The organism is Vulcanisaeta sp. JCM 14467, from assembly GCF_001316245.1.
Classification (GTDB): domain Archaea; phylum Thermoproteota; class Thermoprotei; order Thermoproteales; family Thermocladiaceae; genus Vulcanisaeta.
Genome location: NZ_BBDM01000005.1, coordinates 1 through 111,740 on the forward strand (window position 1 = coordinate 1; position 111,740 = coordinate 111,740).

The window sequence follows — 111,740 nt, forward strand, 5'->3', positions numbered from 1 at the left end:
CCCTGACCTGGGCATTATCAGGGCTTAGGGACGCCATGCTTAGTGGTTACGGAATTCAACAACTCATTAATTACCTATGGCCATTGACTGTACTGGCTGCTGCCTACATAGTGATTGGTGTTGCCCTGTCCAACTATGCCTTCAATAAGGTGCTTAGGGAGGGCTCGGTCCACATGTACTAAGTACCTACTCGCCATCCTCCCCATGAGCTCTACGGTCGTAGTGCCTAAAGAATACGTAGTAGAGTATTGGGTCGAGCAATGCAATGACGCCTCCTAGGATCATTGATAGTGAGAACTCCGCATAATCCATTAGCAGGCCAGCGACTGTGCTGCCTAAGCCGTATGGGACCCTGCGGGCTAGGCCCGTGATTGATAAGCCACGTGCCCTCTCGCTCTCATCGATAATCTCCATGGATAGTGATTGGCGTAGGGGTATAGTTATCATGTAGAGCGCAACCCTGATTACGTAAAGTGCGGCATCTATTACGAATACTGGTATGAGTGCCATTATGATGAATAGGGATACCGAGATAGACCTGAGGAGTGCTATGGCCCTTACACGGCCCATCAAACCCTCAACCCTCCTGGCAAGTAGGGTGAGTATTATTGATACGATGTAGGATGCCGTATACACCTCATTAATCTCAACCTCACTTGCATGAAGGAATAAACTAAACCATAGTGGTAGTAATGGAGTTACCATACCAAGACCAAGGCTTCCCAGCGACCCAGCAATGGCTATCCTCGTTATTGGCCTTGAAGACCTTCTAGGAAGGACCTCATTAATGCTCAGGGACTTAATCCTGGGCCTATCCCTCCTGACCAGGGCAAGTAAGGCGATTGATACAATACTCAGTGCGAGGGATAACCTGAAGAGGGTTAGGTCGCCAAGGCTTAGGCTTAGTATTACGTAGGATATTAGGGAGCCCATTAAGGATGAAAGTAGGGCTATTGACGTGGTGAGACTGAACACCCTCGTCCTCTCCGTAGGCTCCGTATTATCCGCAAGGAGCGACGTTTGTAGTGGAGCCACAGGCCCACCACCAGCACCACCCCCACCGGCGCTTCCTGTGGCTGTCCCAAGTAGTGACGTTATGAAGAGTAGGACCTTATTGCTCGTTATGCTGAATATGGCCATGGACGCCACGAATAGGGAGGACATGATTATCAGGGCATCTCTCCTGCCTATTAAGTCACCGAGAAAGCCGGAGACGAGTACTAGGGTTGCCGAGGATATTGCGGCTACGAAGAAGTAGAGACCGACAAGCGTCGCTGAAAACCCAATGGACTTTAGGTAGAGTGGTATTACGAATGTTAAGTAGCCAAAGGCCAGACTCCTAACAGCCCTGGAAGTGATTAGTAACGTAACATCCCTACGCATTCGGTGTAATTCCTTAAGGCTCATATTAAAGGAGTGCTTAATCACACGCCATGCATTCGCCACCGTCAATTACGATCGAGTGCCCCGTGATGAATGGCGCATCATCACTAAGCAGGAAAACCACCGCCCTGGCAACCTCCTCAGGCTTACCGAACCTGCCCATGGGTATGTAACTAATTAGTCTCCTAGCTTCATCACTACCCAGCCAATTAACCCAGCCAGTCTCAATACTACCAAGGACCACGGCATTAACCCTAATCCTGGGCGCCAAGGCCAGGGCCATGGCCTTTGTGAGCGCTATTATTCCCGACTTGGCGACGAGGTATGGAATACCCATGGTATCGCCTGACCTTGCCGATATTGAGGCCACGTTGACTATCGACCCACCATCACTCATCAACTCAATACCAAACCTGCTACATAGGAATGTACCCTTAAGGTCAACATTGATGACCTCCTCGAAATCACCCCAGGTCAATTCATGGAACTTCTTATTCCAAATAATTGCTGAGCCGTGGCCCGCGTTATTGACTATCCCATGCAATACTCCATAATCCCTCTTAATCAGTTCAAACATTGCCCTAACCTCATCCTCCCTAGACACATCAGCCCTAACCATGGATGCATCAAAGCCCCTTCTCCTTAATTCCGCGATTAATTCCTCGGCCTCCTTAGCCGAAGACCTGTAATTCACTATTACCCTGGCACCCTCCCCAGCGACGGCCCTCGCTATGGCCTTACCAATGCCCCTGGAAGCCCCTGTAACCAGTATCACCTTATCCCTAAGCCTACCCATCACAACTAAATTACGCGCTGTGGTAAAATGCCTTCCGTTAATTTCCTCCTCACTTAGCTCTGAGCCTATCCTCTATCGCCTTCCTTATCTCATTCAATTTATCAAGACACCCTCACGACTAGCCCTATCAATTAGATAATTCCAATTCACATTATACCACTGAGCGGCTAAGACCGCTGCAGCTCTTTCGCAATCGGCGTCCGAGGACGAATATGCACAGGCGTTTAGGCTAGTAACCACGTTATCCTCGGGCGACTCAACATATGCGCGGTCATCACTAACCCTCAACACCTTAACCCTACCCACGTAAGTCACGCCAGCCACATCCAGGGCAAGCACACCAAAGCCATCGCTAACCCACACCCTACCTTCCCTCCTGGCGCCCACGGCCGTCAACTCCTCATTAAGTATGTCCATGGCCCTCCCAGGATTCCTGGAGTCAATTATTACATCAACGTCCCCAGTCCTATAGGCACCACCGCTATAAAGCTCCGCAGCGAAGCCACCAACAATGACGACCCTACCCACACCCTCAGACTCAAGCCTACCATTAACCCTGGCTAAGAAACCCAGCAATGATCCCTCACGCCCACCATCAACCTGAACACTCACTAATGAACACTCATCACTAATGCAATTAATTAGGTAACGTGTGAATAGCGACCAGTCATTAATGATTAGGTAGTCATTGGAGACCCTCACATAACCTCTCTCACTAATAGCCAAGGATAGGTCGATCAATGTCTCAAGCCTTTCCCTAACCCTATCGGGCGGTAATCTGCGTGGACCTCTCCTGCCGAATATCGGCTTAATACTATGCACCACCGTGACTTTAGATAAGTTGGGTAGTAATAAAAGCCGTGTTTCAGCTAGTCATGGAATTACTTATAAGGGAGGGATTATTGCCTAGGCACTATGATGGATGCGGTATTACTAAGGAGGAATAAGAAGGGCCCGAGGGAGGTTAGGGCTTGGTTTAGGGAGAGGTTGTCGAAACCCGGTATCATCATTGCGCCAGGGGCCTTCGACGCATTCGTGGCATTGATGATCCAGCAACTGGGCTTCGAGGCCCTCTACGTCTCAGGGGCAGCCTTCAGTAGCTCCCTTGGTCTGCCCGATCTAGGTGTCTTCACCCTGGATGAGCTTGTCAGGTTTACTAAGTACATTACCGATGCTGTGGATATACCCGTGATTGTGGATACGGATACGGGCTTCGGCGAGACACTAAACGTGGTTAGGACCGTTAGGGAGTTTGAGTCAATAGGGGCCTCGGCAATACAAATCGAGGATCAGGAACTACCCAAGAAGTGTGGTCACTTGAGTGGTAAGCACGTGGTGCCCGCCGACGAGATGGTTAAGAAGATTAAGGCGGCTGTCGAGGCTAGGAGGGATGAGAATTTCCTAATAATCGCGAGGACGGATGCACGCGGTGTCTATGGGCTTGACGAGGCAATTTGGAGGGCCCAGGCATACGTTGAGGCTGGAGCCGACATAATATTCCCCGAGGCCCTGGAGAGTAAGGAGGAGTTTGCCAGGTTTGCCAGGGAGGTTAAGGCCCCGTTGCTCGCGAACATGACTGAGTTTGGGAAGACGCCGTACATAACGGCTAAGGAGTTTGAGGAGATGGGTTATAAAATTGTGATATTCCCAGTAACCACGTTCAGGGTTGCAATGAAGGCCGTTAGGGATGCCTTAATCGAGCTTAAGGAGAAGGGTACGCAGAAGGACCTACTCAGTAGGATGATCACTAGGCAGGAGCAGTACGAGGTCATTCACTACTGGGACTATGAGAACTGGGATAAGGACCTCAACGAGAGGGTTAGTAAGGAGTTCGCGAGTAAGTTGAGGATTAGGGAGGAGAAGTGAGTTCGTACCATTGCGGTAATGCTAAAATAAACCCTGGCTAAAAACTAAGTCATATGTCGAACCTGGGCATTAGGAGGGTTGCTGTCCTAGGAGCAGGTACGATGGGCCATGGGATAGCCGAGGTCTTTGCAATGTCGGGCTTCGAGGTTAACCTCATGGATGTATCCGACGAAATACTGAGGAACGCCCTAAACAGGATTCGGGACAGCCTGGAGAGACTGAGCAGGAGGGGTGAGTTGAGGGAGGGTGTTGACGCTATAATGTCGAGGATACACACGACAACCAAGGTTGCCGAGGCCGTTAGGGATATCGACTTCCTCGTCGAGGCCGTGCCCGAGAATGCCGATCTTAAAAAGAGCATATTTAGGGAGGCCGATCAATACGCACCACCCCACGCAATATTCGCATCAAACACAAGCACTATACCAATAACGGAACTCTCCGAGGCCACGTCACGTAGGGAGAAGTTCGTCGGTATGCACTTCATGAACCCGCCGCCCCTCATGAAGCTTGTGGAGATAACGAGGGGTAAGTACACGAGTGATGATACCGTCAACATAACCGTCCAATTAACTAGGATACTCAATAAGGAGCCCGTTGTCGTTAATAAGGACGTACCTGGCTTCATAGTTAATAGGGTCCTGTTTAGGGTCATGCTCGAGGCTTGTCGTGAGGCTACGCAGGAAGGCATTAAGATCGTTGACTTGGACGCCATGGCCAGGAATGTACTTGGCCTACCAATGGGGACATTCGAACTGCTTGACTATATTGGTCTCGATACGAGCCTATTCATAGTTAAGGCCATGACTGAGAGGGGGTTCAAGGCTCATTCTTGCCCGTTACTTGAGGATCTAGTGAGTAAGGGTAAGCTCGGTGTTAAGTCTGGTGAGGGCTTCTACAAGTACCCAGGTCCTGGCCAGTACGTGAAGCCTAGGGTATTGCCTGAGCAAGGTCTTGAACTTGACCCGATCAGGTTGATGGCCCCTGCAATCAATGAGTTGGCCTGGCTTGTTAGGGAGGGTGTGGCTACCGTGGATGATATTGATAAGAGCGTTAAGCTCGGCCTTAACTACCCATGGGGTCTGTCCGAGTTCGCTGATGAGGCTGGTATTGACAACATCGTTGATGCATTGACACAGCTCAAGAATGCCAGCGGCTGGGAGGAGTATGAGCCTGACCCATTACTTACTAATTATGTAAAGGAGGGCAGGTTGGGTAGGAAGAGTGGTAGGGGCTTCAGGGAGTATCCCGGGGTTGAGTTTAGGAGGTACGAGGAGATTATGCTCAGGATCGACCCGCCCAGTGCCTGGATTATCCTCAACAAGCCCGATAAATTGAACGTACTAACGCCCAAGATGGCTGATGAAATCGTTAATGCACTAAGGAGCGTCGAGGATGACCCGAGGGTTAGGGTTGTGGTCATCACAGGAAGCGGCAGGGCCTTCTGCGCGGGTGCCGACATTAATCAATTCCAGAACGCTACGCCAATGCAGATGTTCAAGGCAATGAGACACTACCACTCAATGACACTCGAGATTGAGTATTACACGAAGCCCGTTATAGCGGCCATAAATGCTATGCCGTTGGTGGTGGTTTGGAGATTGCTATGGCCTGCGACATCAGGATAGCAAGCGAGGATGCAATGCTCGGCCAGCCTGAGGTCAACCTCGGCATAATACCAGGTGCAGGAGGTACGCAGAGACTGACGAGACTGACTAACCTGGGCATTAGTAAGGAGTTAATACTGACTGGGAAGCAAATCAGTGCAAGGGCTGCGCTTGGGTACGGCATTGTGAATAGGGTGGTGCCTAAGCATGCCCTTGAGTACGAGGTGACTAGGTGGGTTAAGGAATTGGCCTCAAAACCGCCACTGACGCTGATGCTAGCTAAGTACGCGATTAATTATGGTTTCGAAGCTCCAATATGGAGCGCGTTGAACAATGAAGCATCACTATTCGGCGTAGCAATATCGACCAAGGATGCTCAGGAGGGCGTTAAGGCATTTCTTGAAAAGCGTAAACCCAAGTTCACCGGTGAATAATTACCAAAGCTTAAATTCCATCCTCCCTCCGCCGCTGATTAGTTCGATAAGTACTATGATTATTATGGATATTATTAGCGATGCAGATGCATAGCCTAGGGCTAGGGGTAACCCGTAAACCTCGTATGAGTACCAAATGAGTGTTGGGAGTGGGTACACGTAGTTGAAGAATGGTGGATTAATGATGTAGTAGGTCAGTATGACTATTGAACCGAACTCACTAATTGACCTGCCCCATGCGAGTAGGAATGATGATACTAATTCTTTGCGGGTCATGGGTATGACAACCCTGGTGAAGACACCCCATTGACTAAGCCCCAGTGTTAATCCCACGTACTCATATACTGGGTCCACCTCATCGAAAACCTGCCTAATGGCGCCAATGGCTATTGGTGCAGAGACTATGAAGTAAGCCGCCACCAAACCCCATATAGTATCAACTAATGGTAGCTTTCGGATTATGGGTATTGGGGATATTGGTGACACGAGTATTAGTAGGGATAATCCAACGATTGTGTGGGGTATTGTTAATGGGCTCGTTAGGAGCCCGCCAATAACACTATCTAGGGGTTTCGGTATTAAGCCGCGGGATATGGCGTAGGCCGTCGGCAATCCAAGGGCAAGCGTTAGTGCAGCGCTATTGAGGCGCCTAAGATCGTGACCACCGCACCCTCTATGAATAAGGGGCTCATGAAAGCGTTCAATAAGTGGTTGTAACCCTCGTAGAGGAGTACGGCCATTGGTAATAATAGCATTAACGATATGAGCAATATGAATGGCACAAACGCATATTTTGAGCCGTCCAAGCCCATCACCATTAACCACCGTACTCAAGTAATGATGAGTTGACAAGTATCCTGATTAGCAGTGGCGCGGCGCTCGCATTGCCGTAGAATAGGGCTGGCGTTAGCGGTTCGATGCCGAGTTCCCTCATTAGCCTGTGACCGCCTGGCGTTAGTAAATATATGATCAATTCCTCGGCAAGCATCTTATTAGGTGCTTGATTAGGTATTGTCAGGGCTAATTGAATGGGCGCGCCCTTGACTACGAGGCTCTGCCCATTGACGACTATGGTTACGCTGGCCTGGCTATAGTAATTAGCATATGCTGGGTCGCCAAGGTTTACCTGGGGTGGTAGTGGGAAGTACGGTAGCCCCGTGCTCTCGGCTGATGACCTGTAAATTGCTATGTCAAACCAGACCTTACCCGTCTCCACAGGCCCAAATAACTCACTGCCTGCCAGGACCTCATACACATTGCCCGTATTATTGGCGTAGTTGAATAGGTCAACGTAGTAGTTCCTACCCAAGCCCCAGTAAATACCCGTTAGCTGAAGAACCATCAAGGCCCTGTAGCCCTCAGGGTCCGTGTTTGGGTTGGATATTCCTATTGCGTAGGCGCCGTACTCGTGAGCCATCTCAAACGTGCTGTTGGAGAATATTAGGTTTAGGAATTCCCTGGTTATGATCATGGCCTCTGTGTAATTGCCCTCACTGAGCGCCTCCTCCTCCGCCCTGGTCAGGTTATTGACAATGTTCAGTAGCGGCTTGGGCATGTCGGGTGAGTAGGCAATGACCATTTGGTCACTGGCTATTGCTATGTACCAACTGGTTATGTTGCTTGGGTATAGTAGGGACGTTAGTATGTACGGGTCTATACTAGCATAGATCGAGTAACCACTCGGGTTCAGGATAACCTGCCTGGCCGCCTGCACCGAGCCCATGCCAGTCACGGCAACGTTGATCCCCAACTCCTTACCAGCGTCCCTGAATAACTGGGCGTAGAGTGATGCCGTTATCACGCTAAGGGTCTGCGGTGTGGTGGACTTAGCCTTAGGTGCATGGTACAGTTGGGGTATTGAGTACCCTATTGATAGGCCCACTAGTAGTGAGATTATTATTGCGATTACGATACCAGCTCATCGGGCTTTATGATAAGAAATGCGCCTATTTTTAGATGGCGCATGCTCAAGAACGTGAACGCATGTATAAAACATTTTAAATTAAAACTCATTATTTAGGTAAGACCACGCTAATGGTGAGGACTAACTTTGATGCGCGTAAGGCCGTATTCGTTAAGAGACTGATTGAGGAGGGCAGTCAGCATAGAGTTGACTTTGACATTTACGACTTCCTACTAGCCTTCAACAAGTCATTGAATGATTACTACACAACGAGTAGTTGCAGTGGCCGTATAGCCCTGGCCAAGCACCGAGACTAAGTTACTCAAAGGGCTCTGGTCTCTTTAAGTTCATTGTTAAGTGGCATAGGCCCGTCACTTATAGCGAGGTTATTAACGTCATCAGCGGTATTAGTGAGGGTGATGCGTGGCTCCTCGTTAGGGCACCAATCATGCACTTCGTGGCGAGGGATTTAAACGGTGCGTTAAAAATACTAAGGATTGCGAGGGATGCTGGCTTTAAACACAGCGGTATTTACTCAGTCACTCATGATGGGGTTGTTGTTGAGGTTCAGGGTGAGGACCGCTTTGAGGTGCCCATAATGATCAATGGTAGTTTAATAGTGCCCAAGGATGAACTAAGGCGCATTGTGATATAGCCAATGAGACACTGATGTTTGGTAAGTTTAGGCTTGCCCACTTAATACGGTTAATAGAGGTTGGGCTCCTCGGTAAGACTGACCTAGGTAATATGCCAAGGACGTACTTCCAGGAATCATATAGGGAATTCAATATTAAGAATGTGAGCCTTATGGACATTAAGGATTCAATATAACCCACGTATTATGTTATTGAGACTATTTTCCCTTCGGAGTAAGATTTTTAAGTAATTTTTTCCATCGCCGTCATGGTGGGACAATTGCAACGATAAAGGAACCAATCCTCGAGGTTATTGATGTTGGTTATAGTTATAAGACTGAAAAAGGTCCCATACCTGTTCTCAAGAATATTAACTTTAAGGTTCATTCTCACGAATTCGTATCCATAGTGGCCCCAACGGGTACCGGTAAAACGACACTGCTCAGGATAATAGCTGGCCTGAGGAAGCCCGACACGGGTAAGGTGCTTCTCATGGGTGAGGAGGTCAGGGGACCAACGCCTAAGCTCGCCATGATATTCCAGGACTTCGCATTATTCCCCTGGCTCACGGCGCTTGAGAATGTGGAGTTAGCATTGATGCATAGGAAGGATCTTAGTAAGGAGGTTAGGAGGGAAATCGCGAGGAAGTACCTGGAACTTGTGGGCCTTGGCGGTTTCGAGGATTATTACCCAAGGGAATTGAGTGGCGGTATGAAGCAGAGGGTTGCCATTGCAAGGGCATTGGCTGCCCAGCCAGTGGTTTTGCTCATGGATGAGCCCTTCGCAAACCTAGACGCAATAACGGCCGAGGGTCTTAGGGCCGAGATCTACAACATGGTTTTTAATGAGGAGTCTACAGTGAAGGCGATTATCATGGTTAGCCATAACCTTGAGGAGGTTGTGGAGTTGAGTGATAAGGTAATAATACTTGGTGGTAGGCCTGCGAATATCATTGCTGAGGTGGAGATTAAATTACCGAGACCTAGGAATACGAGGGATATAGAGTTCCAGGACTATCTCGATAGGCTATACTCATTGTTGTCGATAAGCCTTAAGACTTAGGTGGTGGCTGTGGATATCTGGTCCATAGCCTTGACGGCATTTTTAGCCACACTCGCCACATTCGGTAGGGTGGCGCTAACAATAGTGTTAGGTATAGTGCTTGGTTGGTTCCTTGGGTATGCCGCGGCTAAGAGCGGGCTTTTTGAGAGGGTATTCTTATCGATCACGCAGACTCTTGAGGCTGTTCCAGTCATCACGTTCTTCCCAATAGTCCTCATCTTCTTCGTTAAGTCAATAGGCGGTTACATAGGTACTGAGTTGGCTGTGGATTTCCTGGTGTTCACGGCTGTTGTCTGGAATATATGGGTTGGTGAGTATGAGGCCATTAAGACGGCACCACAATCACTCGAGGATGCAGCTGAGATGCTAAACCTTGGCTTCTGGGGTAGGTTTAGGTACCTCTACATACCGGTTACAATGCCTAGGGTCGCCGGTAATGTTCTCGTTAGTTTTGCTGACGCATTATTCTACATAGTGGTTAGTGAAGTGATCACACTAGGCACAACGCAGTACTCGGTCTTCGGAATAGGCGCATTAATAGCTGCATGGACGAGCCGTGGTGATTGGACCGCGGCATTCATTGGGCTTAGCACATTAGTGGTTATGGTGACTGCGATCCTATTTGGTGTATTGAGGCCATTCGTTAATTGGGCTGTTAAGTACAGCTATGACCCACTCATGGAGGTTGCAAGGACTAGGGTTAGGAGACCCATAATCACGAGTCGTGTAAGGACGCTGGCAGCCAGGAATATGAGGTATCTAAGGAGGGTTATCGCTATTGAGGATGCAATAATGCCCGTATTCGTCAGAGCCTCGAGTTACGCCGTTAGGCATAGGTTACTTGTGAGACCCAGGCCTAGGAATATTTTGACCAAGACCGAGAGGTACATGGGCATGGGCATATTAATACTCATCCTAGTCCTCATCGCATACTCAATTTACAACTCTTGGCAAACAACCTGGGATCCAATAATGATTGATTTATACAAGCACGGCCTGCTCTACCTTTATTACCTGGGGCTTGACTGGTTAAGAGTTGCCCTGGTCACCATTACGTCAATATTAACGGCAATTCCCATTAATTACTTAATGGTGACTCATAGGAGAGTTGAGGCAATATTATTACCAATACTTGAAGATTTAGCGTCAATACCCGTCTCAGCGTACTTACCATTAATTGCGATACCATTCACGACGTACTTAGCCATCATCCTCGGAATACATGCATCCCTCGAGTTACTAGTGTTCCTGGTGGCGTACTTAAGTACTGCATGGTACGTGATTTACAACATGTACGTAGGCATGAAGACAATACCTAGGAGCTTATGGGACGTTGCTGAGAACCTTAAACTGGGTACGTGGCAGAAGCTCAGGAGGTTGGCGATACCGGGCGCCATGCCTGCGACAATAACCGGGTTGGCGAGCACGGTTGGTTCAACATGGGGAGGACTTGAGGTTGCCGAGTATATCCAGGGGCTTAATGGGCAGGTCTACATGGTTCATGGGTTCACGGCATTAATGGATTACTACACAGCAATAGGTAATATGGTTGGTCTCGAGGCCATGAGCCTTATACTCGGCATAAACGTTATATTGCTGAGTATCTTCCTATGGAGGAGACTTTTTAGGTTGGCCAGGGAGAGGTACAGGCTTGAGGGTGCCATTACGCTTTAGTGAGACTCGGTGTTTTTGGTATAACGATGATGAATAGGGCAGTGGGTTTAGTTTAAGTATGCCGAAACCGATGAAGGCGTGAAGAAAGGCAGACCAGTTATTAATACGACGCGGGCTTGGTAAGTCATTACTTGGTCGTTATTGTGTTCGGGCTAGGTTCACATGAGTATAAATAGCATCAATATTAATGAGGGTGACGTGACAATAACATGGCGTTTAAAGGCTAATAGTCATAAATCGCTCAAGGGCGTTATTCTCAACGTGCTGAGGGCTAAGTACAGCGATGAGTTTGTTAAGTACATAAATATCAACAAAAGCTGTAAATATAAGGTCGTCGTAATACTTGCATATGCGCTTGAGAAGTACGAAGACATTAAGGAGCAAGTCATTGAGACGCTTTGTAGGAGACTCAAGAGGACGAAAGACGAGAAGAGGAGACAAATCATAATTAAGCACTTAACAAGTCTCTCACCCACAGAGGGGGCGGCCGCGGCGGGTCTTGAGGGTGCAATAACCCTTTGATTTTATTCCACGCTGATCGTCTCAATCGCGTGCAATAAGACTTATAAGTATTCTAATGTATTCATGTAAATAGAGGCGCCATGGCTAAGGAGAACCAGGGACAGGGGTCGGAGGAGACATACTCGAGAACCACGATCATGGTTCCCAAAAACATAGCCTCAGAGTTATCACGGGTTGCTAAGACTAGGGGTAGGACTTTATTCCACGTGGCTGGTGAGGGTTTGAGGTTAACAACCGAACTCATTAGGGATGGATTTGAACCTTCAGACCTAATTTACTTCTGGAGATTATATAAAATACTCAGCTCGATGGATGTAATACCAATGCCCATGAAATTACTCGAGGAGGTATGCACTCACATAATATCCGTATTAATGAATATCTCCAATAATGAGAAGTTACCGGCGGAGTTTAGAGAGGAGGCTGGTAAGGCGGTGAATGAGTTATGGAGTATTTACGAGAAGTATGGTCATCAGGTGGGTGCGTTAATAAGGATGGAGTTTGACAATCTTGAGGAACTTCTTGAGGCAATCTCGAGAATTAGTCGATTATTGGCCGTTAGGCATGTCGAAATTAAGAAGTTGGGGCCTAATACGATTGAGTTAATGGCGATAGGCCCCAGTGGGGCTACGGATATTGGTAATAAGGCGCTCCTGGCATTCATTAGGGGCTTCGTGACTCAGTATGATTATGAAGTTGTCTCTGAGGAGGCAAAGGCTAATGTTCTTAGGGTTGTACTGCAGAGGAAGACTTAATAGTTACTGCGGATAATCCCTCAATTTTAAGCATCGAAGATTATTAGATTATTATTGTTGCTAGGTTTGAAATGCCAGGCCACCTGAGGGCTGCCTCCATGGCCACTGGACCGTGTATTTCACTGCCCTTGGGCGCGCCGTTTTCGTCGGTTATTACCACGCATTATCCTCGAAGGCGATCCAGGTACCATCGGGCCTCCTGTACGGTCTCCTCTGCCTAATGACGATTGCCCTAAGTATCTGCTTCCTGACCTCGGGCTTACCCTCAACGACGCTTACAACAACCATGTCGCCCACCGAGGCTCCAGGTATCTCCCTATGAACGGGCTTTGCCGTATGCCCTATAATGCCTATGACCCTGACCAACTTAGCACCACTATTATCAGCCACAGGCACTAGGCTATTCATGAATATGCCCGGCGTCTTATGGAATCTCCAACTAACACCTACTTGACGCGCACCACCCCTCTTCGCCATCGATAATGAAAGTCACTGACTGCCTTATTAAACTTATCCATTTCATTCCCTCACGATTAATTGAAGGCCCAGCGACTTAGCGATTTCCGTAATCGATGACCTCCTCGATATTGCATCATTAATAATCCTAATAACCTCACTTATACCAACCTAACCTGGGCCTTGGTATCCCTATCCCTAATCGTTACTGTATTATCGACGGGCGTCTTATCATCTATCGTTATTGCGAAGGGCACACCTATGGAATCATACTTAGCGTACCTACTGCCTATCGTCCCATCATCATCATAGACAGCCCTTATACCTGCTAGCGATAACTCCCTAAATATCCTCCTGCCTATGTTCACGTACTCCTGTTTCCTAATTATTGGTAGTACCACGGCCTTTATCGGCGCGATATCAGACGGAAGCTAAGCAGTGGCTTCCCACTAACCTCGGTGTATGCATGCTCTAGGGTTACGTAGACTATCCTATCAACACCGAAGGATGGCTCAACATCGTGCGGAATAAACCTCTCGACATGCACCTTCCTCCTCTCCTCCTTAATAATTACCATGTCCTTCGTTACGGTATACCCATTAATGACAGCACTACCCTTATCAGTTAATTCATTAACTAGCCACTTCACGTCAGCCCTTCCAATGGCTTGCATGACCTTAGGAGCATCACCACCAAAGACCTCCCTAATCCTCTGCGGGTTCGGGTAAACCCTAACCTCAACAACCTCCTTGGGCGTGGTTAACCTCCTCTCAACCGTTAAGTCGTAACCGCTATACTTAGCGTGCCTACCGAGGTCGTAATCCGTCCTATAGGCATGACCACTAACCTCAACCCAACCAAACCTCTCGCTATAAACCATCTGGTCGAAGCTCGCGGCTGAATAGTGGGCCCTCTCCTCAGGTAGTTTAGCCAGGAAGTACTGATGATCAAGTGGTACACCGAGCTCGTTCATGTATATCGTGGCTAGCCCCATGAAGAACGCCATCCACTCATTAGGCACCACACCACTTTCCACAGCCTCCCTCGGCCTAAACTCCCTGGGCTCCTTAACGCCAGCAGCAACGTCCCTCTCAGGTATTATCCTTAACTTAATATCCAACTCATCCAGATACGGGCACTTGGCATTTTCGGGGTCGAAGAAGAACTCAATCTCCATCTGTGTAAACTCCCTAAGCCTAATCAAGCCCTGCCTAGGCGATATCTCATTCCTACCAACTACCAATCTGGGCAATCCCCAGTGGTAACTTCCTACCATTAGGTTGAACACCTTTGGGAAGGATGCGAACATACCCTGGGCAGTCTCGGGCCTTAAGTAACCAATGTTATCACTGTAGGTCCTATCGTGGTCTGGAACAACAGGTTAAAGGGCCTAACACTACCCAACTCACCACCACAGACTGGGCACCTAATGCTATACTTCCTAATTAAATTATCGAGCTCCTCAAGGCTCAAGCCCTCGGTCTTTATTGAAATACCCCTCTTACCAAGCTCCTCCTCTATTAAGTGATCGGCCCTATACTTACGGCCACACTTAGTACACTCAACGATCGCGTCCGTGAAGTGCTCAAGATGGCCGCTAGCCTCGAAGACTATTTTCGGCATTATTATTGGCGTCTCCACCTCAACTATGAAGTCCTGGTACGGGTAAATGAATACCCTACGCCACTTCTCAATAATATTCCTCTTCAGTTCAACACCGAGTGGTCCATAGTCATAGAAGCCGCCAACCTCGGCCTTACCCCTATAAATCTCGAAGCTTGGGTAGAAGAATCCATTCTCACTCATTAACTCCAGGAATTTCTCGAGATCCATTTGTCGCTGTAACCGCTAAGTGTATTTAAATAATTTTCAGGTAATTAAGCACGTCAAGTATTAACTTAATAATCATTGGTAATGACGCTAACCCAGGATCGTTAGGCGGCGAGTACTCAACAATATCCACCGCCCTAACCCTTGAACCTCCATAATCAAGGACCGCCTTAACAACCCTAAGGAGCTCGCCGTAATTTAATCCGAAGCCCTCTGGATTACCAACGCCAGGCATTATTGATGGGTCAAGAACATCAACGTCAATGCTTAGGTGGATGGGCCCAGAATAACTATCAATGAGGCCCCTAATGAGAAGTCTAAGTTCATGCTCGCTCATTAGCTTTATATCCCTCGTCGGTAATAATAGGGAATTCTCAAGGCCCCTAACGAAATTAACCTCATCCTTATCATAGGACCTAAATCCGACGAAGGCGATTGCTTGGGGCCCAACCTCATTAACTATGTGTCTCACAAAGGTTGCATGCGAGAGTTTTTGACCCACTGGCCATTCCTCCCTCGAATCTAGGTGGGCGTCGATATGCACGTAAATACCGTATGAACCCTGGGATTCCCTCACTGCCTTAGCAACGCCTAGGCTTAGTGTGTGCTCGCCACCAATGCTTACTACCCTACCCCACTTACTAATGGCTTCACTAACCACTGAGTTAATTCTTTCCAGATTCTTCTCAACCATGCCCTGAAGTAGTGATATATCGCCCAAGTCACATGCCTTACTGAGTGGGTCTATGCCCAGGTCCTCGGTGGGTGTAAACTCGAAGTATTGACTCCAAGTCCTAATCACGCCAGGCGCGAATCGAGTCCCTGGCCTGAAGCTTACCGTGTCCTCCATGGGTATACCAAGTATTGATGTGCCGCTGCCGCACCTTGGTATTCCGAATAACGTGTATTGCGACGTGACGTAGAAATCAATATTACTTGCCACGGTGAAGCACCTCATCAATTCTCTCCTTAATGGCTAGAAAGCTTGAGTAAATAACTTCCCAAGCGTTAGTCCTGCCGTATCCATCAACGCTGATGCTTAGTCTATCTCCGGGCCTAGTCACGTAAATATTAACGCCAGATCTCTTAAGTATTAAGTATGAGGGATAACACAGCGATCCATGAGGCGCGAGCACCGTGGTCGCCCCAAGCTCAACACACCTCTTAGCAACGGTAGGTCTCTTATTAGCACTGCTCAATGCTGGGTTAACCTCTTTATGAATTATGGCGCCATTCCTAATTAGGACCAGGTAATGAGCCTTGGAGAATAGGTCAAACGTCATGTCCTCATTAACGGTAGTACATATGGCGCCGTCCTCAACCATCAAGGTCCATTAATGCTTACGTCACCCTTTTAAATCTTCATGGCTTAAGTAAATAATATGCATGGATTACTTTACAAAAATCTATTTATAAGAAGATGATTAATTAGGATTTAGAGCCCATACCTGCCTGCACTCATGCCATTGGGCCCGGCCCGGCAATGCCGGGCTTGGTCCAGTGGCGTGGGTGCATGCAGGGGGCAAATTCTTGATTAAGTATCTATTTAGTTATTGGTTGTCATGCTCTATTTATGGGAATATAGAATAAAGGGTTTATAAAAGGGCTCTATAACGGATCACTGATCAAGGATGAGCGCGTCAACTATCGAAATAACCTTCTTCGGGAGGGGTGGGCAGGGTGCCGTGACTGCTGCCCAAATTATTGCTCAGGCCGCCATTAGGCGTGGCTTATTTGCGAGTTCATTCCCTGAGTATGGCGCTGAGCGTAGGGGTGCGCCTGTCAGGGCGTATGTTAGGTTGTCTAGGGAACCCGTCCTTGCTAGGGAGCCCATTGAGAGACCGGATATTTCCGTGGTTTTTGATACGAGATTGCTGAGTGTTTTTAATATACCGCAGATAACGAAGAGTTACATAGTAATTAATGCGTTGAGTGTTGATGATGTGAGGAAGTCCGTAGGTAAGTTCAGTGGTAGGGTCATCTATGTGAATGCATATGAGATATCCACGAAGCACTTGGGTAAACCCATTGTTAATACCACGATGCTTGGTGCATTATTGAAGGTTCTTGATTTGGTGGATATAGAGACTGTTAAGGAGTTGGTCCTGGAAACCTTTGGTAAGAAGCTCGGTAAATCAAATGTGGATGCTCTGGAAGAGGCTTATAAAGTGGCTGAGGTGGTCGTGCTATGATGAAGCAATTAACATGGAAAGACTTACCAATTGGGGGCATAATCATTGAGCCCGGCAATGCGCGTAGGAACATTACCGGCACATGGAGGACTGAGAGGCCCGTCATTGATCAGGACGCATGCATTAGGTGTAGGATATGCTGGATGTATTGCCCAGAGCCCGCAATACTAGAGCTAGATAAGCCCTACGTGACTAAATCAGGTAAGAAGTATGACGTGACCTACGAGGTTGACTACGACCACTGCAAGGGCTGCGGAATATGCGCACACGAATGCCCGGTAAAGGCAATAAAGATGGTATCCGAGGTGACGGGGTGATGGCGGTAACCAAGGCATTGAGTGTTAGGGAAGAGGTCGTTAAGGAGCGCCTAGGCTTGACGTCGAATTACGCCGCTGCATACGCCGTTAAGTCCGTCGATGTCGATGTAATCGCGGCATACCCAATAACACCGCAGACGACGATAATCGAGAAGCTTGCCGAATTCGTTGCTAACGGCGAGATAGACGCTGAGTACATACCCGTGGAGTCAGAGCACAGCGCATTATCCGCCGTCATCGGCGCAGCTGCCGCGGGTGCCAGGGTATTCACAGCGACGTCTGCCCAAGGCCTTGAGTTCATGCATGAGGTCCTCTACATAACCTCAGGCCTAAGGCTTCCAGTGGTTATGGCTGTTCCAGGCAGGGCGTTGTCAGCGCCAATAAGCATTCATGGTGATTACCAGGATATAATGAGTGCCAGGGATGCTGGTTGGGTTGTCATGATTGCGTCTAGTGCTCAGGAGGTTTATGATTCGATAATCATGGCTTACAGGATTGCGGAGGACAATAGGGTGCTGCTACCCGTAATGGTCTCCTACGACGGATTCCTAATGAGCCACACAACAGAACCCGTTGAGATATACCACGAGGAATACGTTAGGAAATTCACACCAAGAAACCTGAATAGGCCTAGGCTCGATCCGAGAAAGCCAATAACCGTTGGTGTTATTGCAAGCCCCGACTGGTACTACGAAATTAAGTACCAAGTGGTCAATGCCCTTAAGGAGTCTAAGGGAGTCATTAAGGAGGTTCATGACGAGTTCAATAAGACCTTCGGTACCAATTACGACATCGTGGAGAGGTTCATGCTTGATGATGCGGATTACGTATTAATAACCTATGGAGGAGCATCAACCGGCAATGCCAAGGAGGCTGCGATTAGGGCTAGGGAGAGGGGTTTGAGGGCTGGTGTTCTGAGGATAAGGTTGTTTAGGCCATTCCCAACCGATGAGGTTGTCAATGCCATTAAGGATGCCAGGGCTGTGGCAGTAATTGATAGGGCATTATCACCAGGCAACACGTATGAAGGACCCGTATTTAATGACGTGGTCTCAGCCTCTATAGTAGGGGAGTTAATAAGCCGGTCATTTCTGTTGTTCACGGCATATCCCAGAGGACGATGCTCGTCGACGACTTCTACAATCTTTATAAAATGCTTGATGAGTACTCGAGAACCGGTGAGTATCCGAGGAAGACGATATTCATGGGGTTGAGGGGTGATGGGGATGAAGGTGTACTTTAGAACGATAAAGGATTTACCCGTGGATGAATACTACGGGCCCGGGCAGCTTACCTGCGCCGGCTGTGGGCCATCAATAGCCGTTAGGTGGTTACTTAAGGCCGCGGGCCCTGATGTGATTGTGGTTAATGCCACGGGATGTATCGAGGTAACTACGACATCATACCCGTACACGGCATGGAGTGTGCCTTACTTACATGTTGCCTTTGAGAACTCAGCTGCAGCAGCCTCTGGTGTTGAGTCGGCACTCAGGGTGCTTAGGAGGAAGGGTATACTTGATACTAAGGCTAAGGTGATGGTCATTGCAGGTGATGGTGGTACTTATGATATTGGTTTGCAGTCCCTCAGCGGCATGCTTGAGCGTGGTCACGGAGTGCTCTACGTACTCTACGACAATGAGGCATACATGAACACAGGAATACAAAGAAGCGGTGGAACACCGCACTTTGCCTGGACAACGACATCGCCAGTGGGCAGTAAGTTGAAGGGCAAGGTTCAGAGGAAGAAGGACATAATGAGCATAGTCATTGGGCACCACATACCATACGCAGCCACAGCCAACATAGCTTACCCAATAGATTTGGCAAACAAGGTTAAGACGGCCCTTGACTACCTTGTTGAGGGTCCCGCCTTCATACATGTGCTGGCCCCATGCCCACCAGGCTGGCGCTACCCGGAGGAGATGACCGTGGAGATAGCCAGACTAGCCACAGAGACGGGCTACTTCCCACTATACGAGTGGGACCACGGTAGGATAAGGTTCAATCCGCCAAGCAATGCACACTTTGATAAGTCGAGGAGGAAGCCAATAATTGAGTACCTAAAGAGGCAGGGCAGGTTTGCTCACTTGACTGAGGAGGATATTAAGGAGATTGAGAAGGAGATTGATGAGTACTGGGACTACCTGGCAAGGTTAGCTAAGGCTTTTGGTTGAAATGACTTGCTTCCTAATGGCGTTAAATCCAAGATTTGCGGATGAAATCCTAACCGGGCTGAAGAAGTGTGAGGTAAGGACATTCTTAGGATCGATAGGAGTAGGCGATACAATCCTTGTCTATTACTCAAGCCCCGTCAAGGCAGTTAAGGGATACTTCACGGCAGGTAATTCCATAGTGGTGAGACCTAGCGAGTTAATGAACGTATTAAATAATAAGTGCAGTGATATGCCCAGGGACAACCTGGAATACATATTAACGAAGTACTTAAGGGCTAAGAGGAGAGTGCTAATACTTAACATAATAAACCCAGTGATGTTACCGAGGATAATACCGTTAACTGAGTTAGTTAAATTGAACATAAAAATACCAAGAAGCTACACCAAAATAGATAATGAGACCTGCCAGAAGATATTAACAAAAGCTTTTAATTCAAGGCCCTCAATAAATTAATCGCCGGGGTGGCCGAGCTAGGTCCAAGGCGCGGGACTCGAGATCAGTACAAGACATCCCGTCCCCGCAAGGGGCCCGGGTTCAAATCCCGGCCCCGGCACCAAGAATTTCTCACGCCATTAATATGCATGCGTCATCCATTACTAAACTAAATGTACCTAATTATGCCAGGTTAGTGATAAGCGTGGATCTATGCCCTTGAGTTCTTAAGCGTATTGAGTAGTATAGGTTTTAAATCGGGATTGAAAGTAATACATAATGGGTAATAGAAAGAGAGCTTAAAGTGAGCATGGATGGTTAGCGAGGATATCCTGAATAACCCGCTGTGGTTCATAATTGGGGTGATCGTCGCAATGGCATAGCCATAGCAATAATCATTGGCCTGCCCATATATCCATCCTCTATGATGCTCACCCCACCACCTACTCAGCCTGCTGATCAACGCCGTGGAGACTGACGGCATGGTGATCATAAACGCCAAGTCCATTGGCCTGGGCAGCATTCAAATACGTGGGGTAACCCTCTACTTAGACCATGACTTAGTCCTATGCGATTCAGTAACGTACTGCCTAAACGGGCAATACATAACACACATACTGACATTGCACTACGGCCAGGCCAATCATTAACAATCATCGAGACCGACTGCACACCACCCGTTGACCAGGTGACGTCTGTGATAGTAACGGTATACATAGGTAACTTCACGGCTCAAGTATCGTGAATCCTCCTTCAATAATTTATTTAAAAGGCGATGCCTAAGATTACGTGGGACTTAATGAATCACATTAAGAGGGTCGTTATCGAGGAGATTAGGGGAAGGAGGTTCAAGGTCGATGGTCCATCGAGTAAGGAGAATAACAAGGTGGAGCTAAGGAGGATTAACGTACTAACCGGCTGCAACGGCTCATTCAAGACGTCAATACTCGAGGCATTAACGGCATCCCTACTAACGCTAAATAGTCCAAGTTATGCTCAATCCCTGGCTACAGTAGCCATGACTCTCAGGATGGATGAATGGCATTGGTGCTTAGCTCACTGATTACCTGGCTGATTCCTTGCCCGTGGGTAGCGCAAGGATTACGTAGTCGGAGTTGCCGCACTGGCCTATGGAGTCCACGGACTTAACGCCAGCGCCTCTCACCATTGCGTACACGGCCTTGTTCACGTCATAGCCGTAGATAATGTTGCCCTTACTAACCAGGTTTATTGCCATGCCCCTACCCATCCTACCCAAGCCTATTACGCAGACCCTCATTAACCAGCCAATGCCTAAGCGCCCTAAATATGCATAGCGTCAATTCCCTGACCTGCCCATGATGGAATCCGCGATCCTCCTGACCTTATCAATGACATCACTGGGTGCGGTAACATCCATTGGGTACTCCCTACCGCCGTATTCCTCGGGTAGCTTCCTGGTTGCGTCTATACCAACCTTACTGCCCAGGTTTGGTATTGGTGTTGATGGGTCCAACTCCTCCACTGGGTAGTTATCAATTATTAGTATGTCCCTGGATGGATTAACGTGGGCTGCAATGGCGTACATTACCTGCCCCCAATCCCTAACATTGACGTCCTGGTCAACCACAATAATCACCTTACCGAGGACTGGTACCAAGCCCCACAACGCCGCCATGGCCCTCCTTGCATGGCCCGGGTACTTCTTCCTAATGGAGACTATGATTACGTAGCCAAGCCCCTCGGGCGGTATTTCGATGTCCACTAGCTCAGGGAGTACCTGCCTCAGGAGTGGTTTCACGACTTTTGTACCAAACCTTATTATGTTGCCGTCCTCAAGCACGGGCTTCCCAGTCACAGTCACCGGGATTATTGGGTCTCTCCTCGAGTAGATAGCCTTAACCCTGACCACCGGGTATTCCCTGGCTATTGAGTATACGCCAACATGATCGCCGAAAGGCCCCTCCCTGACAAACTCGCCAGTTAACTCACCCTCAATGACTAACTCGGCGTTGGCTGGGTACTCAACATCCACCGTTGAGCCCTTAACGAGCTCAACACCCTCACCACGTAGCACGCCGGTGACCAATAACTTATCCAGTGGGTGCGGTATTGAGACTCCAGCCATTAGCATGGTCACTGGGTCAGGACCAAACACAATGGCTACCTCGGGCCTTTCACTGAGTTCTCCATACATGGCGCTCCTGCGCCAGGGCTGCCAATGCATAATGAGCCTATCCTTACCAATGATCTGCAGCCTGTAGTAGCCGAAGTTCCTGTAATTACCGTACCTAACGAAGGTTATGCCAAAGGTAATGAACCTACCTGGTTCATGAGACCACTGCCTAATGGCAGGTATCCTAGTCAAGTCAACCGCATCCCACTCCACTTCCCTAACAGGCTGTTGCCAACGGTCCTCGGAAAGTATTGCGAGAACCTCCTCAGCTCGCCCAGGGTCTTTATGGCGTCAAGGAATCCCTGCGGAATCCTCAGGTTTAGTAGGTCCACGAGATTGGATGCCATGGCCTCAGGATCATTACCTTCCATGGCGAGCATGACCCTATCCCACTTACCGAAGAGATTCCCAACTATCGGCAGTGTACCCTCCCTAGTCCTCTCAATAATGACCGCAGGACCACCCCTATACATCAACTCCCTCAGCAGGGCTGCAACCTCAAGGTCGATGCTAAGCGGCTCATTAACCCTAGTGAGTTCATTCCTCTCCTCCAGAACCTTAATGAAGGCTCTCAAGTCCTTGGTTACCACGTAGGTGCATTACGTACTTAGTAATTAATGGTTTCCTCCACGGAAATCCTTAAAATAGGCTAAACGATGATGACACGATATGGGTATTAAGATCTGGTTAACCTCATTTAGCCCAACCACGCTGACCAGTGCCTTCTCATCCGTAACCCTAGGAACAGCACTTGCCTGGTACCTGAATAATAAATTCAACCCGATAATATACGCAATAACACTAATAGCACTCCTACTCGCCCAGGCAGGGGTTAACCTAGTGCATGATTATTACGATTACCTAAGCGGCGTTGACATACTATACAGGGCAAGCGGCTTCTCCCACAGGCCGCACCCAATAATAGACCTTAAACTAAACCCTAAGGACGTGCTCACGGTTGGTTACGTATTCTTGGCGGTAGCATTCATGGCTGGCATTTACCTATTCCTCCTCGTTGGTTGGCCGGTGCTTGTGCTTGCCATTGCAGGTTTAATAATTGGTATTGGCTATAGCATACCACCACTGAAGTTTCACTACAGGGGTTATGGCGAGGTGCTTGCGGCGTTGGCCATGGGGCTGGTCACCTGGGTTCGTACATCGTGCAGACCAGCATCTACACGAACCCAGCGCCATTAATTGTCGGGTTACCCAATGGCTTATTCACACTCCTAATCCTAATAGGCTCTGGCGCCTTGGAACTTGATGCCTGTAGGGCCGTTGGTAAGATAACCCTAGTACTCCTCGTGGGCATTAGAAACACGAAGTACGTGGTCTACGCATCAATAGCCATTATGTACCTGGCAATTGTTTTCTCGGCAATACTGCACTACCTGCCATACATCTCGTTAATCTCGCTACTGCTAATTCCACGTACACTGAGGTTGGCAGGGCCACTGCTCAGTGGTGATGAGTATGTGGTTAGGAGTAGGTGGAGGGAGCTTAGGAATTTGTGGGCTGGCCCATTCAGTGTTAGGCTTGTCATGCTGATAATATTCATAGTCTCAATTATCATCGCCAGGGTATACCCACCACTCTCGGTATAACCTAACGGAACAACTTAAATAGTCAGTACGTGCCATGGTCAATGCGTGAATTCGCAGAGGAGTATTGAGGCGGTTAGGCTTAGGGCTATCATCAGCGCCTACCTTGGCTGGGTCATGGACGGTTATGATGCACTCCTCGTCACCCCAATAATGCCATTACTAGGTGAATTATTCTTCCCGGGACCATACTCACTACTTGGTGGATTATCAACACTGGTGGCCACGCTCATTGGTAGGCCCCTGGGCTCGGTGGTGATGGGTTACGTAGGCGATAGGTTTGGTAGAAGGGTTGGCCTATTAACTACGGTCCTCGGTTATAGCCTATCAGCTAGTAATAGCCCTATTACCGACTTACGCGGTAATTGGCGTATTAGCGCCATTAACCCTACTAGCGCTGAGGTTTCTACAGGGAGTCTTCCTGGGTGGTGAGTGGGGTCCTGGGACTGCGATGATCATGGAGTGGAGCAAATGGAGGGGTGAATTAACGTCAGCATTTGTACAGAGTGGCTACCCAATAGGCGTTATTATAGCCACGATCGTTAATGTACTATTCCTAACCTACATGGGCCCGACAAGCTTCAATGCCTATGGATGGAGGATCTACATGAGTACAGGCGCCATAGTCGCAGTACTAGCCTTCGTAATTAGGAGCAGGCTAATAGAATCACCACTCTGGTCGAGACCTAAGGCAAACCCATTAACGCTATTGTTCAAGCGCGGTGGTACCCAGCTTGGCTTTGGCGTATTATTCACGGGCGGTCTCCTAACGATTTACTACTCCACATACCTAATATACTCAGACTTCCTCAAGGCCATAGGTGAGGCTGCCATAATACCCGTCGTCATGCTAATCTCGACCATAGCAGCAGTTACGGCCGTACTCCTCGCGGGTCCACTGTCTCTGGCGATTAATTATAGGTGGTTCATAATAGGCACATTAATAGTGTCGCTGGCCTATGCACCAATTGCCTTAATGCTGAGTCCTAACCTTACAAACCTAGTGGTGCTGGCGTTTATTGAGAATTTCGCAATGGGCCTTGTGCCATACGTATTAATTGACGAGTTCGATGTTCAATACAGGGCTAGTGGGCTTGGAGTTTCGTATAATTGGGGCTTACTCATTGGTGGCTGGGCACCTATGATAGTTGGCTTGATAAGTCCCATGGGCCTGGGCATGGTAGTGATGATGACGATTGGCGTAGCCCTAACGATTATTGGGTTATTAATGCTTTCGAGAATGAGAAAGTAATCTCCACTACTTCACTAACTCCCTTAATATCGTGAGCATTTTTCTGGCGTTCTCAAGCATCCAGTGATCATTGTTGAAGAACACGTAAATAGCCCTGGGGCCCAATGAGACTGCCCTATTGGCTAATTCCTTAAGTTCATCCTCACTATAATCATACATGTACCAGTCAGTCCTACCGTGAAGCCTCAGGTAAACAATGCCATTAGTACTACCGACCCAGGTAATCCCAGGCTCATCAACAGAGACAACCGTGACGCCCAAACCCCTCAACTCACCAATGGCGTCCTCACCCCTGAACCAGGTCTCATGGCGAAACTCAATGGCAAACCTAACGCCGAGCCCTGTCTCTCTGGCGAATACCCTAACCCTCTCCATGTTCTCATCCGTATAGGCGAAGTTCGGTGGCATTTGAAATAGGTAGAAATCAATGTGCGGGTCGAGTGGCTGAAATAATTCCCTAAACCTACGCCAGGTCTCCAGGGCATCCTCCTTGAGCCTCTTCACGTGGGTTATGTACTATGAACCTTAACAGCCCACCTAAGCCCAGAGCCCTTCCCGACCCAGGAAGCGACCTGGTTCCTAAATGGGAACCTGTAAAAGGAAGCGTTCAACTCAACGGCATTAAGCCCGGAATTCCTCATGTACCAGTCAAAGGTCGAGTCGAGATTCCAATCATAGAGCCAGCCAGACGTGCCAACAAACACCTCAACCACGACTTAATCATTGCTAACGCCTTATAAAGCTGGCAGTACCGCTAGTTATTGTGTGATGATGGCTGTCGGGACACCAGAGCGGTGATGAGCACCTGGAGGCTGAGTTTAGGGTTTATTAAGCTTGGCGATAATCAACTCATTGGTCATGGCGGGTAGCGCAATAGACGTAATGTTCGCGAGCGCGTTGGAAATACTTAATTACGCCAAGGAGGAGTTCGAAAAGGCACTGAAACTAAGGGGCATGCTGCTATACAGGAACGCCGCAGACAGGGCATTCTTAGCACTGGTCATAGCCATAAACGCATTCATCTACGGAAAGACAGGCGTAATACCCAGGAACCACGGTGAACGCAGGAAAATCCTCAGGGAGATTGGTCGTGAGGACTTAAGGACACTCTACAGCGATTTAATGAGGACTCTCCATGATGAGGCGTTTTACGAAGGTGTTTATGAGCCTGACGAGGTGAGTTACGCCATCAATAGAATTGAGGGCTTAATTAAGGAGTTAATGAGTGGTTGATGGGCTTAGGGTTAAGTACAGGTGTATTTCTCTAGCTATTGATGATTGGGTTGTGCCGCCACTGACCTGGTGATGATGGGGTCACGAATGAAAATGATTGTTAAACTTACAACCTACACTAGAAACTAGATAATTGGATATACTTATAAAATAAATTAAGGTAGTTTCTTTGAAATAAAGTAAAGAAAAAGAAAAAAACTAACCAATTAAAGCAAATTAGTATGTATGGGGTAAACAAACGATGGGTGATAAGTATCGGCTTATTTACAATATTCGTGCTCCTAGCTATCACGGCCTACTCCCTAAACCTACTAACACCAGGCATTGTGGTCACCACGTACATAGACGGAAAACCCGTAAACGCATACATCCAAGTCTTCGCCGTACTACCACCAGGGCGCAATGAATCCCTTGTCCAGGTCTGGAATGGGACCGCATTCAATGGCGTGGCCAGGGTACCCATCACCGCATTACTGGGCATAGCCAGGGAGTGGGTCAATGCAGGACTAGGCGGTGAGGGTGTTGGTGTTGAGGTGGTTGCAACTTACGTCAATGGATCTACTATTTACTACGATATGAAATTCACAACCTATAAACCGAGCGACTTAATAAGCACGTTAAATAACCCATTGATGGGCATGGTTAAGCTGAACTACGAGAACCTTCAAATGAACCTAACCCTAACCGCGAAACACTCCATTAACATAAAATCTCCACAAATACCATCACCACCAGCTCCGATAGGATGTTGGTGGAACCTACTCTGGTCCTGGCAAACGCCGCAGATAAATATACCCATTACATGGGTTACGGATAATGTACCAAATTACCTAGGTGGTGCACTTAGTGCATATTACAATCAACAGACAACCGCAACCGTGTACTTCTACGCGGCAGTGGGCATTACCCAAGGCTCATCTACAAGCGTAACCTACAGATTCATAGGATACTCAAGCAATGCTCCTGCGCAAAACTGGCAGCCTCTTGGCTTCGGTCTTGTACAGCCTAGTGGTGGGTATATTTATCAGGTGGGTACCCTCGGAGTTGCTGAATTACAGTTGGTCTGTATCACTGGACCAACTAATCAGTATGCGTATGAGGCCTTCGTATCCTCAATAGGGCAAAACGGGCAATTATATATCTCCACAGACATGTCGTACATAAATAGTTTCATGAGCATATACAAGGCGCTTACCGGCGTCAATTCGCGTTATGTGCCCTTTGATGAGATTTACGTAGGTAATGGCTATGCTTATTCATACTGGTTCAGTAATGTTCAGGCATACAATAGTCCGTTTGGTTTTACTGGTACGATACCCATAGGGTTGTTAATAGCGTTAGTGGCTTCAAGGCTTGGTGTTCAGCTTAGTATACCAGGGCTTATACTTGCGAACCTAGTTACAGGACTGCAAGTATCCACGACGCAAATAAGCATAATACAAATACTCGTCAATCAAGCCTCCTCTAAGCCAGCTTACGGTGATTTACTCGTAGCGGCAATACCGGTGACTTACAACAATCCTTCAAAAAGTTACTTCTACTATCCTTACATCCTCGGCTTTAATGTCACGGGCTTAAGCAATTATTCGAGTGGTACCTCAATCTACGTGGAAGGGCCTGGGGTTATCTTTAATCCATGCATTCCCATGAATTCGTACAATTGGACCGTCTACGTGCAGATAGGTAACTCACCACTGTTGGTTCCTGGAGGCACGGTCACGGCCATTATCTACAACTCGCAGGGTACCGCGATTTGGAGTGGCACATTCAGTATACCCACGAGCTTCGATGGTTCACCACCGCATGAGCCAGCCGTGGTTAGTGTTCCATGGACGGTCTTCAATTACGGCGTACCCTATAATACCTACTACATGGAGATAATATATAATGGGTATACCACGAAGTATGGTTCAATAACATATGGAACCTCAACAACCACAATAACTATTTACGCAGAATTTCAAACGTGTGGTTAACACCTAGAAATGTAAATACTAATGATAATGAATTAGAATTTAATAATTTATTTAATTTTTGATATAATGATTTGTTATATTAATAAATCATTATATTCTATTATATAGAGATAAAATACAACAAGAGGTATGCATCAAGGTTAGATATGAGTAAAGTGTCATTAATTCCTCATGCCGTAAAAGACTACGACGTTTGTTATTGATGTCTAAAAACTTCATTAGATAGTAATGTATTATTGCCGCACCTAATCGAGATAATTCGCTATATCCTTGTCCGATAACATAAATTTATCATATGTGGTGATCTTTACATTATTCTCCCTATCAGGATTTAGATTGATATTAATTCAATTTGTGTTGAGGTTTATAAAATATTAATTCTAGTTGAATTCGTATTAAAAAGTGATTAAATTAATACGGCACTATGAATATCCCTACTTCTCTTTACGTATAGGTAGCCGAGTATTATGCCCACTATGAAGCCAAGCAAATGCCCCAGGTAAGCTATGCCGAAGGCGAAGGCAAGTGGTGATAGTAGGAATATTATCGCGAGTATGTTTATTGGGTTGGACAGTATGACTCCCCTGTATGGTGTAGCTATTATGAAGCCCACGAGCCCGAATAATGCCCCTGAGGAGCCGCCGACGAGGACAGGCGTACCCATTGCGTAGTAGAGTATTGGTGAGAGTGATGAGACTACGCCGCTGAGCATGAAGGTCAGCCAGAAGTTTCTCCTGCCGAACACGGTTTCGAAGTATGGTCCGATCATCCATAGGGTTAGCATGTCGAAGAGGTAGTCCTCGAAGGTTGGGTGGGCAAATATGGCGGTCACGAAGCCCCAGGGAGTTATCGGTGGCCACGTGCTACCCAGTAATGCGACTACTAGGTCGTAGGCCGACTGCCCCATGCCCATGGCTATGAATATGGGTACTGTGAATGCCGTGGACACCAGGAAGGCTATTAGGGTGTTCCTAAACCTATACATCGCCTAGCTCAAGCATTTATTCACTAAAATGCCTAACGCACACGCATTTATAAAGGGGGTTAAATCACGAAGCCCTGGTAATGAGGAGTCTAAACATAGTCTTTGGTGAATTCGCCAGGGGATGTAGCAGTGCCAGCTTGGTGTTAAGAGCGTATTATTCATAACGGGGCTATGCCCACTCAACTGCTTCTACTGCCCTGTAGATAGGGAGAGGTTTGGTAGGGATGTAATGTTCATAAACGATAGGCCGGTCAAGAAGTTCCCAGACGACATACTGGACGAAATGGACAGGGCTGGGTCGAATGGCTTGGCAATCACTGGTGGTGACCCGATAATGGTCGTTGATAGGGTCGTTGAGTTAGTTAAGATACTCAAGAGTGAGTATGGGCAGGGCTTCCACATACACATGTACACCCACGCATTAAATCTCAGCGAGGGCGCTGTAAGGAAGTTGGCGGGTAGTGGTATTGATGAGGTTAGGATACATGCAATAAACCCGGCCCAGTTAAATGGCAAGTTAGGCCTACTTAGGGTGCTCAAAGATGCCGGTGTTGAATTGGGACTTGAGGTACCTGCCTGCCTAGGTTTGAGAATGATATCATTAAAGTTGCCGAATTACTTATTACAAATGGCTTGATAAGCTTCGTAAATTTAGATGAGCTTGACGTGAGCCCAGCGAATATAAATAACCTAGTGAGCATGGGCTATAGGCTTGGACCTAATGGTAACGTGACCGGTAGCCTTGATGCAGGCCTTAGGATAGCCAGTGAGATTAGGAGGAGGTGGCCCTGGATAAGCATTAATGTGTGCACGTCTCACTACAAGGACCTGGCACAGATTGGGGCTAGGCTTTTCAGGATTAACATGAGGGTTAGTGCAGGTGATGAATCCGTACTCGATGACGGCACGGTGGAGAGCCAGGGTAGCAGGGGCATACTCATTAAGTTGAGGATTGGTGGTAAGGAGTACACCGTTGAGAGTTATTAATGGCATTCATTTAGTGACTGTAATTCCTTAACGAGCTCCCTCCAATCACTTAACTGTTTAATAAGTTCGTTCCTGCAGTAGATCTCTATCGAGACTATTCCATAGGCATCAATTATTTGATGAGGTGGTGCTGGAAATGCCGAAGCCCAGGCCACGTAATTGCCCTCAGGACTCAAGGCCCTGATCTCCCTCTCCAGGGCTATCATGTTTCTTGATTTCCTTAACCTAATTATGACCCTAAACCCCTTATTCCTAACCATTGTCAGTACTTGTTCGATATCCTTAATTGTAACCACGCATTAATCACCCTTAACAGGCTTAAATGTGAATGCCTTATAATAAGTAATAACTCCCTCCGAACTCACAAGCGCCAGAACCAACTGAGCACCCATACTCTCGCTATACTTAAGCACATTTAACAGTTCCATCACTTGTATACCGAGCCCCTCGCTCACTATCTTAATCATGTACCTCGGGCCTGAGTTCAGCGGGCTTTTTCCCTTGTCCCATACGAGGAAGTCCACGGGCCCGTTAACCACGGGCTTTATGAAGTAGCCCCTCTTCCTCATGTCTAAATACACCGTTAAAGCATGTGGATTCTTCACCTCCCTTATTAATTCATTTATATTAGCCTCATGATCATCAATCACTATCTTGTACCCAATCATAGATAGGTATACGAGCTCTATTGGCCTTAGGACTATGGTACCATCCTTCACATCGCCAATTCCCCTCTCCTCGAATTCATGCGCGCTGCCGTTGTTGATCTTAACGAGACCATATTCATCAATTCCTATCTTCCTGGCGACTATGGTCTTCTCCTGATTCTTCGAATTCATCATTACGCATTATCCATTAATGTAAATATTTAAAAACCCACTACCCATCACCATTAACGGGATTTACCGTGGGCAAGAGAATACTGGTGCAGAGGCGAGGAAGAGGTGGTTCACAGTTTAGGAGCCCAAGTTGGATTAGGGAGGGCCCGGTTAGGTACCTTCCAATGAGTGAAGCTGAGCTTAATGGTGTTGTTAGGGGTGTTGTTAAGGAGTTGATGCACGTGCCTGGGCTTAATGCCCCTGTGGCTAGGATTGTCCTTGAGGATGGTAGGGAATTCCTTAATTACGCCGCTGAGGGCATGTACGTTGGGCAGATAATCGAGATGGGCGCAATGGCAAAACTGGCGCCCGGCAATATACTGCCGCTCAGTAAGATCCCAGAGGCTCGATGATTTACAATATTGAGAAGAGGATTAATGATGGTGGTAAGTTCGTTAGGTCCGGCGGCACGTACGCCGTGGTTTTAATCCACAAGGATTCCACCACAGTTGTTCAGCTACCAAGCGGTAAGGTCATGGAGATTGACTCAAGGGCCAGGGCCACGGTGGGTATTGTGGCTGGTGGTGGTAGGATTGAGAAGCCTATGCTCAAGGCTGGTGTTAAGTACTATAGGTCGTTAGCCAAGTCCTGGAAGTACCCAACGGTTAGGGGTAAGGCGATGAACCCATACGCGCACCCACATGGTGGTGGTAGTCACCAGAAGGGTGAGACGCCCGTGCCGAGGACAGCGCCGCCTGGCCAGAAGGTTGGCATCATAGCGCCAGGTGCACTGGCAGGAGGTGTCCGCAGCTCGTGCCCAGGAGTAAGAGGGTTTGGGCAAGTGGCTATCCAAAGAAGACGAGACTCAGGAATAAGAGGACTAGTGCAATGCCGTCTGAGTGATTCAGTCTTAACCCTTACTCATTAATTCCCTACACTTATTGAGTTCAGTGCCTAATGCTGAGTATTTACTGGCGTCCTTATACCTAATCTCCTCAAGATACTTCTTGGACGCGTTCATTACAGCCCTGAGGATTTCACGTGATGACAGGTAATTCCCATACTTCTCCTGTACCTTGTTAATAATATCGCTGCAATTAATGATACCCTCATTGAGTATGCTTATGACGTAGTTCATCGCATCCTCCATAATCTTCTTAATCTCTGTCCAATGCACATCACCGGCCCTAGTATGTACTAGGCCCTGGGCTGGTAGGTTCGGTGACCAGGTGTATCCGCAGTCTAGGCACTTAAACGTCAATGTCTCTGAAACCACAATTGCAATCCTTCTAGAGCCACATCTTGGGCATGAAATGCCTTGAATGGACATAACCTCATTATGAAGTCAATTCATTAGCTATAAAATGCTTATGCCGGCTTCCGCATGACCGTGGCGGTGGTATTACGCAAAGCGCCTAATGTGCTTGCAGGGTATATTCCTCTGACTAAGCCAGGAAATAATGGTTGGCCCAAACACAACTGGCGCCTTACTAAGCTCATCCACGTTTCTCGAGCCAGTAAGGAACATGGCAATTTTGAACTCCCTAAGCAACTTACCAATGAACTTCCTGGTCTCATCATAACCCTTGAGCGCAGCTAGGAGGAGTGGTCTCGACATCGAGAATGCATTAGCACCAATGGCTATTGCCTTAGCCCCATCAAGACCGCTCCTAATGCCTCCTGAGGCGATCACTACGCCGTTGTACACGCTCCTGACCTCACATATGGATAAAGCCGTTGGTATACCCCAACCACTGTACACATTCGCCTCATCCGTCGTGCCAGCCCTTATACTCTCTATCCTTATGAATGACGTGCCCCCAGTACCAGCCACGTCGATTGCATCAGGGCTGACCTTGGTGGCGAGGAGTTTCGCAACCTCCATGGATATTCCATTACCAACCTCCTTAACAATCAACGGCCTGTTGGCAATCTTCTTAATGAACCTAAGCTTATCAAGGACGCCCCTAAACCAGGGCTCACCCTCGGGCTGGAAAACCTCCTGGGCTGGGTTTAGGTGTATGGCTAATGCGTCTGCATTAATCATGTCTATGGCCTGGGAAACCCAGTCACTAAGCACCTTCTCACCAAGCCTAGAAACCTGTGGGGCGCCAAGATTGGCTATCTTGAGGGCCGTTGGGGCATTCTCAGCAACAACCCTAAAACTCCTAGCCGTCTCGGGTTTTACTATTGCAATTCTTTGGGACCCAACGTACATGCCAATGCCAAACTCCTCCGCACATTTAGCAAGTGCGGCATTTATCTTCTCGCAGTCTCAGTACCACCAGTCATTGCGCCGATGATGAATGGGAACGACAACCTCTTATTGAATATTGTAATTGATGGGTCAACATTGTCAAAGTCAATCTCAGGCAGCGCCACATGTATTAGGTTTACCTCATTAAACAGGTTATTGCCCTCCTCAACATCACGTTCCGACGCAATCCTAATATGATCATCCTTCCTACTCTCAATCATTTAGGCATGAATCAAATAACGAAATAAAAATTTATCCTAAATACCATGTAGTCTATAACCTATATAGTTATTAAGAGTAAATATATTGATTAAACCCATTTCACAATATAAATTTATTAACAGAAGATTCTCAAAAGCGTCTCGGTGATAAGAAAATGTTCATGGTCAAAAACAAATCGAAGAATGAGCAGGTAAATACGGAAAGGAGAATATACAGGGGATACACAGTCGTTGAGTACCTAAGGGACGGCAGGGTCGTTTTATGGAGCGGAAATAAGGCATATACGTTATATCCATGATTTATTACTTAAAAATTGAAAATAAAATCCTATTAAAATAATCATGCATTCTCAAAATATTTTACGTAATTAATTCCTCCCCTCTGATTTTACCTTAAGCCACCCATTAACTACCTCGCTTAACCAATCTGGCATGTTCACATGCTTGATTAATACCTCTATTGTTGAATTATTGAATTGGCAATCATTGATATTATTTACGAAGTCTATGAACCAATTAGGCAGCCCTGAGGCTACGGCTATCGTATATATGAGTTCCCTACCCGTTATGCTATTTAGCACAGTCTCACCAAGCTCAGTGTTCATCAATAGGTATGCCGCGTAGATCTTTCGAAGCACAGGGTCTGACCTAATGTCGGTAGTATTACCATTGGCGCCATTAATGGTCTTACCGCCCACTGGGTCTGGAGTATTTACTTGTTCAATTACATTTGTCGGATTCCTCACACTCACCTGCACAGCCTCAACAGTGTGGTGAAATACCTCCCTGCCCCTCAGGTATGAGAATACCGCGGCAAATATTGCCAATATGGCGGCTGTGTGGTAGGCGTAGTAGAAGCCCACGGCCATTGCCGGCGCTATTGCGCTTGGGAAGAAGGTCAACTTATCAATATTATTAAATACAGCAGTTGGTAGTGATATACCTGCCTGCTCAACAAGGGTCTTTATTGGGTCATAGCCCAGGAATGCCGCGAATAAGGCATAGACTGGCGGTATTGACACAAGCTTCTCGGCATCGGCCATGGGGACTCCAGCATTAAGTAGTGCATTGTATATTGATTGAGTCAATACTGTGGAGGCTCCGGTTAGGATTAGTGTTAGGAATATTGCGAAGCTCATGAGTAGGCCTATGTTTTGCATAGCCGACCTAAGCCCGGAGCTGCCGACCTCTCCGTGGGCGGTACTGCGCTCAGTATTGATACTAGGTTTGGTGATTGGAATAGTCCTGATCCAGCACCCATGAGTAATAATACTGCTGCGAACCATATGTAATTGAAGTTTGTTATTGGTAATAACGTGAGTAATTCAAAACTGGCTGCAAGGAGTATGGCGCCAAGCGTGGACACGACCCTGGCACCAAACCTATTTAGCAACTTGCCGCCTATGGGTGCGAAGATGGCATTGGTTATACTGCTCGGTATTAGGTATATGCCGGCCCAGAGTGGTGTATCTGCATAGGGTACGCCGTGTAATGGCAGGTAGATTGCCTGGAGGAGTAGTGATAGTACGAAAACATTGGCTCCCTGGGCCAGGAATAGGAATAGACTACTGACGACACCGTAGGTAAACTGCCTAATCCTAAATAACTTAACCCTAAGCATTGGCTCGGCAATCCTAGACTCAACAACAAATAACAAGACAAACAGGGCGCCACCAGCACCAAGTAATATCCAGACCATTGGATTGCCCCAACCTAACGATGAACCTCCGTAGGGCATCATTGAGAGCATCAACCCCATGAGCAGCAACACAAGAGATGCTGTCAGTAATGTTGCGCCGACCCAATCAATCCTAGCCTTTGCGAAGCCGGCGGGTAGCCTGTAGACACTCCTGTAAGCCCATATCACGCTAACAATGCCAATAGGTACATTGAATAGGAAGACCCACCTCCAATTTATCGTTGCCAGTAAACCACCGATTACTAAGCCCAATATACTACCTGCGCTGAATGATATTCCCACAATGCCCTGTGCCACACCCCTACGCTCTGGTGGAAATACATCAGTTATTATCGCGGCACTATTACTAAACATCATGGCGCCACCAAGGCCCTGCACAAACCTATAAACAACCATTTGGAGACCGGCAATTGCGCCATAACCTGGCGTTAGGCTAGGAGTAGTGATGATAGCGTGAACACTATATCGCCTATGGTGAATACCCTACCCCTACCGTACATGTCTGATATCCTGCCAATCAACGCCACTGATACAGCCATTATTAATGGGTATGCGAACATTATCCATGACATTATCATGAAGCCAATAGCCGTATTTATACTAAGCCCAATACCCCTAAGTATTGCAGGTAGCGCAATTACAACGGATGAGACATTCATCGATCCAAGCAGGGCTCCAAGGAACGCGTTTATTAATACGGCCCTTCTCTGACCTTCACTTATCGATGCCCATAATTCCCTCTGCATACGATTATGGCATGCGAATACCCAGCATTTATAAAACCTTCTTTGTTAGTGATATCGGCTATTTTCTCTATTTAGGGAAAGGCTTAATTATCAATTGTCATAAATAGGACATTGTGGAGAGAGCCTTAATCATAGGGCTTGGATTCATTGCAACAAACCTAGCTAAGCACTTAATCAATGAAGGCTATGACGTACATGTAACGTATAGATCAGTCCGCGGAAGTAAGGCGTTGATGGTGAAGGACCTACTGGAACTTGGAACTGAATGTAAAGCCGCATAAATTAGACCCAGGTAACTACGATGAATTAACGAAGCTAATCAGTGGTGTTAAGCCAAACTACGTATTTAATACCGTTGGCCTATTAAGTGGTTCGTGGAGTGATTTATGGAATGCGCATGTTGAGGTTCCTCGGAACATTGCCAGGGCAATACTAAATGTCGATAAATCAATTAAGCTAATCCACATAAGCGCATCAGCGGCCTCAGGGATTATAGGCAATTTCATAAAGGAGGAGCCCGTGCACTGTGACTACACGTATGTGAGGCCCAGGAGCGATTACGAGAGGTCTAAGTGCGATGGTGAGAGGACGATCAGGGAACTGGGTAATGAGGGGCTTAATTACGTCATTGTAAGGCCAACACTGGTTTATGGCTATTACAACGACCATGATGAATTCCTCAGTCTTTACAGATTCGTCAGGAGGGGCCTAATACCGAGGGTTCAGGGGATGGTTAATGCCATCTACGTGGGTTACCTGGTTCGGATGCTCGAGAAATTGGCCGTGAGCGATGAGTATAGGAGTGCATTCCTCTACGCAACGGAGTGTACCATGTATAGTATAGGCGACTTCGCAGAGTTAATGGCCCAGTACTTAGGCGTCAACGGCATTAGGATACCACTACCGCCGAGACTGGTCAGCCCATTCCTACCTAGTGGCGTTAGGTCGCTGATTAAGTATGTCAATGTGCAGTACGGTTGTGAAAGTACGACGAGGGTTCTGGGGGTTGTCGAGCCTGGCATTGGGGTTGGTGTTAGGGAGATGGTTGATTGGTTGAGGAGGGTTTATGGGTAGAGTAAGTATTTAAGCCCTCATTGCACATTACCGTGATGAGCGAGCCCAGGGTTGCGGGCATACTAATGGTCATTACCGGGGCCTTCTTGCTCATACCAGCCGTACTGCTTGGTATTGCGTCAATAATTCTCGTGCCAATACCCAACATAGGCACTACAATTATTTGGGCGCTTACTCTGATAGTCATTGCCTTGGCAATAATGAACATAGGCGCTGGTGCATTATTAATATCGAGGCAGGGTGATCCTGAGATTCATACATTGGGCATTGTGGTCGCTGCATTGAACCTTGTCTTTACCTGGTGGACAATAGTAGGCGCATTACTTGCCGTACTTGAGTTGGCATTCCTAATATGATTTTCATTATGAAGTATTCCTTATAACCACAGGAGCTTCACTAAATGCCGTGAAAGTAATTCCACTTGGTATTGGTGGTTGGGTCTCTAATCCTCTACTCGGTAATGTGTCCCTAGTGGTGGAGATTGATAAGTCGAGGATTTTAATTGATGCTGGCGAGGGCACGTATAGGGCCTTAAGGATGTGTGGCTTTGACGTGGATGACTTGGATTTAATACTCATAACACATAGGCATGGGGATCATGTAATGGGCCTAGCAACACTGGCGCTCTTTGCAAGGCTTAAGGGAATTACACTTAAGGTTTATGGCCCTAGGGATGTAGATTTGGAAAAGCTCTTTGATGTGTTGGGCATACCGCAGTACCTATCGGCGGTGGACTTCCACCCAATAGACCCAAGCCCAGAGCCGTTAACCGTGGTAATAAGCCATGACTATAGGGTAACAGCCGTATTGGCAGACCACACCGTGCAAACCCTGGCATACAGGATTGATGGGTCTGATGGCTCATGCATTACATACAGCAGTGATACAAGACCAACGAAGAACATAATTAATCTGGCGAGGAGCTGTACATTACTGATACATGAGGCATCGGGAAACCCAGGAACTGAGGAGGTATCTCACCTGCATGGTCACTCAACGACGAGTGAAGCAATTCAAGTGGCTAGGGAGGCTGGTGTTAAGTATTTAATGCCTGTTCATTATTACGTGGAGCCGCCCATATTAAGTGGTGTTGGTAATGATATTAATATCATTATTCCATTACCATGTATGCCACTTGATATTCAGAAATTAAAATGATTGGCAATCAACTCACAAATTGCTTTAAAGATAGTAATATTATGCTTAGCAGTGTATAATAATAAGCAAGTCTCTTAGAGACTTCGATATAGGTAGTATAAAGAGATAATCATTTATAATCATTTATATTAAATATTCACATGAATGCACGATGAGAAAGGTTTTTTAAATTCGATATCAGAACCGATATTGGTGAGTAGGATGTTTGGAATAACTAGGTGGGGGGCATGGATAATTCTTAGTCAAATAACGGATAGAATAAAAATGAGCGATTTAAGAAGCAAGGTACCACTCTATGGAACCGCCTTCGACTATGCAATAAGCGCATTGCAAATGGCCGGTTTAATAAGGGTTGTTAAGGAGGGTGGTGAGGAGTACGTGGAGTTAACGGAGCTGGGCAAGAATGTCAAGAGTTGGTATGCAAGCTATCCATATTCACCAATGCCCTGGGGCCCTGGTTGGGGTTGGTTTTACGGAGGGTGGCACGGTGGTTGGAAGCGTTGGTGTCATTGGTGGTGGTAACATAATGCCGTAACATACTCAAATTAAAATCACCTTATTATTTCCGTGGGAATTCTCATGATGACCCTAGCCATTGGCGAAACAATATTAGCAGCAAGTCTAATCAGCGTGACCATGCTACCCCTAACCTCTAACTTCCTAAACACACTAAGCATTGTGCTCACCGGATCCTTTAAACCATCAAGCACCTTAAGCCACGTGTCATAATCAGCAATAACCACGTACTGATATGAGTCTATGTTTGGATTTATAATAAGGGATGCTTCACTACATGAGTTATTAAACCTAAGAAATACGCCTATTGACTCGACCTTATCAACACCATATGCCCTTTGCAAATAATTAACCACATTGGGGCTTAAATTCCTACCAACGAGCAAAACGTCTATTCTCCAGCCATTAATTGCATTAAGGAAATCTTTATCATTATTAAGGTTTAGACATAAAGCATTAACCCATTCTCTACTTGGGAATTTATATGTCATTATACGATGATTTTTAACAATGATATTTTAAGCATTCCCCCTTAATTTAGCATTGATAGGTAATTAGATAGGCATTTAATGAATTCAAACCTACACTTACGGCAATCATCGGTGTACCACGGCTTTAGACACTGGATCATAATCTCCTGGTAAATCCTCCTTGAATATTCAACTCTCTGGCTAATCACAGGATATATCATTAGAGAACTATCCTATAAATTTACGAAAACCCTTTAAGCAATAATCATTATATCCTGGATACCCTTTCTAATAATTGAATATTATGCATGTAATATTGTTATCTCTCTAATACGTGATATTTTATTGTATATACAAGTGTAGAAAGAGGTTTTGCTTAGTTAATTTTATTTTGCTTTCAATTACTAATTAATTTGAAATAGAAATATAATATTAATAAAGTATCAGCGAACAGTAAATTACATAGCCATAGCAGCTAGCATACAGAGGATCAGCAGCAACGTATATTTCCTATTCTAAGGGTAGGTTGGTAGTCTTCCCCCATATAAATACCCTACTTTGATGAGGATCCATTACCTGAGACTTTTTACTGTACTTGTTTTAATATGGATGGTTTTTGACTAAATAATGCTTTCAAGTCGAACGTTCGTCTTGGATTTCTGGCTATTACGGCACCAGTATATGGTCTCCTAGTTGGTATGAAGTCCACGTCATTGAAGAAGATCCACGTGAATGCCGCTGAGGACGCCAAGTCCCAGAAGTAAACCTTCAATTCCTCCCTCTCATTGGTTATGAGATTAAGGACTAACCGTGTTTCATATCCTGACCTGAAATCCCTATCCTTATATATGGTTAGGACTACACGGTCCTTCTCAACAATCTCAGGGTTGACCTCCCTGTATCCGGTTACGTGTTGTATTGCGTATATTCTATCGCTCTCCTCATACATAAATATGCCGTCATCCGTAAGGAGTTGCCATACGTTTATTAGCACCTTTATCCAGTTCCACGGGCTAAAATGAGGGGTCGTGAGTCCCCAAATTAATGCGATATCGAACTTCTCCCCTAACGCCATTTCCTCCAGGACGTTGTGAATGATAACCCTAGGCTCAAAGCCAAGTTCCCTGAGGCCAAACCTCCTTGCTTTATCGAGGGCGCTTTGGCGTAGGTCAACTAGGGTCAGGTCAACCTTAATGCCCAGACCCGCCAAGACCTTGGCTAGGGCGATGCCTCCAATGCCTACGCCACTACATAGATCAATTACCCGAACACTCCTCTTTCCACCTATGAACTCCCTAAACCACTCATGCCCAGCAACCCTTTCAAACGCTGAAACCGTTTCCTGATATCTCCTAAAGCCTCAGTTGTGTCAGGGTCTTCACGCCACGGAAACACACTATAGAGTCTCTCCATATACTCGTGCAGGGACATTGCGTCGCCTGAGAAATGAGAATTAAGAGACGAGCAGATAAAGCTTGCGTCTCCCTAGGAGACCGCGGTATTTGTATATCGAAAAATATATTTGTCTCTGGTTATCTTAATCTATGGCGATAAATAATGTATCGTTATGTCTTTGGGCCTGTGCCTTCACGTAGATTGGGTAAATCATTGGGCGTTAATGTCGTCCCACTTAAGTACTGTAATTTCAACTGCATATACTGCCAACTTGGCAGAACAAGGCATGTAATAAATGACCTAAGAATGTTTTATCCACCTGAGGATATAATTAAGGAGATGGAGGTGGTTGTAAGGGCTAGGAATTATGATTACCTAACGTTTATTGGTGATGGAGAACCAACGCTATACGCTGGCCTTGGGAAGCTAATACAATGGGCTAGGAATAACCAGGATAGGCCATTGGCGATATTAACTAATGGGGCCAAGTTAATCGATGAGGAAGTTAGGTCTTGGTTAAGTGAGTTGGATGTGGTTAAGGTTAGTACTGATGCAGGTAGTGAGAGGACGTTTAGGCTCATAAATAGGCCACATAGGGAGATAACCTTTGATAGGTTCATAGAGGGTATTGAGAGGTTTCGTGAGGTATTTAGTGGACAGATATGGACTGAGGTTATGCTTGTGAAGGGGATAAATGATAATGAGGAGGAGATGGAACGTATTGGTGAAGCACTGAGAAGGTATAGGCCGATAGGGTCTATATGATGGTGCCTACGAGACCACCTGCAGAGCCTTGGGTTAAACCACCAACGTCAGACGTATTGGTAGGTCTCGCTAAGGTACTTTCGAGATATGTGAATAGTGATAGGATCTTCATAATAGATTATGTTGAGAGAGGGGAGTTTCATATTGATAAGAATGACCCGGTAAATAGTTTGTTGGGTATTCTTAAGGTACAGCCAATGACTGTTGAGCAGGTCATGGATGTTATTAGGAGGAATAATCTGGATATGGAAATCCTTGATAGAATAAGGAGTTTAACGAAGGAGGTCGTGTTTAATGGGATCACGTACTTAGTCTATTCTAGTGAGTAATTTAGATTCATTAAGTATATAGTTAATTTAGAAACATTGTTTAATAACTTGAATTAAGGAGAGTAATTATGCCGGAATTACTTAATTTTGATGTTGCTATTATTGGTGGTGGTATTGCCGGCGTATCCGTAGCTCGTGAGTTGTCGCAGTATAACGTCAATGTTGTTATTGAGAGACATGGTGATATTGGTTTAGAGAGTACGTCAACGAATCATAACCTGGTTTGCCAGGGTGGTGATGCTCTCTCATTTAGGCCAGGTACGCTTCATGCCGAGCTGAACGTTAAGAGTATACCACTTTGGCCCAGGCTTGCTGATGAATTGGGCTTTCCATTGAAGAGAGTTGGTGGTCTCTGGTTAATTAGGGACAAGGCAGACTTCAGGAGGTACTTGAGACTATACTCGAGGGCCTTTAAATCATCACTTGAACCCAACGCGCCTTATTACATACCTGAGGGTAGTTTTCAACCCCTAGAGTTTGTGGATAGAAAGAGACTACTGGATATGGAACCGTACGTTACACCTAATGCCTTAGGGGCCTTGTATGACCCAAACCTATGCATAACAGACCCTGTCAAGGTTGCTAAGGCACTTGCGGAGAATGCTAAGGCCAATGGTGTCGAATTCCTACTTAACCAGGAGGTTACTAGGATTGAGAGACAGGGAATAACGTATAGTATCTATACTAGGCAGGGCTTGGTCATTAAGTCGACCTTCGTGGTTAACGCCTCTGGTATTGAGGTTGATAGGATCGCCGAGATGGTTAATGCAAGGAATTTCTCGATCGTGCCGTTAAAGGGCACATTAACGGACTTTGACGAGGAGGTTGGTAGGTTGATAAGTCATGAGGTTCATGTATTGCCCAGGATGGAGGACATGCCGCACGTAAGGGCCGTACTACCCAATATTTATGGTTTAGCTAGGTCAGGTATTTACCTTGAGCTTACATATAGGAGCGATAGGGTTATTCGTGAGGAGGCTATAAACCACAATATTAAGGTCGCCAAGGAGCTATTTCCAGAGATACCCTTTGAGAAGCATATCGTTAAGTCGTTTGTAGGGTTCATGGCATACACAAACGCAGATACTGGCTGGCACGACTTCGTGGTTGACATACCTGACTACGTACCTAACTGGGTCAACATAGTGCTTGGACCTGCAGGTGTATCGGCATCACCAATGCTCGGTAAGAAGGTTGTTGAGCTGTTAATGCAGTCGGGGCTTAAACTTGAGCCTAAGAAGGGTTTTGACCCAAGGGCTAGGAAGGGTGTATCATCATGAGAGCGCCGATGCACTTAACCCTTGACATTGCGAGGAAGATGATTGACGCAATGATTAGGTATGCCCAGGACAATAGGGTAATGCCCGGTAGTTTCGCCGTTGTTGATGAGGGTGGTCACGTGATCGCAGCCGAGCGTAGGGATGATGGTTTACCTGCAACCTTTGACATAGCAATTGATAAGGCCTGGACAGCGGCGACGATGAAGACCTCGGCCAGGGTTCTCGAGGTCATTACGAGGGGGCAGGGCTGGAGACTCAATGTTAAGTATAATGGTAGGCTCACGATAATCCCCGGCTCAGTACCTGTTGTTTCCGGTAATAGGGTTATTGGTGGTATTGGGCACAGTGGTGGCTCTGCTGAGGAGGATGAGGCAATAGCGCAGGCTGGGCTCAGCGCATTTTACAGAGAGGATCACATAGATTTTACTGGCGAGGACATGCTCAGGTCATTAAGGAAGGTGGCAGATGCCGTAATTAATCACGTCACAGGGAATAAACTACGGCCCGTGGCTATAACAATAGTTGATGAATGGGGATGGCCAGTACTAATCTATAGAATGGATGGTGCTCCATACGGTTATATCGAGGTTTCACGTGATAAGGCATGGACCGCCGCGGCCTTCAAAATTCCGACAGACTCTGTTGCTGATAAAGTAGGTGTTAATTATGGCGTTGGTTGGAATGAAAGGCTAGTTACGACAGCCGGCGGAATACCATTTAACCTACGAGCTCGATATTCGCAATAGGCATCGCCGGTAACAGTCCTCAGGAGGATAAGGAGATAGCGATTTCAGCGCTGAAAAGCATTGGGGCAGAGCCGATGGTCTAAGCCCAGCCCCTAAAACCACATCACTCATCAGTTGGGCAAGTCATCAGCATCAAAATAAGGCGTAATACGGGCATTATTAATCTTACTTGATAATAGGTACTTAAAAATAGGATGCTTAACCAACCATGTGCGCACCAGGATTAGTCACATAACGTATTACGTGGACCTACGCTCAGCCTACGTACAGTTCCTCGGGTGCAACTTTACATGTCCCTGGTGCATAAGGAGGTTAACGCCGTGGGACCATCACTTAGACAGTAATGAATTGGCTAGGTTGAGGTTTCAGGGAATGCTTAGTATGGATGGGTTCCTGCAAATAATTAGTGATGCAATCGTTAAGTATGGAATGGAGGAGGTGGTCCTAGGCGGTGAGGAGCCGACAATAGACCCGGCCCTGCCAATAATAATTAGGGAACTGAGTAATAGGAGGTTAAGGGTGAGATTGCTAACGAATGCCTATGAGATAAACGACGAACTACTTAGTACACTGAGACAATGCAATGATTGCGAGGTGGTAATCGGCATCAAGACCCTTGACCCAAATAAGCACATTAAGTATACTGGGAAGCCCATAGAGCCCGTTCTCAATAACGTTAAGCGGTTACTGGAGAGCGGTGTTAGGGTGATCTTTGAAACCGTTTTAATACCTGGGCTAAATGACGTTAATGACATTGAGGCAATCGCGAAATACCTAGCGACCCTGTCGAGAGATTCAATCCTAATAATTGATCCATTAATCCCAATACCTGGAACACCATGGAGGAGACCAACGAGGGAGGAATTAAGTGATGCCATGAGCAGGGCGGGTAAATACGTCAGGGTAATGAGCCATGAAAGATTAGGAAGGCCCAGCGAGGTAATTACGCTATACCCAAGGCCACGCTAATCTCCATCTCATTTCCTTGACCACATAATCAGGAATACGCCACCGATCATTAAGGCAATACCCACGATCAACACTGGTATTAGGAATAATAGATTCAATGGATTAAAGCGACGTGTTGTTTCTCAGGCAATTGCTTAAAATCATAGGATAGGAATGCGTATGGCTGAAACACTCGATACGGCCATATAATCAATGCCTGCCCAGGCTTTAACTCAATGCTGATACTCGTATAATTGCCGGTAAAGCTCACGTTACGGAGCTCCGACACGTTGACCCAGTGGGTGAGTATTAATGATGAATACGTGACATTCATCGGTGGCAATGATGACGTGGGTGCCACAGCTACCCTAAAGTAGGCGTTAATGGTCGTGATAGATACATTCACAAGTCTAAACGCTATTAATATGAAAGCACTTGAGTTACCCTGTATTGGGAACGACGCACTACCACCAACTACGGCAGAGATACTCGTTATGGTATACGCTGGTATGACCAAAAGCCCACCAATGATTACAGCGAGACCTAATGCAACGAGTATTACGCCAAAAACCAATGCCAACACCTTACCAAGAGATTGCCCACTGCTCATTAAATCACGAGCCCATCTATAGCTTAAAAACCCTATGCCCTCTGGGTGAGTTTAGACATGCCGTAGACAATGAGAAATCGTGTTACGGCAATTAGGATCATTTTTACAAAATCGGAATGGGACTTAGTAAGTTACTGTTATCTGGCCCATCGCCCCATCGTATATCAGGAGGACATTGCGTGGTATATCACGACCAATCAACGCCCTGTACTGCTGCGCCGACAAGTCAACCGCTGCAATAGGCACGTTATCAAGCACAATCCTAACCCTCGCATCCGGCACATTCGAGAACAATACGAGCCCAACCAAATACATGGGCGTGGCAACCATACCACCTGCCGTGGCTAAGTTAATCGCACCATACGGAGGATAACCAAGCCGGTTCAGCGCGTTCCTGTCCACAGCCGTTATCGACGCTCCAGTATCAATCAATGCAGGTACTCCCCACACTACCAAGGGTTACTCCCCTGCTCTGGGCGAAGCTCTGGATAACGCCTGCTGGTTCAATATCCACGACTATTACCGGCCCATTAATCCTAAGCACGTCAGCGGACAACGCATTTGGCGCCGTATAATTAATCCTAACTATGGGCATTCACGACAGCTGGACAGCATCGAGGCCTAGCACGTGAGTCGGCGAGAAATACTCCACCCTCTCCTCCTCAATTCTCTGAATTATGAACCTACTATCAATACCAAACCTCTCGAGAGCATGCTTATAGGCCTCCTCAAGACTGTCAAAGATGCCCTGCACCTCACCACCTCCAACAACCGCGTACTTACCCCTATACTTAGCCAATAACTCAGGCAACTTAGCCTGAACGCCTCATACTCCCTAACCACCCAATCAGGCGCACTAACGAAAAAGTCATGACCACCACACTACTTCCTAACCACCTATTTAAATCCTCCCACTTCAAAATACGTAACTAATTCACGGCCACGAGAACAACATGCACTCCTGCACAGCTTATCCAACCCCACGCTTAAGCCCTGACCACACCCAAACAATAACCTACGGCCCAGGCAATACACCGCAGAAATAGCTAAAGTATATACTGATAATACACTACGTAATTGCGTAATTACTAATTACCGCCAGGCACCACCACGTGAAGGACGTATGGTAGCGAGACCCGGCATAAGCACTGCCTGAGTCATGATAGGGTATTTAGTCGTGTCAAATCACAGGTTGAAGAGCTGAAACAAATCACCAATCACCCATCCCATACCCAGGGACCAAGCCAACCACTCATCACCTTCTTGACCACCAAATGAGCAACGCACCACCAATCAATGGGGTAGCAATCATGGTTAGCCGCTCCACCCAAAACATTATAATCATCGACTGCGTAACATTCGGCCTACTAAACGGTGTCTCCCTGAAGCTATAATGCAGTGAAGCATGCGGCGAAGCCCTATACGGCCACACCAACAATACGTAGTACGGCCATACCGTCACGGTAACCCTCGTGTAATTACCCGTGAAATTCACGCCATGCACCTCCGTTAAATTCACCCACCAGGTACGCACCGACGGCGGACACGTAATACTCGTAACATTCACCACCCGCGTAAACACCACCACGGCAACCCTAAAGTAGGCATTACTCGACGAAACCGTTATATTCGCAAGCAGGCTCGGCATTATCATGAACACACTCGAATTACCAACCACCGGCACTGATGAACCACCACTAAGGTGACATGCAAGTACAGTTGATACGTATATATCCATTGCGAAACCAGCCAACAAGAACAAACCCACCGCAATAAGCGCCGCACCGAAGATAAACGCCAACACCTTACCAAAGGACTGTGAATTAACCATACAGCATCGCCCTCCTTACGAATTAAAGAACCAATCAATTTAAGCTTTTATATGTGCGTACCATGGATGGTTAATAATGGGCATTACGGTTGCGGCATTCACATGATTGGCGTTGTTTCAATAACACTTGATGCGTAGTCAATCTCATTAATCATTTTCATTAGTTATCTTTTCCATACTGAGAAAATGTTTAAAAACTAGTAATTTTTTTAATTACCTTCTGATGAGTATGTATGCGAGAAGTGAAGTCCCTGGAGGATTTGGCAACGGTAATGGACGCTCTTGGGCACCCGATAAGGTTGAGGATAGTAGCCCTCTTGAAGTTGAATGGCCCACTTTACCTTGCGGATATAGCGAGGAGGCTTGGTATAAGCAGGGCTTTGGCGAAGGTTCACTTAAGCAAGCTTCAGAAGGCTGGCTTGGTGACTTCAAGGGTAGTGCTAGTTCCTGGGGAGGCGAGGGCCCTGAGGTACTACCAATTGGTGGACTTCAAATTGAGCGTGGACCCGGACTACATAGTGAGTTTAGTGGGTGGTGGGGATGAGCAACGGCAGGTTGAGTGAGAGGGGTCTCATAATTATTACGGCTATTGTATGGACAGCCATAGCCGTGTCATCTATCGTATTAGTGCTTAAGGTGGGCGCATCTAGCACTCCGTACCTCTTAATGTTATTCATTATCGCAGTCCCAATTTGGGCTGGCGTAATCAAGCAAAGGGGGAAGGGCATCAGCGATACCGAGCTCGAGAATAAACTTGCCGAGTTAAGCAGTAAGATTAGTGAGTTGAGTGCCAAGATTGACGAGCTCAAGAAGGCCATGGAGGAGTGATGGGTATAGATGTGGCAATTAAAGTCGCTATAATAATACCTGCAGTCCTCGCCCTGGCATACAAAACTAACATAACCAATATACAAGGCCATAACGCTTAAGGCATGGTCGAACACGGTCACGATAAGGATTCAACTCATAGGCCGTAACGAATAGGGCTCACTTAATCATTCGTTAAATCAAATCGCCAATAAACCTAGAGACTTGGTGAATTCAACTCCTTAGCCGACTCAATAAGCCATACGCCGAGCTTATCGGCCTCCTCCACCGTGCCTGGCAACGCCCTCATGCAATAGAGCACCCTCACGACAGTGCCAGGGAACTTATCCGGGAATTGCCTCATGGCTTCATTAACCCTATCATTAACCTCCCTAACCGTGTCAGGCCCAGCCCTAACCTTAGCCTCGCCAACAACCGTAACCCTACCATTAGTGCCGTAAATATCAAACTCATACCTAGAATCCAGGTAAGTCGGCCCAGTCTTAACCACAATACCCCTCTGGCCCAGGTAATACTGAACTACGTAATTCGCCTCCTCCTCAAGCGACATTATTACTCGCTCCAGCGTCCTATCAATCCTATCAAGCCTCTCCTCAACCCTGTCAAGCCTTGTCTCGATCTTACCAACCCTATTCTCAAGAGACGAAACCCTATTCTTAAGCTCATCAACATCGGTCCTAAGGCCCTTAACCTCCTCAGTCAAAGCCCTCACCGCACTAACTAAGTCACTAACCGCATTCCTAAGATCAACAATACCAAGCAAACCCATTACAGCATATCTAAACTCCCTATCCTCCTCAAGCAACCTCAAAAACTCATCCTTCAAAGACACAATAAATAAGCATAACTAAAAATAAAAACCTACCCACGCAACAAGGCCCTAAACCTACAACTCTTATATGATCGAAAACGAGCCGTCACTACCCACTAATCCAAAGGGCTTGCAACGGTAATGAACGCAACCATCCAGGCATACCCATAAGCCTTAATGAAAAGAAACACCGATAACAATAGAAACAAACCGTAACACGGAATACGTTAAGTCTTAGCACGAAATTGAAGGGATTGAAGGGGAGAAGTGGTAGCCGGGCCCGGATTCGAACCGGGGTCAACGGGTCCAAAGCCCGCCATCCTTGGCCGCTAGACGACCCGGCTAAGAAGCAAAGACAAGAACCAGTTTAAAAGCGCTACTCGTCGTGTTTTGCGGCCTATGTCCTTAACGCATTCTTCTTTGTTGCTAATCCCCTTGCTATTAGGAGCTTTGTCTCTATTGTGGCCACTATTTCGCCTCTTTGATTCTTTACCTCGTGCCTAAAGGTTATTACCCCACCGTTGTACTTCTCACTCGGTTTCTTATCAACAACTTCAGACTCCACATATATTGTATCCCCAATCCTAACGGGTTTCAGGAACCTTGAATTAACCTCGAGCAACGCTATCGTTGTTCCAGCGACAAGTGGTGCGAAGAGTCCCACGGCAAGGGCTTGAACTAGTAATCCATGGGCGACCCTGCCCTCGAATATTGTTTCCCTAGCGAATACATCATCAACATGGAGTGGATTGTAATCTCCTGTTAACCCTGCGAATTGTATTATGTGGGTCTCAGTGATTGTTAGGCCCTGGGACTTCATTTTCATGCCTACTTGAAAGTCGTCGAATGTGTACGGCGGTAGTTTTAGGCTCATACTAATTTTCTTTATTGCTAATTTAACTATTTAACGATTAACCCAGGGAATTCCTTGATTTACCTTCTGCGCCTTAAAATGAGTAGTATTGACAGTACCAGCGCCACCACGATTATCACTATTATGTAGTTCAATGATGTGTACGAAATGGATTGTGAGGTGTTGGTTTTCGTTATGTGCTGTGTTGTGATCTCCGTGGTGGTTGTGAGTCCCGTTGTTATGAAGTTTATTACGTAACTACCTGGTGTGAGCGTTAATATGATGCCATTGCCCGTCCTTTGAAAGCCCTGGATATTGCTTGGTATTGTTGTTAGTAGTACATCACTTGCTATGTAGACCTGGGTCTCGTAATCAGTGTTTATCCTGAGTTGTAGTGTTCCGTTGTTTAGGGCGTCTATGTATGGTGTGTATGTTATTGTTATGTTCCCTGGATTAACCATCGATAGGTATACCTCATTATTCATTATGTAGTAGGGCATTGACTGCCCCGTACTATTTACCACAGTCACGGGTCCCAGGGGCTGTACTGGGAGTGTTATGTTCATTAGCAGTGTTGGTGTGTATAGCGTTGCGTTTATGGTGACTGATGGGTTATTTCCTGTCAGGTATATGAACACAATAATTGATAGTAGGTCGAGCACAATTACTAACTTAGTGCGCCGTTAAAAATATTTCTTTCAATTATTAATTAATAGAGACTTCAAAGCCCTTAATTAACTTATGCCTATTTCTAATGAAGACATTAGTTAGGTGGAGCATGTGCCAACAAACCATGTGACCCTTACTAAAAGCCTCGCAGTCACACCTACCAACAAGGATAACCTCACCACTCCTCAACCTCCTAATCCTAACCTCAACACTATGCCAGGTACCCGGTCTAGACCTACTCCTAACCCTACCCCCTAACCACCCATTCCTTATTGACCCTCCTAACCTCATCGAAAACCACGTCCTTACTAACCATTACCAATCAACGAAATTACCCACTAATTTAAGAACCATTCTAGGTTGAATTAAGTAATTGGTAAATTAATTACCGTCCCCGTCTTAACATCGCAATACTTATCCCGATACTTCACACCTACATATCGCCTAGCATCATCACCTGAGCAATGGGCAGGACATACATACCTCGAGTACCTAGCAACAACATCGAGTTGTTGTCTCGACGGTCCATGAAACCCACCAATCAGTAAATAAACCTCACCAAGCAATTCATAGCTCCTCCTCACAATATTATCAATGCCAGGATGGGAACAACCAACCACAATTACAGAGCCGTAACCGTCCAACCTGACAATTAATGAATGTTCATAAACACCCATACCACTCATGACACCCGTAGTCACGGCATCCTCAAGTACCTCCCTAGAATCACTAACCGTAACCGGGTCGAGACCCCACCTATGCAATACATTGTCTCTCTCAGGGACGTAAACTATCAACCCTCTCCTAACCTCACCAATATATCTAAACCCACCATAATGATCAGCATGGTAATGACTAAGAAATGCCGCATCAACACTATTCAGGTCTATGCCCAGGGCCTTAATATTATTCTCCATGACCCTCGGCTCAGTATCGGCGTCATAAAGTAATACCCATTTATCAGTCTCAATGAGTACGCTCCAACCCCAATCATTTAATAATGGCGGGTTTGGCTTATTGTCATTAATTACCGTGAGCTTAATCCACTTAACCATTACTAATACCTGCGTTAAAATCCTTAAAAATAATTTTTTTTATCTTTAAGGTTAGTGATGATATGCACCTCCGCCGAATAGTGAGGAGATTAGCCTGGAACTGATGCTGGAGGATTCTATTTATAAATGATTAATCTTATGGCTATTAACCCGTGGATTAAGGCGCGAATTGATGGGACTAGGTATAACATTAGTCGCTCTATCGTTAACCTTCTCAATACGGGCAATCTCAATGACAGTGACATAGTCGATTTCATAATTACCATGTTCAATAATGCGCATTACTTCGGTGTTCCTGATGGTCTACGTAGTGTCTATGTTCATGGGAATGCCCGTTATAGGCATGTTTATGGATATGTGATGTATATTAGGAGGTATGGGTCCGTCAGTATTCATGTTGGGGTTGGGCGTATCAAGCGTGATTTCGGTGACTGCGCGGCTTACTGGGGTTGGCAGGTACTTGCTCATGAAATTGCCCATTTGGTCGGTGTTAGTGGTGGTCATTACCTTAGGCATGGCAGTATTCATCTCAGCGTTGCTAAGTACTTACTCCTTGAGTCTTTGCCTGGGGGGATTGCCCTTCCATCGATTTATTATTTATTAGTTGACTATTTATTGGGGATAGAATGTAAGAGGAAGTATTCCAGGGCGTCTAATAGGTTCATTATTAATGAATTAAATAAGCTTACTAATAATCATGTGATTGACGTGAAGCATTACATTGATTGTTCTGCTGTGTTGCGTTCAGTAATTAAGTCCTGTGACCGTTACTTAATGGGTTATATTTAGCAACGTGATCAATAATGCCCATTGTCCATTTCGTTATTAGAAAGGTTTATTAGGACTACTTAACGCTGGGTTGTGATTATCGATGGCAGTTAGGATTATTGAGAAGAAGATCGAGGATATACTATCAATAATGCGAAATCCTGCTCAGGTAAGGAACGCTGGTACATTAGCCCATGTTGACCATGGCAAGACCACGACCACAGACTCACTGCTAATGGGCGCTGGCCTACTGAGCCTAAGGTCGCCGGTAAGGCATTAGCGATGGACTATGTCGAGATTGAACAGTTAAGGCAGATGACAGTTAAGGCGGCTAACATAAGCCTATACTTCGAGTATGAGAGTAAGCCATACATAATAAACTTCGTCGATACGCCAGGCCACGTGGACTTCACAGGGCATGTGACCAGGTCTCTCAGGGTCATGGATGGCGCATTGGTCGTTGTCGATGCTGTTGAGGGCGTCATGACGCAGACGGAGACCGTGGTTAGGCAGGCAATGGAGGAGATGGTTAGGCCGGTACTATTCATTAATAAGATTGATAGGTTGATCAAGGAGCTTAGGCTAAGCCCCAATGAGATTCAGCAGAGGATTATTGAGATTGTTAAGGACTTCAACAACCTAATCGACATGTACGCAGACCCAGCCTTCAAGGATAAGTGGAAGGTTGACCCATCCAAGGGCCAGGTGGCGCTCGGCTCAGCGCTCCATAAGTGGGGCGTCACAATACCACAGGCCGCTAAGGCTGGCCTAAAGTTCAGCAATATCGTTGATGCCTATGAGAAGAATTATGTTGATGAGCTTGCCCAGGAATTCCCGCTGTATAAGGCTATCCTAAACATGATTGTTGAGCACGTGCCGCCACCAAACGTAGCCCAGAAGTATAGGATACCAAAGATCTGGAGGGGTGACCTAAACTCACCACTTGGTAAGGCATTGCTCGAGGCTGACCCTGATGGACCGACGGTAATAGCGGTTAGCAAGATGAATAAGGATCCACATGCAGGGTTGATAGCCACTGGCAGGGTGTTCAGTGGTACGATTAGGGAGGGTGACGAGGTATACCTAATAAATGCCAAGACAACGAAGAGAGTCCTACAGACATACCTATACATGGGTCCTAACAGGATCGTAATACCTGAGGTGCCTGCAGGCAACATAGTGGCTTTGCTGGGTGTTGATGATGCGAGGGCTGGCGAGACGATAGTGGCTGCGTCAATTAAGGATGTAGCAGCACCATTTGAGAGGATGAAGTACATAAGTGAGCCTGTGGTCACAGTGGCCATAGAGCCCAAGAATCCGAATGACCTAGCCAAGCTTGTCGAAGGTCTTAAGGAGTTGACCATTGAGGACCCAACACTGAGCCTAAAGATTGATGAGGAGACCGGCCAGGTATTACTCAGCGGCGTTGGTACCCTACACCTTGAAATTGCAACTTGGTTGCTCAAGGAGAGGACTAAGCTGGACTTCACAGTATCGCAGCCGCTGGTTAGGTTTAGGGAGACTGTAAGGGCTCCATCACCAACCTTCGAGGGCAAGTCACCGAATAAACACAATAAGCTTTACATAAGTGTTGAACCGCTTGATGAGGAGACCATTAGGCTTATACAACTTGGCGAGGTGACTGATGACCAGGACCCGAGGGATAGGGCAAAGATACTTAGGGAGAAGGCTGGTTGGGACACGGATGAGGCTAGGGGTATCTGGGCCGTTGATGAGCAGTACATAAACGTCTTCGTTGATAAGACAACGGGTATTCAGTACCTAAGGGAGATTAGGGACTACATAGTGCAAGGCTTTAGGTGGGCCCTACAGGCTGGTCCTTTGGCGCAGGAGCCTATTAGGGGCATAAAGGTCATATTGCATGATGCCGTTGTCCACGAGGACCCAGCCATAGGGGTCCGGCGCAGATAATGCCGGCTGCGAAGAATGCAATAATGGCTGGAATACTCGCTGCCAAGCCAACACTGCTTGAGCCAATGCTGTCGATAGAGGCTAAGACGACGCAGGAGAATATTGGTTCTGTGATTGGTGTGTTGAATAGGCATAGGGGTAAGGTCATTGATATGGTGCAGTCTGAGTACATGATTACGATTAAGGGAGAGATACCGGTCATTGAGTCCTTCACATTAAGTGACGAGCTCAGGAGCGCCACGGCGGGTAGGGTATTCTGGAGTCTTCAGTTCTCAAGGTGGTCTCCAGTCCCTGAGAACATGCTCGTTGATATGGTAATGAAGATTAGGGAGAGGAAGGGATTACCTAAGGAGATTCCGAAGGTTGAGGACTTCGTATCGGAGTACTAAATTAATAACTTAAGGAGTTTGATTTTTAAATACATCAAGTGTAGTTGTAATACGCATGTCCTCACAGGGCAGTCAGGGTGGAGGTAAGATTAGGGTCTCAGTGCAGAAGGCTGGCCCGTTGGATACGGGCGAGATAGCCCAGGCGATGAAGTCCATTAAGACGAAGTTTGCAATAATGAGTGGTAAGGGTGGTGTTGGTAAGAGCTTCGTCACGGCAAGCCTAGCCCTTGGCTTCGCAATGAGGGGTTATAGGGTTGGCGTACTTGATGCTGATGTTTATGGTCCAACAATACCAAAGTTGCTCGGCTTAGTTGGTGCTAATCTTTACCTTAGTGAGGATGAGAAGATAATACCTGCAGAGGGCCCATTTGGCATAAAGGTAGTTTCCATGGACTTCCTACTACCCACTGATGATACCGCCGTGATTTGGAGAGGTCCATTAGTTGATAGGGCGATTAAGGACTTCCTTGGTAATGTGCGTTGGGGTGAATTAGACGCGTTATTCATTGATTTACCGCCGGGTACTGGTGATGCGCCATTAACGATAGCCCAAGCCCTCGCCAATGAAATGACAGGGAGCATTATAGTGACTGCGCCAAGCGATGTTTCGAAGAGAATCGTGCAAAAGGCCATAGACTTCTCGAGGAAGGTTAAAATACCGATTACTGGTGTTATTGAAAATATGTGCTGCTTCTACTGCCCCGAATCTGGCAAGACGTATTACATATTCGGCAAGTTAATTGGTAAGGAGATGGCCGATAAGTATGGAATACCATACCTAGCATGATACCGCTAGACCCAAGGATTGGGGAGTCTAACGACCTCGGTGAGCCATTCCTAATGAAGTACTCCACATCAGATACTGCAAAGGCTATACTAAGCATTGTCGATACAATAATAGCAATGTACAAGGACAAACTCGAGGCTAGAGTTGAGACACCAAAGAAGCAGCAGATAAGGTCATTAATGAAGCTACCAGGTGAGGAGGAAGAGGAGAATCAGGAAGGGTCATAAGTACTTCCTTAAAGCCCTAGCCGTCTCCACAATCGTCTCAAAGTCCCCAGGAGCTGATAAGTAAATGCCCGGGAAGTACCTTAATAATTCCAGGGCTCTCCTAACCGCATCATCTATCGGGTCCGGCTTCACGGGTACTTCAGTATTGAGAATCTTGCTTATCACTTTTGAGGACTTACTCGTGATTATTAATAACGCTGGATAAATATCAACATTGAACTCCTTATTCACCCTGTGAATCAGCATTAAATCCTCCATTGACAGGGTATACTGAAGCATTGCGAAGTCGGGCTTTACACTTAATCTCTCCCTTATGTAACCCTCCTCAAAACTCGATATTGATATGCCGAGCCTAACACCGTTAATTTGCTCAATCTCCCTCAAATAATTAATAGCGCTTACTGGGGTTAAATCCTGAACAGCGGTAACACCTGGACCCAAGTCACCCCTCATTAATAGGTAGTTCCTAATTCCATTTACTAAACCACCCATTATTAATGCTGTGAGTCCAACCTTATTGTGATCTGCAATCCTAACATTGGCTATTACCTCCACGTTACTGTACCTATGCTTAATGAGTGAGCCTATGAGTATGGCGTTGGCCGACGGGTTTGCGAAGGTTGAGTCGGGTATGTCAACGTGAGTCACATAATCAACGATACTACCCACCACACTAAGGTAATTACTTGGGTTGTCAATTCTCCTCAGCGGCGGTAATTCCGCTATTATAATTGCCATTGCTGGGTAATGGGTGAATAACTAATTAAGAATTACGCCAATGCCTACGCCACTGAACCCTTAATACACTTTATGTTTAATAATGGGGAGATGAGGATGAACTCATTATTGAGGAGGTTCGCACCCTCTGGGCAGCTGAGATTCAAAGGTTTACTCATTCTCATTATTATAAAGTTGCTGAATTCGTTGTAAAGTTTCCTCGAGAATGACCTGGTGGCTACTATGAAGGATACTCCGTGATATTTACTAATCCTCATACTATTAATTAATGAATTTACTAAATCCTCATTATACATAAGACCCTCGGCGTTATCCACGATGAGCAACGTTTTATCACTTTTAGACCTCATGATCCACTTAACAATATCCTCTATGAGCACTACCTCATAGATATCCATTAATGGTATAGGCAGCCCATGTAAGTCGATAATAACGACATTACCCCTTAAAGCCCTCAATGGACTAAATACCGATATGTCCACCTCCCTATTGCCGGCATTAACAACGGCGTCAAAGAACCCGGAATCCCTCAATGAGTATGCGAAGTCAATTGCCTTATTCACCGACTCCTTACCGACCATATTAAGCAATTCCGGATCCCTAACAGCGCTTATGAAGGCTTGTACAGTATTCAGTGCATTTTCATTTTCAAGCATCAGTGCCGTAATCACATGCCTAATCTCAGGGTTCAGGTAATTAATTGCCCTCTCAATAAACCACCTAAACCTAATCGATAACGGAATAACACCCAGTCTACCAAGACCACCTCCCTGAAATTCAGCGCTGAATTTAATACCATAATCACTGGAGGCGCTCATTGAAATCTTAACCCTACTCCTAAAGCCAAGCATACGCAACATATCAACAACGTATCTCCTTAGCTCATCAATATCTATTGGTCTACCCAACCTCATGAGATCCACGGGGATCAGTGCTAATACGTCAATTCCATTCTCAACGAGACTCCTCGTATACTCGCCAGTCCTATCAAGCACTACTATGTTGCCGTAATTGCTCAATCGTAATTCCTTAATCAACCCCTTTATGAGGAGTGACTTACCACAACCGGGCTGACCCATTATTAATAATCCCCTCATAAGTGCATCCTCGTTAATTGTTATTGGTATATCATAACCATTAATTAACGCCTTACCAATCAATAAATTACCCCTCAGCCCAAGGAAATCCCTAATGACCTCACTACCTGGGTATATAACTAAACTACCACTAATGGGCAGCATGAGTAATGAGGTATAGCGGTGCCCGTCATTACTCCTAATCCTTGAAATTATGAATTTACCTACGATTTTAACGTAGGTAGCATTTGCACCGCTTATTGAAGGTGATGGATTAATGGTACTCTCAACCTTATTAACCCTTAAAAGTAATTCACTCCCTGTTGATGGGTTGGCAATTATTATGTACGAGCCAATGAATAGCCTATTAACTAGGTCATTATAACTGAGTCTCGAGCTTACGGTTAGTATTAACTTGTCATTGTCATTAATAACCCTTTCAATGACTCCCAATACATCACCTAGATTATTGGCGCTTGACTTACCAATGGCACTATTATCACTAGTTCTCTGCATTAGTCAATAATCCGATTAATGGCTTATAAGGATTGGTGAAGTCATAACTGCAATTCTTGCCATTAAAAAAATTTACGAGGAAGGAGACCTAAAGATTATTGGGTAATGACCTCTTTAATGGCCATTGCAAGTCTCTTGATGCCCTCGAAGATCTGCTCTGGTGTTGGGTATGTGAAGTTTAGTCTCATGTCGTTATGCCTATCCTCATTTGGGTAAAAGGACTTACCAGGTACGTAGGCGACACCATACTTCTTAATGGCAATCTCAAGCATTGCCGTGGTATCTATCTTCTCTGGTGTCGTTAGCCAAATGAACATCCCAGCCGATGGCTTAGTCCAGGTAACACCCTCGGGCATGTACTCACTCAGTGCCTGGAGCATTAAGTCTCTCTTTGTCCTATAGATCTCCTTAATCCTCGGTATATTCTTCTCGATAATGCCCTTCCTCAATAGCTCAGCGGCTATGTACTGATTAAGCGTTGAAGTATGTAGGTCAATAGATTGCTTAGCGAGTTCGAACCACCTAATGGCCTCCTTACTCGCAGCGACCCAACCCAGCCTGAGACCTGGTGCAGCTATCTTACTGAAGGTCGATAGGTAAATCACCCTACCCTCACCATCCATGGCCTTAAGCTAGCCGGCGGCTCGCCATCGCCAAAGTATATGTAGCCGTATGGGTCATCCTCAATAATCAATAAGTCATACCTACTGGCTATGTCAAGTAACTCCTTCCTCCTCTCCATATTCATGGTAATGCCAGTCGGGTTCTGCCCGGTGGGTATTACGTAGATGAACTTGGCTTACCGCCATCATTGATCAACTTCCTAACCGTATCCTCAAGAACATCAACTAATGCCCTCCTCATCCATGGGAATACCAACAATCCTAGGTCCATAAATCCTAAAGGCCTGGAGTGCGGCTAGGTACGTGGGGCTCTCCGTAATCACGCAATCCCCAGGGTTAATGAATAGCCTACCGATCATGTCCAGAGCCTCCTGACTACCAACCGTAATTATGATGTTCTCTGGACCATCAACCTTAATGCCGACCTTACCCATGAACTTGATAAGTTCTTCCTTCAGTTCTAAAATGCCGCCAGTCGTGCCATACTGAAGAGCCTTCTCTGCCTTTGTCGTGAGGATATCCCTCGTTATTTCTATTATTTCCTTAGCGGGGAATGAGGATGGGTCGGGCATACCACCACCAAAGGAAATAACGTTCTCCGTAACCCACTTCAACAACTCCCTAATTTCAGAAGCCCTCATTAACCTTGACCTATCAGCCAGGAACTGATTAATGTCCATACCGGTCGCCATGATGTGATTAAAGGGATTTATATTGCTTTCTCTAGAATAAAAATAAGTATATTGAATAAATACTTATTTTTAGACAACAACACCAATCAGAAGAGCTTCTCGATTTCATCAAGGTAATTAACAACATCCTTTGCGAAGTACGTAATTATTAAATCTGCTCCAGCCCTCCTAATGGCAATGAGGGACTCAAGGACCGCCTTCCTCTCATCAAGCCAGCCATTCATTATTGCGGCCTTAAGCATGGCATACTCACCACTAACCTGATAGGCAGCCAGTGGGACCTCAGGGAAGTTCTGCTTCACAAGCCTAATAACGTCGAGGTAAAGCATCGCGGGCTTAACCATCACTATGTCGGCACCCTCATTAATGTCCATAGCCACCTCCTTAAGGGCCTCATGGGCATTCCTCGGGTCCATCTGATAACTACGCCTATCACCAAACTTAGGCGCGCTGGCGGCGGCCTCCCTAAACGGGCCATAGAAGGAGCTCGCGTACTTAGCGCTGTAGGCCATGATAGCGACATCGCTAAACCCAGCCCTGTCAAGGGCCTCCCTAATGGCCTTAACCTGCCCATCCATCATGCCAGACGGAGCCACAACGTCAACGCCAGCCTCCGCATACGTCACCGCGGTCTTTGCGTAGAGCTCTATCGTCGAGTCATTATCAACTACATACTTACCATCAGGTAATCTCTTAACAATGCCGCAATGCCCATGGTCCGTGTACTCACATAGGCACACGTCGGCCATGACGATGAGTTTATCCTCGAAGGAGTCCTTTAGGAACCTAATGGTCCTCTGTATAATACCGTGCTCATCATATGCCGAACTACCCCACTCATCCTTATGCTCAGGAATGCCAAATAGGATCACTGACCTAACGCCAGAGCTAACTAACTGATCAACGAAATTGAGCAACTCATCATTGAGGGGCCACCTGTACTGACCAGGTAGCGACTTAATGGGCTCGGGCTCGTTAATGTCCTCCCTAACGAATATGGGCATTATGAAGTCGTCAGGCCTAAGCATGGTCTCAGCAACCATATTCCTAATGAGAACATTAGACCTAAGCCTCCTGGGCCTCGTGACGGGGTAATTAAACAAGTAACTCCTTAACCTAATACTTTCAGTAACAACCACAATGTTAAGGCGCCAAAGCACTTGTTTAAAAATAATGCTTCCCTAATCACTGGGAATAAAGAACGAGTAAATGCCAAGGCCTATCATGAACAAACCCAATATGCCAAGGGCAATCCTACCAGCCTCGGCCACAGCACTCCAATCACCAACACTCTTAATAACGCCTTTATAGATCGCCAGTACAATAATGGTCTGGGCAAGCCAGGAACCAAAACCAAACATAAAACCAACCAGGAAGGATAAACCGGTTGTAATTACGGGGGCTATGGCTACGGTTAGTATAAGGACAATGAAGAAGTCACCACCAAACGCAGCCGCCAAACCGTGAATCCATATAAGCCTATAATCAGCGGTTTTAACGTCATGACCATCCTCGTGCCTCCCGAAGACTAGGTATGCCGCAACACTTATCATTGTTAACCCAACGATTATGTCCACGTAAGGATCAAGGACCGAGGTATTGAGTAAACCCATTAACTCACCCACCAACGCACTCATCAATGTCCACACGAGGGTCAAGGCACCAGCAAATACTGAGACGGCAGTAATTACACCCCGCACGTTCCTCTGCATCAATCCGTAGGACACGGTTATAGGCCAGGTATGTTCGTCTGGTTTCAATCCATGTATTATACCAACAATAAGCACAGCAAGTAACCAGTAAGGCCCCATGGTCTTAACAATGTACTTAGCAAGGGGCTCAAGTACCTCAGGCATTGACATTATGGCAATAATTATGGCCACCGATATGATAACCGCTAAAATCCACGTCTTAGATACCTTCTGTGAGAAGATGCTTCTTTGCATACTATTAGGGATACCCTAATGATACCTTATAAACCTTTCTTTAGGGTAGCCCTAATTTAGCTTAAGGAACAGATTTTTAAACGACTTCTTATTACGAATTGATATGTAAATGCAAAGTAAAATTATCAAAGTCCTAATAGCCGGTATACCGAATAGTGGTAAGTCAACCATAGTTAGTGAACTTAGTGGTGTCGCTATTAAGACGGCGAATTATCCAGGTACAACAGTCTCCATAAGCAAGGTTGAGTATAGTATTGACGGAGTTAAGGTATCGATTATTGATCTACCGGGTACTTATAGTCTCAGGGCGAATATGATGGATGAGGCTGTGGCGGCTAGGGAGATACTGCGGGGTGATTATGATGGTATAATAGTGGTTGGGTCAGCGCTCGAGCCTGAGCAGACGCTTTATTTACTTATACAAATTCTTGAGTTGGGTAAGCCAGCGATACTCATCCTTAACATGATGGATATGGCATTGAGGAGAGGATTTCACTATAATATTAATGAGTTAAGTAGGGCTTTGGGAATACCCATACTGCCCGCAATAGCCGTTAGAGACGTTGGGATGAAGCAGTTGAAGGACTTAATTGTAAGAATTCATGAGGTAAAGCAGGGTAATGTAAACGTAGTTAATTATGGCAAGCTCGAGAAATACATAGAGACCTTGACCAGCGCTCTTGGGGTATCACGGGGATTGGCAATAGAAATACTTGCTGGCAATCCAATCTTAATGGAATTAATAGGTAATTCAGTGAGTAATGATTATGTCAAGCAAATAGTTGAGAAGGCATGTAAGGAGATCGGTGATTTGGATAATTACATCAAGTCCATGCGTTGGAAAACCGCGAGGGAGCTTACCAGGAAATTCGTTGTAAAGGGTGTTGCATCATCAATTAGTAAGTATGATGAGTTATTTATGAACCCGAGGTATGGCCCATTGCTCTCGATATTGCTGCTATTCGCAATAGCCGAGACAATATTCCTAGCCCTTGAACCCCTAGTAAATCTGCTATCGGCAGCCCTTGATTCAATACCAATCAACGCTATTATTGCACAATACGTTAATAATGAATTAATGCAATCATTAATTGTAGATGGTGTATGGAGTGGGGTAACGACATTAATCGATTTCATACCCTATGTCTTTGGGGTGGCGTTCTTGATAGCGTTTATTGAGGACTCTGGTTGATCGTGAGGATCTCATTCCCAATAGAGAGGTGGTTGAGGCGTGTCGGTATTCCATCGAGAGGATTAATATACCTAATCGCTGGCTCAGGGTGTAACGTACCAGCAATAACAGCCACAAAGGCCATGCCAAGTACCAGGGATAGAGTGCTCACGGCGCTAATGATCCCATACATACCATGTACCGCCAGGTTTGTGATAATATCATTAATAGCGGCTGCCGTGTTACCGCATTTAATGGGTATTGTCGTTATATTGCCCTACACCGTGGCGTTAATTGGCGTGGTTATAATATCAAGTCTTTCAAAGATACGCTTAAGGTTCATAGGTAGGAGTGCGCCTTATTCATATACGTTACCTCCATTAATAATACCACTACATAAGACATTCATTAAGAAGGTTTGGCATTACACGTATGAGTTCATATCCAGGGCTGGCGCGCTAATAATTATCTTCGTAATAATAATGTGGCTACTCTCGGTAAGCGGCCCAAGCGGTATAATAGGCCCGGAGGCTCTCAGGGATCCCTCACTCCTAAGGCAAACGTGGCTTGGCATTGTGGGTAACTTAATGGCACCCCTGCTAAGCCCAATTGGCATACCCTGGGAAGTCTCCGCGGCGTTGGTTTATGGGTATATATTTAAGGAGGTTGTGTTGAGCACCCTATCTTTACTGTATGGTGTTGAGGAGGGTGGACTTGCCCATGCCATCAGATCATTTATTTCATTGCCATCAGCAGTAGCGTTAATAACCTTCGTAACCTTCTACTCACCATGCATCGCAACCCTCATTACCGAGAGACAGGTAGTTGGGCTGAAACTCACGGTGGTGAATACAATCCTACAATTCGCAATTGCCCTGGGACTCGCATACATGATGTATTATATCGTATTATTTATGGTTGGGTGAGAGGTATGAAAAGTGAGTATGTGCCAATAAATAAGGCGCCAAGTAATTCATTGGTGAAGATTGTTAAGCCCGGCAACGAGAGATTGAGAGATTTAGGTATAATGGATGGAACCATAGTTAAGGTATTAATAAGTACACCCTGCGGTCCAGTACTAATCCAGAGGGAGGATGGGTCAGTAATCGTGCTTGATGCGGAAACGGCGTCTAACACGCTTGTGCTCATTACAGAAAAAAACTGAACCTACTAGACATGGACATAGGCATAGGTGGAGGTGGGGATGGAAGCATTAACGCGGTAATAATTACCTATATAGAACAAACACTTTAGAGCACAAGTATGCATTGATTATATGCCCCTAGACCCAACGGTTAGGAAATTCCTTGAGGAGTTGAACAAGGTAATGCCACAAATGACAAAGATCCCACTCAACGAGTTCAGGAAGATGTTTAGGGAGTTCTTCACATCACAACCAAGGAGACCTATCCATAAGGTGTATGACATAACGATACCGGGGACGGAGGCGAAAATACCTGCCAGGGTCTACGTACCCAGGGAAGGCAATGACTTCGGCGTGCTTGTTTACTTCCATGGTGGTGGCTTTGTACTTGGTGATGTGGAGACATACGACCCACTATGTAGGGAATTAGCCGCAGCCTGTGACTGTGTGGTTGTCTCCGTGGATTATAGGCTAGCCCCTGAGTATAAGTTCCCAGCAGCCGTAATTGACGCCTTCGACTCAACAAAGTGGGTTCTCGAGCACGCAAGGGAAGTCAATGGCGACCCGGAGAAGGTGGCGGTTGGCGGCGATAGTGCGGGTGGTAACCTGGCCGCCGTAGTGGCGATAATGGCCAGGGACCAGGGACTAAGACCAACCCTGAAGTACCAAGTCCTGATAAACCATTCGTGGGTATTGACCTAGCATCGTACACCATGAGGGAGTACTCCACGGGCCTATTCCTCGAGCGCGAGGCGATGGCATTCTTCAACAAGGCTTACCTAAGGAGCCCAGCGGATGCCTTCGATCCGAGGTTCTCACCAATACTCGTGGACAACCTAAGCAACCTACCACCAGCCTAGTAATAACCTCAGAATACGACCCGCTAAGGGACTCCGCAGAGACGTACGCCACCAAACTCGCTGAGGCTGGAGTACCAACCGTAGTCGTGAGGTTCAACGGCGTAACCCACGGATTCTATGGATTCCCAATACCACATGCAAAGACGGTAATAGGGTTGATAGGGTCGGCGTTAAGGCAAGTGTTTTATAATAAATATTGAGGACTGAAGATCCCATTATTATAGACCTTAACGAATAAAACAATTTAAAAATAATAAGATAGCTTAGTGATTTTGTGACTATAGTTATGGATTATATTCATTTGCTAATACTAAAGTTGCTCCTAAAGATGATACTAAGAACCATTAGAGATCAAAATGCGGTAAATGGTTCATCATTATATAAATTGCTCACGTACTACACAAACATAAGTATCGCCACCGCCTATAGGAAAATAACCGATCTGATAACGTGGGGTTACATAGCCAGGGTAAATAAAAATCACTACCTAATAACGGCTAAGGGGCTAATCGCAATGGCACTATTATGCATAAATAAAGCCGTTAACGATGATGAGACTTGCCAAGATACTATACTTCTGCTTAAGCATGAGTGGGACCTAGACGAGTTTGATAATGAGAGTATTAGGGCTTATCTCAAGTTACTTACTACTAAGGTATCCAGTTATGGCTTAGATCCATTACAGGTATTGCCAAGCCTTGGCTTTCCTAAGTCGGTATTATTGCTAGTGCCAAGTAATCTTCATCATATGAACAGTAGAACGATGCTAGATTTAATGATTGAAGAACTGGGTAACCCAAATGAGGGGTTAGTCATGAAAGCGCAGGGAATAATTGCCAAGGCATTAATGCTATTATTACCAACAACGACATTAGAGGATGGGTGTAGGGCTGTCACAATAAGCGGTAGAGTAATAGCCATAAAGTGCAGGGCCAAGGGTTATACACTCGATTCAAGGTGCCCCATATTCACTAGGTCAATTAATACCAGGTAAGGCTTTTTTTCTCAATTTTAAGAGAAAGGGCAGATGAATTAATACTTTGTAAAATCTTTTAATTGCACCGTAATATATTAATAATATTTATTTAAGTACTTACTTTGATACTATTTCAATGTCTACGCCAGGCTTTGGCGAGGAAAGGGCTTCAAAGTATGATGCCCAGTTAAGGAGGGCTTTGAGTTTTTGGGACATTGCATACCTAGAAATTGGTTCGATGATTGGTAGTGGTTGGATGTTCGTGCCTCTACTTGCGGTTTCCGTTGCAGGACCTGCATCGATAATTTCGTGGATAGTCGCGGGGATACTGGTTTACTTCATCGCCGAGGCATACACTGAGGTCGCAAGCATGTTCCCAAGGTCAGGAGGTCTAGTTAGATTCCCACAATACACGCACGGACTCTTCGCCTCCTACTGGATTGCATGGACAACATTGATATATGTGATTGCTGTCGCGCCCTCCGAGGCCTTGGCTGCCACAACATACCTATCAGCGCTCGTGCCTGGTCTCTTAATGCCAAAAACCATGGAATTAAGCCCACTTGGCTACTTAGTAGCTATTGTGCTACTCGTCTTCTTCTTCCTGCTTAACTGGTACGGTGTCCACGTTATGGGTAAGACGAACACCGCGATTGGCTGGTATAAGCTGATAATACCGACACTAACAATAATCTTACTACTTGCCTTCCTACTTCATCCAATTAATTACAGCGGATTACCCGGCGGCTTCATGCCATATGGGCTATCCGCCATATTCCTGGCAATACCAACCACAGGCATAGCCTACGCCTACCTAGGCTTCAGGCAGAGCGTTGAATTCTCCGGGGAAGTTAAGAATCCCAGGGAGATAGTTAAGGGAGCCATATTAGGATTCTCACTGGTTGTGGTGATATACGTATTGCTGGAGACTGCATTCGTGGGGGCGGTGAATTGGAGTAAGGCCTCAGTACAACCAGGTGACTGGAGTGGACTATACTCATCAATACTGAGGAGGGGGCCGTTCTATCAATTGCTTACGTTATCTGGGATTGCAGTACTTATGGCATTCGCCGTATTGCTCCTGTTTGATGCCGTGATCTCACCATCAGGTACAGGTTTAATCTACATCGGTGGCACCGCAAGATCTCTATACGGCATGGCTGCTAACGGGCAACTACCCGAGTGGTTCCTATACCTCAATAAGTACAGGGTACCCAGGTGGGGCACTATTGCGGCGTTAATACTGGGCTTCTTCTTCCTCTACAAATTCCCCGCATGGAACCTAATAGTCGGCTTCATAACAAGCGCCGGCTACTTCACGTTTATCATATCCGGCCCACTGGCGTTAGCGCTCAGGAGACTAGCCCCAAATGCGCCCAGGTACTATAGGATACCAGCAATAACCATATTCTCAGCCCTAGCCACAATATCGGTCTACCTAATCCTCTACTGGTCAACATTCGATACGTTATGGGGCGTCATAGTCTTCATACTCGCTGGCTTACCAATATTCTTCATGTACGTAATGCCCACAAGGCTCGGCGTGAGCAAGGCTAAGGCATTACAGCCGGCATCATTTACTGGATCGTCCTAGCACTAACAACGTACTTCATGCTCTATGAACCAATCATTGCTCCATACGAGAGCGTCCGCGCACACGGGCACGGTCTACCGCTGACGAGTTATTACGCGACAATGTTCCTAATGTACTACGTAATAATGCTCACGTTAACTGTCGGGCTAACCCTATGGCTAACTAGGGACATACCAAGCGAGCAGAGAATTCATATTAAGGCCGGTTGGTGGATCGTAGCTGTACTATTCACTGTATTCCCACTATCATTCTTTGGACAGTTTGGCGTTTTCGCTAACCCACCAATACCGTGGCCATACGACACGGTAATAGCCATAATAATCGGCGCATTAATACACATATACGGAGCAAGGAGCGCATTCATGACGCCAGACCTAAAATACGCAATAGAAAGACTAACACAACAACCATAGTAATCGCAACCGCACTGGCCAAGGCCCTCATGGCATTACATCGGTTAAAATTAAATGGCTTATTATCCATCGGCGCCTTCCTTAGTAATCCCCGACCAGTCTTGGAGATGTAAGTAATGCCTTATTAATTTAGTTGAGAATTCAGCAATTGATATGCCCAATGCTCAGGATGAACTTGTGGATTTATTGAGGGGAACCATTTCTGTATTGGTGTTGAGCATGGTAAGAAGTACCAATGCGGTGGCGAGACTAATGAGGATGCGAAGAGCAAGACCATTGAGTTATTGAATGAAGCAATTGAGCGAATACAGCGTTGGAGGGTTTGGGACTCATGGTGGGTTGAGGAGGTAATGGATGAGTGGCTTGAGAAGCGTAATAAGTTAGGGATTCAATTAAGGGGTAAGTATGGTGATGATGTTGTTAATGACCTACTGAGACTAGTCGACAAATTCATAAGTTACACCGAGGATTTTTGGCGATACCTGGCATGAAGTAAGCAACGATGTTGAGAAGCTGATTGAGGATTTGCTGGGCGGTAGGGCTGAGGTCATTATTTGGAGTAATGAGGAGGGGGTTAGTGTGTATTATGGGTGTGCGACGCTGAAGATTGAGAGGACGAGCACTGGCGGCATAATAGTTCAACTGAGTCTTAAGGGCCTTGGGGCGTGACGATTAGGGTGTCCGACGTGTTTAGGAGGGCGATGAGTGGGGAGGAGTACGAGAAGTTCATTAATGATGTACTCAAGGCGTTGAAGGGAGGCCTTGAGGAGACTGATGGACGTATTGAAAAGGGTAATAAGGCGGCTATGGATACGACGCAGATATGGCAAGCAATTGTTTGGTCACTGCTTTATCCTGGTAAGATGCGTGTGTACATAGATGCCGTTAATCTCAATGAGAACAGCATGACAATAAGGTGGCGCCTAAGGTCCAGCCATAACTCGCTCAAGGGCAAATCCTCAATGACGCTGACAAACTTAGTGAGGTAGGGCTTTTGGCGTTCACGTTCACCGCCGTATTGGGTGATGGGTGGGCGGATATTGAGAAGGTTCATGCCTATGATGAGGCCGTGATTGAGATTGGAATATCTGATGAGAAATATAAAGCATAGGAACCGCTGTTTAAGAGGTTAGGGAAGATGGGCTTTAGGAGTGGCAAGCCTAACTTAATCAATGGTAATGAGATTGAGGTGAGGTTTTACGGAAGCAACGCCATTGACCTGGCCAGGACTATGATCAACGCCTTACCGCCCATTTTACGTGACATCCTTGACGCCTTAGCCTTCGAGAAGCGGGAAAGAATAAAGAGGATTGCCGAAATGGAGCTGAAATTCAGGAGGGTGAGGTGCAGGTCATTGTGGCTGGTTACGGATTCACGGTGGATGTTCATAAAAATACTGTTGCGTTGGAGCATAGGGCTAGGGATGATGAGGTTGAGAAGGTCATTAAGGCGTTGAGGGCTGTGTATGGCATTGAGCTTCAGGTTAATGTTTATCGAAGTGGTAGGTATAGGGTTGTAGCAATTCCAGTGTACGTATTCGAGAAGTATAGCGATATTAAGGAGCAGGTCATTAGAGTACTCTGTCGAAAATATGAGAGGACTAAGGATGAGAGAAAGAGACAGGAAATAATCAAGGCCCTGAGGAGACTCACACCCACAAAGGGAGCGATCGCTGCAGAACACCTAAGCCAAGTACTCTGCCCAAACCAAACTCAGGCAACTTAACTTAATAAACCCTAAAGCTTAAAAGCAGATAGTCAACATTACTACTTGGGCCCGTAGCTCAGCAAGGCCAGAGCGGCGGGCTCCAGACCCGTAGGTCGTGGGTTCAAATCCCACCGGGCCCACCAGTCTGCACTAACTACTCAAGCTAAATAACGGCTATCGTGAGGTTAAATTAGGTTAAGAATTCCTGGTATATGTATTATTTAAAATGGTGTCCTTAGCTTTAGGTTCAAGCGAATTCGCCGGGATGGTCTAAGGAAATTAAGTGCAACATACTATGTTGATGAAATACTCCTCTAACATTCATATGGACCACAGCGGATGATATAGTCCCAGTAGAGAGCATAATAAATTATGTTAATGCCTTAGCTAGGAATAAAGTACCATTTAAATTCCACGTCTTTGAGAGAGGAGCCCGCAGACTTTCACTTGCTGACAAGACCACAGTCTCAAATGCCCAACAGCTTAACCCACACGTAGCCAAGTGGGTCGAACTAGCTATAAGCTGGCTAGAAAGGCACCTTGAGTGAATTACCGTTGTATCGTGTTTTAAGTCTTAGTGCTTCTCATGTTATGGTCCAACCACCATCAACAATTACTAAGGCCCCCGTGATGTAGCCCGCCTCGTCCGAAGCTAAGAATGCAACTACCGATGCGATATCCTCGGGCTCGGCAAGCCTCCCCAGCGGTATTACCTGTTCCATCATCTTCATTTGTTCTTCACTGCCAGGTTGCATCGCACCCGGGGTCTTAACTGCGCCAGGTGCTATTGCGTTTACTGTTATTCCGTAACGGGCTAATTCCAGGGCTAGAGCTCTGGTAAAGCCGACGATGCCCGCCTTAGATGCGCTATAGTGTGTTAGCCCCGCGAAGCCCATGACGTTTCCCGCTATTGATGATATGTTTATTATCCTACCGTACTTTTGCTTAATCATGTAGGGAACTACGGCCTTAGTTACGTTGAATGTACCATTCAAATTCACATTAATTACCTTATACCAATCATCAAACGTCATCTCAAGGAATGGCTTGAATGGGTATATCCCTGCATTATTCACGAGAATGTCAATATGACCATACGTATCATAAACCTCTTAGCCACGTCCTCAGCCATCCTTAAATCAGTCACATCGAGTCTCAATGCCATTCCCTGACCACCCAAGCTCTTTATTTCGTTAAGGGTTTCATTCTCCTTACCCGTTATGTCCGTCACTACGACAATGGCCCCATCCCTCGCCAGCCTAAGGGCTATACTCCTACCAATTCCCTGACCAGCCCCCGTAACTATTGCAACCTTATTCCTTAGTGTTGGCATAATATATGATTACTTTAATCATTTTAAGTTTTACCTAGTCTGTAAATTAATAAGGGAGATTGGAGTTTTAGTCTTATAAATATGCAAATATCGAGAGTAAGTAATTTAGGCGATGTCTGTTTCTTCGCATAATCGGTTCCTATGCAGGTTATTGAGGTGCACGATTTGGTAAAGGTCTATAATAATGGTGTAAGGGCCTTGATGGTGTTTCATTGAGTGTAAACAAGGGTGAGGTCTTTGCCGTGCTTGGCCCTAATGGTGCTGGTAAGACAACGTTAATGAGGATATTAACGACACAGATAAGGCCAACCTCAGGCTCGGCTTATGTTATGGGCTATGACGTGGTTAAGGAGGGTGATGAAGTCCGGAGGGTTATTGGTTATGTTCCTCAGGAGTTCAGTGATTGGATGGATTTAACTGGTTATGAAAACCTAATCATTTACTCAAAGGTTTATGGTGTGACTGGTAATGAGGCTCGTAGGAGGATTAGGGAGGTTTTGGAGCTCATGGATCTAACGGATGCTGCAAATAGATTGGTTAGTACGTACTCAGGTGGTATGATTAGGAGGTTAGAAATTGCAGCTGCATTGATTATTGAGCCTGAGGTTTTATTCCTGGATGAGCCAACGGTTGGTTTAGACCCAGCGGCTAGGAGACTTGTGTGGGAGAAGTTGATTGGGCTTAATAAGGAAAGGGGCATTACCATCTTCTTTAATTCTCATTACATGGATGAGGTGGAGGCGTACGCTAGAAGGGCTGCGTTACTCAATAGGGGTAAGGTTATTGCGCTGGGTACTATTGATGAGTTGAAGGGTTCCGTCAGTAATGATGTCGTTGAGTTCATAGTTAACAATGCTGAATTAACTGTGAAGGTATTGAAGGAGGTTGGTGATGGCGTTATGGATGTTAATGTTGTTGATGAGGGTACTGTTAGGGTTATGGTGAGAGATGCGGATGAGTCACTGCCCATATTAATAAATACTATCTTTAATCATGGTATATCGATAAGGAGGGTATCGGTGCATAAGTCGACGCTTGATGACGTATTCCTGAAGTATGTTGGAAAGAGGATTAGTGAGGTTGAGGGTAAGGTGAGTGAGTTAAGGGCAGTTAGGAGGGCTGTGATGAGGGGTTGAGTATGAGTAGTTTTATTAACGCTATACTTGCCTTTGTGGAGCTTGAGGCACGTAGGCTTAAGTACAATAGGACTGAGCTTTACACAAGGGCTGTTCAGCCAATACTTTGGCTTGTCGTCTTTGGCCCCGTGATGGCTAGGGTTAGGGCATTACCCACTAATGGTATTCCCTATGTTGCTTTCATAACGCCTGGCGTGATTATGCAGTCTGTGACCTTCGTATCCATATTTTACGGTTTAACAATCGTTTGGGAGAGGGAGTCTGGGATTTTAAAGAAGTTATTAACGATGCCTGTCTCTCGAATTTCTATTGTACTTGGTAGATCCTCTGCATCGATAATTAGGGCGTTGTTTCAGTTTGTAATAATAACGCCAATAGCCCTAGCGTTAGGTGTCAGGGTTGAGCCTAACCCAGCCTATTTATTGCTTTCATTATTCATAGTGGTGATTACTGCCATTGGATTCTCGGCTTTCTCAATATGGATAGCCTCATACATGAAGACTAGGGAGAGGTTTATGGGGATTGGTCAGGCGATAACAATGCCACTCTTCTTTGCGAGTAATGCCATATACCCGATAAGCATCATGCCTACGCCTATCAGGGTTATCGTACTCATAAATCCACTGACTTACGCTGTTGATGCCTTAAGAAAAACAATGATAATAGGCGTCCTTAATGGATTGGTAATTGATTTACTGGCCTTGATAATATTTACGGTGTTATTCATCATATTAGCATCTATCGAATTTAAGAGAATAATTGAGTAAGGTAAAATGTGCAATGTTTAGAAATGTATAGATATGAATAATTAATATAACAATTTAACTTAGAATTATAACATTAAACCAACTTATTATCTCTTGATAATATTACTAAGCGTTAAAACATCTTTGTTATTCTACATTTGACGTGAAATACGGTTTATTATTCACTTGAATATCATAAAAACCGGTGATAATATGGGTAGTAAACAGAAGAAGATGGCGGTTTCCGTATTCTCAGGTAGTGTGGATAGATTAACGGGGTTGGCCATACTTGTTTCTGGTGCGGTGGCCATGGGTATGGAGGTTGAGTTATTCCTACAATTGTGGGGTGCGTATGCCTTTAGGAAGGATATTATTCAGAGGAACATGAACTTCAGCGAGTTTCAGAACCTAAGTTCTGAGGTTGCTAGGAGGTTGCAGGAATTAAAGTTACCATCATGGGTTGATTTATTGAGGGAGGCTAAGAAGACGGGGAACTTGAAGATCTATGTTTGCTCCACGGCAGCATCTATATGGAATGCCAAGAAGGAGGATTTCGTTGACTTAGTTGATGACATAATAGGCGCTGGTGAGTGGGTGGAGAAGATGTCTGAGGCCGACATAACACTCTTCGTGTAGGTGATGAGTATGAGCGAGATAAAGGGTGAATTAAGTCCGGAGGAGCTCAGGAAGCTCAAGCCAAGTAAGACTGTGGATGCCAGGGGTATGTCATGCCCTGGCCCCCTACTTGCTGCGAAGCAGGCAATAACGGAGGTACCAATTGGAGGTATACTTGAGGTCCTTTCATCAGATCCGGGTACAAAGAGAGATCTACCTCTCTGGGCTAAGAAGATGGGGCATGTATACCTAGCACGATTGAGGAGCCAGGTTACTGGAGAATATTCGTAAAGAGAATGAAGTAATGGGTGGGGTGGCACGGGATGGGTCTTAAAAAAATTAAATCCACAAATTCTTATTTTCACAACTAACATAATCTCAGACCCTGGGGTATGCTCGGCAGGTTTAATGCACCTGAGATACCCTGCTCAGACAACTATTATTAAAGTCCCATGTTCATCAATGATAAGCCTAAGTGGATTGTATTGGCGCTCGAGAGTGGTTTTGATGGGGTTTTTGTGGCGGCTGATGGTACGGATTGCCCATACCTAAGGGATTGTACGGAGAGGACTGCAAGGCATGTTAAGGAGGCACAGGAATTATTGAGTGGTAAGGGTATAGAGCCTGAGAGGGTTAAGATGGCTGCTATTTGCTCCGTATGTGGTGAGGCGTTTTCTAGGTTAATAAATGATTTCTATTCCAGGTTAGTGGAATTGGGGCCGATCAGGGTGAGGGCCATGGGAGGTGATATATCGCAGAAGATCCTTGAGAGGGCGGAGCTAGTCCAAGGTTCTTTCGAGTACGATGTTGTGGTGATTGGTGGTGGTATTGCTGGTATGGAGGCTTCACTTGACCTAGCTGAGATGGGGTTTAAGGTATTACTTGTTGAGAGGGAACCCACTATTGGAGGTAAGATGTTTCTGCTGAGTAAGGTGTTTCCAACACTTGATTGTGCAAGTTGTATTTCAACCCCCAAAATGGCTGCCGTGGCTCATCACCCAAATATAGACTTGTGGACTTATTCCGAAATTACTAGGATTGATGTTAAGGGCAGGGGTGATTTTGAGATTACCATATTGAGAAAGCCGAGATTTGTTAATGAGGATCTATGCACAGGTTGTGGTACTTGTGAGGAGGTTTGCCCCGTAATTTTACCTAAGGAGTATGATTATGGCCTTAGAGGAAGGAAGGCTGCATACATTCCATTCGATACCGCCGTGCCGAAGAAGGCCGTAATTGACATAGACAAATGCATATTCTGCGGGCAGTGTGAGAGGGCATGTCCTGCTAGTGCCATTGACTTTACGCAGAGACCCAGGATATATAGGGTTAAAGCACATGCAATAATAATAGCAACTGGGTATAGGTTATTTCCTGCGGAGAGAAAGGTACAGTATGGTTATGGTAAGGTCCCTAATGTAATAACCGCGATGCAGATGGAGAGGTTATTGTCACCAACGAGACCATTTAACTCAGTGCTTAGGCCATCAGATGGCAAGGAGCCGAGTAGCATTGGGTATGTGCTTTGTGTCGGATCTAGAGATAGGACTGTAGGTAACCCAAGGTGCTCCCAGGTCTGTTGCATGTATTCAATAAAGCAGGCCCAGTTAATACTTGGTGCATTACCGCTTGCTGACGTGACTATTTATTACATGGATATAAGGGCTTATGGTAAGGGATTCGAGGAGTTTTACCAAAAGGCAAAGGCAATGGGTGTTAAGTTTGTGCGCGGTAGGGTGGCTAGGATTGAGGGATTACCCAATGGTAATGTTAGGGTAATTTATGAAGATATTGATGAGGGTAAAGTGAAGTTGGCAGAGCATGACCTAGTGGTTTTATCAGTAGGTCTATTGCCAAATAATGATGATATTCTCTCGAAGATTCATGGTGCAAAGATAGCCGTAGATGAATTAGGGTTTATAGTAACTGACCCATCAGCACCAACACAGACAAACGTAGAGGGTATATTCGCGGCGGGTTGCGCGACAGGCCCTAAGGATATACCTGATACGATACTTGAGGCTGCCTCAGCCGCTGCGAGGTGTGCGGCTTACTTAAGGTCACTTAGGCAGGAGAAGGTAGTACCGGTTGAGGTGGTCGCTAATGGAGGGAGGTAATAAGATCAGGATTGGGGTATATGTGTGTCACTGTGGTGGTAATATTTCTGATGTTGTTAATGTAAAGAAAGTCGTTGAGGAGGTTCGTAAGGAAAAGGACGTAGTAGTTGCTAGGGACTTTATGTTCATGTGTTCCGAGGCTGGTCAGAAATTGATTGAGGATGATATAAGGAGTGGTAAGGTAAACGCGGTTGTTGTTGCTTCATGTTCTCCGAGGCTTCATGAGGCGACATTTAGGGCGGCAATAACGAGGGCTGGTGGTAATCCGTATATGTATTATCATGTTGATATTAGGGAGGAGTGTTCGTGGGTTCATGAGGATAATAAGGAGGAGGCTACGAATAAGGCGGTAAGGCAGATCAAGGCAGCTATAGCGTACTTAAGACATGCTGAGCCTCTTAGTAAGATTAGGGTGAATTGTGAACGTTCGGTGCTCGTGATTGGTGGTGGTATTGCCGGGTTAAGAGCGGCACTAGACCTGGCAGAGTCGGGTCTAACCGTATACCTTGTTGAGCGTGCTCCGTTCCTTGGCGGTAATGCCGCTAGAATAGGTAGGGTTAAGGTATTTCCCTATGAGAAAACGGCTATTGATATAGTGAGAGAATTAATAGAGAGGCTTAGGAAGATGGGTAATGTAGCGATATACACGAATGCCGAGGTGGAGAATGTGTCTGGTTATGTGGGTAACTTCGATGTTACCATTAGGGTGAATCCACGTTATTTTAGAGGTAAGCCTAATGAATATGAGATTGAGGAACTTAAAAAGATATGTCCAAGAAAGACCAGGGATGAGTTTAGTTATGGGGTCTCGGAGAGAACAGCAATAATGCTTCCTCCATTTAATGGTGCTTATCCTGAAATACCAGCTATAGACATGGCACTATGCGATAAATGCGGCTTATGTACTAAGGTATGCAATAAGGTTGATCTCTCTCAGGAGTCGCAAATTATTCATTTGAAGGTTGGTGCGATAGTGGTAGCCACAGGTTTTAAGCCGTACAAGCCTGAAAAGGGTGAGTATGGGTATGGATTGCCTGGTGTGGTTACGTTACAGGAGTTGGTGGGCATTATTAATAGGTATGGTGATGTAGTTATTAATGGTAAGAGACCAAGGAGCATAGCCTTCATTTATTGTGTGGGGAGTAGACAGAGAAGGGAGGAGGGTAGGAAGGCAAATGAGTATTGTTCTAGGTATTGCTGCATAGCTGCATTAGATGTTGCAGTGACCATTAAGGAATTTCTGAAGGGCGTCACTATCTATCATGTAGTTAGGGATGTTAGGTCTTATGGAGTAAATGAATTATTGTTTGAGGAGGCTAGTAGGCAGGGGCAAATTATAATAAAGTATGATATTGATGAGGGTGAGCCGCAGGTCACGTATATAAATGGTAAGCCTATTGTTAAGGTCAAGGATGTCTTGACCGAGCACATGGAATTGGAGCTACCTGTTGACTTAGTGGTTCTTGTCACAGGTATGGAGCCATCAGATGGTACTGCGGATATTGCAGAAAAATTGAAGATTTCTAGGGGCACAGATGGCTTTCTCCAGGAGGTTCATCCTAACTTAGGCCCGTAGAGACCATGTTAAGTGGAATATTTATTGCGGGTACCGCACAGGCACCACGTGGTATCAGTGAGACCTTGGCATCAGCATCGGCGGCTGCGGCAAAGGTAATGTCACTAGTCCTTAAGGGATACACTGAGTTAGAACCCTTTGTTGCCTTTGTTGACCTAGAGAGATGCAGAGGTTCCGGGTTATGCGTGGGTGAGTGTCCATACGGTGCCATCGTGATTAAGGACCACGCGGGTGGCAGGAAGGCATGGGTAAATGAGGCGCTTTGTAAGGGTTGTGGGGCTTGCGTGGCTGTATGTCCAAGTGGTGCTATTCAACTTAAGGGTCTCAAGAATGTGCAGATTGAGAATATGATAAAGGCGGCAGGTGGTGCCTATGTCTAAGAGGGAGTTCACATTGGATAAACTAAAGAGGGAGTTGGGGATTCAACCGCCTAAGGAGCTTACGGAGTACGTTAGGGAAATAACGACCATAAGAAGTAAGATAATTAATTGCTTAAGAAAAGACGGCGAGCTAACGGTTAAGGACATCTCCTTAAAGACAGGGTTACCTGAGAATATAGTCTTCTGGCATCTCATGACTCTGTTTAAGTATGGTATAGTGGAACCAACTGAAAAGACTGATGACGGTTATTACAAGTATAGATTAAGGGGTGAGGCTCATGGCTAAGGTAAATCCTAAACTAATAGATGAATTAAAGGAGCTTGGGGCATTCGATATATCGGCTTGTTATAGTTGCGGTGTCTGTACAGCGACCTGTCCCTTAGCTCAAGAGGGGCATGAATTTCCAAGGAAGATAATAAGGTATGCAATCCTTGGTCTCGAAGATAAGCTAATCTCGAGTACCGAGCCCTGGCTATGCTACTACTGTGGTGAGTGTACGCAGTCATGCCCAAGAGGTGCAGATCCGGCTGGCTTCATGATGGCTGTTAGAAGGTATTTAACGACGCATTACGATTTTACAGGTTTTTCGAGGAGATTTTACAGGTCAAAAGTAGTGGAGTTAATCTCAACAATCCTTCTCTTTACCGTTACGGTACTTAGTATATACCTAGTGCACGGGCCTATCATCCTCACGAGGGTGGATCTAGACTCCTTCCTGCCACCACATATTGTTGAACTAGGTGACATAGTTATATTAGTGGTGCTCTCCGCCCTATTGTTAACCAATGTTTATAGGATGTATAGACTCACGGTTATGGCCAGGAATATACCCTTCACAGCCTACATTAAGGAGTTTGTAAGGACCGTAGTGCCGCACTTCCTAACACAAATTAGGATGTTAAAGTGCAATAGGAACACCCTGAACTGGATAATGCATATACTAATTGTTTATGGCTACGCAACAATATTCATATTCGTAGTAGTGTTTTTAGATTTATTCCAGACAAACGTACTTTACCCAATATATAGTCCAATAAGGCTCGGTGGATACATAGCCTCAGCAGCACTACTTATTGGCGCTGGCTATGCCATTTATGGTCGCTTAAGGAAGGACACAGTGATGAGGCAATACTCCCACTCCACGGATTGGTTCTTCTTAACACTACTATACCTCGTAGTGATTACTGGGGTGTTAATTGATGCATTTAAGTACATGGGATTACCGATGGAGACCTACATAGCGTATACGGTGCATCTTGGCCTTGTAACGCCACTATTGGTGTTAGAGGTGCCCTTTGCAAAATGGTCACACTTAGCATATAGACCCTTCGCTATATACTTCACAAGACTTAATGACTTATCCAAGGCAAGGACTGTGCAGGTCACGGCATAATTTAACTAAAAAAACTAATGATATCAATTTTATTTTTAATTACTAAGCATCAGTCGGTCAAGTACTCTTCATGATCTGTTGGGTTCTACCTCATCACTCATTAATTGGCACTTACACGTAATTTTTATTTTTAGGCATTAATTTGCCTTGCAATGTTTCAGCAATTTTATGATTTCGTGCTTGGAATGATCTTTGGTTTTCTACTTGCCGTTCCTCCAGGCCCAATGAATGCGTTGATAGCTGCTGAGGCCACGCGTTCGCCGATGCATGGGACTAGCGTGGGCCTTGGCGCTATGACCGCTGATGGCGTACTCATGGTCATTACCTACCTCTTCTCTAAGGTCCTGGGTCACTATGTGTATTACCTTTACTTTGTTGGTTTTGGTGTCATGGCTTACCTGGCGGTGTCGATACTTAGGTCCACGTTCTCGTCAAGGAATTCCGGTGGTAAGAGGTCTCCATTGCTTAATTACGTGATGGGTATTTCCATGGGCTTAACGAATCCATACCAAGTATTTTGGTGGCTCACCGCTGGTTTATCCTTCATGAGCATCTTTGGCATCTTCAGCATCGCCGGTTTGTTCCTCGCCATACTTATTTGGGTCTTTGCGTTCCCATATGTCGTCTATGTTGGTAAGGTTTATGGCGGGTCTAGGGTTGACTTCGCCATTAAGTTAGTCTCCGCAATTGGTATCCTTGCCTTTGCAGTTTACATTTTCATTTATGCCTTGTCTCACTTCATTTAGAGGTAAATTTATAAGGTTGAAATTATAAAATAGAATGTGGACCTGGACGAATTGGCTTTATCGGCTATGGGACCATTAATCCTAAGGTTAAGGGGTACAAGGATTTATGAGAGGTTAGAGAGGAGCCTTGCCTCGTCATTATCCTTCACAAGCCCTGAGCGTTATTTAGCCAGGGTCTTATTCATAACGGTGGTAATGCTCGCAATAACGGCCCCACTTGGTGTAATGTTAATCATGTTGAACCTAAATAATGCATTAATCCTGCTTAAAATGAGACTCCTCCTCTCGACACAGTACGGTATTAGGGACCTCGTATTAATAATAATGGGTGTTGTCCTCATATTCATGCCACTGATAGTCTATGAAATGATGATCGGAATGCCAAGGATAACCGCCAGTGACCTGGCCTTTAAGGTTGATACGGAATTACCATTCTTTGTGGCGTACGTCTCTGCAATAACTAATTCGGGGCTTTCCGTGTTCAGGGCTGTGGAGAGGATTGCGGAGGCGAAGATACTTGAGGTAATGGGTAGGGTGGCTAGGTGGGCGTACATTAGGTTTAAGGTCTTTGGTGAGGACCCATTGACGGCATTGTCAAACGTATCCTCAGTAATCGAAAGTAGAGCTTAGGGAGTTCATTAGTGGCTACATAACCACGGTCAGGACTGGCGGTGACGTAGTACATTACATAAACACTAGGCTACATGATATCGTCAGCAACGCCATTGAGAGAATGAATAGGGCTGCCGAGTTTCTCGGAATGCTCATGGAGAGCTACATAGGGTCAGCCGCAATACTCCTAATTGGTCTCGATGTGCTCTACCTAGCCCAGGCAGTGACGCCGTTTGGTAATAGGTATGCAGCATTCATGCAGGCAATAAACTCGAACTACATGTTTGGCTTATTCGTCGTGCCCGCCATATCCGTGGCATTCATATACCTCGGTGAGGTCTCTACCTTCAGATCACCATACACCGATTACAGGCCTTACAAGTGGGCTGGAGTCTCCATGGCCGTGGCCGTCGCACTCGGTGTTTTTGAGTATGTGGTGCTCTTTCATAGGGACCTGAGTAGTAGGATGTATGTCCGTGGCTTACCAATACCGCTGGACTTCACCGTAGTTTTTGGCTTAACCCTGGCCCTGTCCTTCGTGCCCACGGCCATATACTCGATGAGGGTTGTTGGTGAGAGGTGGGAGATTGATAGGGAGTATGCAGAGTTCCTTAGGGACGTGACCGAGCTTAGGAAGAGTGGCTTCACGCCAGAGAAGACCTTCGAGACCCTCAGGTATACCAGGAGGTACGGTGCCTTCGATAAGTACCTGGACACGATGGTTAGGCAGATTAGGTATGGTGTACCAATTAGGGAGGTCCTATCATCAATAATGTCGAAACTCCACAGTTACTACTCAAAGGTTTTCACATTCCTACTCACCGAGACGATAGACCTCGGTGGCGCATCACCGCAGGTCCTCGATATGCTTGCTAGTTTTGCATCGTCAATAGTTAGTGTTCAGGAGAATATGAGGGCTAGGTTGAGGCCTCTTAGGTATGTGCCGTATATTGGCGCAGTTATATTAATAGTGACGTTGATAGTCCTCATATTCTCAGTGGTTGCTATAGTCACGAGGGTCGGTCCTGGCGGTGTTGCCGCTGGTGGGCCGACTTCTAATCCATTGATTAATTTGCTGGCTACTTCGTTCTCATTCACGATAACTATTGACTCATTCATAATGGGGTTAATAGCTGGTAAGCTTGGTGAGGGTGAGTTATCACTTGGTTTAGGCATGCAGTGGTGCTGACACTAATGGTGGTTATTGTCTATGCCATGTCGCCATTCCTAGCAAACGCACTGTTTGGAGCCATGTCAGCGCCATCAACAAGCCTACCCTATTAGGCCTGGCTTGGCGGTACTGTCTCCATTAAATAGTCTATGTACTTAAAAATTGAGTCGAGGGCAGGTGACTCATAAAATGATAGTTTAAGACTCTCTATTTCCAGTGCCTGCCTAACTATTGGGAATAAGTCATCGTATGGAATAACGTGCGGTTCAATGCCAACCACGTCCCTGAGGAGTTTCGTCCATGGATAACCACTCACTGCGTCAATGGGGTACTTAATATTCAACATATTCAATATCGGCTTCAACAATTTATTGCTTGCCTTCAGGTCATGCATTAGATTAACCACATTACCAACGGCCTTTAAACTGCTGTGGTCGGGTATGGCTATTAATACTACGTTCGTGCTGGCTTCAAGCAGGGTTGTTAATGTGTCATAGGATAGGCCGAGGGCTGGCGTATCAATGATCACGTATAGTGGCGAAATCGCCTCGATAGTGTTCAATAATCCCTTGAGTAGGTACTATCTACCTTGACTTGGCTTGGGTATTGACTTATGGATGCCGTGAAGACCAGCTTAAATGTGTCATCATCTATTTGCCAGGTCTTTACGTAGAACGTTGATAATGGGTCAGGTATCTTGCCCATGAAGTAATCAGCCAGTGTATATGGCATTTTCTCCTCAATATTACCAAGCATTAATAGGGTTGCAGTGCCACTATCTAGGCCTAGGTCTATGAGTACGACCGGGTATTGGGCTCTATTTCTCAATTCGTAGGCTAGTATGATGGCCATGTTCACAGCTATCGTGGTCTTGCCAGTGCCGCCCTTAGTGCCGCTTGTGATTAGTATCTTCTTCACAGAATCACCAGTTATATAATAAATATTAAGTTAGTAAATAAAAATTACCAAAGTCTATGATCGATAGATGTATGTAAAGGCTGACACTGGGTAAAATTACCTCCTCGGCTTTTTAAGTGGCCTTTTCTTAATGTCATCAGGGCTCGGCTTATTACTCTCCATCTTGATTCTAACGAGTAGGTTCTCAATGTCCCTATTTATCATTAGTATGCCCAGGATGTTTAGTAGGAATCCTATTATGAATAGTGATGATGGGAGTAATACGTTATTAACCATTGCGGATAGAACGAACCCAATAACCATAAATACCAATCCGATTATTGCAACCATTAGGCTTGTCCTCATTGATATAGCTAGTAATTCCTTGAGTATTTATACTTAATTAATCACATTAATCATAAGTACCTATCCAGGCCATTACTAAGCAGTTTCCTCACCGTGGACCAACTCCTCCTAACAATGGGCGGCAAGTTGCCATACCTCCTTACCCAATCCCTGAGGAATGCGATGGTCCTTGGATCACTCGGATAGCCACTCCCAAAGTCCCCGTATTCCTTATGCAATTTCTCAATTATCGAATCCCTAACCACCTTAGCCACAATGCTCGCCGCGGACACCACTGGTATTAATTTATCCGCATTATTCATTGCCACAACCTCGACATTACTTCCAACATTCTTCTTGATAATGTCCCTAAATCTCTCGGGCCTTGGGTCAGGTGAATCAATATACACTACCTTGAGCAATACCCTGCCCAATGCCCTATTAATTAACTTAGTGGCTACCTCAGCCTCGAGTATGTTCAGGGCGTTCATGTATACGTAATCATCAATAATCCTGGGCTCTATGACCTCGTAATCCACGTAAATCAGCATTGATTTAATAATTGAAAATAAACGGGCCCTACCAACTGAACTCAATTCCTTGGAATCCCTAACACCCATAGCCCGTAGCTTATCCATATCATTCGTAATGGCTATTGCCATGACCATGGGCCCAATGACAGGCCCCCTACCTGCCTCGTCAATACCTCCCACGAGAACCTGCATTGACAGCCTCCCTAATCACCTTCTTAAATTCCTCACACTTAATGGCTTATTCCCATAGACTGCGAGTTCGTAATAATAAATCGCCTTATCAATAGCCTCATTATTAACTCCAGAATACCTCATTAAGTAGTTTCGAATGTCCCTATGGGTTAACGATGGGTCCTTAACACCGAGCCTTCTCACGAATCTAATAAATAATTCATTGATACATTCTCTGTTATCATATACTTGGTACCTGAGTATTGGCGCTATCATTAATAATGCAATTAGTGCTATTGTTGCGATTAATGAGAAATTGATCATTACATAGATAACTGCGTAGGTATTCCGTGCCTTCGTACTCTTAGTATGAATATTACCGGACTGCACGCTCATCAACTGTTTATGTCCATTATAAATCGCTGATGTATTAGTATTTATCGCCATAATAGTATTAATCGAGGATTCCCTCACCAATTGACCTACGTGGTATGCTCGCTGCCCAATTAACTCATAGTCCGATGGGTACGCCGTGATATTAATACTCGACTGTGTAGTGGTCTTACTACCAGTTATGCCTGGGCTTACCGATGTATTTACTGGCACGAATTCTGCAATGCTTATTGTGCCATTAGCATAAATAATACCATTAACCAGGAGGTAATCACCACCTATTAAGCCAATACCTGTAAAGGCTTCATATTGTTGGCTCGGTATTTCTCTCGGTGATATCACTATGATCACACCACTGCTTGTCTGTGTACCATTAACTATTGACACACTTATTACCGGCCAGTTAATGGTGCTGTAAAATCCAACATACCCACCACTGGCGGTGTTGGCCGATGAGAGGAAAATAGATAATAAGATGAGCGTAATTATCAAAGCCCTGAGTGCCAATGATTTATTAATTGGCATTACTAATAACTTAGCAATATGAATTTGTTAATAATGCTTTTGTTACTTGAGCTATTGCAGGGAAGCTCATCATACATACCCATCAATGCGTCAATAACCTACGTTGGCACTGCGTTCTCAATAAACGTTTATCAACTATCGTTTAAGAACATCACGGGATACCTAATGATTCCTCAGGGTGTTTATGAGGGTATCTTCGCAGGCCTGCTCAAGGTGGATAATTTAACACTTGTTGGTACTTACCACGGCTGATAAGCCACTTAACATTCGTGGGCTACTTCACCCCCGTCATTGCCTACAAATCCGTGTCAATACCCACGGTATTATCCCTGGGTAATTACACGGGGTTTGAGGCCATCGTGCAGTCCAAGGTGCCCATCTACCTGAGGTACCTTGTTTTTAATGAGTATAGTAATGGAACTTTAGTGAATACGCTATCCTTAGTAACTGTTAATGCGACGAAACCACCATTAACCATATGGTTCGGTAATGGATATGACTGCGTCAGCTACTCTATAAATGCGACGTTTAGTGAACCTGTGAGGATCGTACCAATACCCGTCATTGTTAACACCCAGCCGCCAATATCGTACTACGTGAGTAATGTATCAATAGTGAGTGTGCAACCGCAGACGGAGCTCATGCTCCTTGAGCCCGGGGATATTATCATTGCTGAATCGCCAATTGGTGAGGTGAACTACACGATGTATGTCTGTAGGAAGTTAATGAGCGTTGGTAGTCCAAATTTCTTATATGTAATTGAGTACTTGGGACCCACTGGTATCGTGATACCCGGCTCAATTATTACGAAGATATTTAGCATCGAGAAGCCTAGTAACCCAGTCGTGATAGTCAATAGGGTATTCTATGTATTAGCCAGTGGTAAGTATGTCCTCTCTACATACTCCGTGGGCCCAGGCAATGTACTTAGTGCTGGTAAGGGCTCTATTATCGACTTTACTGCATTGGTTATGACAGTATTGAGGTACTACGGTATACCGACTAGGGCGGCCCTGGGATTTTATGGTGTTAGTGATGGTAATGGTGTTTACATATTTAATTCAGGAATGAGCATTTTATGGGATGAGGCATTTGTTAATGGCTGGGTTATGTTCACTCCATTCCCAATCTATGGTAAGCCATCAATGGGTATTAATATCTCGAGTGTTACATCCTCAGTAATAATTGGCTTGGTACTTGTTTTGCCCTGGGTAATGGGTTACCTGATATACGTGTTAATAAGCCATGTAAGGGCGCGCTGAATTTAAAATAACGCCTGCTCATTATTGTTAGGTAATCAATGATGAATACGTCAGATGCGAGACAAATCGTGGATAGGCTCCTGAGGGAGGTTTCCAAGTCCGTGATTGGTTATGAGCAGGAAGTTAAGCTACTCTTTGCATGCTTAATAGCAGGTGGGCATGCGCTGATCGAGGGTTACCCAGGGCTTGCCAAGACCACGCTGGTCAAGGCCTTCGCGAAGGCCCTTGGCCTATCCTTCAGCCGAGTCCAATTCACGCCAGACCTCCTGCCCAGCGACATAACTGGTTCGTTAATTTTCAACCCAAAGATCGGCGACTTTGAGGTTAGATTTGGGCCCATATTCGCCAATATAGTCCTTGCTGATGAGGTTAATAGGGCTCCTCCTAAGGTTCAGTCTGCTCTTCTTGAGGCTATGCAGGAGGGCCAGGTAACAATTGGCGGTAAGTCCTACGAATTGCCCCGGCCGTTCATGATAATAGCAACCCAGAATCCTATTGAGCTTGAAGGCACATACCCACTACCCGAAGCACAACTCGACAGATTCATGATAAGAATAAAACTAGGATACCCAAGTGAGGATATTGAGCTTAAGATAGCCGAGGACATAGACCTTGGTAACGTGAATTCAATAAATACCGTCGTGAGTAAGGAGGAGATTGATACGCTCCAATCCCTGATGCGCTCGGTGTATGTTGATCGATCAATAACTAGGTACATAGTGAACCTAATAAGGGCCACTAGGAACACCCGTGACGTTAAGCTCGGCGCAAGCCCAAGGGCTGCCAGGTACTTAGTAAGTTGGTTAGGGCTTGGGCGTTGCTTGATGGTAGGGATTACGTAATACCTGATGACGTGAAGTTACTGGCGCCGTACGTCTTGAATCATAGGGTTATAACTCTCGGCACTGATAGTACCGTATTAATTAGGCAGTTGCTCCAGCAGGTGCCGACACCCCTCATGGAGAGGGTGCTTCGTAGATCATGATACGCACAATACCAAGCAATAGGTTATTGGTCATATACCTCATACTCTCTGGTATCACTTACATTGGGTTATTAACTAATAACTTGTTTGGCATGTACTTTGGATTAGTACTCTTCATCGTATTTACATCATATGTACTATCGTGGTATTTACTGGCGATAATAACGGCGTTGTATTCACAGCTAACCTTTGAGCAGGTCGGTGTGGAGCTCACGGTAGGCTCATCAGTAATAATTAATGCAAGGATTTCGTCAAAAATACCAATGCGGTGGGAGATAACCCTTAACCTTGTTCATTCACCCCACATACAATCTGATACGTTGAGGGTTAGAATTAATGATGAGTTTACAATTAAATTAACGGGTAGGTGGATTGGGTATGCCAGGATCATTGGCGGAATAATGGAGTTAAGGGATTCACTAGGGCTTTTGACAATTCAGAGATTACTTACCTGCAATGGTGTTAGCGTCACCATAATGCCAAGACAGTCCATTGGCGCTATTGGTAAGGTGGGCATTGGAGGTTACACAGAGCGTGGGTTATCAATGGAGGGTAGGCTGGGCGATTTTAAGTCGTTATCTATATATGATTACGAGAGATCCGCATCATCAATACACTGGTTAACGAGCGCGAGAGTTGGTGAATTAATGATGATTAATAGGGGCGACTACGGTTCATGCCCAGTATTCGTATTAAACGTATCGTCAAGAATGTTAATGCCGCGGGATGGTGAAAGACCAATTGATGAGCCCTACAGGCAATAAGCGATTCATCCCAGTACTGTGGTGAGGTTAGGGTCATACTTATACGTAGGGACTACGTTAGGGAGAAGGTAGTGGGTAAAGGCGATATTCCTTACCTGGAGCGTGAAGTAAGGATTAGCGTACTTAGGAGCTTGGCGAGGATAATACGTTGATTAATTTACCAGCGTATTTTCGTAAGTACTTTAACGAGGACGAATTACTTGACGTAGCCTATATTAAGGTGCCCATAAATGATGAACCATCAATTGACGACGTAAATAGGTTAATCAACACCATAGGCAATAATAGGGCTGTTTTGTTAGGTCTTGAGGTGAGTAATGGTTGATACGTATGGTAAGACTTAATGACTATGTTTCATACATGTTAATCAGTATTATATGGTTGGTACTGGAGCTTATGCTGACGCAGTACGGCCAATACTCGGGTATGGCATTCCTTGGGATAATGATTAATGTCCTTTCAATGGTGGTGGTCTCATACAAGCCAGCGTATGGTAAGTACTTATACATGCTTAACGCAGCATTATTAACGGTAATAGGTTTCCTAATATCGGCAATAACATTCACAATACCTTATGTAATTACACTGGTGATAAGTATCATCCTATATTTACTAATGATTAAGGCACTTGAGCCCTACTCCCTAATTCTATCCCTACTCATAATATACCTATCATACATATTAAAGAGAATACTCACAAAACTCTCGGTACTTAATACTCTCATGCCACTGATTAAGGAGGTTGGTATCAACGCAGACTTATTTATGGTTTTATTCACTTGGTACCTCTCATTATTTATAATCTCAATAGTCATAGTATTACTAATAATATGTTTAAGTAAGAAAGTGCTAACTCCTAGTAATACTTATTAATATGGCATTGTTATGAATTTTATATGCCGGATCCCTTCCTAACGGAGGAGCACCAGCTCATTAGGAGCAGCGTGAAGGAGTTCGCCGAGAGGTACATAGCGCCCATAGCCAGGAAAATGGATCTAGAGGATTACTACCCAAGGGACCTAATTAAGGAGCTCGCAAAGCAGGGCTTCCTAACACCATCAGCCCCACCCGAGTACGGTGGTCCAGGCATTGACCTCAGAGGCAGCGTGGTTGTTGTTGAGGAGTTAAGCCGATACAGCCCAACCCTCGGTTTTATTACCGAGATCGTGAATGACAACATAGTCTATGCCCTGCTTAAGTACGGCAATAATAGGCAGAAGGAGGAGATACTACCGAAGATCGCCAGTGGTGAGTGGGTTGCATCGTATGCCTTGACCGAGCCCTGCTGCGGCACCGACGCAGCTGCCATTGAGACGCGTGCTGAGAGGAGGGGCGGTGAGTGGGTTATCAACGGCAGGAAGATCTGGATTACCCAGGGAGCCTACGCTGACATCTACCTGCTCTTCGCCAGGACTGGTCCTAAGGATGCTAGGCATAAGGCAATAACGGCATTCCTCGTGAAAAGGAGTGCCTGTATTGAGGTTAGTAAGTTGGAGATGATGGGTATGAGAGGTGCAGGTGAGGCTGAGGTCAAGTTCAATGATTGTGTTGTAAGTGATGACGACGTAGTAGGTAAGGTTAATGAGGGCTTCAAAATAGCCATGGTTACGCTCGACTTAGCTAGGATTGGCATATCAGGCGTTGCCGTGGGCCTATCCCAGGGAGTCCTTGACGAGGCGTTGGAGTGGGCTAAGACGAGGACCGCATTTGGCAAGCCACTAATTGATTGGGAGTGGATTCAATTCCAGTTAGCAGACATGAAGACTAAGCTCGAGATTGGCAGAACAATAACATACAAGGCCGCCTGGCTCTACGACAATAAGGACCCATCATTCGTACTATACTCCTCAATAGCCAAGTTATACACGGCCCAGATGGCGGTTGAGATAGCGAGGGATGGTGTACAAATACTTGGTGGATTTGGATACTCAAAGGAGAGTTTCTCAGAGAGGGCTTACCGTGATGCCAAGGTCCTTGAGATTGCAGAGGGTACGAACGAGGCCCAGAGGATAGTGATCCATAGAATATTAACAAGGGGACTACCGGAGGTAGAACTATGATACCGATAAGGCATCCATCACTAACGAAGGAGCATGAGAAGTTTGTGGAGTTAGTGGATGATTTAAGTAGAAGGTTTATTGAACCCATTGCCGACAAGATTGATAGGGAGAATTACTACCCACGTGAAGCTATCAGGGAATTAGGAAAAAAATGGTGCATTATCGCCAATATTGCCAAGGGAATATGGCGGTTATGGAATGGATGTGCTCGGTACGGCATTATCTATCGAGGTGATATCTAGGTATAGTGGCTCAATGGGGATATTGACAGAGGTGCAGGGATTCCTGGTAACGGATGCATTCTACACCTATGGCAATAAGCAGATGAGGGAGGAACTCGTACCTAAGTTAGCCAGGGGTGAGTTAATAGGTTCATTCGCCCTTAGTGAACCTTGTTGTGGCAGTGATGCGGCGGCGATTGAGACGCGTGCTGAGAGGAGGGGTGGTGAGTGGGTTATAAATGGTAAGAAGATGTGGATAACCCAGGGACTCTATGCCGATGTGTATATAGTATTCACGAGGACAGGCCCTAAGGAGGCTAGGCATAGGGCAATAACAGCATTCCTAGTAAGGAGGAATAAGTGCATCGAGGCGAGCCCAATAAACGTCATGGGTATAAGGGGTACGGGAACCTCCGAATTAACATTTAATGATTGTGTTGTAAGTGATGACGACGTAGTAGGTAAGGTTAATGAGGGCTTCAAAATAGCCATGGAAGCACTGAACCTGGGCAGGATAGCCGTAGCTCGGTAACCCTCGGCCTCGCGGAGGCGGCGTTAATGGAGGCCCTGGAGTGGGTCAAGGTAGGAGGGTCTTTGACCAGCCATTAACCAATCATGAATGGATTCAATTCCAACTCGCCGACATGATGGCGTACATAGAGACCATGAGATCCATAGTGTATGACGCAGCCCTGCACATTGATCGTAAGTACGATGACTACTACGCCCTCGCATCAATAGCTAAGTTAACGTCGGTGCTCCTGGGAATGGATGTAATTAGGAGGGCTGTGCAATTAACGGGTGCCTATGGCGTATGGAGCAATAGTAAGTTGAATAGGATCTATAGAGATGCCAAGCTAATGGAGATTGGCGAGGGCACAAACGAGGTCCAGAGAATGGTTATTTATAAATGGTTAAGCAGATACTTGGGTTGATCCGCAGCCAGCGTACTCCATTGCCATCCTCAAAATACGAACCAAGTCCTCCAGCTTCAACCTACCAGTGTTGGTATTCCTCGGGCTTGGGTGGTAACTCATGAATATCCTGACACCGTTAAAGTCTACGTAACCACCATGCCAAAACTCGGCCCTGAAGCCAAGGGCCAGCTTAACACCCTCGAAGGCGATATGGCCGAGTGCCACAATAGCCCTAGGCCTAATGCGCTCAATCTCATACCTAAACCAATTACCCACGCATGTATGGATTTCCTCACCAGTAGGCCTATTATTCGGCGGCGCACACTTTACCACGGACGTTATGTATATGCACCTAACGATCACTCCATCATCCCTCGAGACACTATACGGCTTACTGGACAGCCCAGTCTCATACAATGCCCTGAATAAAAATTGGGCCGAGCTATCGCCCGTGAACATCCTGCCAGTCCTATTCCCACCATGCGCGGCTGGTGCCAGGCCAACTATCATTATTCTAGCGTTGGGTAAGTCACCCCACGGTGGTACGGGCCTCCTCCAATACGTCTCACCTATGAACTTCGGCAGTGGCTTAACACTCTCCCTATAGCTCACGAGCCTTGGGCATGCCCTACAGGTTATTAACCTGCTAATGAAGTCGCTGTACCAATCCACGGCCACAATAGCCAAACCCTTAAATAAAGCGTTTCCATTATGTGCCTGTTCATGGATCAATTAACGAGGGATGTGGTCAGGGGATTAATATCATACATCTACGGACCCGAAACACTAAGGAGGTTAGGCAACAACCTCAGGATTGAGACGAGCAGGACCGGCGGCTTGAGGAGGATTTACCTGGGTGATGAGCTGGTCTTCGTGGTTAGGGCTAATGATGGTAGGCCATTGCCAACCCTAAGTGGTGCCAGGTTCATTGATAAGGTGGTTATCGTGCGTAGGGAGGCGGCGGCCTTTATTAGGCAGGGTAGGAGTGTCATGGCCAGGTTCATAGTCGATATTAGGAATGCCATACCGGGCGATGAGGTCGCCATTTACTCAGAGGATGGTGAATTACTTGGCGTTGGTAGGCTATTACTCTCTAGGGATGAGGCTTTGAGCGTTGATAGGGGTGCCGTAGTCAAACTCCGCCATCACGTAAGTGAACCTAATGAACAAGTAGCTAACCAATAATGCTTATATTTTGCCAACTTCCTCAATTGGCAGGGTGATTCCTATCTGGCGAATGAGTTCACAGTAACGCTTGGGAGGTAAAGGGCAAAGTAGATTATATGAGGCTTGCCCGTGAGTTCGGTGTTCAATTAATAACGGATAACGAAATCAACACATTGCAGAGATTAACGGGTGAGGTTCATTACCTGATAAGGAGGGGTTTCTTCTATGCACATAGGGACCTGCAATCAATCCTGAATAGGCAGAAAAACGGCCTAAGGTGGGCCTTATACAATGGTAGGGGTCCAAGCGCGGATCTACACATTGGTCACCTGGTTCCCTGGATGCTCAGTAAGTGGTTTGTGGATAAGTTCCATGTTGATTACTTCTTCGAGTTGACAGATGACGAGAAGTTCCTGGTCAAGGAGGGGTACACCCTGGAACAAACGAATAGGTACGCCTATGAGAACGCCCTGGACCTAATAGCCCTGGGCTTCACACCTGATAAGCTACACATAATCATTGACAGTGAGGACATTAAGTACCTATACAAAATAGCCGTCAGGGTTGGGAAGAAATTGACACTGTCAACCGTCAAGCACACCTTCGGCTTCACAGACTCAACAAACGTCGGTGCAGCCTTCTTCCCAACGCTCGAGATATCCGTGGCCTTCCTACCAACCGAGCTCTACGGTGAGCAGGTACCCGTGCTAATACCAACGGCAATAGACCAAGACCCATACTTCAGGCTGGCTAGGGATATCGCGGATGAGTTGGGGTATCCCAAGCCATCCACGATATATAGCAAGTTCATACCAGGACTAACGGGTGAGGACAAAATGAGCGCCTCGAATCCGGACTCGGCAATCTACGTAACGGATAGCGAGAAGGATGTTAGGAGGAAGATAATGAACGCACTAACCGGCGGCCAACCCACGGCAGAGCTCCAGCGCAAATACGGTGGAGACCCAGACAACTGCGTGGTCTATAAATACCACCTACTCTTCCAGGACAGCGACGAGAAGGTCAGGAAGATATACGAGGATTGCAAGGCAGGGAAACTACTCTGTGGTGAGTGCAAGATGATGCTCTTTGAGAGGATTAGGGAGTTCATGAAGGAGCACAATGAAAGGAGGGAAAAGGCTAAGGACGTGATTGAGCAATACAGATTATCGGTGAAGTTCAGGTAATAACCTTATAACACCATTGTTAGTTTAATTTCATAATGAACATTAGTTACCCGATCATAGACCTGCACGAGGATATTGCGTATTACCTAATGAACTCAGGTAGCCTTGAGGAGGGGTTCCAAGACTTCGACGTTGATTCACCCAACAGACAGTCCGACCTGCCTAAACTCATTAGGGGCAACGTTAAGGTCGTGTTTGGAGCTGTCTTCCCAATTCATGACACGTATAACCCGATTATCGGTGAGAGGATATCATCGGGCTACGGCGCACAATCAGCGAAGTCCTATACACCAACCGCGTCTAAATTAATCGGCCTTGAAATGATTAAAATCTACCTAATATTAGCGAGGAGGTTCAGTAATAGGCTTAGGATAATCGAGGGGTACCCTGACGTTGAGCAGGTAATGAATAGTGACTTGATAGGACTATTAATGTCCGTTGAGGGTGCAGACATGCTTGACGATGTTTACGACCTATTACTACTTCATAGGCTTGGTGTCAGAGCCCTGGGTATTACTTGGAACTTTGATAATAGGTACGGCGCATCATGCTTCACGAGGAAGGATTATGGCTTGACATCGGATGGCGAGGAGCTTGTTAGGTTAGCTAATGAACTGGGTGTCATAATTGACCTGGCCCACGCGAGTAGGAATACCATGATTGACGTGTTAAGTATTTCTAAGAAGCCCGTCATTATTAGCCATGCGAATGTCCAGGGTGTTCATAAACACTTAAGGAACGTTGGTGATGATGTGCTTGAGCTCCTCGTTAGGAACCATGGCGTAATCGGCATAACCATGATACCATCAACAATAGGGCCGAAGCCGAACATAAATTCGCTGGTTAGGCATGTACTATACATACGTGAGAGGTTTGGGCCTGACATAATTGCGATTGGCACGGACTTCCTGGGCATTGAGAGAACGCCTGAGGATTTAACGAATATTGGCGAGATCACAAAATTACTGAATAGGTTGGCGGAGTATGGGTTGGGCGATAATGACATTAGGAAGATTGCCTTTGAAAACGCCCTAAGGGTTATAAGGGATAATCTCACGTCATGATTTTAAATTATCATAAGGAATGTACTGACTTAATCATGGCCTGAGCCAGTTGTCTGCCCTGTCGTTTGTTGGCTGGCCTGTGATGTTAGGAATTGTATGTACTGGAGCCTATTCTTCTCATACTCATCGACGGGTATGGGCTTAAGCTTCGAAAGTATCTGCGGTAGGGTCGTGTACTCCATCTCCTCAGGTGGCAGCCTATGCGGCATTACTGGCCCATCCTCCTTATGTAATCAGTTATTTGGGCAGCCAACTGCCTACTATAGTCGAAGGCTGGGTCATCAAATAGGTCGACAGGTCCCTCCAGGTAACCATCATGTAATTGGAAGCCCAGGGCAATGACCTTCGGCGGTCCGTCAAACCTAGTCATCTTCGGGCCAAGGGCTATCCTCTTCTCCATGTCAATGCTTATCATCTTTGCCGGCATTAATGGACCCACATGACTACCCCTCATCCAACCCTCAACCAAGTGCGGGTATGCGAATGCCTCGAGTATCTCACCAACGGCTGGTAAGCCGTGCTGCGCCCTAACCATGGCCACTGGGTCGTCCTTACCAACATAGCGGCCGGCAATTAGGTTCAGCCTCTCGACACTCGTGACGGAGGCCTGTGTTAGGTCGGACCTCCTGTAGATCCTCCTTATTATGTACCTGCCCGGCGTACCTATTAGGCCTAATATGTCGTAGCTATTCTCCGGCGCATCGAGTAGGTAAACCTTGCCCTCATAAACATCGAGGATCTCAAACCTAAAGCCCTGGTGCATTGATGGATCAATAACCAAGCCAGCCGTGTTAAATGGATCAGCAAATATCCTATAGAATGGCAAATTGAAGGCACCCGGCTCAGTCTTATCAGCAGCAAAAACAACCAAGGGCTCACTAGGCCTCTCCTCAAACTCCATCTCAGCGACCTGGGGACCAAGACCCCTAATATTACCGCTGAACGTATCCTTGAGTAGGTCCTGACCAGCGCCGTAGAGCTTAACCTTCTTCGCTATGTTCTCCGTAGCCTCCTTAAATATTGACCAGGCAAGACCATGAATGTCAGGATTGTTCTCACCCTTCGTGTGCGTCATGAGCAATGACATGTCATCGCCAGCATTATACACGAAGTAATCAATTATCAAGCCCCTCTTCTGCTCCTCCCTAAGTCTCTCAGCCGCAAACTCAAGTATCTTAGGATGTACCCAGGCATGCCCAGGTAAGCCTCCTATGTCTGCCTTTATTATCGAGACCGTGACCTTCATCAACAGTATTTTTAAATCGATGTATTAATATTTTACCCTTATAACATTTTCAATACTAATAATCATTTATCAGGGTAAAATGAGTATAAAGAATATTAACTTATTGACAAAGATCATACACCACCAAGATCAGCCCCCTCCAGGTATTTAAACACAACCCCAGCAATTGCACGGGCAAGCGGCGGCGGCACAGCCTCACCTATCTGGTTAAATTGGGAATCCTTCGGCCCGAAAAACACGTGATCATCTGGAAAACCCATGAGCCTAGCCTGCTCCCTAACAGTGAGTATCCTATCCTCAAATGGGTGTACAAAACGTACACTACCCATTACAGTTGGCGCCGGCTTCCATGGGTTGAGCCTAACGAAATTTCTAAATGAGCCGGTGGCGCCCCTGAACCTGTAAAGGGCCTCATCCCAACCAAGCTTAGCTATACCCCTAACCTTCCTATCACTGATCGTGACATACTCATGATTAAGCACCCTCGGATCACCAGGCTCGGGCAGGTCGCCTATCGCATCCCAAACAGTCAAAACCCTGCCAAGCTTCTCAGGCCTTATCGGTACATTACTAATGAAGACCCTACGCCTAACGCTAGGCGTTCCATAATCCTCAGCGTGAAGCACGTTGAAGTAAATCCTCTCATAACCAACCCTGGCAAACTCATTAATCAGGGCATCCCTCAACGGACCATCCATTATGTGAACCACGTTCTCAAGAACAAAGACCCTAGGCCTCAACTCACCAACCAGCCTAATGAACTCAAGCGTCAACCTACCCAACTCATCGACATAAAGCCTATCAAGCGGGTCCCTAGCCCTCCTCGGGTTGGCCTCGGTAAATGCCTCACAGGGACTACCACCGATTACTACGTCAGGACTGGCGCCAATGTACTTAATAATGTCCTCACCCCGAATATTCCTAACATCATCAACAATCATGACAGCACCTGGGAAGTTATAACTATATGTTCGCGCGGCATTCACATCAATCTCAACGCCAAGAGCCACGTCAAAGCCCACGTCCCTAAACCCCCTACTAAATCCCCCTGCGCCGGCGAATAAATCAACTACGGTATAACCCATTACCGTAATATGAATTAATGCGTCATTTTAATTCCTAATCCTCCTCCTGCTCACTCTCAGACTCGTATAAATTATCGAGGAGCTGCTTAACATAGTCCTCCTTCATCTCCTTCTCCTCCTCACTTGGCTCCTTCTCCTCATAACTCTCCACAATCACCGCACCCTTCTTCTCAATGCTCTTCTTATCGACGTAGGACTTAGCATCACTACTCTTCATCTCCTCCTCATAACCACACCTCTGGCACCTAAGGTAGACCTTCCCCTCCCTCTTTACCGGAACCATCAAACCTCCACATCTAGGGCAAAATTTCATTGCGAATTAACGCAAGTAAAGGACTTACTTAAAAACCTTATGACCACCTTAACCAGGGATTACACAATCATGAGGGATAGGCGTAATCACCGAGACCTGAGAAAGTAAAATAAAAACCTTGGTTAACTGCCTAGCCGTGGACGAGAACTGGATATACGTTAATGGTAGGTCCGTGAGGTACTTGGTTCATGGTGATGGTAAACCCATGGTCATGGTTCATGGGTTCAGCTTTAGTGCTGACGATTGGTTTAATTGCTGTGGTAATGACTTTCCTGGCTTCAGGATATATGCCGTGGATATGCCATACGGACCAAAGTCGAGGAGTGAGCACTTCACGCCGAGGAATGATGATGACTATGCAAACCACCTATACGCCGTGATAAGGGCATTAAATATTGAGAATCCCATACTAATCGGTGCAAGCCTAGGTGGCGAGACAGTGCTTAGGTACCTGGCCCTTAACTACCCAGCAATTGCCGGCATCGTGGTTGGCCCCGTCAGTACCTTATATTAACCTGTCCAGGATAAGGGTGCCCGTAATGGGTATTTGGGGCAGTAATGACAGGGTCTCGGGTAGGGAGAACATGGAGGCCATGAGAAGGGCTGGCTTCAGGGTTGAGATTATCGAGGGTGCTGATCACCCTGCCTACCTCAGTAAGCCCGGGGAATTCGTGAGGTTGGTGCTTGATTTCCTTAGGTCAATTAACGTTATTTAGCATTTTAGTGTTAATACCCACGTATTATCTGCGTAATAATCTTTATTATAAGGCATAGCGTAATTTATTTCCGGATTATAACCCATACCGTGGATAGGGTTGACCTGGCGTATGTAGTTGGTGTTGTGCTTGGTAAGGAGGATATTGATGGCATTAGGGTTGCATACACCACATACACGAGTACCCTGGGTAAGTGGGTTAGGGATCCTGAGGATGTTGTTCAGTACCTGGTAAGCATTGGTAAGGCGAAGGTCGTAAAGAGCGGTCAGGGTAGGAGCGTGATATTGACGGATAGGGAGATGATGAATAGGGTAAACAACCTATTAATGCCCAGGGAAGATGTTGACCCACTAACGCTGGTTGTTGAGGGCATTAGGAAGTTGGCAAACCCATTGTCCGGCTATGCCGACATTGGTGATGTGATTAAGTACATAGAGGGTAGGCTCAACATACCCACTAGGGAGGCTGAGGACTTCCTGGTCAAGGTGATTAAGTTCCACAGGGTAGGTTCGTGTTTGCCCACGGTGGTTCTAGGAGGTTGAAAATTGGTTCCTCATACTACGGCTTGATAAAGGTGGTGGGTGATGCAGAGACTCCTAGTTCCTAACAGGGGTTCAAGGGTAAAGCTACTTGGGCCGTCATGGAGAACGGCCAGGGAGAAATTACTAGGCATGATTCGTGGGGATTACCAATTAATTGCCGTAATCGGTAGGGCAGGCACTGGAAAGACAACGCTCCTCCTAAGCCTTGAGGACATGGACGATGGCATTCTCATGTATGCAGACATGACGGAGGTCAGGGACAGGGACTTACCGGCAATCATGTCAACCGTCGTGGCGGACAACATGCACATCGTGAGGGAGATACAGGAAAGACTGAGGAGGGCTGGCGTTAAAGGCATACTCAAGGCCTTCGCAAGGCAGGCCCTGACGAGGTCATCGAAAGCGCCAGGCTAAGGCCCATGGAGACACTCAAGTTACTCAACGATGCCGTGGAACTACTGGGCATGGCACCACTGGTGATAGGTATTGACGAGGGGCTACTAAGCCAGGACGACACTAGGGCCATGGACTTCATAAACGCCCTACACGCATTCAGAAACAACATGCGGGCAATACCATCAACAAGGATAATAACCACCCTACTCCCAGACGTGGTAAACCTAATATCGAAAATCGACACACCACTCTTCGACATACTAAGACTAGGCGCAATAACACTCCCAGACTACGTGACGAAGGAGGACTTGGAGGAGGTCATCCAGGAATACGGACTAGGCGAAGCAGAACTAAGCAAGATAGACGCCCTAGGCCCACTAACCATGAGGCAACTCATATGCCTAATAAATACGAAACTCGACACCACAAAATGCGGAATAGACACAGCAGGAGAAATAACAATAGAATAACTCATGATAATTTAATTTAATATCATCGTAGTATCATTAGGGTTGTGCCTATCATTATGAAAACAATACCAGTGATTATGCTCGCCAAACCAGCTGCAGACACAAACAAACTATAAAATAAAGCACCATAAATTGAATTGCTGTAAGCCGCTATATATTGAACGAACAACTGCGGAGTATAAAAGCCAAGAAAACCAAATACCAATAAAAGTACTCCAGAAACAATGAGGCCTAAATTGATTATCCTGACATGAATCATCATTTATATTTAATATGCATCTTTTTAAATCTTAATGTTTAATTAAAATTAAAATAATCAATGTAATGATACGAACATGTCATCAACGCAACGAAGAAACACCATAAATTTAAAAAAGTATTATAATCTTCTTGTGGTTATTTTTTTATTATTTTAGTCTTATCAACAATAATAATTAGCATTTTTCTCATAATATTATTTATTAAGTATTACAAGCAGGATATCTATGTTCTCTCAGGATTCTTTGTTAACAAGACGGCCTTAATTAACTACACATCGATAATGTCAAATAACGCATTAATGAATAGTATACTTATAAACTTCAGTAAATCATTAGCGTTTTACGTATATTTAGCATTTCTATTCACAATAACCTTTGTACTTTATATCATATATTTATATTTAATAAAGGAATTAATAAAGTATCAATTATTTAATTCAAATAATTCACTAAGAAAATGGATTTATGAATTCCATGTAAAATTATGGGGTTTAAATATCGTAGATATTGTCTTCCTTTTTGAGTTCATCATTATTCCAATATCAAATATTATGATGATATTTATAGGTATTTTACCATTAATTGAAGAAATTGAAATTTTACCTAAGATATCTCCTGCAATATTTCCATCTATTGTTGAAATTATTCTTTTTGGTATAGATATTGCCTTATTAATTGTGATGACATTAGTTGAAACGAACAATAGATCTACGGGTAATTGTAAATTGAAAGTTAAAGAATTCTTTGAAGAACATAGTTTATACGTATATGAGGATCATATAGCAAGGGTGTTAAGGATCGTCGTAATAATTATGATATTAATTTCCATACCATTAAGTACGGGTCTAGTAATTCCTGCCCTCGTAAGTAAGGCAATACTTGATACGTATACATTTGTAGCATTCTTTATGCTAGCCATAACGTTAATTTTTAGCATAGCCATGTTTATTTTAGAAACACTGGCAGATTTAAAGATACATGTATTATGTAGCAAGATACGTGTAAAATCATTGTTTGACCTTTTAATGTTTTTGGTCATCGTAATAGTTGTATTAATTGCAAGTGTAGTATCGCCCTTTATTTTACTTCTTATTCTAAGGTAATTACTTACTTTATTGCCTTTATTGCCAAATTAATAGTTCTGGAGCCCCGGCCGGGATTCGAACCCGGGACCTCCCGCTTACGAGGCTTGCACGGGGCGATTGCCCCAGGGCGCTCCGACCGGGCTGAGCTACCGGGGCTCGGCACTTACTGTGTTGCATGAGTTTTAAACTTTATGTTTTAGGGAGTCGTTGGTTAGTTAGTAAGTAATTATAAGTAATTGGCTGTATTTACTCAGGAACTTAACTTTTGTGGTTGAGTTGTTACGTTTATTTCTTCCTTAGTCATTGCGTGCACGATTATGGCTTAAAAAAACACGCCCTTTAAGGGTGGCCTGGGGGCTATTGCCCGTGTAGCGCCTTGCCAGCTAATTCTCTGACCTTGTTTATTAACGTCCTTATGTCCTTAGCTGCTGACTCATCGTCTGGGTATGGACTTAGTATTCCCTGCCTATCTGGCCCGTTGTATTGATATTCATGTACCCATAGCGCCATGTTCGTATACACATCAATATCACCACCTATTACCTGGGCCACGGGCTTCAGCGCCGTGGCTGGCATTACGGCGATTACCCAATAGACCTTCTCAACCCTAGCCCTCACTCCCCTCAACCTCTTTGTGCCTGGAATAACCTCCTTAATTCGCTCACCCTATCCACGGCATAGGCAGCCACAAGGGCCTTCCATGCCTGGAATGCCTTGCCTGCGGCGTTCCTAGTTAATCCCTGGTTTAGGAAGGACTCCACTAGGTCTGTCTCGTAGAGTGCCTCCTTCAGCCTCACTTCCCTGTACTTTCTCACGTCGAACCAGAGCTTTGGTAATTGCTCCACCTACTTCAATGGGTATTCCCCGCTTAAAAATGCTTCACGACTTAATCACTCACTCCCTAACCTTCTGCGTCATTGGCACCCTAGTCCTACTCCAGGAGGTTGCTATGGCAATGGCTATCAGGGCTAAGGAGCCCTGAAGGCCATGTGTAGACTGTTTATAAACGGCGCCATTAGACTCGGCGTTAGCGTCGATGTCCCCACGAATATTTGGAAGGCCACACTCCTCGGTATTGCCATTGAGGAGACAACTATGGCTATTATGAAACTCAGCAAAATACCTATGTTACCGATGGTTCTGTTCTATTTGCGCCTGAGGCTATTCCATACATTTCCCTGGGTACCTCGAACATGACCATCTTACCATTAGCCGCGAAGAACATTGCAGCTCCAATACCGCTTATTGAAGCTATTATTGTTATGTAGTAGAATGGTGTCGTTAGTGTTAGTAGGGTGTCGTATAGTACGTAGGCCACCGCCTGTAATGTGAGCCCCACGGACGCTATGACCCTGGCGTCGAATCTATCGGCTAACCTACCGCCTAGGGTTGCCATTATTGAGCCAGTAGGTAGCCTGGGACTAGCATAGGGATGCGTAGAATGGGTTCAAACCCCTAACGCCCTGTAGGTACATTATTAGTAGGAAGAGTATTGCGTTGTTCGCCATGTATTGGAAGAAGTAGGAGAAGCTGGATAGTGTGAACATCTTAATTCTAAACAATTTGAGACTCAACAGTGGTGATTTTGCCCTGGACTCTATGTATAGGAATAGCACGAGTAGGGCTATGCCTGATATTAGCATTAGGCCCACGGTGCTGTTATAGCCAACGCCTGCGTATGTTATGCCCGCCATCGATAGTAGCCGAGGGATATGCCTAGGGTCACCGCGCCGTATATGTCGAATTCCTGCCTAACCCTAACGCCCCTATCCCTTAGGTATACGAGGCCCATTATGAAGCCGAATATGGCTATTGGTACGTTTATGTAGAAGATCCAGCGCCAGCCAATGAATGTCGTTATTACTCCACCAGCCAATATGCCCGCCACGGCGCCAAGGTTCCAGCCCATTGACGTGGTCCCAAACACGAAGCCCCTCTCCTCAGGCCTGAAGTAGTCACTGGCTATTGCCATGGTGTTGCTAGTCATTAATGAACCGCCGAGCGCCTGCACGGTTCTAAAGCCGATGAGTTCCAACGCGCTGGTTGACAATCCGCACAGCGCACTACCTAGCCCAAAGAGTATCATGCCGATGTTAAACATCCTAGCTCTACCCCTCAGGTCACCAAGTTTACCTAGCTGTGTTGAGAATATTGTAACAGCGAGTATGTAGATCAATATAACCCAAACGAGCGTCGCCAGATCGGCATGTAATGCCGACATCATGACAGGTAGCGCTAGGACAACTATTGTGCTATCCAGTGCCGTCATGAAAGATGCCAGGGTGAGTAACAGCAAAACTATGAATTGCGCCCTATCCATTGATCATAGCATTAATTAGATCCCCTTTAAACCTTTATTACAGAGATCAAACCTTAAAAATGGGCGCATCATCAAAATTATATGGTCACGATCAAGGACATAGAGATATACAGTGAGTGATTTGGCGACGGCTAAGGCATCCCCATGGGCTTCGGTCTCGATAATAGTCAGGGTCATTACAAGTGATGGGCAGGTTGGTTATGGGGAGGCCGTACCAACGCTCAGGGTTAACCAGGTCGTTAAGGCTATTGAGGAGGTTAGGAGGTTCATGATTGGTAAGGACGTTTAGGATTGAATACCTATTCAGGGAGTGGTATAAGCATGAGTTCTACATAGCCCGTTCATTCGAGGCAGCCACAGCGTATAGCGCCGTTGACATAGCCCTGCACGACCTACTAGGCAAGTACCTGGGCGCACCCGTTTACCAGTTCATGGGTGGTCTCGTTAATGAGAAGATTAAGGCTTATGCCAATGGTTGGTACAGCGACTGCGTAACGCCTGACGACTTCGCAAGAGGGCTAAGGAGGTCGTCTCCATGGGCTTCAAGGCGATGAAGCTCGACCCATTCGGGCCATACTTCGACCAGATGGATGAGGAGGGTCTTGAGGAGGCCGTGGAGCGTGTTAGGGCTGTTAGGGAGGCCGTGGTAAGTACGTGGACATACTCATAGAGACTCACGGAAGGTTTAATGTTAATACGGCGGTAAGGATGGTCAAGGCCATGGAGGAGCTCAACCCGTTATTCATTGAGGAGCCGGTACACCCTGACCTAAACTTCGAGGGGCTTGCCAAGATAAAGGCCGCGGCGCCCACTGTCAGGATTGCGGTTGGTGAGAGGATAATCACCGTTGAGGAGGCGCTTCAACTCCTCGAGAGGGGGCTTGTGGATGTCCTCCAACCCGACATAACCAACGCCCTGGGCTTCACGGGCATGAGTAGGATTAGGGCCTTAACGGAGGCCTATGGCGTTGAGTTGGCACCGCATAACGCCTTTGGCCCAGTGCAGCATGTGGCGACGCTGCAATTTGACGCGAGCACCTATAATCTGCTCATCCAGGAGAGCTTCTACGAATTCTGGCCCCAGTGGAAGAGGGACTTAATATATAATGCCGTTAAGCTTGAGGACGGTTACTATAGGGTGCCTAACAAGCCGGGGCTTGGCATTGACGTTAATGAGAAGGTGCTCAGCGAGATGAGGTTTGAGGGTATGGAGCCATTCCACGAGGAGGAGCCTGTATGGGTAATTAAAAATACCTGGAAAAGGTTCAGGAATCCATGAGTTATTAATTTAAATTAGTCACTAATTATTACATCAAATGTCATCGCATGACGATGTTTATTCAATAATAAACCAATTGAGTGACCTAGAGAAGAAGGTGCTGGCCCATATTTATCATTATGGACCTGACACTCCGTGGCTACTTGCCAGGAGGTTGCTTGGTGCCGCTGGTTGGAGGCCCATAGTCCCTGAGGATGAGGTTGAGAGGGCCGTCCAGCACCTGGTTCAGTTGGGTTTGTTGCAGGAGTTTAGGGGTTCGCTTAAGGGCAGGGTAACCTCCTCGGTTAAGCCCTGGCTCAAGGTTAAGCAGAGGAACCCTGAGAGGCGCGGTAGGGGTGTTTACTATGATCTGACGAAGCTTGGTAGGAAGGTTGCTGGGGAGGTTTGGAAGAACTACGTTAGACCGAACCTTAAGAAGATGCGTAGTGGGCAGTCATGAGTAGGGCCTGTACCAGGGATCGCCTAGACTTGGTCTCGTTACGCTTGAGGTGTCTCTGACGAATTTCTCGCCGTTCCTAATGGCATTGATTAGTAATTGAATATCAAGCGGGAGACTCGGCCCGAAGTGGGCCAGTACGTCGTTTGGAGTGTGTATTAATGGCTTACTTATCCAGCCCGTCTCCTGCGTTCTGTACTCCTTGGTCTTACTCTCATAAATCACCAACTGTGGGTCTGTCTTATTGATGATGCTTAGGACGCCATCCCTATTCGTAATTAGTTCAACGCACTTGAGACCCTTAACGTACCTAATACCAACCCTATCAAGTGCTGATGCTATGTACGAGGCCTCACAGGGTATGACGTAGTCACCCAGGGATAGAACAACCAGGGCCCTTTCAAGGTCTATGGAATGCTTCAGTAGGTCCATGTATATTCCCGCGACTCTCCGTGCCTCCTCATCAAGGTCGAGTAGTTCACCAACCATTTCGAAGGAGGCCACTATGGCGTTTAGGTTCACTGGCATGGGGATGGCCAGTACGGGTGCTATGTTGCTTAATGGTTCGACTAGCCTTCCCTGGACTGGGTAGGAGAGTATTATTAGGTCTGGGTTCAATTTCTTAATAGCCTCGATATTTGCTGTGGTGAATGAGCCTATCTTAACCGTCTTCATGGCCTCCCTGGGCCTATAACTCCAAACATCACTACCAACGATTCTCTCACCGGCGCGATTAGGAATAGGAACTCGGTAATTGATGGGTTTAGACTAACGACCCTGTGCGGAACGCCATCCAAGGCCCTGGTCAGAAGCATCGATATGGGATGCACATCCCGCTTATAAGGATTCCCATCAATGTGCAGTTAAAGAATTTTTACCGGCTCTCTCCATGTACTCTGGTGATGAGCCAGGACTTAAATGATTGGTGATTAAGTCTTCTCGCCACTGAATCAGTCGGCTCATAAACAATCACCAATCATCAGCCTAGCCCTCATCATCAAGGTAATTTCCCAGGAGAAAGATTTATTAGCAGTTTTGCCCCTCCGTGGCTTGATAATGTCATTTGACAAAGTAGGTAAATCGATAAAGGAATCCAATCAATTAACCACCTCGTATTATGAAAGTGATGATTATTTAAGAGGGATCATTGGTAAATTAATGAGATTAAGTGCAGGCACTAAGGTCGTTTTTTTGCCGGTGGCTTAAATATGGATTTATGGAGAGCGTGCAGGCAGAGGTCTTACCTACGGGCACGGTAATAATCACCGATTGGACCTCTGAGGTTGATTCGTTAATTCACGACCTCATAAATAATGAGGTGGCATTTCTAGATGTTAACGGTCATGTGGAAATACCACTAATGATGTCCCTGGCCAACCAATTAGACCTGGACCTAGTCTGCGATGTTGCCGGTGATTCCTCACTTATTAATGATGGTGAGGTCATATACCCAAGCCCAATGGTCATGAGAGTTCCCCATTCCAAGGAAATCATTGAGGAGCCCTATGACGACCTGACACGGTCATTGGCACTAATCATTAAGCGGTTTGATTATTACTTGAATGGTAAGGTCGTTCATGTTGGGGTTAATGTTAGGTCCCTCGGCATAATGAATGCAATTGTGTTTAGGAACCCGATTGACATCCTCGTAATAACGGATAATAAGTCATCAATAGCTCATAAAATACTTGATCCAGGTAGGACTGTGCATAGGGGTTTATCTGCATTGGAGGGTTATTTAATGGATGGTGTGGATTATGCAGTGCTTGTTCATAAGTATACGTATTACGAGGTTCACGTGGAGACATTCAATAAGATAATAAGTAGGCCTTATGTTAAGGACTCGGGTTTCGCCATCGTTCCTAACGAGCTTGATTACATAATATTCCTTAAATGGCCCAGGGCGAACTCACTAATGATGAGGTCGCAAAGCATTACAGATAGGCATTCATTAATTAGTAGTGCCGTTAATTTCATGCTAAATGCCCGTTAAACATTTATTCCACTAATCAGTACGGCAAGATCAATGTCCCTGGTTTGGGTTTACCATGGCAATGAGTATAGAAGGGCTTCAGACCTAAGCCCTAGCCAGGTGATGCTCATGATAGATAGCGGGTGCGATGGCGTGAGGCAGTTGATTAATTACGTAATCAATAACGTGCTCTCGGTAGGTAGTTACCGAAGTGTGAGTGCGAGGATATATCGAGGTAATGATGAGTACTTAGTACACTTTCTAATTAACTTAGCGGGTAGTTCTGAGGAGGTCATTATTTTGGTGTCGAGGAATCCAGCCGATACATTATTCAATTACTATACGTCAGCATCTTCGGAGAATATTATTGAGTGTAAATATGGTGTATAATGAATTAATTATTTTTATTTCGTACCTATAATTGATAAATGTTATATATAAAGCCAATAAATTATTAAATAATAGGCGTGGAGGGACAATACTTATTAATAGGTGCTTAATAAAGCGCTTTTGATGCCAACGGTATCCTATGGAAAGTTCACCATAGAAATACCTGTCAAGGTTAAGCTTTTTATTGATGGTGAGGAGGTATCCTCAAGCAAGGGTAAAACATTCACCAGGGAAAACCCTGCCCAGTTTGACCAGACCATTGCCATTATTGAGGAGGCATCTACGGATGACTTGAACAGGGCTGTTGACCTAGCCAGGGAGGTTTTTGATAAGGATAAGTATGGTTGGGTCACGAATTATAGGCAGAGGATCAAGGTACTCTATAAGACGGCCGAGATACTTAGGGAGGAGGCTGATAGGATTGCCGTAACCGTGGCCCTGGAGAATGGAATGCCAATCAGGCAGGCGAGGGCTCATGTACTCGCGGCTGCAGAGATATTCGAGTTCTACGCAGGGTTGGCGGATAAGATCTACGGAGACTCCATAGTCCTGAGCAATGGTAATGTATCACTGATATTTAAGGAACCGGTTGGTGTCGTTGCGGCTGTTTCGCCGTGGAACTTCCCAATGACGCAGGCAGCCAGGAAGATAGCACCAGCACTGGCTGCTGGATGCACCGTGATTTGGAAGCCAGCAAGTTACACGCCAATGAGCGCCATGGAGATTTACAGGGCGTTGACCAAGGCCGGGTTACCCAAGGGCGTTGTGAATGTGATTTATGGACCTGGCGCCACGGTTGGTAATGAGCTGGTTAGGCATCCGAGGATCGACTACGTGAGCTTCACGGGTGAGACAACAACGGGTAAACTAATCATGCAGCAGGCCGCGGCTGGTATTAAGAGGATTGGGCTTGAGCTTGGTGGTAAGAACCCTGGCCTGGTCTTTGAGGACGCCAATATTGAGGAGGCTGTTAGGGCAATAGTCTTTGGTGGTCTCAGGAATACCGGGCAGGCCTGCGGTGCCATTAGTAGGGTTCTTGTACACGAGGGTGTTCATGAGAAGCTCGTTAATAGACTGGTGGAGGTCGCCAAAGGCTCGTAATCGGTAACCCGCTTGATGACAACACGGACATGGGGCCACTAGTGTCCAAGGCACAGGAGGAGAAGGTACTCGGTTACATAGACTTCGGCAAGAAGGCAGGCTTCAAGGTCGCCCTCGACGGCGGCAAACTAAGCGGTGGCATTTACGATAAGGCTACTTCGTGAGCCCCGTAATCTTCGACGATGTAGACCCGAAGAGTAGGCTAGCCCAGGAGGAGATCTTCGGCCCAGTCATAGCCGTCATACCATTCAAGACGGAGCAGGAGCAATTGAAATAGCCAACAACGTGATTTACGGACTAACAGCATCAATATTCACCAAAGACCCAGCAAGGGCATTTAGAGTAGCCAGGAAACTACAGGCAGGCACCGTATGGATAAACGACGCCTACACACAACCAACAGAAGGCATATGGGGAGGGTATAAAGAGAGCGGTATTGGTCGTGAACTGGGTCTATACGGCCTTGAGGAGTTCCTCGAGATTAAGCAGGTATACATAGACACCACGGGCAGTCTCGACAGACCGCACTGGAGGACTGTAATGAAGATTGATAAACTATGAACATGATGATTCTCATCAATAAAAATTATAATAATTTTAACTCTATTTGATTATTTATTGAAGATATTTCATATTTTTACCCATTAAATGGTCAGTAAGATTTTTAAGTGTGGCCTGTTTATTCGGAATTGTGTTGAATGTTAGTGTTGAGTATGGTGATGATGTTAGGGAGTTAATTAGGAGCATGAGGGAGAAGTATGGTGACATAATAATAATCCTCGGCCACGGGTGCTGCTCACCAACCGAGCCCCAGGTATATAGGGCTAGTGACTTCATTGTTGGTAGTGATTATGTTGAGGTTGGTAGGGTTGATGGTGTGCCATTCTACATAGAGCGTAACCTGGCGGAGGCCTACAATGGATGGATATTGACACTTAAGGTTGAGCCCCTAAACGGCGTTGTTGATGATTCCTTCTCGCTTGATGTTCTTGAGGGTGTTAGGTTGAGGCTTGGTTTTAAGGCGATGAAGGTCACGCTGTCGAAGGGATTAAGTATGGAGTTTCCTCAGTGATGGGTAGGAAGAATTTTAGACTTAATAATTAATGGTTAGTTTGTAATGATTGATTTTGCATCGGCGAGGAGGAGGTTGGTGAATTCGCTTAAGGATGAGGGGATAATCAGGAGTGATAGGGTTGAGAGGGCTATGCTCACGGTGCCCCGTGAGGAATTCCTACCGAGCTACCTAAGGCTTTATGCGTATGAGGATACACCACTGGAAATTATGTACGGCCAGACGATCTCAGCGCCGCACATGGTCGCGATGATGTGTGAATTACTTGATCTTAAGCCTGGGCTTAGGGTCCTCGAGGTTGGCACGGGCACGGGGTACCACGCCGCAGTGTGTGCGGAGGCCATGGAGAGGAGGGGGGTTGTGTATACTATTGAGTATTACCCAGGGCTTGCCCTTTATGCCGTTCAGAACCTCGCCAAGCTGGGTTATCTAGACGTTGTTCATGTATTTATTGGTGATGGTTCGAAGGGCTTACCTAGGTATGCTCCTTTCGATAGGATTCTGGTTACGGCAGCTGCCCCCAAAATCCCGCCTAAACTATTCGAGCAATTATCGAGTGATGGAATAATGGTCATACCCATCGAGGAGGGGCTTACCCAGGTCTTGTATGTGGTTACTAAGGAGGACAATATGCCCCACATGAAGCCCGTGACCTATGTATCCTTCGTGAGGATGAGGTATGGTGAGGAATAATGCTGTAATTCGATATTAAAAATAAATTAATAATGACCATAAGCAGAGGATAGGGCTCGAGAAATAGGCCGAATTTGTTGAGTAAGGTTCAATTACTAAATACTTAAATACCCCCTAAATATTGTTACTTTATGGGTACTGTAAAGGATGAGGATGTGAAGAGTGAGGTAAAGGGGACGGCCCAAATAATGAACCTGGCAATCAACATAAAGCCGAGTGAGTGCGTGCAGAGGAATTACGGCACTATAACGAAGAACGCAGTTGATGCATTAATGAGGTTATACCCCGAGTTGAAGGACCAAATAACTGCATGGTTAAATAAATTCACTGAGGTTCAGGAGCCGTTAAGAAGGCCGCGGATGCAAAGAACATTGAGCAGTACCTAGATATATGGGCGGTACTCCTTAGAATGCGTTTTAACCTTGGCCTATACGCTGCCCTCTCTGCGTTGCAGGCCATGGAGACTGTGAAAATGTGTAGTGAGTCTGATGCGAGGTTCTTCATAACAAGGGTGATAATGGCTGGTGCCGTGCCATTTGACCTATACCTAATACTCCTGGATTACTTAGGTATGGATCGCACATTCCCACTAAACCTCTACAAGGCGTTACTCGAATCTGAGTAACGCCACAAGTATGCATTTATGCAATCAAACAGTCAAAAGTAACCTTCAGCTTTATTGGCGTGTATGCCTCATTATTATGTGGGAAATAAATAAAATTGGCTGTGCATTATCGTGGGTGTGACGTCTAGGTCATTGGTGATGGTTGGTGTTCTCATTCCATTCTTAATGAGCGCATACTGCGTGTTTTCAATAACATATTTATTCCCGGAGATTGCAAATGCAATGCACGTTAGTATATCAGAATTGTCGTTCGCAGTGACCCTGTCGTTCATTGGTGGTGCAATTGGTGGTGTTGTGGTTGGTATGTTGGCTGATGCCTATGGCCGTAAGGTTGGCCTGGTCATCTCCATAGTGTTGTTTTCCGTATTCACCATGTTGGCGGGCTTAGCTAGTAATTTATTGGAGTTGTACGCTACCTGGTTCGTTGTTGGGTTCGGCGTTAACTCCGAGAATGGCATTACGTACCCAGTCATTGCCGAGAATTGGACCAGGGGTAGGGGCTTAATGGGTGGTATTGTTCAGGGTCTCTACTTCATTGGGCTAATGATCGACGCCGCGGTTATAAGCCTAATACCCCAGTGGAGACTTGCCCTAATAATCATTGGTGCTTCAAGTCTCGTGCTCTCACTACCCTGGGTCCTCATCATACCCGAGACGGTTAGGAGGGCAGGCATTACAGGGGTTAAATACGGAGAATTATTCGGCAGAGATTACCTGTTGATCACCATATTTGGGACCATACTCGTGGCATCCGCATTCCTACTAACCATACCACTGGTTAGCCTTGCACCAACGTACCTAAGGATCATTGATGCCAAGCCACTGGGCCTATGGCTCGTGGCCTTACCCATAATTGGTGCGGTGGCTTATGGACTGGCTGGCTATCTATCGGATGTGTTTGGTAGGGATAGGACGTTGATAGCTCTATCCATAATCGCCGTGGTTGCCTCGGCACTGCTCAGCACCACCTCGGCCATAACCACACTGAGGTACTCAATACCTTACTCAATGGTCCTGGCCTATTTCTCGAGCTCTATCTTCGCCTACCTTGGCATCTGGATGAGTGAATTATACCCAACAAGGGTAAGGGCTACAGCATCAAACTTCGTATTCACCCTGGGCAGAATCCTAGGTGGTGTAGGCCCCACCCTTGTAGCCATGACCTTCATAGAGAACCTTGGGTTTGGCATTGGTGTTGTGATGATGATATGCTCAGTACTGGCGTTGATATCTACGTTGATTTTAAGGAGCGCAGCACGTAGTATTGCCTTAAGGCAGTAGCATGATAATTTCCTAACCCTCATGGCCAACAACATGAGTATTAAATATATCAAACCGCCGATTAACGCTCCCGTGTACTCAGGCGGTAGGTACCTCGGGAATACCGATGGGGCCATGGTTGGTAGGTAACTCATTAATAGGCTACCCACCACGAAGGACACGATCGCCGCAATGCCGATATTCCTCAGTGGCTCCCTGGGTATGTCATAGAAGTACCTCCTAACGTCATCCAGCGTATGCACATTCCTCTTCAGTCTCAGGAACCAGTCAAAGATTAGGATGAAGGTTAGTGGGAATATGGTTAAGCCCACTAGGTTTAGGAAGTTCTCTATCAGCGAGAGTATCCATATTGAGGCTATTATTGATGCAATACCCAGTATTAAGATTGCCACAGGCTGAGTTAACCTGGCCCTAAACTCGCTCCTGAATCTCCTTATTGCTGGGTCAATTGCCACTAGCAAGTCAATGGCAGATGGGTACAGGTTCATGGCATTTGTATGTATTATAGCCAGTGAGGCGCCTAGGGCAGCTATCAAGACCCAAATTGGTGTTGATGGTGGGAAGGATAAGGCTGCAATGTTCCAGTTATGGGCGTAGTACTGCCCGGCGAAGCCGAGGATGCCCATTAGGTATATCGGTATTATAATGCCTATTGGCGTGGCCAAGCCATAGATTATATTCACCCTATCAGCGGGTTTCGCAAACCTCGACGTTGTCGATGTCTTGTAGGCCCATGACAATGCACCGAAGGCCAGCATTAGGTCTATTGCGGCTCCCCACTGGGCGTTGGGGCTTGGCGTCGTTGACCATAGGGTTGACCAGGATACGTGGTACTGCGTGACTAGGTAGTAAGTCAGTACTGCGTAGCTGATCAGCAGTATTACTGATGTGTACCTGTAGAAGTACTCAAGCCATTTAAACCCAAGTATTACCAGGAATATTTGTATTGCGCCCATTATCACGTACCAATAAATAATCGGCGTATGAGTCACCGCGGCGAGTATTTCCGAACCAACGGCATTGTTCAGCGCGAACCAACCAATATTAATCACCGTGTATAGTAACGACAGGGCCTGGGCAGTGCCATAACCAAAGGTCTTCCTGGCGATTACCAGGGCCGTCAGTGGTATCTCCCTACCCATCTCAGAGAACAGTAGCGTGGGTATTACACCAAGTATGAAGGCAAAGGTTATTGCGATCAACATGCCCTTAAGCCCTAAGTTAAAGAGCAGGTAACCAGCCAATGGAGTTGCGGCAGAGGCCGACGCCATCGCCC

General features: G+C 46.0%; 136 protein-coding genes, 4 tRNA genes and 20 pseudogenes (1 of these 160 running past the window's edge). 100 read left to right on the forward strand and 60 right to left on the reverse strand.

Features of this window, described 5'->3' with window-relative positions; all coding sequences use genetic code 11:
- Positions 1–182 (forward strand): annotated as a pseudogene (locus JCM14467_RS05875) (ABC transporter permease); the annotation flags it as partial.
- Positions 183–186: 4 nt separating this feature from the next.
- On the opposite strand, the gene JCM14467_RS05880 reads toward JCM14467_RS05875, so the two are convergent.
- From JCM14467_RS05880 to JCM14467_RS05890, 3 genes are all read right to left on the reverse strand, one after another.
- Positions 187–1,383 (reverse strand): MFS transporter, encoded by a 1,197-nt coding sequence (locus JCM14467_RS05880; RefSeq protein WP_054849479.1) that lies wholly within the window; start codon positions 1,381–1,383, stop codon positions 187–189.
- Between the two features lie 37 nt (positions 1,384–1,420).
- Positions 1,421–2,179, reverse strand: coding sequence for an SDR family NAD(P)-dependent oxidoreductase (locus tag JCM14467_RS05885; RefSeq protein WP_054849567.1), 759 nt, complete (start codon positions 2,177–2,179; stop codon positions 1,421–1,423).
- Between the two features lie 93 nt (positions 2,180–2,272).
- A complete protein-coding gene (locus JCM14467_RS05890) occupies positions 2,273–3,001 on the reverse strand; it encodes a hypothetical protein (RefSeq protein WP_252900872.1) in 729 nt (242 codons plus the stop codon).
- Positions 3,002–3,097: 96 nt separating this feature from the next.
- On the opposite strand from JCM14467_RS05890, the gene prpB reads away from it, so the two are divergent.
- Together prpB and JCM14467_RS05900 are read left to right on the forward strand one after the other, a co-directional pair.
- On the forward strand, positions 3,098–4,045 hold the full coding sequence (gene prpB / locus JCM14467_RS05895) for a methylisocitrate lyase (protein ID WP_054849568.1): 948 nt from the start codon (positions 3,098–3,100) through the stop codon (positions 4,043–4,045).
- A 53-nt stretch (positions 4,046–4,098) separates the two neighbouring features.
- A pseudogene (locus tag JCM14467_RS05900) lies at positions 4,099–6,086 on the forward strand (3-hydroxyacyl-CoA dehydrogenase/enoyl-CoA hydratase family protein).
- Here JCM14467_RS05900 and JCM14467_RS05905 read toward each other — a convergent pair.
- The 3 genes from JCM14467_RS05905 to JCM14467_RS05910 are packed head-to-tail and all read right to left on the reverse strand — an operon-like array spanning position 6,087 to position 7,968.
- Positions 6,087–6,698, reverse strand: coding sequence for an ABC transporter permease subunit (locus tag JCM14467_RS05905; RefSeq protein ID WP_252900873.1), 612 nt, complete (start codon positions 6,696–6,698; stop codon positions 6,087–6,089).
- Positions 6,699–6,712: 14 nt separating this feature from the next.
- Positions 6,713–6,898 (reverse strand): hypothetical protein, encoded by a 186-nt coding sequence (locus JCM14467_RS16395; protein ID WP_252900874.1) that lies wholly within the window; start codon positions 6,896–6,898, stop codon positions 6,713–6,715.
- Positions 6,899–6,903: 5 nt separating this feature from the next.
- Entirely contained in the window at positions 6,904–7,968 is a 1,065-nt protein-coding gene (locus JCM14467_RS05910) for a substrate-binding domain-containing protein (protein WP_252900875.1), read from the reverse strand.
- A 152-nt stretch (positions 7,969–8,120) separates the two neighbouring features.
- Here JCM14467_RS05910 and JCM14467_RS16400 point away from each other — a divergent pair, with 152 nt between their 5' ends.
- From JCM14467_RS16400 to JCM14467_RS05935, 7 genes are all read left to right on the forward strand, one after another.
- Positions 8,121–8,306, forward strand: coding sequence for a tRNA-wybutosine modification methyltransferase TYW3 (locus JCM14467_RS16400; RefSeq protein WP_252900876.1), 186 nt, complete (start codon positions 8,121–8,123; stop codon positions 8,304–8,306).
- A complete protein-coding gene (locus JCM14467_RS16405) occupies positions 8,267–8,644 on the forward strand; it encodes a tRNA-wybutosine modification methyltransferase TYW3 (protein ID WP_252900877.1) in 378 nt (125 codons plus the stop codon). The genes JCM14467_RS16400 and JCM14467_RS16405 overlap by 40 nt, the downstream gene beginning before the upstream one ends.
- A gap of 14 nt (positions 8,645–8,658) precedes the next feature.
- Positions 8,659–8,820: a hypothetical protein gene (locus JCM14467_RS16410; protein ID WP_252900878.1), complete on the forward strand. Its 162-nt coding sequence runs from the start codon at positions 8,659–8,661 to the stop codon at positions 8,818–8,820.
- Positions 8,821–8,975: 155 nt separating this feature from the next.
- Entirely contained in the window at positions 8,976–9,686 is a 711-nt protein-coding gene (locus JCM14467_RS05920) for an ATP-binding cassette domain-containing protein (protein ID WP_054849481.1), read from the forward strand.
- A 3-nt stretch (positions 9,687–9,689) separates the two neighbouring features.
- Entirely contained in the window at positions 9,690–11,360 is a 1,671-nt protein-coding gene (locus tag JCM14467_RS05925) for an ABC transporter permease subunit (protein ID WP_252900880.1), read from the forward strand.
- Between the two features lie 162 nt (positions 11,361–11,522).
- The gene (locus JCM14467_RS05930) at positions 11,523–11,882 is read left to right on the forward strand and encodes a hypothetical protein (protein ID WP_054849482.1); all 360 of its coding nucleotides are present in this window, start codon (positions 11,523–11,525) and stop codon (positions 11,880–11,882) included.
- Positions 11,883–11,962: 80 nt separating this feature from the next.
- Complete coding sequence (locus JCM14467_RS05935; protein ID WP_054849483.1) at positions 11,963–12,637, forward strand: hypothetical protein; 675 nt, start codon at positions 11,963–11,965, stop codon at positions 12,635–12,637.
- Positions 12,638–12,680: 43 nt separating this feature from the next.
- On the opposite strand, the pseudogene JCM14467_RS05940 reads toward JCM14467_RS05935, so the two are convergent.
- The 4 genes and pseudogenes from JCM14467_RS05940 to JCM14467_RS05955 all read right to left on the reverse strand — a co-directional run bounded on the left by JCM14467_RS05940 (position 12,681) and on the right by JCM14467_RS05955 (position 16,248).
- Positions 12,681–13,114 (reverse strand): annotated as a pseudogene (locus JCM14467_RS05940) (50S ribosomal protein L14).
- A gap of 42 nt (positions 13,115–13,156) precedes the next feature.
- Positions 13,157–14,926: pseudogene (glyS, locus tag JCM14467_RS20420) on the reverse strand (glycine--tRNA ligase).
- Between the two features lie 25 nt (positions 14,927–14,951).
- A complete protein-coding gene (locus JCM14467_RS05950) occupies positions 14,952–15,881 on the reverse strand; it encodes an agmatinase family protein (RefSeq protein WP_252900881.1) in 930 nt (309 codons plus the stop codon).
- Entirely contained in the window at positions 15,856–16,248 is a 393-nt protein-coding gene (locus tag JCM14467_RS05955; RefSeq protein WP_054849486.1) for a hypothetical protein, read from the reverse strand. The genes JCM14467_RS05950 and JCM14467_RS05955 overlap by 26 nt, the downstream gene beginning before the upstream one ends.
- 306 nt (positions 16,249–16,554) lie before the next feature.
- Here JCM14467_RS05955 and JCM14467_RS05960 point away from each other — a divergent pair, with 306 nt between their 5' ends.
- From JCM14467_RS05960 to JCM14467_RS05995, 8 genes and pseudogenes are all read left to right on the forward strand, one after another.
- Positions 16,555–17,115, forward strand: a complete 561-nt coding sequence (locus tag JCM14467_RS05960; protein ID WP_054849487.1) for a 2-oxoacid:acceptor oxidoreductase family protein — start codon at positions 16,555–16,557, stop codon at positions 17,113–17,115.
- Entirely contained in the window at positions 17,115–17,432 is a 318-nt protein-coding gene (locus tag JCM14467_RS05965) for a 4Fe-4S binding protein (RefSeq protein WP_444823183.1), read from the forward strand. The genes JCM14467_RS05960 and JCM14467_RS05965 overlap by 1 nt, the downstream gene beginning before the upstream one ends.
- Positions 17,432–18,675 (forward strand): annotated as a pseudogene (locus JCM14467_RS05970) (ferredoxin oxidoreductase). The gene JCM14467_RS05965 and the pseudogene JCM14467_RS05970 overlap by 1 nt, the downstream one beginning before the upstream one ends.
- On the forward strand, positions 18,659–19,606 hold the full coding sequence (porB, locus tag JCM14467_RS05975) for a pyruvate synthase subunit PorB (RefSeq protein WP_054849489.1): 948 nt from the start codon (positions 18,659–18,661) through the stop codon (positions 19,604–19,606). Before JCM14467_RS05970 ends, porB begins: the two are co-directional and overlap by 17 nt.
- A 1-nt stretch (position 19,607) precedes the next feature.
- Positions 19,608–20,060, forward strand: a complete 453-nt coding sequence (locus tag JCM14467_RS05980) for a hypothetical protein (RefSeq protein ID WP_252900974.1) — start codon at positions 19,608–19,610, stop codon at positions 20,058–20,060.
- Positions 20,061–20,062: 2 nt separating this feature from the next.
- Positions 20,063–20,163, forward strand: a tRNA-Ser gene (locus JCM14467_RS05985).
- Positions 20,164–20,506: 343 nt separating this feature from the next.
- Positions 20,507–20,689 carry a hypothetical protein gene (locus JCM14467_RS16415; RefSeq protein ID WP_252900882.1) on the forward strand — a complete coding sequence of 61 codons (183 nt, stop codon included), beginning with the start codon at positions 20,507–20,509 and terminating at the stop codon, positions 20,687–20,689.
- Positions 20,690–20,838: 149 nt separating this feature from the next.
- A complete protein-coding gene (locus tag JCM14467_RS05995) occupies positions 20,839–21,102 on the forward strand; it encodes a hypothetical protein (protein WP_252900883.1) in 264 nt (87 codons plus the stop codon).
- Here JCM14467_RS05995 and JCM14467_RS06000 read toward each other — a convergent pair whose 3' ends face one another.
- Genes JCM14467_RS06000 through JCM14467_RS19925 form a run of 3 tightly spaced genes read right to left on the reverse strand, consistent with a single transcriptional unit; the run spans position 21,103 to position 22,784 of the window.
- A complete protein-coding gene (locus JCM14467_RS06000) occupies positions 21,103–21,318 on the reverse strand; it encodes an NAD(P)-binding domain-containing protein (RefSeq protein WP_054849492.1) in 216 nt (71 codons plus the stop codon). It abuts the gene before it with no gap.
- A 39-nt stretch (positions 21,319–21,357) separates the two neighbouring features.
- The gene (locus JCM14467_RS06005; RefSeq protein ID WP_342765482.1) at positions 21,358–22,407 is read right to left on the reverse strand and encodes a UbiD family decarboxylase; all 1,050 of its coding nucleotides are present in this window, start codon (positions 22,405–22,407) and stop codon (positions 21,358–21,360) included.
- Positions 22,383–22,784: a hypothetical protein gene (locus JCM14467_RS19925; protein WP_342765483.1), complete on the reverse strand. Its 402-nt coding sequence runs from the start codon at positions 22,782–22,784 to the stop codon at positions 22,383–22,385. Before JCM14467_RS19925 ends, JCM14467_RS06005 begins: the two co-directional genes overlap by 25 nt.
- A 79-nt stretch (positions 22,785–22,863) precedes the next feature.
- On the opposite strand from JCM14467_RS19925, the gene JCM14467_RS16420 reads away from it, so the two are divergent.
- From JCM14467_RS16420 to JCM14467_RS06015, 4 genes are read left to right on the forward strand one after another with little or no spacing between them, the layout of a single operon-like run.
- Complete coding sequence (locus JCM14467_RS16420; RefSeq protein ID WP_252900884.1) at positions 22,864–23,391, forward strand: prenyltransferase; 528 nt, start codon at positions 22,864–22,866, stop codon at positions 23,389–23,391.
- Entirely contained in the window at positions 23,355–23,798 is a 444-nt protein-coding gene (locus tag JCM14467_RS16425) for a hypothetical protein (protein ID WP_252900885.1), read from the forward strand. Before JCM14467_RS16420 ends, JCM14467_RS16425 begins: the two co-directional genes overlap by 37 nt.
- Positions 23,799–23,843: 45 nt before the next feature.
- Positions 23,844–24,227: an MFS transporter gene (locus JCM14467_RS16430; protein ID WP_252900886.1), complete on the forward strand. Its 384-nt coding sequence runs from the start codon at positions 23,844–23,846 to the stop codon at positions 24,225–24,227.
- A complete protein-coding gene (locus tag JCM14467_RS06015) occupies positions 24,193–25,047 on the forward strand; it encodes an MFS transporter (RefSeq protein ID WP_342765491.1) in 855 nt (284 codons plus the stop codon). The genes JCM14467_RS16430 and JCM14467_RS06015 overlap by 35 nt, the downstream gene beginning before the upstream one ends.
- A 6-nt stretch (positions 25,048–25,053) precedes the next feature.
- Here JCM14467_RS06015 and JCM14467_RS06020 read toward each other — a convergent pair.
- Positions 25,054–25,760, reverse strand: a pseudogene (locus JCM14467_RS06020) (DUF72 domain-containing protein).
- Between the two features lie 145 nt (positions 25,761–25,905).
- Between JCM14467_RS06020 and JCM14467_RS06025 the strand changes: the two are divergent.
- Positions 25,906–26,280: a PaREP1 family protein gene (locus tag JCM14467_RS06025; protein ID WP_054849493.1), complete on the forward strand. Its 375-nt coding sequence runs from the start codon at positions 25,906–25,908 to the stop codon at positions 26,278–26,280.
- A gap of 275 nt (positions 26,281–26,555) precedes the next feature.
- The gene (locus JCM14467_RS06030) at positions 26,556–28,256 is read left to right on the forward strand and encodes a hypothetical protein (RefSeq protein ID WP_252900888.1); all 1,701 of its coding nucleotides are present in this window, start codon (positions 26,556–26,558) and stop codon (positions 28,254–28,256) included.
- Between the two features lie 406 nt (positions 28,257–28,662).
- Here the strand turns inward: JCM14467_RS06030 and JCM14467_RS06035 are convergent, their stop codons facing one another.
- Positions 28,663–29,241 (reverse strand): rhomboid family intramembrane serine protease, encoded by a 579-nt coding sequence (locus JCM14467_RS06035; protein WP_054849495.1) that lies wholly within the window; start codon positions 29,239–29,241, stop codon positions 28,663–28,665.
- A gap of 160 nt (positions 29,242–29,401) precedes the next feature.
- Between JCM14467_RS06035 and JCM14467_RS16435 the strand changes: the two genes are divergently transcribed.
- Positions 29,402–29,878 carry a radical SAM protein gene (locus tag JCM14467_RS16435; protein WP_252900975.1) on the forward strand — a complete coding sequence of 159 codons (477 nt, stop codon included), beginning with the start codon at positions 29,402–29,404 and terminating at the stop codon, positions 29,876–29,878.
- A gap of 29 nt (positions 29,879–29,907) precedes the next feature.
- Positions 29,908–30,228, forward strand: coding sequence for a hypothetical protein (locus JCM14467_RS16440; RefSeq protein ID WP_252900889.1), 321 nt, complete (start codon positions 29,908–29,910; stop codon positions 30,226–30,228).
- Here the strand turns inward: JCM14467_RS16440 and JCM14467_RS06045 are convergent.
- Positions 30,225–30,524 carry a hypothetical protein gene (locus JCM14467_RS06045; protein ID WP_054849496.1) on the reverse strand — a complete coding sequence of 100 codons (300 nt, stop codon included), beginning with the start codon at positions 30,522–30,524 and terminating at the stop codon, positions 30,225–30,227. The two genes, JCM14467_RS16440 and JCM14467_RS06045, sit on opposite strands and share 4 nt — an antisense overlap.
- A 3-nt stretch (positions 30,525–30,527) precedes the next feature.
- On the reverse strand, positions 30,528–31,070 hold the full coding sequence (locus JCM14467_RS06050; protein ID WP_054849497.1) for an endonuclease: 543 nt from the start codon (positions 31,068–31,070) through the stop codon (positions 30,528–30,530).
- A 65-nt stretch (positions 31,071–31,135) separates the two neighbouring features.
- Between JCM14467_RS06050 and JCM14467_RS06055 the strand changes: the two are divergent.
- Positions 31,136–31,949, forward strand: a pseudogene (locus tag JCM14467_RS06055) (50S ribosomal protein L2).
- Positions 31,950–31,956: 7 nt separating this feature from the next.
- On the opposite strand, the gene JCM14467_RS06060 reads toward JCM14467_RS06055, so the two are convergent.
- Positions 31,957–32,376 (reverse strand): hypothetical protein, encoded by a 420-nt coding sequence (locus JCM14467_RS06060; protein ID WP_054849498.1) that lies wholly within the window; start codon positions 32,374–32,376, stop codon positions 31,957–31,959.
- Positions 32,377–32,448: 72 nt separating this feature from the next.
- A pseudogene (gene fni / locus JCM14467_RS06065) lies at positions 32,449–33,524 on the reverse strand (type 2 isopentenyl-diphosphate Delta-isomerase).
- A gap of 155 nt (positions 33,525–33,679) precedes the next feature.
- On the opposite strand from fni, the gene JCM14467_RS16445 reads away from it, so the two are divergent.
- Complete coding sequence (locus tag JCM14467_RS16445; protein ID WP_252900890.1) at positions 33,680–33,823, forward strand: hypothetical protein; 144 nt, start codon at positions 33,680–33,682, stop codon at positions 33,821–33,823.
- A gap of 69 nt (positions 33,824–33,892) precedes the next feature.
- Here the strand turns inward: JCM14467_RS16445 and JCM14467_RS16450 are convergent, their stop codons facing one another.
- Genes JCM14467_RS16450 through JCM14467_RS16460 form a run of 3 tightly spaced genes read right to left on the reverse strand, consistent with a single transcriptional unit; the run spans position 33,893 to position 35,969 of the window.
- Entirely contained in the window at positions 33,893–34,684 is a 792-nt protein-coding gene (locus JCM14467_RS16450; RefSeq protein WP_252900891.1) for a hypothetical protein, read from the reverse strand.
- Positions 34,672–35,619 (reverse strand): MFS transporter, encoded by a 948-nt coding sequence (locus JCM14467_RS16455; protein ID WP_252900892.1) that lies wholly within the window; start codon positions 35,617–35,619, stop codon positions 34,672–34,674. The genes JCM14467_RS16450 and JCM14467_RS16455 overlap by 13 nt, the downstream gene beginning before the upstream one ends.
- Before the next feature lie 32 nt (positions 35,620–35,651).
- A complete protein-coding gene (locus JCM14467_RS16460; RefSeq protein ID WP_252900893.1) occupies positions 35,652–35,969 on the reverse strand; it encodes a hypothetical protein in 318 nt (105 codons plus the stop codon).
- A gap of 113 nt (positions 35,970–36,082) precedes the next feature.
- On the opposite strand from JCM14467_RS16460, the gene JCM14467_RS16465 reads away from it, so the two are divergent.
- The 5 genes from JCM14467_RS16465 to JCM14467_RS06090 all read left to right on the forward strand — a co-directional run bounded on the left by JCM14467_RS16465 (position 36,083) and on the right by JCM14467_RS06090 (position 38,723).
- Positions 36,083–36,250 (forward strand): hypothetical protein, encoded by a 168-nt coding sequence (locus JCM14467_RS16465; protein ID WP_252900894.1) that lies wholly within the window; start codon positions 36,083–36,085, stop codon positions 36,248–36,250.
- On the forward strand, positions 36,225–37,043 hold the full coding sequence (locus JCM14467_RS06075; RefSeq protein WP_252900895.1) for an NAD-dependent epimerase/dehydratase family protein: 819 nt from the start codon (positions 36,225–36,227) through the stop codon (positions 37,041–37,043). The genes JCM14467_RS16465 and JCM14467_RS06075 overlap by 26 nt, the downstream gene beginning before the upstream one ends.
- A 35-nt stretch (positions 37,044–37,078) precedes the next feature.
- Positions 37,079–37,399, forward strand: coding sequence for a hypothetical protein (locus JCM14467_RS06080; RefSeq protein WP_054849499.1), 321 nt, complete (start codon positions 37,079–37,081; stop codon positions 37,397–37,399).
- A gap of 49 nt (positions 37,400–37,448) precedes the next feature.
- Entirely contained in the window at positions 37,449–38,201 is a 753-nt protein-coding gene (locus JCM14467_RS06085; RefSeq protein WP_054849500.1) for an MBL fold metallo-hydrolase, read from the forward strand.
- Positions 38,202–38,402: 201 nt separating this feature from the next.
- Positions 38,403–38,723 (forward strand): hypothetical protein, encoded by a 321-nt coding sequence (locus JCM14467_RS06090; protein ID WP_054849571.1) that lies wholly within the window; start codon positions 38,403–38,405, stop codon positions 38,721–38,723.
- A gap of 29 nt (positions 38,724–38,752) precedes the next feature.
- Here the strand turns inward: JCM14467_RS06090 and JCM14467_RS06095 are convergent, their stop codons facing one another.
- Entirely contained in the window at positions 38,753–39,208 is a 456-nt protein-coding gene (locus tag JCM14467_RS06095; protein WP_054849501.1) for an SCP2 sterol-binding domain-containing protein, read from the reverse strand.
- Positions 39,209–39,773: 565 nt separating this feature from the next.
- Positions 39,774–40,397 carry a hypothetical protein gene (locus JCM14467_RS06100; RefSeq protein ID WP_054849502.1) on the reverse strand — a complete coding sequence of 208 codons (624 nt, stop codon included), beginning with the start codon at positions 40,395–40,397 and terminating at the stop codon, positions 39,774–39,776.
- Positions 40,398–40,744: 347 nt separating this feature from the next.
- Between JCM14467_RS06100 and JCM14467_RS16470 the strand changes: the two genes are divergently transcribed.
- The 5 genes from JCM14467_RS16470 (at position 40,745) to JCM14467_RS06120 (ending at position 44,671) form a co-directional block, all read left to right on the forward strand.
- Positions 40,745–41,347, forward strand: a complete 603-nt coding sequence (locus JCM14467_RS16470) for a radical SAM protein (RefSeq protein ID WP_252900896.1) — start codon at positions 40,745–40,747, stop codon at positions 41,345–41,347.
- Entirely contained in the window at positions 41,344–41,676 is a 333-nt protein-coding gene (locus JCM14467_RS16475; protein WP_252900897.1) for a hypothetical protein, read from the forward strand. The genes JCM14467_RS16470 and JCM14467_RS16475 overlap by 4 nt, the downstream gene beginning before the upstream one ends.
- A 68-nt stretch (positions 41,677–41,744) precedes the next feature.
- The gene (locus JCM14467_RS06110; RefSeq protein WP_054849503.1) at positions 41,745–42,956 is read left to right on the forward strand and encodes an NAD(P)/FAD-dependent oxidoreductase; all 1,212 of its coding nucleotides are present in this window, start codon (positions 41,745–41,747) and stop codon (positions 42,954–42,956) included.
- On the forward strand, positions 42,953–43,702 hold the full coding sequence (locus JCM14467_RS06115; RefSeq protein ID WP_252900898.1) for a GlcG/HbpS family heme-binding protein: 750 nt from the start codon (positions 42,953–42,955) through the stop codon (positions 43,700–43,702). Before JCM14467_RS06110 ends, JCM14467_RS06115 begins: the two co-directional genes overlap by 4 nt.
- A gap of 210 nt (positions 43,703–43,912) precedes the next feature.
- Entirely contained in the window at positions 43,913–44,671 is a 759-nt protein-coding gene (locus JCM14467_RS06120; protein WP_054849504.1) for a radical SAM protein, read from the forward strand.
- A gap of 94 nt (positions 44,672–44,765) precedes the next feature.
- Here JCM14467_RS06120 and JCM14467_RS06125 read toward each other — a convergent pair whose 3' ends face one another.
- From JCM14467_RS06125 to JCM14467_RS06140, 5 genes are all read right to left on the reverse strand, one after another.
- Entirely contained in the window at positions 44,766–45,260 is a 495-nt protein-coding gene (locus tag JCM14467_RS06125; protein WP_054849505.1) for a hypothetical protein, read from the reverse strand.
- Positions 45,261–45,383: 123 nt separating this feature from the next.
- On the reverse strand, positions 45,384–45,692 hold the full coding sequence (locus tag JCM14467_RS06130; RefSeq protein ID WP_252900899.1) for an aspartyl protease family protein: 309 nt from the start codon (positions 45,690–45,692) through the stop codon (positions 45,384–45,386).
- Complete coding sequence (locus JCM14467_RS16480) at positions 45,685–45,855, reverse strand: hypothetical protein (protein ID WP_252900900.1); 171 nt, start codon at positions 45,853–45,855, stop codon at positions 45,685–45,687. Before JCM14467_RS16480 ends, JCM14467_RS06130 begins: the two co-directional genes overlap by 8 nt.
- Complete coding sequence (locus tag JCM14467_RS06135) at positions 45,856–46,071, reverse strand: hypothetical protein (RefSeq protein ID WP_252900901.1); 216 nt, start codon at positions 46,069–46,071, stop codon at positions 45,856–45,858. It lies immediately after the preceding gene.
- 444 nt (positions 46,072–46,515) lie between these two features.
- Positions 46,516–47,091, reverse strand: a complete 576-nt coding sequence (locus JCM14467_RS06140) for a hypothetical protein (RefSeq protein WP_054849506.1) — start codon at positions 47,089–47,091, stop codon at positions 46,516–46,518.
- Between the two features lie 233 nt (positions 47,092–47,324).
- Here JCM14467_RS06140 and JCM14467_RS06145 point away from each other — a divergent pair, with 233 nt between their 5' ends.
- Both JCM14467_RS06145 and JCM14467_RS06150 read left to right on the forward strand, forming a co-directional pair.
- Positions 47,325–47,654 (forward strand): ArsR/SmtB family transcription factor, encoded by a 330-nt coding sequence (locus JCM14467_RS06145; protein ID WP_054849507.1) that lies wholly within the window; start codon positions 47,325–47,327, stop codon positions 47,652–47,654.
- Positions 47,632–47,919 (forward strand): hypothetical protein, encoded by a 288-nt coding sequence (locus JCM14467_RS06150; protein ID WP_252900902.1) that lies wholly within the window; start codon positions 47,632–47,634, stop codon positions 47,917–47,919. The genes JCM14467_RS06145 and JCM14467_RS06150 overlap by 23 nt, the downstream gene beginning before the upstream one ends.
- 196 nt (positions 47,920–48,115) lie before the next feature.
- Here the strand turns inward: JCM14467_RS06150 and JCM14467_RS06155 are convergent, their stop codons facing one another.
- From JCM14467_RS06155 to JCM14467_RS06180, 6 genes are all read right to left on the reverse strand, one after another.
- Positions 48,116–48,751, reverse strand: a complete 636-nt coding sequence (locus tag JCM14467_RS06155) for a hypothetical protein (RefSeq protein WP_252900903.1) — start codon at positions 48,749–48,751, stop codon at positions 48,116–48,118.
- Positions 48,752–48,998: 247 nt separating this feature from the next.
- Positions 48,999–49,074, reverse strand: a tRNA-Gln gene (locus JCM14467_RS06160).
- Positions 49,075–49,127: 53 nt separating this feature from the next.
- Positions 49,128–49,604, reverse strand: coding sequence for a MaoC family dehydratase (locus tag JCM14467_RS06165; RefSeq protein ID WP_054849510.1), 477 nt, complete (start codon positions 49,602–49,604; stop codon positions 49,128–49,130).
- A gap of 59 nt (positions 49,605–49,663) precedes the next feature.
- Positions 49,664–50,245 (reverse strand): hypothetical protein, encoded by a 582-nt coding sequence (locus tag JCM14467_RS06170; RefSeq protein WP_054849511.1) that lies wholly within the window; start codon positions 50,243–50,245, stop codon positions 49,664–49,666.
- 43 nt (positions 50,246–50,288) lie between these two features.
- Entirely contained in the window at positions 50,289–50,543 is a 255-nt protein-coding gene (locus JCM14467_RS06175; protein ID WP_252900904.1) for a hypothetical protein, read from the reverse strand.
- Positions 50,544–50,617: 74 nt separating this feature from the next.
- A complete protein-coding gene (locus tag JCM14467_RS06180) occupies positions 50,618–51,307 on the reverse strand; it encodes an MBL fold metallo-hydrolase (protein WP_054849512.1) in 690 nt (229 codons plus the stop codon).
- A 138-nt stretch (positions 51,308–51,445) separates the two neighbouring features.
- On the opposite strand from JCM14467_RS06180, the gene JCM14467_RS06185 reads away from it, so the two are divergent.
- The 3 genes and pseudogenes from JCM14467_RS06185 to JCM14467_RS06195 all read left to right on the forward strand — a co-directional run bounded on the left by JCM14467_RS06185 (position 51,446) and on the right by JCM14467_RS06195 (position 55,410).
- Positions 51,446–52,096, forward strand: coding sequence for a hypothetical protein (locus JCM14467_RS06185; protein ID WP_252900905.1), 651 nt, complete (start codon positions 51,446–51,448; stop codon positions 52,094–52,096).
- Positions 52,097–52,178: 82 nt separating this feature from the next.
- Positions 52,179–54,396: pseudogene (locus tag JCM14467_RS19930) on the forward strand (elongation factor EF-2).
- Positions 54,397–54,451: 55 nt separating this feature from the next.
- A pseudogene (locus JCM14467_RS06195) lies at positions 54,452–55,410 on the forward strand (Mrp/NBP35 family ATP-binding protein).
- On the opposite strand, the gene JCM14467_RS06200 reads toward JCM14467_RS06195, so the two are convergent.
- The 5 genes and pseudogenes from JCM14467_RS06200 to JCM14467_RS06220 all read right to left on the reverse strand — a co-directional run bounded on the left by JCM14467_RS06200 (position 55,405) and on the right by JCM14467_RS06220 (position 61,001).
- Positions 55,405–56,148, reverse strand: a complete 744-nt coding sequence (locus tag JCM14467_RS06200; protein WP_054849514.1) for a hypothetical protein — start codon at positions 56,146–56,148, stop codon at positions 55,405–55,407. The pseudogene JCM14467_RS06195 and the gene JCM14467_RS06200 sit on opposite strands and share 6 nt — an antisense overlap.
- A gap of 44 nt (positions 56,149–56,192) precedes the next feature.
- On the reverse strand, positions 56,193–57,740 hold the full coding sequence (locus JCM14467_RS06205) for a helicase HerA domain-containing protein (RefSeq protein WP_054849515.1): 1,548 nt from the start codon (positions 57,738–57,740) through the stop codon (positions 56,193–56,195).
- Positions 57,741–57,835: 95 nt separating this feature from the next.
- Positions 57,836–59,043: pseudogene (locus tag JCM14467_RS06210) on the reverse strand (aminotransferase-like domain-containing protein).
- 98 nt (positions 59,044–59,141) lie between these two features.
- Complete coding sequence (gene hemB / locus JCM14467_RS06215) at positions 59,142–60,194, reverse strand: porphobilinogen synthase (RefSeq protein WP_252900907.1); 1,053 nt, start codon at positions 60,192–60,194, stop codon at positions 59,142–59,144.
- A gap of 42 nt (positions 60,195–60,236) precedes the next feature.
- Entirely contained in the window at positions 60,237–61,001 is a 765-nt protein-coding gene (locus tag JCM14467_RS06220; protein ID WP_054849516.1) for a hypothetical protein, read from the reverse strand.
- 109 nt (positions 61,002–61,110) lie between these two features.
- On the opposite strand from JCM14467_RS06220, the gene JCM14467_RS16500 reads away from it, so the two are divergent.
- The 14 genes and pseudogenes from JCM14467_RS16500 (at position 61,111) to JCM14467_RS06270 (ending at position 69,009) form a co-directional block, all read left to right on the forward strand.
- Positions 61,111–62,193 (forward strand): FeoB small GTPase domain-containing protein, encoded by a 1,083-nt coding sequence (locus JCM14467_RS16500; RefSeq protein ID WP_252900908.1) that lies wholly within the window; start codon positions 61,111–61,113, stop codon positions 62,191–62,193.
- Positions 62,194–62,195: 2 nt separating this feature from the next.
- Entirely contained in the window at positions 62,196–63,098 is a 903-nt protein-coding gene (locus JCM14467_RS16505; protein ID WP_252900909.1) for a nucleoside recognition domain-containing protein, read from the forward strand.
- Positions 63,099–63,103: 5 nt separating this feature from the next.
- A complete protein-coding gene (locus tag JCM14467_RS06230) occupies positions 63,104–63,337 on the forward strand; it encodes a FeoA domain-containing protein (protein WP_252900910.1) in 234 nt (77 codons plus the stop codon).
- A 111-nt stretch (positions 63,338–63,448) separates the two neighbouring features.
- Positions 63,449–64,376: pseudogene (locus JCM14467_RS19935) on the forward strand (alpha/beta hydrolase).
- A 101-nt stretch (positions 64,377–64,477) separates the two neighbouring features.
- A complete protein-coding gene (locus tag JCM14467_RS06240; protein ID WP_252900912.1) occupies positions 64,478–65,170 on the forward strand; it encodes a hypothetical protein in 693 nt (230 codons plus the stop codon).
- 118 nt (positions 65,171–65,288) lie between these two features.
- Entirely contained in the window at positions 65,289–66,746 is a 1,458-nt protein-coding gene (locus JCM14467_RS06245) for an APC family permease (protein WP_252900913.1), read from the forward strand.
- 17 nt (positions 66,747–66,763) lie between these two features.
- Positions 66,764–67,159 (forward strand): hypothetical protein, encoded by a 396-nt coding sequence (locus tag JCM14467_RS16520; RefSeq protein WP_252900914.1) that lies wholly within the window; start codon positions 66,764–66,766, stop codon positions 67,157–67,159.
- Between the two features lie 153 nt (positions 67,160–67,312).
- Entirely contained in the window at positions 67,313–67,447 is a 135-nt protein-coding gene (locus tag JCM14467_RS19415) for a hypothetical protein (protein WP_256359219.1), read from the forward strand.
- Positions 67,444–67,650, forward strand: coding sequence for a hypothetical protein (locus JCM14467_RS06250; protein WP_054849519.1), 207 nt, complete (start codon positions 67,444–67,446; stop codon positions 67,648–67,650). The genes JCM14467_RS19415 and JCM14467_RS06250 overlap by 4 nt, the downstream gene beginning before the upstream one ends.
- Before the next feature lie 34 nt (positions 67,651–67,684).
- A complete protein-coding gene (locus JCM14467_RS16525; protein WP_252900915.1) occupies positions 67,685–67,828 on the forward strand; it encodes a hypothetical protein in 144 nt (47 codons plus the stop codon).
- On the forward strand, positions 67,825–68,148 hold the full coding sequence (locus JCM14467_RS06255) for a hypothetical protein (RefSeq protein WP_054849520.1): 324 nt from the start codon (positions 67,825–67,827) through the stop codon (positions 68,146–68,148). The genes JCM14467_RS16525 and JCM14467_RS06255 overlap by 4 nt, the downstream gene beginning before the upstream one ends.
- Positions 68,149–68,297: 149 nt before the next feature.
- Positions 68,298–68,615, forward strand: a complete 318-nt coding sequence (locus tag JCM14467_RS06260; protein WP_054849521.1) for a hypothetical protein — start codon at positions 68,298–68,300, stop codon at positions 68,613–68,615.
- The gene (locus JCM14467_RS06265) at positions 68,516–68,884 is read left to right on the forward strand and encodes a hypothetical protein (RefSeq protein ID WP_252900916.1); all 369 of its coding nucleotides are present in this window, start codon (positions 68,516–68,518) and stop codon (positions 68,882–68,884) included. Before JCM14467_RS06260 ends, JCM14467_RS06265 begins: the two co-directional genes overlap by 100 nt.
- A gap of 47 nt (positions 68,885–68,931) precedes the next feature.
- Positions 68,932–69,009: transfer RNA gene (locus JCM14467_RS06270), tRNA-Trp, on the forward strand.
- A gap of 441 nt (positions 69,010–69,450) precedes the next feature.
- Here the strand turns inward: JCM14467_RS06270 and JCM14467_RS06275 are convergent.
- A pseudogene (locus JCM14467_RS06275) lies at positions 69,451–70,199 on the reverse strand (SDR family NAD(P)-dependent oxidoreductase).
- A gap of 212 nt (positions 70,200–70,411) precedes the next feature.
- Here JCM14467_RS06275 and JCM14467_RS06280 point away from each other — a divergent pair.
- The 13 genes and pseudogenes from JCM14467_RS06280 (at position 70,412) to JCM14467_RS16535 (ending at position 80,710) form a co-directional block, all read left to right on the forward strand.
- Complete coding sequence (locus JCM14467_RS06280; protein ID WP_252900917.1) at positions 70,412–71,335, forward strand: ATP-binding cassette domain-containing protein; 924 nt, start codon at positions 70,412–70,414, stop codon at positions 71,333–71,335.
- 2 nt (positions 71,336–71,337) lie between these two features.
- Positions 71,338–72,102 (forward strand): ABC transporter permease, encoded by a 765-nt coding sequence (locus JCM14467_RS06285; protein ID WP_054849523.1) that lies wholly within the window; start codon positions 71,338–71,340, stop codon positions 72,100–72,102.
- A gap of 192 nt (positions 72,103–72,294) precedes the next feature.
- Entirely contained in the window at positions 72,295–72,717 is a 423-nt protein-coding gene (locus tag JCM14467_RS06290; protein ID WP_252900918.1) for a DsrE/DsrF/DrsH-like family protein, read from the forward strand.
- Positions 72,718–72,726: 9 nt separating this feature from the next.
- Entirely contained in the window at positions 72,727–72,987 is a 261-nt protein-coding gene (locus JCM14467_RS06295; protein WP_252900919.1) for a sulfurtransferase TusA family protein, read from the forward strand.
- A 117-nt stretch (positions 72,988–73,104) separates the two neighbouring features.
- Positions 73,105–73,355: pseudogene (locus JCM14467_RS19945) on the forward strand (hydrogenase iron-sulfur subunit); the annotation flags it as partial.
- 78 nt (positions 73,356–73,433) lie between these two features.
- Positions 73,434–74,813 carry an FAD-dependent oxidoreductase gene (locus JCM14467_RS06300; protein WP_054849574.1) on the forward strand — a complete coding sequence of 460 codons (1,380 nt, stop codon included), beginning with the start codon at positions 73,434–73,436 and terminating at the stop codon, positions 74,811–74,813.
- Positions 74,800–76,389, forward strand: coding sequence for a CoB--CoM heterodisulfide reductase iron-sulfur subunit A family protein (locus tag JCM14467_RS06305; RefSeq protein ID WP_252900921.1), 1,590 nt, complete (start codon positions 74,800–74,802; stop codon positions 76,387–76,389). The genes JCM14467_RS06300 and JCM14467_RS06305 overlap by 14 nt, the downstream gene beginning before the upstream one ends.
- 5 nt (positions 76,390–76,394) lie before the next feature.
- Positions 76,395–76,769 carry a 4Fe-4S dicluster domain-containing protein gene (locus tag JCM14467_RS06310; RefSeq protein WP_054849525.1) on the forward strand — a complete coding sequence of 125 codons (375 nt, stop codon included), beginning with the start codon at positions 76,395–76,397 and terminating at the stop codon, positions 76,767–76,769.
- Positions 76,762–77,055 carry a winged helix-turn-helix domain-containing protein gene (locus tag JCM14467_RS06315; protein ID WP_054849526.1) on the forward strand — a complete coding sequence of 98 codons (294 nt, stop codon included), beginning with the start codon at positions 76,762–76,764 and terminating at the stop codon, positions 77,053–77,055. The genes JCM14467_RS06310 and JCM14467_RS06315 overlap by 8 nt, the downstream gene beginning before the upstream one ends.
- Positions 77,048–78,163 (forward strand): 4Fe-4S dicluster domain-containing protein, encoded by a 1,116-nt coding sequence (locus JCM14467_RS06320; protein WP_252900922.1) that lies wholly within the window; start codon positions 77,048–77,050, stop codon positions 78,161–78,163. The genes JCM14467_RS06315 and JCM14467_RS06320 overlap by 8 nt, the downstream gene beginning before the upstream one ends.
- Positions 78,164–78,315: 152 nt before the next feature.
- Positions 78,316–78,909, forward strand: a complete 594-nt coding sequence (locus JCM14467_RS06325) for a LysE family translocator (RefSeq protein ID WP_054849528.1) — start codon at positions 78,316–78,318, stop codon at positions 78,907–78,909.
- A 36-nt stretch (positions 78,910–78,945) separates the two neighbouring features.
- The gene (locus tag JCM14467_RS16530; protein ID WP_252900923.1) at positions 78,946–79,539 is read left to right on the forward strand and encodes a hypothetical protein; all 594 of its coding nucleotides are present in this window, start codon (positions 78,946–78,948) and stop codon (positions 79,537–79,539) included.
- A gap of 103 nt (positions 79,540–79,642) precedes the next feature.
- A complete protein-coding gene (locus JCM14467_RS16535) occupies positions 79,643–80,710 on the forward strand; it encodes a type II secretion system F family protein (protein WP_252900924.1) in 1,068 nt (355 codons plus the stop codon).
- 91 nt (positions 80,711–80,801) lie between these two features.
- Here the strand turns inward: JCM14467_RS16535 and JCM14467_RS16540 are convergent, their stop codons facing one another.
- From JCM14467_RS16540 to JCM14467_RS06350, 5 genes are all read right to left on the reverse strand, one after another.
- The gene (locus tag JCM14467_RS16540; protein ID WP_252900925.1) at positions 80,802–81,254 is read right to left on the reverse strand and encodes a hypothetical protein; all 453 of its coding nucleotides are present in this window, start codon (positions 81,252–81,254) and stop codon (positions 80,802–80,804) included.
- Positions 81,251–81,610, reverse strand: coding sequence for a nucleotide-binding protein (locus JCM14467_RS16545; protein ID WP_252900926.1), 360 nt, complete (start codon positions 81,608–81,610; stop codon positions 81,251–81,253). The genes JCM14467_RS16540 and JCM14467_RS16545 overlap by 4 nt, the downstream gene beginning before the upstream one ends.
- Before the next feature lie 96 nt (positions 81,611–81,706).
- Positions 81,707–81,955 carry a hypothetical protein gene (locus JCM14467_RS06340; protein WP_054849529.1) on the reverse strand — a complete coding sequence of 83 codons (249 nt, stop codon included), beginning with the start codon at positions 81,953–81,955 and terminating at the stop codon, positions 81,707–81,709.
- Between the two features lie 50 nt (positions 81,956–82,005).
- Positions 82,006–82,659 (reverse strand): ribonuclease HII, encoded by a 654-nt coding sequence (gene rnhB / locus JCM14467_RS06345; protein ID WP_054849530.1) that lies wholly within the window; start codon positions 82,657–82,659, stop codon positions 82,006–82,008.
- Positions 82,660–82,674: 15 nt separating this feature from the next.
- On the reverse strand, positions 82,675–83,556 hold the full coding sequence (locus JCM14467_RS06350) for a hypothetical protein (RefSeq protein ID WP_054849531.1): 882 nt from the start codon (positions 83,554–83,556) through the stop codon (positions 82,675–82,677).
- Between the two features lie 18 nt (positions 83,557–83,574).
- Here JCM14467_RS06350 and JCM14467_RS16550 point away from each other — a divergent pair, with 18 nt between their 5' ends.
- From JCM14467_RS16550 to JCM14467_RS19960, 10 genes and pseudogenes are all read left to right on the forward strand, one after another.
- On the forward strand, positions 83,575–83,808 hold the full coding sequence (locus tag JCM14467_RS16550; protein ID WP_252900927.1) for a hypothetical protein: 234 nt from the start codon (positions 83,575–83,577) through the stop codon (positions 83,806–83,808).
- 17 nt (positions 83,809–83,825) lie between these two features.
- On the forward strand, positions 83,826–84,818 hold the full coding sequence (locus JCM14467_RS06355) for a transglutaminase-like domain-containing protein (RefSeq protein ID WP_252900928.1): 993 nt from the start codon (positions 83,826–83,828) through the stop codon (positions 84,816–84,818).
- Positions 84,819–84,859: 41 nt separating this feature from the next.
- Positions 84,860–85,803 (forward strand): annotated as a pseudogene (locus JCM14467_RS06360) (AAA family ATPase).
- An 83-nt stretch (positions 85,804–85,886) separates the two neighbouring features.
- On the forward strand, positions 85,887–86,567 hold the full coding sequence (locus JCM14467_RS06365; RefSeq protein ID WP_252900931.1) for a DUF58 domain-containing protein: 681 nt from the start codon (positions 85,887–85,889) through the stop codon (positions 86,565–86,567).
- Positions 86,568–86,715: 148 nt separating this feature from the next.
- Positions 86,716–86,892 (forward strand): hypothetical protein, encoded by a 177-nt coding sequence (locus JCM14467_RS16560; protein WP_252900932.1) that lies wholly within the window; start codon positions 86,716–86,718, stop codon positions 86,890–86,892.
- Positions 86,893–86,897: 5 nt separating this feature from the next.
- Entirely contained in the window at positions 86,898–87,440 is a 543-nt protein-coding gene (locus tag JCM14467_RS06370) for a hypothetical protein (RefSeq protein ID WP_054849533.1), read from the forward strand.
- Positions 87,441–87,463: 23 nt separating this feature from the next.
- Positions 87,464–88,627: an acyl-CoA dehydrogenase family protein gene (locus tag JCM14467_RS06375; RefSeq protein WP_054849534.1), complete on the forward strand. Its 1,164-nt coding sequence runs from the start codon at positions 87,464–87,466 to the stop codon at positions 88,625–88,627.
- Positions 88,624–88,869: an acyl-CoA dehydrogenase family protein gene (locus JCM14467_RS19950; protein ID WP_342765486.1), complete on the forward strand. Its 246-nt coding sequence runs from the start codon at positions 88,624–88,626 to the stop codon at positions 88,867–88,869. Before JCM14467_RS06375 ends, JCM14467_RS19950 begins: the two co-directional genes overlap by 4 nt.
- A complete protein-coding gene (locus JCM14467_RS19955) occupies positions 88,826–89,380 on the forward strand; it encodes an acyl-CoA dehydrogenase family protein (protein WP_342765487.1) in 555 nt (184 codons plus the stop codon). The genes JCM14467_RS19950 and JCM14467_RS19955 overlap by 44 nt, the downstream gene beginning before the upstream one ends.
- 40 nt (positions 89,381–89,420) lie before the next feature.
- On the forward strand, positions 89,421–89,783 hold the full coding sequence (locus JCM14467_RS19960) for an acyl-CoA dehydrogenase family protein (protein ID WP_342765488.1): 363 nt from the start codon (positions 89,421–89,423) through the stop codon (positions 89,781–89,783).
- Here the strand turns inward: JCM14467_RS19960 and JCM14467_RS06385 are convergent.
- A complete protein-coding gene (locus JCM14467_RS06385) occupies positions 89,763–90,452 on the reverse strand; it encodes a uracil-DNA glycosylase (RefSeq protein WP_252900933.1) in 690 nt (229 codons plus the stop codon). The genes JCM14467_RS19960 and JCM14467_RS06385 overlap by 21 nt on opposite strands.
- Positions 90,453–90,488: 36 nt before the next feature.
- On the opposite strand from JCM14467_RS06385, the gene JCM14467_RS06390 reads away from it, so the two are divergent.
- The 3 genes from JCM14467_RS06390 to JCM14467_RS06400 all read left to right on the forward strand — a co-directional run bounded on the left by JCM14467_RS06390 (position 90,489) and on the right by JCM14467_RS06400 (position 93,183).
- Positions 90,489–90,950 (forward strand): PUA domain-containing protein, encoded by a 462-nt coding sequence (locus JCM14467_RS06390; RefSeq protein WP_054849535.1) that lies wholly within the window; start codon positions 90,489–90,491, stop codon positions 90,948–90,950.
- 98 nt (positions 90,951–91,048) lie between these two features.
- A complete protein-coding gene (locus JCM14467_RS06395) occupies positions 91,049–92,119 on the forward strand; it encodes a tryptophan--tRNA ligase (RefSeq protein ID WP_054849536.1) in 1,071 nt (356 codons plus the stop codon).
- Between the two features lie 35 nt (positions 92,120–92,154).
- Positions 92,155–93,183: a dipeptidase gene (locus JCM14467_RS06400; protein ID WP_054849537.1), complete on the forward strand. Its 1,029-nt coding sequence runs from the start codon at positions 92,155–92,157 to the stop codon at positions 93,181–93,183.
- Positions 93,184–93,212: 29 nt separating this feature from the next.
- Here JCM14467_RS06400 and fbp read toward each other — a convergent pair.
- The 3 genes and pseudogenes from fbp to JCM14467_RS06415 all read right to left on the reverse strand — a co-directional run bounded on the left by fbp (position 93,213) and on the right by JCM14467_RS06415 (position 95,827).
- Positions 93,213–94,429, reverse strand: a pseudogene (gene fbp / locus JCM14467_RS06405) (fructose-1,6-bisphosphate aldolase/phosphatase).
- Between the two features lie 113 nt (positions 94,430–94,542).
- Complete coding sequence (locus tag JCM14467_RS06410) at positions 94,543–95,514, reverse strand: DNA cytosine methyltransferase (RefSeq protein WP_054849538.1); 972 nt, start codon at positions 95,512–95,514, stop codon at positions 94,543–94,545.
- A gap of 34 nt (positions 95,515–95,548) precedes the next feature.
- Positions 95,549–95,827 carry a DNA-directed RNA polymerase subunit M gene (locus JCM14467_RS06415; protein ID WP_256359220.1) on the reverse strand — a complete coding sequence of 93 codons (279 nt, stop codon included), beginning with the start codon at positions 95,825–95,827 and terminating at the stop codon, positions 95,549–95,551.
- A 136-nt stretch (positions 95,828–95,963) separates the two neighbouring features.
- On the opposite strand from JCM14467_RS06415, the gene JCM14467_RS16565 reads away from it, so the two are divergent.
- The 6 genes from JCM14467_RS16565 to JCM14467_RS06440 all read left to right on the forward strand — a co-directional run bounded on the left by JCM14467_RS16565 (position 95,964) and on the right by JCM14467_RS06440 (position 99,314).
- A complete protein-coding gene (locus JCM14467_RS16565) occupies positions 95,964–96,341 on the forward strand; it encodes an alpha/beta fold hydrolase (protein WP_252900934.1) in 378 nt (125 codons plus the stop codon).
- A gap of 25 nt (positions 96,342–96,366) precedes the next feature.
- Entirely contained in the window at positions 96,367–96,543 is a 177-nt protein-coding gene (locus JCM14467_RS16570; RefSeq protein ID WP_252900935.1) for an alpha/beta fold hydrolase, read from the forward strand.
- A gap of 89 nt (positions 96,544–96,632) precedes the next feature.
- Positions 96,633–97,085 (forward strand): hypothetical protein, encoded by a 453-nt coding sequence (locus JCM14467_RS06425; protein ID WP_252900936.1) that lies wholly within the window; start codon positions 96,633–96,635, stop codon positions 97,083–97,085.
- Between the two features lie 42 nt (positions 97,086–97,127).
- Positions 97,128–97,499, forward strand: coding sequence for a hypothetical protein (locus JCM14467_RS16575; RefSeq protein ID WP_252900937.1), 372 nt, complete (start codon positions 97,128–97,130; stop codon positions 97,497–97,499).
- A gap of 5 nt (positions 97,500–97,504) precedes the next feature.
- Positions 97,505–97,951, forward strand: coding sequence for a hypothetical protein (locus JCM14467_RS16580; protein WP_252900938.1), 447 nt, complete (start codon positions 97,505–97,507; stop codon positions 97,949–97,951).
- A gap of 541 nt (positions 97,952–98,492) precedes the next feature.
- On the forward strand, positions 98,493–99,314 hold the full coding sequence (locus JCM14467_RS06440) for a hypothetical protein (RefSeq protein ID WP_252900939.1): 822 nt from the start codon (positions 98,493–98,495) through the stop codon (positions 99,312–99,314).
- 39 nt (positions 99,315–99,353) lie between these two features.
- Here the strand turns inward: JCM14467_RS06440 and JCM14467_RS06445 are convergent.
- From JCM14467_RS06445 to JCM14467_RS16600, 7 genes are all read right to left on the reverse strand, one after another.
- Positions 99,354–99,452 (reverse strand) — tRNA-Thr (locus JCM14467_RS06445).
- A gap of 201 nt (positions 99,453–99,653) precedes the next feature.
- Entirely contained in the window at positions 99,654–99,914 is a 261-nt protein-coding gene (locus tag JCM14467_RS19965) for a hypothetical protein (RefSeq protein WP_342765489.1), read from the reverse strand.
- A 5-nt stretch (positions 99,915–99,919) separates the two neighbouring features.
- On the reverse strand, positions 99,920–100,141 hold the full coding sequence (locus JCM14467_RS19970) for a PaREP1 family protein (protein ID WP_342765490.1): 222 nt from the start codon (positions 100,139–100,141) through the stop codon (positions 99,920–99,922).
- Between the two features lie 123 nt (positions 100,142–100,264).
- Complete coding sequence (locus tag JCM14467_RS16585) at positions 100,265–100,414, reverse strand: hypothetical protein (RefSeq protein ID WP_252900940.1); 150 nt, start codon at positions 100,412–100,414, stop codon at positions 100,265–100,267.
- A gap of 5 nt (positions 100,415–100,419) precedes the next feature.
- Positions 100,420–100,692 (reverse strand): MFS transporter, encoded by a 273-nt coding sequence (locus tag JCM14467_RS16590; protein ID WP_252900941.1) that lies wholly within the window; start codon positions 100,690–100,692, stop codon positions 100,420–100,422.
- Between the two features lie 25 nt (positions 100,693–100,717).
- Positions 100,718–100,990, reverse strand: a complete 273-nt coding sequence (locus JCM14467_RS16595) for a hypothetical protein (RefSeq protein WP_252900942.1) — start codon at positions 100,988–100,990, stop codon at positions 100,718–100,720.
- Positions 100,978–101,616 carry an MFS transporter gene (locus JCM14467_RS16600; protein WP_252900943.1) on the reverse strand — a complete coding sequence of 213 codons (639 nt, stop codon included), beginning with the start codon at positions 101,614–101,616 and terminating at the stop codon, positions 100,978–100,980. Before JCM14467_RS16600 ends, JCM14467_RS16595 begins: the two co-directional genes overlap by 13 nt.
- A gap of 112 nt (positions 101,617–101,728) precedes the next feature.
- Between JCM14467_RS16600 and JCM14467_RS19975 the strand changes: the two are divergent.
- Together JCM14467_RS19975 and JCM14467_RS06465 are read left to right on the forward strand one after the other, a co-directional pair.
- Positions 101,729–102,894 (forward strand): annotated as a pseudogene (locus tag JCM14467_RS19975) (enolase C-terminal domain-like protein).
- 37 nt (positions 102,895–102,931) lie between these two features.
- On the forward strand, positions 102,932–103,333 hold the full coding sequence (locus tag JCM14467_RS06465) for a hypothetical protein (RefSeq protein ID WP_054849541.1): 402 nt from the start codon (positions 102,932–102,934) through the stop codon (positions 103,331–103,333).
- On the opposite strand, the gene JCM14467_RS06470 is transcribed toward JCM14467_RS06465, so the two are convergent.
- On the reverse strand, positions 103,328–104,005 hold the full coding sequence (locus tag JCM14467_RS06470; RefSeq protein ID WP_252900947.1) for an ABC transporter substrate-binding protein: 678 nt from the start codon (positions 104,003–104,005) through the stop codon (positions 103,328–103,330). The two genes, JCM14467_RS06465 and JCM14467_RS06470, sit on opposite strands and share 6 nt — an antisense overlap.
- Positions 104,002–104,145: a hypothetical protein gene (locus JCM14467_RS16620; RefSeq protein ID WP_252900948.1), complete on the reverse strand. Its 144-nt coding sequence runs from the start codon at positions 104,143–104,145 to the stop codon at positions 104,002–104,004. Before JCM14467_RS16620 ends, JCM14467_RS06470 begins: the two co-directional genes overlap by 4 nt.
- 410 nt (positions 104,146–104,555) lie before the next feature.
- On the opposite strand from JCM14467_RS16620, the gene JCM14467_RS06475 reads away from it, so the two are divergent.
- From JCM14467_RS06475 to JCM14467_RS16630, 9 genes and pseudogenes are all read left to right on the forward strand, one after another.
- Positions 104,556–105,323, forward strand: a complete 768-nt coding sequence (locus JCM14467_RS06475) for a hypothetical protein (RefSeq protein ID WP_252900949.1) — start codon at positions 104,556–104,558, stop codon at positions 105,321–105,323.
- A 33-nt stretch (positions 105,324–105,356) separates the two neighbouring features.
- On the forward strand, positions 105,357–105,692 hold the full coding sequence (locus JCM14467_RS06480; protein WP_054849542.1) for a hypothetical protein: 336 nt from the start codon (positions 105,357–105,359) through the stop codon (positions 105,690–105,692).
- Between the two features lie 123 nt (positions 105,693–105,815).
- Positions 105,816–106,957 (forward strand): annotated as a pseudogene (locus JCM14467_RS06485) (aldehyde dehydrogenase family protein).
- Positions 106,954–107,354, forward strand: a pseudogene (locus JCM14467_RS16625) (aldehyde dehydrogenase family protein). The pseudogenes JCM14467_RS06485 and JCM14467_RS16625 overlap by 4 nt, the downstream one beginning before the upstream one ends.
- 130 nt (positions 107,355–107,484) lie before the next feature.
- Positions 107,485–107,865, forward strand: coding sequence for a DUF779 domain-containing protein (locus JCM14467_RS06490; RefSeq protein WP_054849543.1), 381 nt, complete (start codon positions 107,485–107,487; stop codon positions 107,863–107,865).
- Between the two features lie 45 nt (positions 107,866–107,910).
- Positions 107,911–108,558 (forward strand): protein-L-isoaspartate(D-aspartate) O-methyltransferase, encoded by a 648-nt coding sequence (locus JCM14467_RS06495; protein ID WP_054849544.1) that lies wholly within the window; start codon positions 107,911–107,913, stop codon positions 108,556–108,558.
- Positions 108,559–108,689: 131 nt separating this feature from the next.
- Positions 108,690–108,944 carry a hypothetical protein gene (locus tag JCM14467_RS06500; protein WP_054849545.1) on the forward strand — a complete coding sequence of 85 codons (255 nt, stop codon included), beginning with the start codon at positions 108,690–108,692 and terminating at the stop codon, positions 108,942–108,944.
- Positions 108,945–108,967: 23 nt separating this feature from the next.
- Entirely contained in the window at positions 108,968–109,183 is a 216-nt protein-coding gene (locus tag JCM14467_RS06505; RefSeq protein ID WP_054849546.1) for a hypothetical protein, read from the forward strand.
- 138 nt (positions 109,184–109,321) lie between these two features.
- Complete coding sequence (locus tag JCM14467_RS16630) at positions 109,322–110,464, forward strand: MFS transporter (protein WP_252900950.1); 1,143 nt, start codon at positions 109,322–109,324, stop codon at positions 110,462–110,464.
- A 137-nt stretch (positions 110,465–110,601) separates the two neighbouring features.
- On the opposite strand, the pseudogene JCM14467_RS16635 reads toward JCM14467_RS16630, so the two are convergent.
- Positions 110,602–111,740, reverse strand: a pseudogene (locus tag JCM14467_RS16635) (purine-cytosine permease family protein); its annotated part runs 160 nt beyond the window's last position; the annotation flags it as partial.

What these genes read in the sequence shown, in the direction of transcription:
- JCM14467_RS05880 (WP_054849479.1), bottom strand. Translation starts at nt 1,383, where the DNA reads ATGCGTAGGGATGTTACGTTACTAATCACTTCCAGGGCTGTTAGGAGT.
- JCM14467_RS05885 (WP_054849567.1), bottom strand. Translation starts at nt 2,179, where the DNA reads ATGGGTAGGCTTAGGGATAAGGTGATACTGGTTACAGGGGCTTCCAGG.
- prpB (WP_054849568.1), top strand. Translation starts at nt 3,098, where the DNA reads ATGGATGCGGTATTACTAAGGAGGAATAAGAAGGGCCCGAGGGAGGTT.
- JCM14467_RS16395 (WP_252900874.1), bottom strand. Translation starts at nt 6,898, where the DNA reads ATGGGCTTGGACGGCTCAAAATATGCGTTTGTGCCATTCATATTGCTC.
- JCM14467_RS16400 (WP_252900876.1), top strand. Translation starts at nt 8,121, where the DNA reads ATGGTGAGGACTAACTTTGATGCGCGTAAGGCCGTATTCGTTAAGAGA.
- JCM14467_RS16410 (WP_252900878.1), top strand. Translation starts at nt 8,659, where the DNA reads ATGTTTGGTAAGTTTAGGCTTGCCCACTTAATACGGTTAATAGAGGTT.
- JCM14467_RS05930 (WP_054849482.1), top strand. Translation starts at nt 11,523, where the DNA reads ATGAGTATAAATAGCATCAATATTAATGAGGGTGACGTGACAATAACA.
- JCM14467_RS05935 (WP_054849483.1), top strand. Translation starts at nt 11,963, where the DNA reads ATGGCTAAGGAGAACCAGGGACAGGGGTCGGAGGAGACATACTCGAGA.
- JCM14467_RS05950 (WP_252900881.1), bottom strand. Translation starts at nt 15,881, where the DNA reads ATGAGGTGCTTCACCGTGGCAAGTAATATTGATTTCTACGTCACGTCG.
- JCM14467_RS05955 (WP_054849486.1), bottom strand. Translation starts at nt 16,248, where the DNA reads ATGGTTGAGGACGGCGCCATATGTACTACCGTTAATGAGGACATGACG.
- JCM14467_RS05960 (WP_054849487.1), top strand. Translation starts at nt 16,555, where the DNA reads ATGAGCGCGTCAACTATCGAAATAACCTTCTTCGGGAGGGGTGGGCAG.
- JCM14467_RS05965 (WP_444823183.1), top strand. Translation starts at nt 17,115, where the DNA reads ATGAAGCAATTAACATGGAAAGACTTACCAATTGGGGGCATAATCATT.
- porB (WP_054849489.1), top strand. Translation starts at nt 18,659, where the DNA reads ATGAAGGTGTACTTTAGAACGATAAAGGATTTACCCGTGGATGAATAC.
- JCM14467_RS05980 (WP_252900974.1), top strand. Translation starts at nt 19,608, where the DNA reads ATGACTTGCTTCCTAATGGCGTTAAATCCAAGATTTGCGGATGAAATC.
- JCM14467_RS05995 (WP_252900883.1), top strand. Translation starts at nt 20,839, where the DNA reads ATGAATCACATTAAGAGGGTCGTTATCGAGGAGATTAGGGGAAGGAGG.
- JCM14467_RS06000 (WP_054849492.1), bottom strand. Translation starts at nt 21,318, where the DNA reads ATGAGGGTCTGCGTAATAGGCTTGGGTAGGATGGGTAGGGGCATGGCA.
- JCM14467_RS16420 (WP_252900884.1), top strand. Translation starts at nt 22,864, where the DNA reads ATGGGTATTAAGATCTGGTTAACCTCATTTAGCCCAACCACGCTGACC.
- JCM14467_RS06025 (WP_054849493.1), top strand. Translation starts at nt 25,906, where the DNA reads ATGGCGGGTAGCGCAATAGACGTAATGTTCGCGAGCGCGTTGGAAATA.
- JCM14467_RS06035 (WP_054849495.1), bottom strand. Translation starts at nt 29,241, where the DNA reads ATGTATAGGTTTAGGAACACCCTAATAGCCTTCCTGGTGTCCACGGCA.
- JCM14467_RS06050 (WP_054849497.1), bottom strand. Translation starts at nt 31,070, where the DNA reads ATGATGAATTCGAAGAATCAGGAGAAGACCATAGTCGCCAGGAAGATA.
- JCM14467_RS06060 (WP_054849498.1), bottom strand. Translation starts at nt 32,376, where the DNA reads ATGTCCATTCAAGGCATTTCATGCCCAAGATGTGGCTCTAGAAGGATT.
- JCM14467_RS16445 (WP_252900890.1), top strand. Translation starts at nt 33,680, where the DNA reads ATGTTCATGGTCAAAAACAAATCGAAGAATGAGCAGGTAAATACGGAA.
- JCM14467_RS16450 (WP_252900891.1), bottom strand. Translation starts at nt 34,684, where the DNA reads ATGCAAAACATAGGCCTACTCATGAGCTTCGCAATATTCCTAACACTA.
- JCM14467_RS16455 (WP_252900892.1), bottom strand. Translation starts at nt 35,619, where the DNA reads ATGGTTGTTTATAGGTTTGTGCAGGGCCTTGGTGGCGCCATGATGTTT.
- JCM14467_RS16460 (WP_252900893.1), bottom strand. Translation starts at nt 35,969, where the DNA reads ATGCAGAGGGAATTATGGGCATCGATAAGTGAAGGTCAGAGAAGGGCC.
- JCM14467_RS06080 (WP_054849499.1), top strand. Translation starts at nt 37,079, where the DNA reads ATGAGCGAGCCCAGGGTTGCGGGCATACTAATGGTCATTACCGGGGCC.
- JCM14467_RS06090 (WP_054849571.1), top strand. Translation starts at nt 38,403, where the DNA reads ATGTTTGGAATAACTAGGTGGGGGGCATGGATAATTCTTAGTCAAATA.
- JCM14467_RS06095 (WP_054849501.1), bottom strand. Translation starts at nt 39,208, where the DNA reads ATGACATATAAATTCCCAAGTAGAGAATGGGTTAATGCTTTATGTCTA.
- JCM14467_RS16470 (WP_252900896.1), top strand. Translation starts at nt 40,745, where the DNA reads ATGTATCGTTATGTCTTTGGGCCTGTGCCTTCACGTAGATTGGGTAAA.
- JCM14467_RS16475 (WP_252900897.1), top strand. Translation starts at nt 41,344, where the DNA reads ATGATGGTGCCTACGAGACCACCTGCAGAGCCTTGGGTTAAACCACCA.
- JCM14467_RS06110 (WP_054849503.1), top strand. Translation starts at nt 41,745, where the DNA reads ATGCCGGAATTACTTAATTTTGATGTTGCTATTATTGGTGGTGGTATT.
- JCM14467_RS06115 (WP_252900898.1), top strand. Translation starts at nt 42,953, where the DNA reads ATGAGAGCGCCGATGCACTTAACCCTTGACATTGCGAGGAAGATGATT.
- JCM14467_RS06125 (WP_054849505.1), bottom strand. Translation starts at nt 45,260, where the DNA reads ATGAGCAGTGGGCAATCTCTTGGTAAGGTGTTGGCATTGGTTTTTGGC.
- JCM14467_RS16480 (WP_252900900.1), bottom strand. Translation starts at nt 45,855, where the DNA reads ATGCCCATAGTTAGGATTAATTATACGGCGCCAAATGCGTTGTCCGCT.
- JCM14467_RS06140 (WP_054849506.1), bottom strand. Translation starts at nt 47,091, where the DNA reads ATGGTTAATTCACAGTCCTTTGGTAAGGTGTTGGCGTTTATCTTCGGT.
- JCM14467_RS06145 (WP_054849507.1), top strand. Translation starts at nt 47,325, where the DNA reads ATGCGAGAAGTGAAGTCCCTGGAGGATTTGGCAACGGTAATGGACGCT.
- JCM14467_RS06150 (WP_252900902.1), top strand. Translation starts at nt 47,632, where the DNA reads ATGAGCAACGGCAGGTTGAGTGAGAGGGGTCTCATAATTATTACGGCT.
- JCM14467_RS06165 (WP_054849510.1), bottom strand. Translation starts at nt 49,604, where the DNA reads ATGAGCCTAAAACTACCGCCGTACACATTCGACGACTTTCAAGTAGGC.
- JCM14467_RS06175 (WP_252900904.1), bottom strand. Translation starts at nt 50,543, where the DNA reads ATGAGGTTAGGAGGGTCAATAAGGAATGGGTGGTTAGGGGGTAGGGTT.
- JCM14467_RS06180 (WP_054849512.1), bottom strand. Translation starts at nt 51,307, where the DNA reads ATGGTTAAGTGGATTAAGCTCACGGTAATTAATGACAATAAGCCAAAC.
- JCM14467_RS06185 (WP_252900905.1), top strand. Translation starts at nt 51,446, where the DNA reads ATGGCTATTAACCCGTGGATTAAGGCGCGAATTGATGGGACTAGGTAT.
- JCM14467_RS06200 (WP_054849514.1), bottom strand. Translation starts at nt 56,148, where the DNA reads ATGGCAATTATAATAGCGGAATTACCGCCGCTGAGGAGAATTGACAAC.
- JCM14467_RS06205 (WP_054849515.1), bottom strand. Translation starts at nt 57,740, where the DNA reads ATGCAGAGAACTAGTGATAATAGTGCCATTGGTAAGTCAAGCGCCAAT.
- JCM14467_RS06220 (WP_054849516.1), bottom strand. Translation starts at nt 61,001, where the DNA reads ATGCAAAGAAGCATCTTCTCACAGAAGGTATCTAAGACGTGGATTTTA.
- JCM14467_RS16500 (WP_252900908.1), top strand. Translation starts at nt 61,111, where the DNA reads ATGCAAAGTAAAATTATCAAAGTCCTAATAGCCGGTATACCGAATAGT.
- JCM14467_RS06230 (WP_252900910.1), top strand. Translation starts at nt 63,104, where the DNA reads ATGAAAAGTGAGTATGTGCCAATAAATAAGGCGCCAAGTAATTCATTG.
- JCM14467_RS06245 (WP_252900913.1), top strand. Translation starts at nt 65,289, where the DNA reads ATGTCTACGCCAGGCTTTGGCGAGGAAAGGGCTTCAAAGTATGATGCC.
- JCM14467_RS16520 (WP_252900914.1), top strand. Translation starts at nt 66,764, where the DNA reads ATGCTCTATGAACCAATCATTGCTCCATACGAGAGCGTCCGCGCACAC.
- JCM14467_RS19415 (WP_256359219.1), top strand. Translation starts at nt 67,313, where the DNA reads ATGCCCAATGCTCAGGATGAACTTGTGGATTTATTGAGGGGAACCATT.
- JCM14467_RS06260 (WP_054849521.1), top strand. Translation starts at nt 68,298, where the DNA reads ATGGGCTTTAGGAGTGGCAAGCCTAACTTAATCAATGGTAATGAGATT.
- JCM14467_RS06285 (WP_054849523.1), top strand. Translation starts at nt 71,338, where the DNA reads ATGAGTAGTTTTATTAACGCTATACTTGCCTTTGTGGAGCTTGAGGCA.
- JCM14467_RS06290 (WP_252900918.1), top strand. Translation starts at nt 72,295, where the DNA reads ATGGGTAGTAAACAGAAGAAGATGGCGGTTTCCGTATTCTCAGGTAGT.
- JCM14467_RS06295 (WP_252900919.1), top strand. Translation starts at nt 72,727, where the DNA reads ATGAGCGAGATAAAGGGTGAATTAAGTCCGGAGGAGCTCAGGAAGCTC.
- JCM14467_RS06300 (WP_054849574.1), top strand. Translation starts at nt 73,434, where the DNA reads ATGGGAGGTGATATATCGCAGAAGATCCTTGAGAGGGCGGAGCTAGTC.
- JCM14467_RS06305 (WP_252900921.1), top strand. Translation starts at nt 74,800, where the DNA reads ATGGAGGGAGGTAATAAGATCAGGATTGGGGTATATGTGTGTCACTGT.
- JCM14467_RS06310 (WP_054849525.1), top strand. Translation starts at nt 76,395, where the DNA reads ATGTTAAGTGGAATATTTATTGCGGGTACCGCACAGGCACCACGTGGT.
- JCM14467_RS06315 (WP_054849526.1), top strand. Translation starts at nt 76,762, where the DNA reads ATGTCTAAGAGGGAGTTCACATTGGATAAACTAAAGAGGGAGTTGGGG.
- JCM14467_RS06320 (WP_252900922.1), top strand. Translation starts at nt 77,048, where the DNA reads ATGGCTAAGGTAAATCCTAAACTAATAGATGAATTAAAGGAGCTTGGG.
- JCM14467_RS06325 (WP_054849528.1), top strand. Translation starts at nt 78,316, where the DNA reads ATGTTTCAGCAATTTTATGATTTCGTGCTTGGAATGATCTTTGGTTTT.
- JCM14467_RS16535 (WP_252900924.1), top strand. Translation starts at nt 79,643, where the DNA reads ATGAATAGGGCTGCCGAGTTTCTCGGAATGCTCATGGAGAGCTACATA.
- JCM14467_RS06340 (WP_054849529.1), bottom strand. Translation starts at nt 81,955, where the DNA reads ATGAGGACAAGCCTAATGGTTGCAATAATCGGATTGGTATTTATGGTT.
- rnhB (WP_054849530.1), bottom strand. Translation starts at nt 82,659, where the DNA reads ATGCAGGTTCTCGTGGGAGGTATTGACGAGGCAGGTAGGGGGCCTGTC.
- JCM14467_RS06350 (WP_054849531.1), bottom strand. Translation starts at nt 83,556, where the DNA reads ATGCCAATTAATAAATCATTGGCACTCAGGGCTTTGATAATTACGCTC.
- JCM14467_RS16550 (WP_252900927.1), top strand. Translation starts at nt 83,575, where the DNA reads ATGAATTTGTTAATAATGCTTTTGTTACTTGAGCTATTGCAGGGAAGC.
- JCM14467_RS06370 (WP_054849533.1), top strand. Translation starts at nt 86,898, where the DNA reads ATGGTAAGACTTAATGACTATGTTTCATACATGTTAATCAGTATTATA.
- JCM14467_RS06375 (WP_054849534.1), top strand. Translation starts at nt 87,464, where the DNA reads ATGCCGGATCCCTTCCTAACGGAGGAGCACCAGCTCATTAGGAGCAGC.
- JCM14467_RS19950 (WP_342765486.1), top strand. Translation starts at nt 88,624, where the DNA reads ATGATACCGATAAGGCATCCATCACTAACGAAGGAGCATGAGAAGTTT.
- JCM14467_RS19955 (WP_342765487.1), top strand. Translation starts at nt 88,826, where the DNA reads ATGGATGTGCTCGGTACGGCATTATCTATCGAGGTGATATCTAGGTAT.
- JCM14467_RS06390 (WP_054849535.1), top strand. Translation starts at nt 90,489, where the DNA reads ATGGATCAATTAACGAGGGATGTGGTCAGGGGATTAATATCATACATC.
- JCM14467_RS06395 (WP_054849536.1), top strand. Translation starts at nt 91,049, where the DNA reads ATGAGGCTTGCCCGTGAGTTCGGTGTTCAATTAATAACGGATAACGAA.
- JCM14467_RS06400 (WP_054849537.1), top strand. Translation starts at nt 92,155, where the DNA reads ATGAACATTAGTTACCCGATCATAGACCTGCACGAGGATATTGCGTAT.
- JCM14467_RS06410 (WP_054849538.1), bottom strand. Translation starts at nt 95,514, where the DNA reads ATGGGTTATACCGTAGTTGATTTATTCGCCGGCGCAGGGGGATTTAGT.
- JCM14467_RS06415 (WP_256359220.1), bottom strand. Translation starts at nt 95,827, where the DNA reads ATGAAATTTTGCCCTAGATGTGGAGGTTTGATGGTTCCGGTAAAGAGG.
- JCM14467_RS16570 (WP_252900935.1), top strand. Translation starts at nt 96,367, where the DNA reads ATGGGTATTTGGGGCAGTAATGACAGGGTCTCGGGTAGGGAGAACATG.
- JCM14467_RS16575 (WP_252900937.1), top strand. Translation starts at nt 97,128, where the DNA reads ATGCAGAGACTCCTAGTTCCTAACAGGGGTTCAAGGGTAAAGCTACTT.
- JCM14467_RS16580 (WP_252900938.1), top strand. Translation starts at nt 97,505, where the DNA reads ATGGAGACACTCAAGTTACTCAACGATGCCGTGGAACTACTGGGCATG.
- JCM14467_RS06440 (WP_252900939.1), top strand. Translation starts at nt 98,493, where the DNA reads ATGTCAAATAACGCATTAATGAATAGTATACTTATAAACTTCAGTAAA.
- JCM14467_RS16590 (WP_252900941.1), bottom strand. Translation starts at nt 100,692, where the DNA reads ATGGCAACCCTAGGCGGTAGGTTAGCCGATAGATTCGACGCCAGGGTC.
- JCM14467_RS16595 (WP_252900942.1), bottom strand. Translation starts at nt 100,990, where the DNA reads ATGGCGGGCATAACATACGCAGGCGTTGGCTATAACAGCACCGTGGGC.
- JCM14467_RS16600 (WP_252900943.1), bottom strand. Translation starts at nt 101,616, where the DNA reads ATGGATAGGGCGCAATTCATAGTTTTGCTGTTACTCACCCTGGCATCT.
- JCM14467_RS06465 (WP_054849541.1), top strand. Translation starts at nt 102,932, where the DNA reads ATGTCATCGCATGACGATGTTTATTCAATAATAAACCAATTGAGTGAC.
- JCM14467_RS06470 (WP_252900947.1), bottom strand. Translation starts at nt 104,005, where the DNA reads ATGAAGACGGTTAAGATAGGCTCATTCACCACAGCAAATATCGAGGCT.
- JCM14467_RS16620 (WP_252900948.1), bottom strand. Translation starts at nt 104,145, where the DNA reads ATGCTTCTGACCAGGGCCTTGGATGGCGTTCCGCACAGGGTCGTTAGT.
- JCM14467_RS06480 (WP_054849542.1), top strand. Translation starts at nt 105,357, where the DNA reads ATGTCCCTGGTTTGGGTTTACCATGGCAATGAGTATAGAAGGGCTTCA.
- JCM14467_RS06495 (WP_054849544.1), top strand. Translation starts at nt 107,911, where the DNA reads ATGATTGATTTTGCATCGGCGAGGAGGAGGTTGGTGAATTCGCTTAAG.
- JCM14467_RS06500 (WP_054849545.1), top strand. Translation starts at nt 108,690, where the DNA reads ATGGGTACTGTAAAGGATGAGGATGTGAAGAGTGAGGTAAAGGGGACG.
- JCM14467_RS06505 (WP_054849546.1), top strand. Translation starts at nt 108,968, where the DNA reads ATGCGTTTTAACCTTGGCCTATACGCTGCCCTCTCTGCGTTGCAGGCC.
- JCM14467_RS16630 (WP_252900950.1), top strand. Translation starts at nt 109,322, where the DNA reads ATGGTTGGTGTTCTCATTCCATTCTTAATGAGCGCATACTGCGTGTTT.